The 115,343-nt window shown below is 38.6% G+C and carries 115 protein-coding genes, 2 tRNA genes and 1 riboswitch (1 of these 118 running past the window's edge); of the genes, 13 read left to right on the forward strand and 104 right to left on the reverse strand.

Annotation, left to right across the window (positions count from 1 at the left end; all coding sequences use genetic code 11):
- Positions 1-41: 41 nt before the first annotated feature.
- The 8 genes from asnS to HMPREF2961_RS05615 form a co-directional block, all read right to left on the reverse strand.
- Positions 42-1,340, reverse strand: coding sequence for an asparagine--tRNA ligase (gene asnS, locus HMPREF2961_RS05585; protein WP_070704260.1), 1,299 nt, complete (start codon positions 1,338-1,340; stop codon positions 42-44).
- A gap of 39 nt (positions 1,341-1,379) precedes the next feature.
- Positions 1,380-2,570 (reverse strand): pyridoxal phosphate-dependent aminotransferase, encoded by a 1,191-nt coding sequence (locus HMPREF2961_RS05590; RefSeq protein ID WP_002291769.1) that lies wholly within the window; start codon positions 2,568-2,570, stop codon positions 1,380-1,382.
- Positions 2,571-2,590: 20 nt separating this feature from the next.
- Positions 2,591-3,118: a cell wall elongation regulator TseB-like domain-containing protein gene (locus HMPREF2961_RS05595; RefSeq protein WP_002348809.1), complete on the reverse strand. Its 528-nt coding sequence runs from the start codon at positions 3,116-3,118 to the stop codon at positions 2,591-2,593.
- A gap of 46 nt (positions 3,119-3,164) precedes the next feature.
- Positions 3,165-5,954 (reverse strand): helicase C-terminal domain-containing protein, encoded by a 2,790-nt coding sequence (locus tag HMPREF2961_RS05600; protein ID WP_070704263.1) that lies wholly within the window; start codon positions 5,952-5,954, stop codon positions 3,165-3,167.
- Between the two features lie 146 nt (positions 5,955-6,100).
- Positions 6,101-6,301 carry a cold-shock protein gene (locus HMPREF2961_RS05605; RefSeq protein WP_002288762.1) on the reverse strand — a complete coding sequence of 67 codons (201 nt, stop codon included), beginning with the start codon at positions 6,299-6,301 and terminating at the stop codon, positions 6,101-6,103.
- Between the two features lie 285 nt (positions 6,302-6,586).
- The gene (locus HMPREF2961_RS15375; RefSeq protein ID WP_002291763.1) at positions 6,587-6,751 is read right to left on the reverse strand and encodes a hypothetical protein; all 165 of its coding nucleotides are present in this window, start codon (positions 6,749-6,751) and stop codon (positions 6,587-6,589) included.
- Between the two features lie 2 nt (positions 6,752-6,753).
- Entirely contained in the window at positions 6,754-7,074 is a 321-nt protein-coding gene (locus HMPREF2961_RS05610; RefSeq protein WP_070704266.1) for a hypothetical protein, read from the reverse strand.
- 290 nt (positions 7,075-7,364) lie between these two features.
- Positions 7,365-8,483 (reverse strand): baeRF6 domain-containing protein, encoded by a 1,119-nt coding sequence (locus tag HMPREF2961_RS05615; RefSeq protein WP_070704269.1) that lies wholly within the window; start codon positions 8,481-8,483, stop codon positions 7,365-7,367.
- Between the two features lie 232 nt (positions 8,484-8,715).
- On the opposite strand from HMPREF2961_RS05615, the gene HMPREF2961_RS15695 reads away from it, so the two are divergent.
- From HMPREF2961_RS15695 to HMPREF2961_RS05630, 3 genes are all read left to right on the forward strand, one after another.
- The gene (locus tag HMPREF2961_RS15695) at positions 8,716-8,838 is read left to right on the forward strand and encodes a hypothetical protein (protein ID WP_070704272.1); all 123 of its coding nucleotides are present in this window, start codon (positions 8,716-8,718) and stop codon (positions 8,836-8,838) included.
- A 117-nt stretch (positions 8,839-8,955) separates the two neighbouring features.
- Entirely contained in the window at positions 8,956-10,263 is a 1,308-nt protein-coding gene (locus tag HMPREF2961_RS05625) for a serine hydrolase (protein ID WP_070704275.1), read from the forward strand.
- 119 nt (positions 10,264-10,382) lie between these two features.
- Positions 10,383-11,582, forward strand: coding sequence for a YdcF family protein (locus HMPREF2961_RS05630; protein WP_070704278.1), 1,200 nt, complete (start codon positions 10,383-10,385; stop codon positions 11,580-11,582).
- Between the two features lie 26 nt (positions 11,583-11,608).
- On the opposite strand, the gene HMPREF2961_RS05635 is transcribed toward HMPREF2961_RS05630, so the two are convergent.
- The 4 genes from HMPREF2961_RS05635 to HMPREF2961_RS05650 all read right to left on the reverse strand — a co-directional run bounded on the left by HMPREF2961_RS05635 (position 11,609) and on the right by HMPREF2961_RS05650 (position 15,486).
- Positions 11,609-12,877, reverse strand: a complete 1,269-nt coding sequence (locus HMPREF2961_RS05635) for a voltage-gated chloride channel family protein (protein WP_025478139.1) — start codon at positions 12,875-12,877, stop codon at positions 11,609-11,611.
- 55 nt (positions 12,878-12,932) lie between these two features.
- Positions 12,933-12,999, reverse strand: a riboswitch (Fluoride riboswitch).
- A gap of 41 nt (positions 13,000-13,040) precedes the next feature.
- Entirely contained in the window at positions 13,041-13,688 is a 648-nt protein-coding gene (locus HMPREF2961_RS05640; protein ID WP_002336521.1) for a FusB/FusC family EF-G-binding protein, read from the reverse strand.
- 407 nt (positions 13,689-14,095) lie between these two features.
- A complete protein-coding gene (locus tag HMPREF2961_RS05645) occupies positions 14,096-14,599 on the reverse strand; it encodes an HD domain-containing protein (protein ID WP_002291751.1) in 504 nt (167 codons plus the stop codon).
- 122 nt (positions 14,600-14,721) lie between these two features.
- Positions 14,722-15,486 (reverse strand): TrmH family RNA methyltransferase, encoded by a 765-nt coding sequence (locus HMPREF2961_RS05650; RefSeq protein WP_002294889.1) that lies wholly within the window; start codon positions 15,484-15,486, stop codon positions 14,722-14,724.
- Positions 15,487-15,593: 107 nt separating this feature from the next.
- Here HMPREF2961_RS05650 and HMPREF2961_RS05655 point away from each other — a divergent pair, with 107 nt between their 5' ends.
- Positions 15,594-15,869, forward strand: coding sequence for an acylphosphatase (locus HMPREF2961_RS05655; protein ID WP_002289551.1), 276 nt, complete (start codon positions 15,594-15,596; stop codon positions 15,867-15,869).
- Between the two features lie 544 nt (positions 15,870-16,413).
- Positions 16,414-17,364, forward strand: coding sequence for a membrane protein insertase YidC (yidC, locus tag HMPREF2961_RS05660; protein ID WP_002291748.1), 951 nt, complete (start codon positions 16,414-16,416; stop codon positions 17,362-17,364).
- A 178-nt stretch (positions 17,365-17,542) separates the two neighbouring features.
- On the opposite strand, the gene lacD is transcribed toward yidC, so the two are convergent.
- From lacD to pfkB, 4 genes are read right to left on the reverse strand one after another with little or no spacing between them, the layout of a single operon-like run.
- Complete coding sequence (gene lacD / locus HMPREF2961_RS05665; protein WP_010727078.1) at positions 17,543-18,517, reverse strand: tagatose-bisphosphate aldolase; 975 nt, start codon at positions 18,515-18,517, stop codon at positions 17,543-17,545.
- Complete coding sequence (locus HMPREF2961_RS05670; protein WP_002294893.1) at positions 18,514-18,972, reverse strand: fructose PTS transporter subunit IIA; 459 nt, start codon at positions 18,970-18,972, stop codon at positions 18,514-18,516. The genes lacD and HMPREF2961_RS05670 overlap by 4 nt, the downstream gene beginning before the upstream one ends.
- The gene (locus tag HMPREF2961_RS05675; RefSeq protein ID WP_070704281.1) at positions 18,969-20,432 is read right to left on the reverse strand and encodes a PTS fructose transporter subunit IIC; all 1,464 of its coding nucleotides are present in this window, start codon (positions 20,430-20,432) and stop codon (positions 18,969-18,971) included. Before HMPREF2961_RS05675 ends, HMPREF2961_RS05670 begins: the two co-directional genes overlap by 4 nt.
- A complete protein-coding gene (gene pfkB, locus HMPREF2961_RS05680) occupies positions 20,414-21,364 on the reverse strand; it encodes a 1-phosphofructokinase (protein ID WP_070704284.1) in 951 nt (316 codons plus the stop codon). Before pfkB ends, HMPREF2961_RS05675 begins: the two co-directional genes overlap by 19 nt.
- Positions 21,365-21,506: 142 nt before the next feature.
- On the opposite strand from pfkB, the gene HMPREF2961_RS05685 reads away from it, so the two are divergent.
- Positions 21,507-22,256 (forward strand): MurR/RpiR family transcriptional regulator, encoded by a 750-nt coding sequence (locus HMPREF2961_RS05685; RefSeq protein ID WP_010727074.1) that lies wholly within the window; start codon positions 21,507-21,509, stop codon positions 22,254-22,256.
- A 303-nt stretch (positions 22,257-22,559) separates the two neighbouring features.
- On the opposite strand, the gene HMPREF2961_RS05690 is transcribed toward HMPREF2961_RS05685, so the two are convergent.
- The 21 genes from HMPREF2961_RS05690 to HMPREF2961_RS05790 all read right to left on the reverse strand — a co-directional run bounded on the left by HMPREF2961_RS05690 (position 22,560) and on the right by HMPREF2961_RS05790 (position 45,611).
- On the reverse strand, positions 22,560-23,972 hold the full coding sequence (locus HMPREF2961_RS05690) for an oligosaccharide flippase family protein (protein WP_070704287.1): 1,413 nt from the start codon (positions 23,970-23,972) through the stop codon (positions 22,560-22,562).
- Positions 23,973-23,975: 3 nt separating this feature from the next.
- On the reverse strand, positions 23,976-25,142 hold the full coding sequence (locus tag HMPREF2961_RS05695; RefSeq protein ID WP_010727072.1) for a nucleotide sugar dehydrogenase: 1,167 nt from the start codon (positions 25,140-25,142) through the stop codon (positions 23,976-23,978).
- 3 nt (positions 25,143-25,145) lie between these two features.
- Entirely contained in the window at positions 25,146-25,934 is a 789-nt protein-coding gene (locus HMPREF2961_RS05700; protein WP_010727071.1) for a glycosyltransferase family 2 protein, read from the reverse strand.
- Positions 25,935-26,114: 180 nt separating this feature from the next.
- The gene (locus HMPREF2961_RS05705) at positions 26,115-27,368 is read right to left on the reverse strand and encodes an O-antigen polymerase (RefSeq protein WP_010727070.1); all 1,254 of its coding nucleotides are present in this window, start codon (positions 27,366-27,368) and stop codon (positions 26,115-26,117) included.
- Between the two features lie 19 nt (positions 27,369-27,387).
- A complete protein-coding gene (locus HMPREF2961_RS05710) occupies positions 27,388-28,542 on the reverse strand; it encodes a glycosyltransferase family 4 protein (protein ID WP_010727069.1) in 1,155 nt (384 codons plus the stop codon).
- 12 nt (positions 28,543-28,554) lie between these two features.
- On the reverse strand, positions 28,555-29,391 hold the full coding sequence (locus tag HMPREF2961_RS05715) for an NAD-dependent epimerase/dehydratase family protein (protein ID WP_010727068.1): 837 nt from the start codon (positions 29,389-29,391) through the stop codon (positions 28,555-28,557).
- Entirely contained in the window at positions 29,388-30,002 is a 615-nt protein-coding gene (locus tag HMPREF2961_RS05720) for a sugar transferase (protein ID WP_010727067.1), read from the reverse strand. The genes HMPREF2961_RS05715 and HMPREF2961_RS05720 overlap by 4 nt, the downstream gene beginning before the upstream one ends.
- 10 nt (positions 30,003-30,012) lie before the next feature.
- The gene (locus tag HMPREF2961_RS05725; RefSeq protein ID WP_010727066.1) at positions 30,013-31,830 is read right to left on the reverse strand and encodes a polysaccharide biosynthesis protein; all 1,818 of its coding nucleotides are present in this window, start codon (positions 31,828-31,830) and stop codon (positions 30,013-30,015) included.
- A 12-nt stretch (positions 31,831-31,842) separates the two neighbouring features.
- Positions 31,843-32,607: a tyrosine-protein phosphatase gene (locus HMPREF2961_RS05730; protein WP_002334849.1), complete on the reverse strand. Its 765-nt coding sequence runs from the start codon at positions 32,605-32,607 to the stop codon at positions 31,843-31,845.
- A gap of 27 nt (positions 32,608-32,634) precedes the next feature.
- A complete protein-coding gene (locus tag HMPREF2961_RS05735) occupies positions 32,635-33,333 on the reverse strand; it encodes a CpsD/CapB family tyrosine-protein kinase (RefSeq protein WP_002348499.1) in 699 nt (232 codons plus the stop codon).
- Between the two features lie 12 nt (positions 33,334-33,345).
- Positions 33,346-34,125: a YveK family protein gene (locus HMPREF2961_RS05740; protein ID WP_002308654.1), complete on the reverse strand. Its 780-nt coding sequence runs from the start codon at positions 34,123-34,125 to the stop codon at positions 33,346-33,348.
- 15 nt (positions 34,126-34,140) lie between these two features.
- Positions 34,141-35,085, reverse strand: a complete 945-nt coding sequence (locus tag HMPREF2961_RS05745) for an LCP family glycopolymer transferase (protein ID WP_070704290.1) — start codon at positions 35,083-35,085, stop codon at positions 34,141-34,143.
- 40 nt (positions 35,086-35,125) lie between these two features.
- Entirely contained in the window at positions 35,126-35,905 is a 780-nt protein-coding gene (locus HMPREF2961_RS05750) for a hypothetical protein (protein ID WP_070704293.1), read from the reverse strand.
- 385 nt (positions 35,906-36,290) lie between these two features.
- Complete coding sequence (gene glyS / locus HMPREF2961_RS05755; protein WP_010727065.1) at positions 36,291-38,366, reverse strand: glycine--tRNA ligase subunit beta; 2,076 nt, start codon at positions 38,364-38,366, stop codon at positions 36,291-36,293.
- A 1-nt stretch (position 38,367) separates the two neighbouring features.
- Entirely contained in the window at positions 38,368-39,285 is a 918-nt protein-coding gene (gene glyQ / locus HMPREF2961_RS05760; RefSeq protein WP_002305598.1) for a glycine--tRNA ligase subunit alpha, read from the reverse strand.
- A gap of 385 nt (positions 39,286-39,670) precedes the next feature.
- The gene (gene recO / locus HMPREF2961_RS05765) at positions 39,671-40,483 is read right to left on the reverse strand and encodes a DNA repair protein RecO (RefSeq protein WP_002348495.1); all 813 of its coding nucleotides are present in this window, start codon (positions 40,481-40,483) and stop codon (positions 39,671-39,673) included.
- A gap of 142 nt (positions 40,484-40,625) precedes the next feature.
- Positions 40,626-41,525, reverse strand: coding sequence for a GTPase Era (era, locus tag HMPREF2961_RS05770; RefSeq protein WP_002288753.1), 900 nt, complete (start codon positions 41,523-41,525; stop codon positions 40,626-40,628).
- Positions 41,526-41,539: 14 nt separating this feature from the next.
- The gene (locus tag HMPREF2961_RS05775) at positions 41,540-41,935 is read right to left on the reverse strand and encodes a diacylglycerol kinase family protein (protein ID WP_002316408.1); all 396 of its coding nucleotides are present in this window, start codon (positions 41,933-41,935) and stop codon (positions 41,540-41,542) included.
- Positions 41,919-42,395, reverse strand: a complete 477-nt coding sequence (gene ybeY / locus HMPREF2961_RS05780) for an rRNA maturation RNase YbeY (protein ID WP_002291700.1) — start codon at positions 42,393-42,395, stop codon at positions 41,919-41,921. Before ybeY ends, HMPREF2961_RS05775 begins: the two co-directional genes overlap by 17 nt.
- A 28-nt stretch (positions 42,396-42,423) precedes the next feature.
- The gene (locus HMPREF2961_RS05785; protein ID WP_002291699.1) at positions 42,424-44,616 is read right to left on the reverse strand and encodes an HD family phosphohydrolase; all 2,193 of its coding nucleotides are present in this window, start codon (positions 44,614-44,616) and stop codon (positions 42,424-42,426) included.
- Positions 44,617-44,639: 23 nt separating this feature from the next.
- Entirely contained in the window at positions 44,640-45,611 is a 972-nt protein-coding gene (locus HMPREF2961_RS05790; RefSeq protein WP_002291698.1) for a PhoH family protein, read from the reverse strand.
- A 707-nt stretch (positions 45,612-46,318) separates the two neighbouring features.
- Between HMPREF2961_RS05790 and brnQ the strand changes: the two genes are divergently transcribed.
- A complete protein-coding gene (brnQ, locus tag HMPREF2961_RS05795; protein WP_002291696.1) occupies positions 46,319-47,698 on the forward strand; it encodes a branched-chain amino acid transport system II carrier protein in 1,380 nt (459 codons plus the stop codon).
- A gap of 155 nt (positions 47,699-47,853) precedes the next feature.
- On the opposite strand, the gene HMPREF2961_RS05800 is transcribed toward brnQ, so the two are convergent.
- The 3 genes from HMPREF2961_RS05800 to HMPREF2961_RS05810 all read right to left on the reverse strand — a co-directional run bounded on the left by HMPREF2961_RS05800 (position 47,854) and on the right by HMPREF2961_RS05810 (position 49,093).
- The gene (locus tag HMPREF2961_RS05800) at positions 47,854-48,300 is read right to left on the reverse strand and encodes a GatB/YqeY domain-containing protein (RefSeq protein WP_070704296.1); all 447 of its coding nucleotides are present in this window, start codon (positions 48,298-48,300) and stop codon (positions 47,854-47,856) included.
- A gap of 26 nt (positions 48,301-48,326) precedes the next feature.
- The gene (gene rpsU / locus HMPREF2961_RS05805; protein WP_002287321.1) at positions 48,327-48,503 is read right to left on the reverse strand and encodes a 30S ribosomal protein S21; all 177 of its coding nucleotides are present in this window, start codon (positions 48,501-48,503) and stop codon (positions 48,327-48,329) included.
- Between the two features lie 161 nt (positions 48,504-48,664).
- On the reverse strand, positions 48,665-49,093 hold the full coding sequence (locus HMPREF2961_RS05810) for a Fur family transcriptional regulator (RefSeq protein WP_002287322.1): 429 nt from the start codon (positions 49,091-49,093) through the stop codon (positions 48,665-48,667).
- Positions 49,094-49,184: 91 nt separating this feature from the next.
- On the opposite strand from HMPREF2961_RS05810, the gene HMPREF2961_RS05815 reads away from it, so the two are divergent.
- Positions 49,185-50,045: a pyruvate, water dikinase regulatory protein gene (locus HMPREF2961_RS05815; protein WP_002291694.1), complete on the forward strand. Its 861-nt coding sequence runs from the start codon at positions 49,185-49,187 to the stop codon at positions 50,043-50,045.
- 83 nt (positions 50,046-50,128) lie between these two features.
- Here HMPREF2961_RS05815 and HMPREF2961_RS05820 read toward each other — a convergent pair whose 3' ends face one another.
- The 5 genes from HMPREF2961_RS05820 to HMPREF2961_RS05840 all read right to left on the reverse strand — a co-directional run bounded on the left by HMPREF2961_RS05820 (position 50,129) and on the right by HMPREF2961_RS05840 (position 56,343).
- Positions 50,129-50,479, reverse strand: coding sequence for an ArsR/SmtB family transcription factor (locus HMPREF2961_RS05820; protein WP_002316410.1), 351 nt, complete (start codon positions 50,477-50,479; stop codon positions 50,129-50,131).
- 15 nt (positions 50,480-50,494) lie between these two features.
- Positions 50,495-52,222 carry a phospho-sugar mutase gene (locus HMPREF2961_RS05825; RefSeq protein WP_002291690.1) on the reverse strand — a complete coding sequence of 576 codons (1,728 nt, stop codon included), beginning with the start codon at positions 52,220-52,222 and terminating at the stop codon, positions 50,495-50,497.
- A gap of 213 nt (positions 52,223-52,435) precedes the next feature.
- Positions 52,436-53,362, reverse strand: coding sequence for a thioredoxin-disulfide reductase (trxB, locus tag HMPREF2961_RS05830; protein WP_002291688.1), 927 nt, complete (start codon positions 53,360-53,362; stop codon positions 52,436-52,438).
- A 144-nt stretch (positions 53,363-53,506) separates the two neighbouring features.
- Complete coding sequence (locus HMPREF2961_RS05835) at positions 53,507-54,940, reverse strand: 6-phospho-beta-glucosidase (protein WP_002336545.1); 1,434 nt, start codon at positions 54,938-54,940, stop codon at positions 53,507-53,509.
- Complete coding sequence (locus tag HMPREF2961_RS05840; protein WP_010727064.1) at positions 54,940-56,343, reverse strand: 6-phospho-beta-glucosidase; 1,404 nt, start codon at positions 56,341-56,343, stop codon at positions 54,940-54,942. The genes HMPREF2961_RS05835 and HMPREF2961_RS05840 overlap by 1 nt, the downstream gene beginning before the upstream one ends.
- A 229-nt stretch (positions 56,344-56,572) precedes the next feature.
- On the opposite strand from HMPREF2961_RS05840, the gene HMPREF2961_RS05845 reads away from it, so the two are divergent.
- Entirely contained in the window at positions 56,573-57,475 is a 903-nt protein-coding gene (locus tag HMPREF2961_RS05845) for a MurR/RpiR family transcriptional regulator (RefSeq protein ID WP_010727063.1), read from the forward strand.
- A gap of 40 nt (positions 57,476-57,515) precedes the next feature.
- Here the strand turns inward: HMPREF2961_RS05845 and HMPREF2961_RS05850 are convergent, their stop codons facing one another.
- The 5 genes from HMPREF2961_RS05850 to HMPREF2961_RS05870 form a co-directional block, all read right to left on the reverse strand.
- Positions 57,516-59,402, reverse strand: a complete 1,887-nt coding sequence (locus tag HMPREF2961_RS05850) for a beta-glucoside-specific PTS transporter subunit IIABC (RefSeq protein ID WP_002345251.1) — start codon at positions 59,400-59,402, stop codon at positions 57,516-57,518.
- 96 nt (positions 59,403-59,498) lie between these two features.
- On the reverse strand, positions 59,499-60,350 hold the full coding sequence (licT, locus tag HMPREF2961_RS05855; protein WP_002314691.1) for a BglG family transcription antiterminator LicT: 852 nt from the start codon (positions 60,348-60,350) through the stop codon (positions 59,499-59,501).
- A gap of 334 nt (positions 60,351-60,684) precedes the next feature.
- The gene (locus HMPREF2961_RS05860) at positions 60,685-62,469 is read right to left on the reverse strand and encodes an ABC transporter ATP-binding protein (protein WP_002313511.1); all 1,785 of its coding nucleotides are present in this window, start codon (positions 62,467-62,469) and stop codon (positions 60,685-60,687) included.
- Positions 62,469-64,220 (reverse strand): ABC transporter ATP-binding protein, encoded by a 1,752-nt coding sequence (locus tag HMPREF2961_RS05865; protein WP_002294954.1) that lies wholly within the window; start codon positions 64,218-64,220, stop codon positions 62,469-62,471. The genes HMPREF2961_RS05860 and HMPREF2961_RS05865 overlap by 1 nt, the downstream gene beginning before the upstream one ends.
- A gap of 141 nt (positions 64,221-64,361) precedes the next feature.
- On the reverse strand, positions 64,362-64,586 hold the full coding sequence (locus tag HMPREF2961_RS05870; RefSeq protein WP_002291670.1) for a YneF family protein: 225 nt from the start codon (positions 64,584-64,586) through the stop codon (positions 64,362-64,364).
- Positions 64,587-64,836: 250 nt separating this feature from the next.
- Between HMPREF2961_RS05870 and HMPREF2961_RS05875 the strand changes: the two genes are divergently transcribed.
- Positions 64,837-66,423, forward strand: a complete 1,587-nt coding sequence (locus HMPREF2961_RS05875; RefSeq protein WP_002320293.1) for an Nramp family divalent metal transporter — start codon at positions 64,837-64,839, stop codon at positions 66,421-66,423.
- A gap of 308 nt (positions 66,424-66,731) precedes the next feature.
- Here HMPREF2961_RS05875 and HMPREF2961_RS05880 read toward each other — a convergent pair whose 3' ends face one another.
- Together HMPREF2961_RS05880 and HMPREF2961_RS05885 are read right to left on the reverse strand one after the other, a co-directional pair.
- Positions 66,732-68,507, reverse strand: a complete 1,776-nt coding sequence (locus HMPREF2961_RS05880) for a hypothetical protein (protein WP_010727060.1) — start codon at positions 68,505-68,507, stop codon at positions 66,732-66,734.
- A 210-nt stretch (positions 68,508-68,717) separates the two neighbouring features.
- Positions 68,718-69,620 carry a deoxyribonuclease IV gene (locus tag HMPREF2961_RS05885; RefSeq protein WP_002308625.1) on the reverse strand — a complete coding sequence of 301 codons (903 nt, stop codon included), beginning with the start codon at positions 69,618-69,620 and terminating at the stop codon, positions 68,718-68,720.
- A gap of 278 nt (positions 69,621-69,898) precedes the next feature.
- Between HMPREF2961_RS05885 and HMPREF2961_RS05890 the strand changes: the two genes are divergently transcribed.
- Positions 69,899-72,244 (forward strand): transglycosylase domain-containing protein, encoded by a 2,346-nt coding sequence (locus HMPREF2961_RS05890; RefSeq protein ID WP_025477207.1) that lies wholly within the window; start codon positions 69,899-69,901, stop codon positions 72,242-72,244.
- Between the two features lie 162 nt (positions 72,245-72,406).
- Here HMPREF2961_RS05890 and HMPREF2961_RS05895 read toward each other — a convergent pair whose 3' ends face one another.
- The 9 genes from HMPREF2961_RS05895 to ccpA form a co-directional block, all read right to left on the reverse strand.
- Positions 72,407-72,673 carry a hypothetical protein gene (locus tag HMPREF2961_RS05895; RefSeq protein WP_002314688.1) on the reverse strand — a complete coding sequence of 89 codons (267 nt, stop codon included), beginning with the start codon at positions 72,671-72,673 and terminating at the stop codon, positions 72,407-72,409.
- Positions 72,666-72,989 (reverse strand): hypothetical protein, encoded by a 324-nt coding sequence (locus tag HMPREF2961_RS05900; protein ID WP_002305582.1) that lies wholly within the window; start codon positions 72,987-72,989, stop codon positions 72,666-72,668. The genes HMPREF2961_RS05895 and HMPREF2961_RS05900 overlap by 8 nt, the downstream gene beginning before the upstream one ends.
- An 11-nt stretch (positions 72,990-73,000) precedes the next feature.
- On the reverse strand, positions 73,001-74,257 hold the full coding sequence (locus HMPREF2961_RS05905; RefSeq protein WP_070704299.1) for a lipase: 1,257 nt from the start codon (positions 74,255-74,257) through the stop codon (positions 73,001-73,003).
- Complete coding sequence (locus HMPREF2961_RS05910) at positions 74,254-74,649, reverse strand: hypothetical protein (RefSeq protein ID WP_070704302.1); 396 nt, start codon at positions 74,647-74,649, stop codon at positions 74,254-74,256. Before HMPREF2961_RS05910 ends, HMPREF2961_RS05905 begins: the two co-directional genes overlap by 4 nt.
- Before the next feature lie 43 nt (positions 74,650-74,692).
- Positions 74,693-74,947, reverse strand: a complete 255-nt coding sequence (locus HMPREF2961_RS05915) for a hypothetical protein (RefSeq protein ID WP_070704305.1) — start codon at positions 74,945-74,947, stop codon at positions 74,693-74,695.
- Positions 74,944-75,339, reverse strand: a complete 396-nt coding sequence (locus tag HMPREF2961_RS05920; protein ID WP_070704308.1) for a hypothetical protein — start codon at positions 75,337-75,339, stop codon at positions 74,944-74,946. The genes HMPREF2961_RS05915 and HMPREF2961_RS05920 overlap by 4 nt, the downstream gene beginning before the upstream one ends.
- A 43-nt stretch (positions 75,340-75,382) precedes the next feature.
- Positions 75,383-75,637, reverse strand: coding sequence for a hypothetical protein (locus tag HMPREF2961_RS05925; RefSeq protein WP_010727056.1), 255 nt, complete (start codon positions 75,635-75,637; stop codon positions 75,383-75,385).
- Positions 75,634-76,029, reverse strand: coding sequence for a hypothetical protein (locus HMPREF2961_RS05930; protein ID WP_025481034.1), 396 nt, complete (start codon positions 76,027-76,029; stop codon positions 75,634-75,636). Before HMPREF2961_RS05930 ends, HMPREF2961_RS05925 begins: the two co-directional genes overlap by 4 nt.
- 353 nt (positions 76,030-76,382) lie before the next feature.
- Complete coding sequence (gene ccpA, locus HMPREF2961_RS05935) at positions 76,383-77,384, reverse strand: catabolite control protein A (protein ID WP_002291653.1); 1,002 nt, start codon at positions 77,382-77,384, stop codon at positions 76,383-76,385.
- Between the two features lie 209 nt (positions 77,385-77,593).
- On the opposite strand from ccpA, the gene HMPREF2961_RS05940 reads away from it, so the two are divergent.
- Positions 77,594-78,697, forward strand: coding sequence for an aminopeptidase P family protein (locus HMPREF2961_RS05940; RefSeq protein ID WP_010727054.1), 1,104 nt, complete (start codon positions 77,594-77,596; stop codon positions 78,695-78,697).
- Positions 78,698-78,759: 62 nt separating this feature from the next.
- Here the strand turns inward: HMPREF2961_RS05940 and HMPREF2961_RS05945 are convergent, their stop codons facing one another.
- The 28 genes from HMPREF2961_RS05945 to HMPREF2961_RS06080 form a co-directional block, all read right to left on the reverse strand.
- Positions 78,760-79,362 carry a YtxH domain-containing protein gene (locus tag HMPREF2961_RS05945; RefSeq protein ID WP_002308610.1) on the reverse strand — a complete coding sequence of 201 codons (603 nt, stop codon included), beginning with the start codon at positions 79,360-79,362 and terminating at the stop codon, positions 78,760-78,762.
- A gap of 2 nt (positions 79,363-79,364) precedes the next feature.
- Positions 79,365-79,805, reverse strand: a complete 441-nt coding sequence (locus tag HMPREF2961_RS05950) for a DUF948 domain-containing protein (protein WP_002308608.1) — start codon at positions 79,803-79,805, stop codon at positions 79,365-79,367.
- A gap of 124 nt (positions 79,806-79,929) precedes the next feature.
- Positions 79,930-80,868 carry a UTP--glucose-1-phosphate uridylyltransferase GalU gene (gene galU / locus HMPREF2961_RS05955; protein WP_002308607.1) on the reverse strand — a complete coding sequence of 313 codons (939 nt, stop codon included), beginning with the start codon at positions 80,866-80,868 and terminating at the stop codon, positions 79,930-79,932.
- A 14-nt stretch (positions 80,869-80,882) separates the two neighbouring features.
- Positions 80,883-81,908, reverse strand: a complete 1,026-nt coding sequence (locus tag HMPREF2961_RS05960) for an NAD(P)H-dependent glycerol-3-phosphate dehydrogenase (RefSeq protein ID WP_002308606.1) — start codon at positions 81,906-81,908, stop codon at positions 80,883-80,885.
- A 43-nt stretch (positions 81,909-81,951) separates the two neighbouring features.
- Positions 81,952-82,782, reverse strand: coding sequence for a prolipoprotein diacylglyceryl transferase (gene lgt, locus HMPREF2961_RS05965; protein WP_002308605.1), 831 nt, complete (start codon positions 82,780-82,782; stop codon positions 81,952-81,954).
- Positions 82,783-82,796: 14 nt separating this feature from the next.
- Entirely contained in the window at positions 82,797-83,735 is a 939-nt protein-coding gene (gene hprK, locus HMPREF2961_RS05970; protein ID WP_002289568.1) for an HPr(Ser) kinase/phosphatase, read from the reverse strand.
- A gap of 165 nt (positions 83,736-83,900) precedes the next feature.
- The gene (locus tag HMPREF2961_RS05975) at positions 83,901-84,251 is read right to left on the reverse strand and encodes a phage holin family protein (protein ID WP_002303620.1); all 351 of its coding nucleotides are present in this window, start codon (positions 84,249-84,251) and stop codon (positions 83,901-83,903) included.
- Positions 84,251-84,559, reverse strand: a complete 309-nt coding sequence (locus HMPREF2961_RS05980) for a PspC domain-containing protein (RefSeq protein ID WP_002292752.1) — start codon at positions 84,557-84,559, stop codon at positions 84,251-84,253. Before HMPREF2961_RS05980 ends, HMPREF2961_RS05975 begins: the two co-directional genes overlap by 1 nt.
- A gap of 175 nt (positions 84,560-84,734) precedes the next feature.
- Positions 84,735-86,303 carry a daptomycin-sensing surface protein LiaX gene (gene liaX, locus HMPREF2961_RS05985; protein WP_070704312.1) on the reverse strand — a complete coding sequence of 523 codons (1,569 nt, stop codon included), beginning with the start codon at positions 86,301-86,303 and terminating at the stop codon, positions 84,735-84,737.
- Positions 86,304-86,402: 99 nt separating this feature from the next.
- Positions 86,403-87,170 (reverse strand): YibE/F family protein, encoded by a 768-nt coding sequence (locus HMPREF2961_RS05990; protein ID WP_002292754.1) that lies wholly within the window; start codon positions 87,168-87,170, stop codon positions 86,403-86,405.
- A complete protein-coding gene (locus HMPREF2961_RS14595) occupies positions 87,167-87,859 on the reverse strand; it encodes a YibE/F family protein (protein ID WP_025477950.1) in 693 nt (230 codons plus the stop codon). The genes HMPREF2961_RS05990 and HMPREF2961_RS14595 overlap by 4 nt, the downstream gene beginning before the upstream one ends.
- Complete coding sequence (locus tag HMPREF2961_RS15700) at positions 87,742-88,200, reverse strand: hypothetical protein (RefSeq protein ID WP_016853053.1); 459 nt, start codon at positions 88,198-88,200, stop codon at positions 87,742-87,744. The genes HMPREF2961_RS14595 and HMPREF2961_RS15700 overlap by 118 nt, the downstream gene beginning before the upstream one ends.
- Before the next feature lie 221 nt (positions 88,201-88,421).
- The gene (phoU, locus tag HMPREF2961_RS06005) at positions 88,422-89,099 is read right to left on the reverse strand and encodes a phosphate signaling complex protein PhoU (protein ID WP_002289490.1); all 678 of its coding nucleotides are present in this window, start codon (positions 89,097-89,099) and stop codon (positions 88,422-88,424) included.
- Positions 89,100-89,111: 12 nt separating this feature from the next.
- A complete protein-coding gene (gene pstB / locus HMPREF2961_RS06010; RefSeq protein ID WP_070704315.1) occupies positions 89,112-89,870 on the reverse strand; it encodes a phosphate ABC transporter ATP-binding protein PstB in 759 nt (252 codons plus the stop codon).
- 15 nt (positions 89,871-89,885) lie between these two features.
- Positions 89,886-90,692 (reverse strand): phosphate ABC transporter ATP-binding protein PstB, encoded by an 807-nt coding sequence (pstB, locus tag HMPREF2961_RS06015; protein ID WP_002292758.1) that lies wholly within the window; start codon positions 90,690-90,692, stop codon positions 89,886-89,888.
- 14 nt (positions 90,693-90,706) lie between these two features.
- Positions 90,707-91,591, reverse strand: coding sequence for a phosphate ABC transporter permease PstA (pstA, locus tag HMPREF2961_RS06020; RefSeq protein WP_002292759.1), 885 nt, complete (start codon positions 91,589-91,591; stop codon positions 90,707-90,709).
- Positions 91,591-92,511 (reverse strand): phosphate ABC transporter permease subunit PstC, encoded by a 921-nt coding sequence (gene pstC / locus HMPREF2961_RS06025; protein ID WP_002292761.1) that lies wholly within the window; start codon positions 92,509-92,511, stop codon positions 91,591-91,593. The genes pstA and pstC overlap by 1 nt, the downstream gene beginning before the upstream one ends.
- A gap of 114 nt (positions 92,512-92,625) precedes the next feature.
- Entirely contained in the window at positions 92,626-93,483 is an 858-nt protein-coding gene (locus tag HMPREF2961_RS06030) for a phosphate ABC transporter substrate-binding protein PstS (RefSeq protein WP_002314679.1), read from the reverse strand.
- Positions 93,484-93,819: 336 nt separating this feature from the next.
- Positions 93,820-95,268 carry a cardiolipin synthase gene (cls, locus tag HMPREF2961_RS06035; RefSeq protein ID WP_070704318.1) on the reverse strand — a complete coding sequence of 483 codons (1,449 nt, stop codon included), beginning with the start codon at positions 95,266-95,268 and terminating at the stop codon, positions 93,820-93,822.
- Between the two features lie 151 nt (positions 95,269-95,419).
- Positions 95,420-96,304 (reverse strand): permease-like cell division protein FtsX, encoded by an 885-nt coding sequence (ftsX, locus tag HMPREF2961_RS06040; protein ID WP_280515002.1) that lies wholly within the window; start codon positions 96,302-96,304, stop codon positions 95,420-95,422.
- Positions 96,297-96,983 carry a cell division ATP-binding protein FtsE gene (gene ftsE / locus HMPREF2961_RS06045; RefSeq protein ID WP_002292768.1) on the reverse strand — a complete coding sequence of 229 codons (687 nt, stop codon included), beginning with the start codon at positions 96,981-96,983 and terminating at the stop codon, positions 96,297-96,299. Before ftsE ends, ftsX begins: the two co-directional genes overlap by 8 nt.
- A gap of 104 nt (positions 96,984-97,087) precedes the next feature.
- Positions 97,088-98,189, reverse strand: a protein-coding gene (gene prfB / locus HMPREF2961_RS06050; protein ID WP_176747395.1) for a peptide chain release factor 2 whose coding sequence is annotated in 2 segments (ribosomal slippage) — positions 97,088-98,116 and positions 98,118-98,189 — 1,101 coding nt in all. Because the reading frame shifts where the segments join, the coding sequence is not laid out codon by codon here.
- Between the two features lie 126 nt (positions 98,190-98,315).
- Positions 98,316-100,850: a preprotein translocase subunit SecA gene (gene secA / locus HMPREF2961_RS06055; RefSeq protein WP_002308589.1), complete on the reverse strand. Its 2,535-nt coding sequence runs from the start codon at positions 100,848-100,850 to the stop codon at positions 98,316-98,318.
- Between the two features lie 221 nt (positions 100,851-101,071).
- Positions 101,072-101,623: a ribosome hibernation-promoting factor, HPF/YfiA family gene (gene hpf / locus HMPREF2961_RS06060; RefSeq protein WP_002292771.1), complete on the reverse strand. Its 552-nt coding sequence runs from the start codon at positions 101,621-101,623 to the stop codon at positions 101,072-101,074.
- 127 nt (positions 101,624-101,750) lie between these two features.
- Complete coding sequence (locus HMPREF2961_RS06065; RefSeq protein WP_002313494.1) at positions 101,751-102,470, reverse strand: ComF family protein; 720 nt, start codon at positions 102,468-102,470, stop codon at positions 101,751-101,753.
- The gene (locus HMPREF2961_RS06070; RefSeq protein WP_070704324.1) at positions 102,467-103,780 is read right to left on the reverse strand and encodes a DEAD/DEAH box helicase family protein; all 1,314 of its coding nucleotides are present in this window, start codon (positions 103,778-103,780) and stop codon (positions 102,467-102,469) included. Before HMPREF2961_RS06070 ends, HMPREF2961_RS06065 begins: the two co-directional genes overlap by 4 nt.
- An 80-nt stretch (positions 103,781-103,860) precedes the next feature.
- Complete coding sequence (locus HMPREF2961_RS06075; protein ID WP_002292778.1) at positions 103,861-104,181, reverse strand: PTS sugar transporter subunit IIB; 321 nt, start codon at positions 104,179-104,181, stop codon at positions 103,861-103,863.
- Positions 104,182-104,288: 107 nt separating this feature from the next.
- Positions 104,289-104,576 (reverse strand): DUF7662 domain-containing protein, encoded by a 288-nt coding sequence (locus HMPREF2961_RS06080; RefSeq protein ID WP_002292779.1) that lies wholly within the window; start codon positions 104,574-104,576, stop codon positions 104,289-104,291.
- 126 nt (positions 104,577-104,702) lie between these two features.
- Here HMPREF2961_RS06080 and HMPREF2961_RS06085 point away from each other — a divergent pair, with 126 nt between their 5' ends.
- On the forward strand, positions 104,703-105,347 hold the full coding sequence (locus HMPREF2961_RS06085) for a YigZ family protein (protein WP_002308585.1): 645 nt from the start codon (positions 104,703-104,705) through the stop codon (positions 105,345-105,347).
- A 57-nt stretch (positions 105,348-105,404) separates the two neighbouring features.
- On the opposite strand, the gene HMPREF2961_RS06090 is transcribed toward HMPREF2961_RS06085, so the two are convergent.
- The 15 genes from HMPREF2961_RS06090 to atpA form a co-directional block, all read right to left on the reverse strand.
- On the reverse strand, positions 105,405-106,112 hold the full coding sequence (locus tag HMPREF2961_RS06090) for a GntR family transcriptional regulator (protein WP_002292782.1): 708 nt from the start codon (positions 106,110-106,112) through the stop codon (positions 105,405-105,407).
- A 219-nt stretch (positions 106,113-106,331) separates the two neighbouring features.
- A complete protein-coding gene (locus HMPREF2961_RS15380; protein WP_002292784.1) occupies positions 106,332-106,502 on the reverse strand; it encodes a hypothetical protein in 171 nt (56 codons plus the stop codon).
- A gap of 123 nt (positions 106,503-106,625) precedes the next feature.
- Positions 106,626-106,697 (reverse strand) — tRNA-Gln (locus HMPREF2961_RS06100).
- A 6-nt stretch (positions 106,698-106,703) separates the two neighbouring features.
- Positions 106,704-106,784, reverse strand: a tRNA-Tyr gene (locus HMPREF2961_RS06105).
- Between the two features lie 87 nt (positions 106,785-106,871).
- Positions 106,872-107,108 (reverse strand): DUF2969 domain-containing protein, encoded by a 237-nt coding sequence (locus tag HMPREF2961_RS06110; protein WP_174128746.1) that lies wholly within the window; start codon positions 107,106-107,108, stop codon positions 106,872-106,874.
- Positions 107,109-107,218: 110 nt separating this feature from the next.
- Positions 107,219-108,103 carry an ROK family protein gene (locus tag HMPREF2961_RS06115; RefSeq protein ID WP_002308583.1) on the reverse strand — a complete coding sequence of 295 codons (885 nt, stop codon included), beginning with the start codon at positions 108,101-108,103 and terminating at the stop codon, positions 107,219-107,221.
- Between the two features lie 81 nt (positions 108,104-108,184).
- Positions 108,185-108,655 carry a GNAT family N-acetyltransferase gene (locus HMPREF2961_RS06120; RefSeq protein ID WP_002342836.1) on the reverse strand — a complete coding sequence of 157 codons (471 nt, stop codon included), beginning with the start codon at positions 108,653-108,655 and terminating at the stop codon, positions 108,185-108,187.
- A gap of 179 nt (positions 108,656-108,834) precedes the next feature.
- Positions 108,835-109,131: a membrane protein insertion efficiency factor YidD gene (gene yidD, locus HMPREF2961_RS06125; protein WP_002308581.1), complete on the reverse strand. Its 297-nt coding sequence runs from the start codon at positions 109,129-109,131 to the stop codon at positions 108,835-108,837.
- A gap of 131 nt (positions 109,132-109,262) precedes the next feature.
- A complete protein-coding gene (locus tag HMPREF2961_RS06130; RefSeq protein ID WP_002292789.1) occupies positions 109,263-109,439 on the reverse strand; it encodes a DNA-directed RNA polymerase subunit beta in 177 nt (58 codons plus the stop codon).
- Positions 109,440-109,451: 12 nt separating this feature from the next.
- Entirely contained in the window at positions 109,452-110,753 is a 1,302-nt protein-coding gene (gene murA, locus HMPREF2961_RS06135) for a UDP-N-acetylglucosamine 1-carboxyvinyltransferase (protein ID WP_070704330.1), read from the reverse strand.
- A gap of 99 nt (positions 110,754-110,852) precedes the next feature.
- A complete protein-coding gene (locus HMPREF2961_RS14605; RefSeq protein ID WP_002300479.1) occupies positions 110,853-111,083 on the reverse strand; it encodes a DUF1146 family protein in 231 nt (76 codons plus the stop codon).
- A 336-nt stretch (positions 111,084-111,419) separates the two neighbouring features.
- A complete protein-coding gene (locus HMPREF2961_RS06145; protein WP_002289005.1) occupies positions 111,420-111,842 on the reverse strand; it encodes a F0F1 ATP synthase subunit epsilon in 423 nt (140 codons plus the stop codon).
- Positions 111,843-111,855: 13 nt separating this feature from the next.
- A complete protein-coding gene (gene atpD, locus HMPREF2961_RS06150) occupies positions 111,856-113,262 on the reverse strand; it encodes a F0F1 ATP synthase subunit beta (protein ID WP_002289006.1) in 1,407 nt (468 codons plus the stop codon).
- A 22-nt stretch (positions 113,263-113,284) separates the two neighbouring features.
- On the reverse strand, positions 113,285-114,187 hold the full coding sequence (locus tag HMPREF2961_RS06155; RefSeq protein WP_002292792.1) for a F0F1 ATP synthase subunit gamma: 903 nt from the start codon (positions 114,185-114,187) through the stop codon (positions 113,285-113,287).
- A 13-nt stretch (positions 114,188-114,200) separates the two neighbouring features.
- Positions 114,201-115,343, reverse strand: partial view of a F0F1 ATP synthase subunit alpha gene (atpA, locus tag HMPREF2961_RS06160; protein WP_002292793.1) — the 3' portion only. It continues 414 nt past the right edge of the window; only the last 1,143 of its 1,557 coding nucleotides appear in the window; its start codon lies beyond the right edge, outside the window; the stop codon is at positions 114,201-114,203.

Genomic DNA, 115,343 nt, shown 5'->3' on the forward strand with positions numbered 1-115,343 from the left:
TGTTCTTATTACTTGATGCAGAACAGCTTTTTTATCACTTCTTATGGATAAATTCGGTTCAACAAACGTGGGAATGGAATAGCTTCACGCACATGGTCGATACCAGCAATCCAAGTGACTGTTCGTTCAAGACCTAGACCAAAGCCAGAGTGCGGAACAGAACCGTATTTACGTAAATCAAGGTACCATGAATATTCTTTTTCATCCAAACCGTGATTACGGATTTGTTCTAACAAGAAATCATAGTCCGTTGCCCGTTCGCTTCCGCCAATGATTTCACCGTAGCCTTCTGGTGCGATCATATCTGCACAGATCACCACGTCTTCTCTTGTTGGATGTGGTTTCATGTAGAATGGCTTGATGGCTTTTGGATAGTTTAGAATAAAGACAGGTTGTTCGAATGAATTTGCAATGAACGTTTCATGAGGTGAACCAAAATCTTCGCCCCATTCGATGTCATCAAATCCATTTTTCTTCAGTAATTCGATTGCATCATCGTAAGTAATACGAGGGAATGGCAATTTTGTATAAGTTTTTAAGACTTCTTTGTCTCGTCCTAGTAAATCCAATGCGTATTCGCAATGATCTAAAACATTTTGTACTAAGAAGGCTACATATTGCTCCTGTACTTCTAAACTTTCTTCTTGGTGAGTGAAGGCCATTTCTGGTTCGATCATCCAGAATTCAATCAAGTGACGACGTGTCTTTGATTTTTCAGCACGGAAAGTCGGACCGAATGAAAAGACTTTTCCGAAAGCCATAGCAGCAGCTTCCATATATAATTGGCCACTTTGAGATAAATAGGCTTTTTGATCAAAGTAGTTTGTTTCAAATAAATCCGTAGTGCCTTCTGGTGCTGAACCAGTCAAGATTGGCGGATCGATTTTGACAAAATGATGTTGATTAAAGAATTCATACGTTGCACGAATGATTTCATTTCTGATTTGCATGATCGCATGTTGTCTTGAAGAACGTAGCCATAAATGACGATGATCCATCAAGAAATCTGTTCCGTGTTCTTTTGGTGTGATCGGATAATCGTGGCTCTCGTTTACTACTTCCACATTTGTAATCCCGATTTCATAACCGAATTTTGAACGGCTGTCTTCACGGATTTCTCCAGTTACTAGCACAGATGTTTCTTGGTGCAGATTTTTAGCTGTTTGGAAAACTTCTTCTGGCACTTCGCTTTTTACCACTACCCCTTGGAAGAAGGCCGTTCCATCCCTTAATTGTAAAAATGCGATTTTTCCGCTTGATCGTTTATTTGCGACCCAAGCGCCGATTGTTACTGTTTCTCCCACATGGTTTTTCGAATCGATGATTTGAATTTGTTCCACGTATGACTCTCCTTTTATATTCCTTGAATTTCTTCAGGATTAATTTTGACTTTTACTCTCAATAAATTGCTTGATTCTGCGTACCGCTTCTTCTAACGTAGCACGATCAGTCGCATAACTCATGCGGACATTTTCTGGTGCCCCAAAGCCTTCGCCAGTCACAAGTGCTACCCCTGTTTCTTCTAAAAGATCTTCTACCCATTGTGTGACATTTTCATACTTACACATGCGTAGCGTTTCTTTTACATTAGGAAAAAGATAAAAAGCTCCTTGCGGCTTTTCAAGAGAAACACCTGGCAGTTCTGCCACAAGCGGATATAACGTATTCAGGCGTTCTTCAAAGGCGTTCCGCATTTCTTCCACTGTATCTTGCTCACCTTTCAATGCTTCAACAGCTGCATATTGACTGACTGCTGTCGGATTGCTAGTTGATTGGGAAGCAACAGCGATCATTCCATTGATAATTTCAGGATTCCCAACCGCATAACCGATGCGCCAGCCTGTCATCGCATAGGTCTTAGACACGCCATTGATGATGATGGTCTGATTTTTGATTGCTTCTGAAATCGTTGCAATTGGAGTAAACTCATTGCCATTATAAACTAAACGACCATAAATATCATCAGCAACTATCAAAATATCATTTTTTACTGCCCATTCACCAATTGCCTGCAGTTCATTCTTGCTATAAATCATTCCAGTCGGATTCGATGGCGAATTGATGATCACGGCTTTTGTTTTTCCTGAACGTGCTTGTTCTAACTGTTCAACAGTAACTTTCCAGTTATTAGATTCTTTCCCTTTCACAAAGACAGGCAGACCTTCTGCCAGTTTCACTTGCTCGCCGTAACTGACCCAATAAGGCACAGGAATGATGACTTCATCTTGCGGGTCCAGGATTGTTTGAAAAAGTGTATACAAAGCAAATTTCGCGCCATCTGTTACGACCGTTTGCGAAGATTCATAGACAAGTCCATCATTTTTCTTCAGATAATCAACGATCGCCTGCCGAAGTTCTGGGATTCCTGCTGTTGGTGTATAATAGCTAGCTTTTCCGTTGCGGATTGCTTCGATTGCTGCTTCTTGGATGTTTTCTGGTGTCGCAAAATCCGGTTCTCCCACAGTCAAACTCAGCACATCTCTTCCTTTTGCTTTTAACGCCTTGGCTTTTGCCGCAGCTGCCAAAGTAACAGATGGTTCTAATCGTTTCGTTCTTTTTGATAACTCCATCCCATTCATTCCTTTACCTATTAAATTCCCTTGATTGTCTTGACTTCATCTCCTGATTCAAAACCAATCAGGTAATAATTCAATTTTCCATTTGTTTCTTTTCCTACTACTTCCCATACAGGCTGATCATCGTACATTCCTAAAGCTGCTTTTTCGATTTGGATTTCAGGATGAGCTGCAGCAATTGTTTGTTTCGCTTCGTTTTCAGTCAATCCCTTCGTTTGATCCAATACTTTTACTTTTTCACCAGATTTAGGAATGATAACGGCGATTTCTTTTCCTTTATCATTCGTACCCGTCAATGAAAAGTACGTTTTCTTTCGAGTAAACCAGTAAAAATGATCGGCTTCCTCGAGATTTGCATATTTCTTTGCGATTTCTACTGCTTCTTTTTTCGCCTGGACCGCCGGACGACTGGAACGCAAGTAAAAAATCGAGCTGATCACGATGACCGCTAATAAAAATACGATCAAGCCAAGCAACACGCGATTAATCGTTTTTTCCTTTGTCTGTTTTTTCTTCAAGGGTCGTCGCTCCTTTATCTTCATTCCTTTTCATTATAGCAGATTTTAACGATGAAAAAAGACGGCACCTTTAACTTCCTTCTTCATTTTTCTTTAAGAATTCATGGATATCCTGATAGATTTCATCCATAGCTAGCTCTTTTATCGGTACTTTTTTCGGTAATGCATGGATGATTCGTGCACCATATTTTGCAGTGACTAATCTCCGATCCAAAATAAGTAATACGCCACGATCTGTCTCCGTCCTTATCAAACGGCCTAATGCTTGGCGTAACTTCAAAGCTGCTTTAGGCACGGATTCCTGATAAAAAGGATTGATCCCCTCTGATTCCAGATAAGCATTCCTAGCTTTGACCATCGGACGTAACGGGTTGTCGAAGGGTAAACGTGTGACTACAACAATCTGCAAAGCATCTCCAGGTAAATCTACACCTTCCCAAAAGCTGTCAGCACCAAATAAGACGCTTTTTTCTGACAAAATGAAGCGTTTCAAAAGTTTTTCCCGACTTCCGCCAAATCCTTGAGCAAGAATTTCACGTCCTTTTTCTAGCATAGACAAATGCATTTTCTGATATATCTTTTGCAAAACATCATGAGAAGTGAATAAAACAAGGATCGGCCGATCTTCTTGTTCAATCAATCCTGTGAGTGCTGCTTCTAAATAATCGATATATGCTTGATTGCTGACTTGATGGACTGCAGGTGCTTCTTTCGGCACATAGATTCTTGCCTGTTTCTCGTAATCATAAGGAGAAGCAATCACTTTAAGAGGTGCTGCTTCAATGCCAAGTCGTTTAGAGAGATACTGTCGATTAGGTCCGATCTTCAGTGTTCCTCCAATATAAAGAATATGGTCATATCGAGGATACCACACAGTTGACGGCAACATAGCTGCTTGAAAATCATGGAGATGAAAAATCATCTGCTGTGCTGTATTCCCGGGAACGAACCAATGGATCAAATGATCTCGCCAGTCTTCTAGCCATTGGTCCATCAGCAAGTATTGCTTGTCTAATTGATCAAATAAGCTATATAAACTTGCTAAATCGATCCGCATCTGGTTGGTCCAACTTTCTTGGATAATCTCAAAAGTCAAGCGCATCTGTGATTGTAGTTGTTGGATCTCTTGATAAAAAAGTTGCAGATGATCCATTGCTGTTCCAGATTCCAGTGGCAGCTGATCCAACATTTCTTTTGTCATCATGACTTCTTCTGGATATTGTCCGTTAGGCTGCTTGCTGCTTACTAAGTTCATTAATCCCTCTGCCACACAAATCTGCGCTTCGCATAGTGCAGAGAGTTCTTCTCGATAAATCGACAACCAGCGCAAGGCTTCATGTTCCTTCGGCAAATAACTTTGTATGCGGTCAAATAACTGATTCGGCTCTTCCAGTTGCTGGATTTGTTTATGGAAGTAGTTAATACTTAGTCGTTTGTCATTTACTTTTTCAGCAATTTCCGGCAAATGATGCACTTCATCAATCAACAAATAAGGACTAGCTGGAAGCAATGGTTCTTTTCGCTGTGTTTCTTGTACTAAAAATGCATGGTTGACTATCAAAAAATTGCTTTGTTTGATTTTCTTTTGCAAGAAACGCACAAAGTCTTGTTTGTAAAACGACTGATTCCTTGCTAAAAACCCAGTGCCTCTGTGCGCGACATCTGCAAAGAATGCATGGTTCAGATTGGTTAAATGTAATTCATCTAAATCACCGGTCTTCGTTTGTGTTAGCCAAACTAAGACAGCCATTTGGTACAAAGCATATTGTTTTTGTCCCGGCGGTTCCACAAGTGTACCTTTAAAACGCTGTAAATCAATATAGTGGCGATAGCTTTTGATAATCACAGGTTGTATCGGCTGATCTAGCAATTGATTCAGTAATGGAATGTCTTTTTCCATGATCTGCTGCTGCAAAACAAGCGAAACGGTGCTGATGACAGCTGGTTTTTCAGGTGTAGCCAAATAACTCAAAGGCAACAGATAACCAATCGTTTTGCCCATTCCTGTAGCTGCTTCGATCATCAAATCTTTTGATTCATCTTTTGTGAAATGGTCGTAGACAGCATTCATCAGCCTGTTCTGTTCTTTTCGATACATCAGTGTTTTACCAAACATTTTTTCTTTTGCTTGTTTTTTTCTTGGATATGTCCGCTCGCCATAATGGACGGATGTGAATAGCTCCACTTCTTTTTTCTGCAAAGCTAGCCCATCGATGATTTCTAATGAGAGATCAAGGGGCTCCGGGTTTTCTTTCATTTCTTCAAGCACGTGGTAAATGAAACAACTCGTATCCATTCCTGTATGGCTACTTAATCGTGCAATCTGCTCTAATGTGATGATCGGCAATTTCCTCATTCGTTCTTCGATCAGTAAAAGAAGCTGACCTGTCACTTCGGCATCACTATCCGCCTGATGAGGATTCTCATGAATAAAGCCAAGGCTTTCTGACAAATCAGCTAAGCGAAAACTTGGTTCCGTCGGCAAGAAAATTTGTGCAAGTTCTACGGTATCGATGCCCGGTATCTTCAAACTAGGAAGTCCGCATCGCATGAGTTCATGGTTCAAAAAATTATAATCAAAATAAATATTATGCGCGACAAATATGGTGTCTGCCAAAAGATTGTAAATCGTTTGGGCGACATCTTCAAAATAAGGCGCTTTTTGGACGCGTTGATTCGTGATCCCTGTTAAATGCTGGATTTGTTTTGAAATCTTCCGCCCTGGATGAATATCGATCGAAAAACGTGAAGTAATCCGACCAGCTTCAATCATGACGCAGCCAAATTGGATGATCCGATCTTCTTTTGGATTCGTCCCAGTCGTCTCGATATCAACGACTGCATAAGTTCTTGGTTTCAAAATATCTTCCTCTTCTCCTGCCTCTAATGTTCTTTTGAAATTATACTACAAAGTGCAGAAAAATACTCTCATCGCTTTTTAAGGAAAAAAAGACAAAAAAGCCCAGACACATAAATGTCTGGACTTTTATTTTTAATATAGGTAAATTAAGCTTTAGTAACGTTTGTTGCTTGAGGTCCGCGTTGACCTTCTTCAACGTCGAAAGTTACTGCTTGGCCTTCTTCTAAAGTTTTGAATCCGTCGCCTTGGATAGCTGAGAAATGAACGAATACATCGTTTCCGTTTTCTGCAGTGATGAATCCAAATCCTTTTTCTGAGTTAAACCATTTTACTGTACCTGTTTCCATAATAAAAATCCTCCTTGTGTTTCAACACATATTTTGCAATTACTTGAATGGTGTATATCTGGAAGATGTTTATTTGAAACAAGCTACCACAGATTACCGAACAAAAACTACTTCTACAGTATATCATACCGTTTACAAAAACGCTAGAGTTTTTCGATATTTTTTTATAAAAAAATGTTTTCTCAGCGATTACATCAAGTGAAAAACCGAACTTTCTTAATGACAAACGTTCTATTGTTCAGATACCCCTCTTTCGATCCTTTGGACCTCTTTAAACTAAAAAAATTATTCTGTCTGACTATTTATTGTTTCTGTTTCAACGGTTGAGGATGGGGAAGACTCTTTAGTAGGTCTGATGTTCTCATGGTATTTCTGATAGCCTATGACAGTGACCAGAAGAACAAGACAAACCAATACGATCAACGAGATTAATTTTTCTTTTTTGTTCATACCTATACCTCATAAATGACAGGATGATGCCCATCATATTTCTGAGCATGGGTAACAGCAAAAGCTGCAGCTGTTGAATGGAAGAAATGCCAGCAACTTTCGTAATCACATGACGGACAATACCAAAAATAACCAAACCTTGGCTGCAAAGCTCGTTCTTCTGTTTCAGGGAACGCAGAATCAAACGCTGATGTCTGCGCATAAATATTTTTGTACATACGTGCGCCTGTGCTTAGAGAACGCTGTGTTTCTTCTGCAAAAACTGGTTGACTTGTTAAACTTAGGGATAGAGTCAGCAAACACCATAACAGTCTTTTTTTCATAAAGACCTCCTTATCGATAAGTTTTTCCCAATTAAAATCATATCTCAAGAACGACCGTTATTTGCATTTCATTCATAAATGGTGTTTTTTGTATCATAATCGTCAAAAAAGAGGTCGTGACGATGTCACGACCTCTTGATAAACGATGTTCCAGAAGTAGCTTCTTCGGAAATAAGCCGAAATTTCACAAAAATTTGAGAAATAATTTTCGTAAATCTCTTCTTATTTCTTGATGCAGAACAGCTTCTTCTCTCTAATACTCAGCTCAAAACACTGATTTCACAACCTCTTTAATAACGAAGAATCGCTGTCAGACTCTTTTCATCTGGCGCATCTTTTTGATCCAAAATAAACACTTTCCCACCATTAATAATCACATCGTCTGCCAAAGCATTCAGCACTTGACGCCGATCATATTCTGTTTCAGGATCTTCTCCGAAACCATCAGCTAAGTTTGACGTAGCAATAAACAAATGGGATACTTTTCCTTCTTTCGCAGCTGGAACGATATCAACTAACTGATCGATGAATTTCTTATCTAAAAGTTTATTGTACTCTTTTGATTCTTGGGCTGCTAGTTCACTTGACAGCTTCTTCGCTCCTTCTTCGATATCTCTAAAGGATAGTTGTGCTGGAGAAGCAGAAATCGCAACGTCTGCACAATAGTAAGGATTTTTGGCGATTTTTTTGAACATCGTCTGATTTTCTGGTAGAGCGAATAAATAAATCGGCCATTGTTCAGGATTTTCGAAAGAATCCTTCAAGTACGTATCAACTGCTTGGTAATAGTTGACCCAATCGATCTCTACTTCTTCATCTTTTGGATTCACGCCATGGAAAGTCACGCCATCTCGGGCACCGCCCCCTCCATTAGAAGAGAAGTTCAAACCGCCACCTGTCAGTTCAGATCCCAATGCAGTAACGACATCGACCGGTGCCCCTTCTGGTAGAGACACTTCTTTTACTTGTTTGTTGCTGACTTCATACAATTTCATGGAGTCGCGGTTCAATCCCAACAGATAATAGGAATAGTTGAACTGTCCATTTTTGATAATGGCCAGTAAATAAGGAAGATCACTTACATAATATTGATCGTCTACCGGGATACTCAAACGATGGATATAGGTTTGATCAGCAGTTATAATGACCCCTACACTCGTAGTTGCACTACGCCAGAACGAAGGATCTCCTAACAAATTTTCAATTTTTTCTTGGAACGGGGACCAGTCATGCTCGGAATATTTTTTTTCAAAACGTTTCTTTGCTTCTTTTGCAAAATTTTTGAATTTGATTTGATCTTTTTCCACATCTTGATGTGCGACATGCGTATTCAGCATGATCGTGACGAACGGTCCTTTAGCGCCTTCTGAAGTCAATTGTGACAATAGTTCTTTATCCTTTTTTGCCATAAACGTACCCCTCCTAAAAAAATCATTCCTTTGTGTCTATCTAAAGTCTACCACAACACTATTTTTCCATACAATAAAACGTATCTAAAAAAATAAAACGGTTTCTTCAGTTGGGTATTTTGCATTTTTTTTAAGTTATCTTCATACTTTCCTCAATTTTTTAGGCACAGTCTTCAACTATTCTTCATGAAAGGCTGTTAGAATAAGAAAAAGAATAAAAGAGGTGGACCTTATGCATTTGATTATGATTTTTAGTTTATTAAGTATCATCAGCTTATTTGCTTTCAGCGCTTCCCGCTTATTAGAGGCGGAAACAAAGCCTGTTCCTGTAAAAGTACGGAAAAATGACCGCTAACCTTTTCATAACGCGCGTTCTTATCCTAAAGTTTTTTTCAGAAACATTGAAACTCTCTTCCCTCTCTGATAAAATTTTAATTTGTAGCGAAACAAATTAAATACAAGGAGATCGGATATGTCCATAAAAAAAACACGTCTAGTCCTATTATTGGCTAGTCTCATTCTTTGCCTTGCTTCTTTTCTACCAGCTGTTGCTGTGCAAGCTGAAGATACTTTCAAAGTAAATGCAAAAGCAGCCTTTGCTGTAGATGCGCAAAGCGGTAAGATTCTTTATGATCAAGACGGAGAAAAAACCATGGGGATCGCTTCAATTACAAAAATCATCGGTCTTTACATCGTCCTTGATCAAGTAAAAGAAGGGAAACTATCATGGGATGATAAAGTTTCGATTTCAGATTATGCAGAAAATTTAAGTGTCACCCCAGATTTATCAAATGTTCCTTTGCATAAAGAAAATACCTACACTGTTAAAGAATTATTCGACTCTGCAATCATCCAGTCAGCCAACGCTTCAATGGTTGCCTTGGCAGAAAAAATTGCTGGCAGCGAAGCAAAATTCACTGAACGAATGAAAGAACAATTGAAAGATTGGGGAATCAAAGATGCAACGATCGTTAATGCATCAGGACTGAATAACTCTTATCTTGGCGAAAACCGACCAGAAGGTACTGGAGAAAACGACGAAAATCAAATGTCTGCTCAAGATGTGGCCATCGTTGCCCGTCATTTGATCTTGGATTTCCCAGAAATACTGGATGTATCTAGCACTACGACACAAATGTTTGGCGAAAACACGCAATCACCAGTGGAAATGGTCAACTGGAACTGGATGCTCCCAGGATTCGTGAATTATAAAGAAGGCGTGGACGGATTAAAAACTGGTACGACTGAGCTTGCAGGTGCCTGTTTCGTCGGTACGATCACTAAAAACGATCAACGGATCATCACTGTCGTATTGAATGCAGACGGCCATGCGGAAAACCCAAGTGCCCGTTTCAATGAAACAGCCCGCTTAATGGACTATTGCTACGACAATTGGTCAGAAAAAGAGCTTGGAAAAGCCAACGCAAGTATCCCTAGTCTAAAAAACATTGATGTAAAAGACGGAAAAGAATCAACAGTGCCCGTTGTGCTTAAAAGTCCTGTAAAAGTATGGGTACGGAACGATATGGATACTGGAAAATTAACAATCACACCAACTCTTGACAAAAAGCAAGTCACTGACAATGAGATCCAAGCACCTATGGATAAAGGAACAAAAATCGGTACCGCAACGATCACCTTGGCAGAGGATAAATTAGGTTATTTAGAAGACAACAACGCGCCATCCACAGAAATCATCACGGATAAAACCGTAGAAAAAGCAAATATTTTCGTTATTGGCTGGCGACGTGTCGCAGAATTTTTCGGCAACTTGTTTTAATTGAACAAAAAGAAAAAAGCATCTTTCCGTATGGAAGATGTTTTTTTCTTTTTCTAGTTTAAATAACAGCTTTTTTCATCTATTTTCGTTATACTGTATAAGAAAAAGGAGTTGAATTTATGAATCTAACCAGAGATCTGATTTTTTTGGTTCTCTATCTTATTGGGGTATTCTCCATCGTTTATTGGCGAAAACAGAAAAAGGATCCTTCCTTGTTCTTTTACAGCAGTACATGGACGTTTGCGGTAATCTTGACTTATTTTGTCGTGTTGGAAATTTTTTATTCGACCTTTTATTTTTTGATTCCCTTAGTGTTTTTCAGTATCTTTGCCTTTTCCTATTTTTCAGAAAAGCGAAGGCTGCTGAATGGTCTTTTATTCAATGTTTTCCTCATTAGTTTCGGTATCTACTTATTTGTCTTGCTATACGAAACACAAAATATTTTTCTTGGCGGACTGATTGCCTTGATCACGATCCCGTTACTGCTTGTCTTTCTATTCGGCATTTATGGATTGATCGTTTTTCTTTTTTGGAACGGTGTCACAGTTTTACGTAGAGAGTCGCATTCATTAGCTAATCTTTTAACGTTGATCCTAGCCATTTTTCTTACATTGTTTCTTGTTTTTGACTTTTTCTTGTTAAAATATTTGCCGCAATGGATAAATGCTTTGTTTTTCTGCATTCCATTGATCTTGGTCTATCTATTTATCGTATTCTACAACTTTTTGACTGTCTCATTCTTGTATCAGTTCAACCGCCCTCGATACAATCAAGACTTCATCGTTGTGTTAGGCGCTGGGTTGATCAATGGAGAAACAGTTTCTCCTCTTCTTGCCAAGCGAATCAATAAGGCGATTGCTTTTTATTGGGCACAAAGCCGTGCAACATTAAATCCGCCTATCTTATTAATGTCGGGTGGACAGGGAGCAGACGAAAAAGTACCAGAAGCAATTGCGATGAAACAATATGCCATGGAACAAGGAATTCCTGAAAGAGATATTCTTGTCGAAACCAATTCGACAACCACTTTGGAGAATATGCGCTATTCAAAGGAAATCATGGATCAGCAAATGAAAGGTCCTTATCGCGCGATCTTCAGTTCCAACAATTACCACATTTTCAGAGCTGGTCTCTATGCACGACAAGCGAAACTGAAGGCAAATGGCATTGGGGCAAAAACAGCTTTCTATTACTTGCCTAACGCGTTTTTAAGAGAATACATCGCCATCTTGATGATGAACAAAAAAAGACATATGATCATTTGCGGATTGCTTTTCGCAGGTTCCGCATTCTTATCACTGATCACTTTACTTTTCTAAAAAACCAAGGTGTGACAAAACATATGTCACACCTTGGTTTTTTCTTTTATTCTCTTGACGATTGGCAAGAATAGTATTCCTTTTTTGACGGCTACTTGCTGTGCAGAATAAATACCGCTGTTTCCTGAACACATAAAGCTGATCAAGCAGATCATAAAGAAGTAAACAGCAGCTTGTGAACCAAATAATTCGATTCCCATCACAAAACAGGCAATCGGTGTATTTGTCGCACCAGAAAATACCCCGATAAAACCTAATCCAGCAAGAAAAGGAACAGAAACATGGAGCAAAGGCGCTAATACTGCGCCAAGCGTTGCACCAATCTCAAATAGTGGTGTCACTTCTCCCCCTTGGTACCCCGCACCTAAAGACAAGACCGTGAAGAATAATTTCCCAATAAAATCATAAGCATGTGCCTGTCCATTAAATGATTCCTGCAGTAACGGAAGACTCAACCCAAGGTAACGTTGTGTTTGCAAAATCAACGCTGCGGCTACAACTACTGCTCCACCTATCGTATTTCGCCAAACAGGATGAGGAATCCATTGCGCATACCGCGCTTTTAAAAAGACGATCGAACGGCTGAATACCCAACCAATCAAACCAAAAGCAATCCCAGCAACAAAAACTTTGAAGAACAGCAACATACTCCATTCAGGAATCACACCCATTTGGTAATGTAGATGAGAAACACCATAGCTTTCTGTCATGAAATTTGCAAAAAGCGCAGCAAAGAAGCTAGGAAATATTGCTTCTGTTCGGACTTTACCGATTGCCAACACTTCTAATCCAAATAATGTTCCAGCTAAAGGTGTGCCAAATACAGAACTAAACCCCGCACTGATTCCACTGATAACCAAAATCTCCCGTTCTGCTTTATCCAATCGGAATAAATGCGCTATATTATCAGCTAATGCTCCCCCCATTTGAACTGCTGTTCCTTCACGACCAACAGATCCCCCAAATAAATGGGTAGTGATGGTCCCAAACAAGGTCAATGGAATGAGCCGCAAAGGGATCTTCTCTTCTCCTCCATTCCCTTGATCGATCACTAAGTTATTCCCACGACTAGAAAGACCGCCATGATACGCATAAAGATAAGCAAAAAGCGCGCCGCTGACTGGCAATAGATAAAGTAGCCAAGGATGTGCTAGTCGGATATCTGTCACGAACGTCAGGCTATTTAAGAAAAAAGCAGACAAGCTCCCCATGAATACTCCGAGAATCGCTGTGACCACCAGCCACTTCAACATGTACATCAAAATACGCACTGGACTCGGTAATTGTTTTTCCATAAAAAATTCCTCCTCAAATAAAAAAACGCCTACTAAAGAAAGGGGCTGGCCCCAGACTTTAGTAGGCGTCATTAGCTATCTTACGTTAGCATTTAAAGGCGAACACCATCACCTATTCACTTCCATTAAAAGATAGCATATTTTTCTGTAAAAAACAATAAAATTATCGTTCTTTCTTTACACGTTCAGCAAATTCATAGAAAGGAGCCAATTTCGTTAACTGTTGATTACATTGATCACTATCATGACAAATATAATTCCCCTTTTTCGTATACGTGCCATCAGAACCGGCTTTCGTTGTAGAAAGAAAGAGCGAGACATTCGATGTTTTCTGACAGATCGCACAGATTCCCTTATTAATCGTTGGTGATAAAGTACCGCTGATCCCTTTTAATTTTCCATCTTCGTAATAAACCATGAATTTTTTTTGCGTCCCTGGATCATTCCAACCGATGTACGTATGTGCTTGCAAGTCGATTTCATTCCAAGCGGGTTGTTTGAGTTTTTTCACTTTTCGGAATAATTTCTCGATTTGTGGTTTGCTCGGCTGCATAAACGGCTGGACGATTTGCTTCAGCTCCTCCAATGCTCGTTCTGCTTGCGTTTTTGTCAGTTTTACATCTAAAACTGTCGTTAAAAACGTATCGATTTCTGGTGGTTCGTAACCTAATACATCGCGAATCTTTTCAGCTGCTAGAGCCTGAACCGTTTGTACCGTTTTTGAGTCATTGACAGATGAGTACGCATTTAATAACTGCTCTACTTCTCTTTTTATAAAAAAATATTGATATGGTTTCATTGTTTGTTCCATGATTTTAAAGTCCTTTCTTCTAACCAAAGTGCATACTTTGTAGAAAAAAGTGATCTTCTGCAAAGTATGTGTTACCTGAAGATCCCGGACTCTTTTAAATAAGATACGTTTTGCATCTTATCATCACCCCCTTTAATGTTCATTCTTCTATGTACATGATTCATTCGATAAATAAAAGTAAACCGTATCTTGAGCAGATAGTCAACTGCAAACAGAAAAAGGACTGTGACAAAAGTCGTGTCAAAGTCCCTTTCTACAAACAAACGGTGTTCCAGAAGTAGCTTCTTCGAAAAATAAGCGAAATTTCACAAAAATTTGAGAAGCAATTTTCGTAAATTCCTTCTTATTTCTTGAAGCTGACCCACTTCTGTCACAACCTCAATATGGTCTATTATTGGTTTTACCTGTTAAATCGAGGATTCTTTTCCGAAGTAACGTTGCCATCTCTTACGCATACTTGCTGACATAGGCTGAGCGGCTTCTTTGACTGCGCAGTATTTGTCTACGAATGTTACGATATATCCTTCTTTGTACTTAGGCGGTGCAATCGTTGCGCCCCACATGTGCTTCAAAATGATATCTCGCTCAAGATCCGACAATTCGGTGATCTTTTCTGCATTCTTTACAGCGATTCTTGGATGGATATACGCATGTGTGCCTTCATCAAATTTCGTCGTACGCCAATCATAGTAGAACAGATCATGCAAAAGTCCAGCACGCGCTGTTGCTTTAGCATTGCCACCCCATTTTTTTGCGAGCAGATAACTATAGTAAGAAACACTGATGGAATGCTCCAAACGAGTGGAATGAACATGCTGTGTGTAATTCGCTAATTTTTTCACTGCTTCTGTTTCTAAAAGATCTTCTACATAAGACATATATTCTTCGTCTTCACGCCATTTTTCTGTCATAATTATCGATCTGCCACCTTTTTGAATTTCATTTTCTTCTGAAATTGATCTAAGTATACCACCAGTGTTCGGATTATTCTAGTCGCCTTGGATAAAATAGCCAAAGCTTAATAGTTCCTTAATCATAAAGAAAAATGATAAAGAACAATCCCTGCCGCAACCCCAACATTCAACGATTCCGCATTTCCTTTCATCGGGATATATACGTTCTGATCAGTCAAAGACAAGATTTCCTGACTTACCCCCTGACCTTCGTTCCCCATGATTATTGCGAAGTTATCTGATTTTTCTACTTTGTCTAATGCGTGTGCTTCTTCATTTAATTCTGTGCCATACACTGTAAACCCTTTGTCTTTCATTAAAGGAATCACTTCTGTCAAATCTTTTTGCAACACAGGCAAATGATAATTGCTTCCCTGCATGCTGCGCAGCACCTTTGTACTATAAATATCTGCCGTTCCTTTGCCTAATAAAACACCAGCCATATCAAATGCATCTGCCGTACGGATCATCGTCCCTACATTTCCAGGATCTTGTACATTATCTAATAACAGCCATCCTCCTGAAAAATCTGGCGTGCCTTCAGCCGTTAACGCCATCACTGCTAAGATTCCTTGTGGTGTAGGTAGATCCGATACAGCATCCATGACCTCATCCGAAACTAGAAAAGTAGAAATCTCTTTGTTTGCGGCCAGCCAGTCTCCCCATTCTTTCATGCCTCGCTGTGTCACAAAAAGTTCTTTTATTTCTGCATCAGACGACGCAGCTTCTTCAATCAGATGGAACCCTTCCAAAAGATATTCTTCCTTTTCTTCCCGATATTTCTTTTTATGTAGTTTTTTTAATTCTTTGATTCTTGGATTTTTTGCTGATTGGATCTCTTTCACATTCCTCACCTCCCCATGATTATATCATGGAATAGGTGCTTGAGCTTGTTTCATCCTAAAAAAATCGGTATCATTAATTTATAAAATAGGAAAGAAAGGTGACGAACATGCGCAAAGTTAAAATGAACGTCCAAGGACGCGTCCAAGGCGTAGGATTTCGCTACATGACCAAGATGGTCGCTGATCAACTAGGCGTGACTGGAACGGTAAAAAACGAAGACGACGGCTCAGTCACAATCGAAGCAATCGGCAATGACGACATCATCCAGAAATTTATTGAAGAAGTCAAGAAATCACCGAGCCCAAGTGGACGAGTGCAGTATGTGGATGTCCAAGAAGACCCGATGATTGAGGAACGAAAGAAATTTGATGTGGTGGGATAAGGTTGTGAAAAAGCTGGTCTGCATCAAGCATTAAGGACAGGTTGTGAAAAATAGCTCTCCATATTTTTCAACAGGCTGGACTTAATGCCGTAGATGCAAGCTTTTGAACACCGTCGATAAGGTTGTTTTTGAGGCGCTTTGCCTCGAGTATTAAGGAGAAACATTTTCAAAATAGCTTCTCATATTTTGTTAATACCGAGAAACTGACTTTTGAACACCGTCGATAAGGTTATTCTTGAGGCGCTTTGCCTCAAAAATTAAGGACAGCAGTGAAAAAGCTGATCTATCACTTGCAGTGAGTTCATTTGACTCCGCTTTTTCGGGCAGAAAAAAAGTTTTTAGTTTATTAAAGTAAGAAAGAAACACTTGGAATCATTCTACTTTTTCCTAGTATTTCTTTCTTGATTTTTTGTCTTTTTTTCAAAATTTTCCGCTACGTAAAAGAACGAATATTTATATGAAATTTCTATGAAGTTGATTGAATTCCATGCGCTTTTTTAGTATAGTTAAGTTTGTGTAAAAATTATAGAAGAGGAAGTATTCTATGAATAAATGGAAAAACTGGTTATTGGGATCCGGACTTGTCAGTATCCTGCTCTTTTTATCTGGCTGTGTGCGGATGGATTCAAACGGAAACCCTGACACTTCGGGAATCGTTTATCGAGTACTCGTCCATCCTATGGGCCAAGCGATTACATATCTAGTTGAGAATTTCAATTGGTCTTATGGCTGGGCAGTTATTGCAATGACTGTGATCGTCCGTATCATCATCTTGCCACTAGGTATTAGTCAATCGAAAAAAACAATGATCCAATCTGAAAAAATGCAAGCGTTAAAACCACAAGTTGAAGCAGCCCAACAAAAGCTAAAAGCTGCAACAACACGTGAAGAACAAATGGCAGCACAAGCAGAAATGCAGCAAGTATACCGCGAAAACGGATTGAGTATGACCGGCGGAATCGGCTGTCTGCCTCTATTGATCCAAATGCCGATCTTCTCTGCCTTGTACTTTACGGCACGTTACACAGAAGGTATTCGTGAATCATCTTTCTATGGCATCGATCTAGGCTCACCAAGTATGGTACTTGTTGCCATTGCAGGGGTCGCTTATCTGCTTCAAGGATATATCTCAACGATCGGTATTCCTGAAGAACAGAAAAAGACGATGCGTACGATGCTGATCGTCTCTCCTGCTATGATCGTCTTCATGTCGATCAGTGCGCCAGCTGGTGTTACACTTTACTGGGTAGTCGGTGGTGTGTTCAGCTGTCTGCAAACATTCATCACAAACGTTATGATGAAACCACGTTTGAAAGCACAAGTGGCAGAAGAGTTGAAACAAAACCCACCAAAACAAGTCGTCACTCCAAGAAAAGATGTGACAGAATCAGCTAAACCAGCTGACAGCAAACAAGCAACCAAACAAATCAAGCAACCGAAAAACAGTACAAACAACAAAGGCCGCAATGCAGGAAAGCAACAGAAGCGGAAGTAGATAGTAAATAAGAGTGTAATAAAAATTCATTAACAGTTTTAGCAATTAAAAATATCGACCAAGATTTTTGAAAAAGAAATCTGGTCGATATTTTTATTTAAGTGAATGTTTAATTTGAATCATCGATTGATCGCTATCTAATTGCAGCAGCATCTTTTTATGAAGAAACAACTTTTTCTTATCTATCAACGTAGACAGGTGTTGCTGTTTCTTCTAATAGTGTACTTAATTCTTTAATATTTTGTTTTCCTTCTTCTAACATCCAACTACTCGCTTTTTCTTCGCCTTCGGTAACAAAAGGTACTACTCCCTTCGCCCATGTTGCTCGCCCACATAAGACACCATTGAATGTCGAACCTGATTGTTTTGCAAAACGCAATGTATCTTGAAATAGTGCAGCGCTGACTCCCGCACTTAAAAAAATAAACGGTTGTTCAGTCACTTTCGATTGTTCATAGAAATACGCGGATGCCTCTGCTTGACTATAACAAGTCTCTTGCCCATATCCTTCCACAAATCTCATATTCACTGGTACTTCTACTTTCAATACATCCACTTGATAACGTTCTTTTGAAAATTCTCGCATGGCTTCAATCACTTTATGCGGTTTTACTTTTGCATAGTCAAGAGAAGACGGATCGCCAATAGTTGCATCGTAAGAAAGGAGCTCTAAAAAGAAAGGTATGCCTTCTGCTTCGCATTCTGAACCAATCCGTTCTATAACTATTTGTTTTTGCACATTAATCTCTACTGGTTCATCAACGTCATAGTACAATAAAAATTTACAAGCATCCGCACCCACTTCTTTTAACCTTTTCACTGACCAACTATTCAGTAAATCTGGTAGTCGGCCTGGCATTTTCGCATCATAGCCGGTTTTTTCATAAGCTAGCAACAAACCACATTCTTTCTCTCGAAGCGCTGCTGCAGGCAGACCATATTCTGGATCGAGTAAAATAGCGGAAGCATACGGAGTCAGGTACTGAGAAACCATCTGTTTAAATTGGATGATATCTTCTGATGTAGCTTCTTTATATTGGTTGATCATTTTCTTCAAAGCACCACGTTGGTCGATAGCTAGCGCGCTAATAATTCCAGCTTCATCCGTCAATCGCTTCAAACGTTCCTGTTTTTCTATACTCATTTTCTTCATATATCTTCACCTATTTCTTTAGTTAATATTGTAGCTATTTCTATTTTTGATTTTGCAGCTCTCAACTGTTCTGTAACCTCTTTTCGCATCAATGATCGTGCAACGAGAGACAATAATTTCAAATGAGTCGTTCCTGCTTCTGAATCTGGGATAAATAACGCAAAAATAAAATCAACTGACTGTCTATCTAAACTGTTCCATTCAATTCCTTTTTTCAGTGTGACGATAATCAAACTAGGTTCATTGATTGTTTGAGACTTCGCATGAGGGATAGCAAAACCTGACATTATTCCTGTAGTACCTTCTTTTTCTCTTTCCAGAAGTTTTTGATATACTTCTTTTTCGTCATGAGCGATTCCTAAACAGAATGTTTGCTTTGCTAAAAACTTAAATGCTTCTTCTTGATTATCTAATGGCTGTTGTAAAAAAATGTTCTCTTCATGAATGATTGTCATGATAAACCTCCTGCTCTTCCTTCTTCGTTAACTGTACGATTTGCTGCTTTATTATCCCTCTTCTTGTCTTTATCAGTTACTCTTTTCTTTTGGATCAAACCTAGTATCACTCCACCAACGATCGAACCAATAAGAATCGCTGTAACCCATTGGATTTTTCCCGTCACTACAGGTAACACTAAAAAACCGCCATGTGGGGCTGGTACTTGGACACCAAACAGATAGGTCAAGACAGCAGCAATTGATGAACCTAACATCATCGTTGGTAATACTCGGATCGGGTCTTTCGCAGCAAACGGAATAGCTCCTTCCGTAATATGAGTTGATCCTAAAATAAAATTAACCAAACCTGCATTACGATCATTAGTATCAAAATATTTACCAAACAATAAAGTAGCAAAACCAGTAATCAACGGTGGTGCAATGCAAGCTGCTGACACGCCAGCCATAAAAGTCGTGTTTCCTTGTGCCAAAAGAGCTGTACCTGTTACATATGCCGCCTTATTAATCGGTCCTCCCATATCAAACGCACACATGCAACCAACAATCACGCCAAGAACAAGTGGATTCGAATGTTCAAATCCAGCTAAAAAGCTCATCATTCCTTCATTTATAGCCTTCATTGGACCCGCCAACAAAGACATCACGATGCCAATAAACGCTACACCAATAACTGGATATAAGAAGATTGCCTTCAAGCCATCTAGTTGTTTAGGTAAAATTGTCAGTAGCTTTTGCAAAAATAAGACAAAATAACCTGCTAAGAAGCCAGCTAAAATACCTCCTAAAAATCCAGTACCGCCATTCATGGCCACGATTCCACCAACAAATCCAACGACTAACCCTGGACGTTTCGCGATCCCTTCTGCAATATAAGCTGCTAAAACTGGAACCATCATCCCCATTGCTGCATCGCCAACCGTTTTTAACATCGCCGCTGTAGCATTATATTGTGCATGGTCTGGATCAAAAGAATAGATTCCCCAAACGGCAAATGAAATAGCAATCAATACTCCCCCAGCTACCACGAAAGGCAACATATGAGAGACACCATTCATCAAATTTTTATAGATGCTACGACCAAAATTAGCACCACTTATCGTTTCTGATTCTAAAGTATCAACAGCTTCATTATCTGCTAAGATGGTCTCTTTTCCTGCCAATGCTTCGTCAATCAGCCGTTGTGCATCCTTGATTCCTGTACTGACAGAAACATCAATGATTCGTTTTCCCGCAAATCTTTCTGAATGGACATCTTTGTCTGCGGCAATAATGACAGCATCTGCCTGTTTGATTTCTTCAGCCGTTAATTCATTCTCGATCCCAATTTGTCCATGGGTCTCCACTTTGATCGTGATACCTTTTTTCCTAGCTGCTTGCTCTAATGCCTCTTGCGCCATGTAGGTGTGCGCAATTCCTGTCGGACAACCGGTTGCTGCAATTAGTTGATATTTTCCCATCTTTCGAACCTCTCTTCCTTGATTTTGATTTGTTTACTTAATTCCTCCACATCCAAAAAATCAGTCAGTCCTTTACGAAAAGCAGTAGAGCTGCCTACTGCTATGCTTTTACGTAACGTTTCATCAAGCGGTCGTCGATTCATGTATTCTGCTAAAAAAGTACCTAACATGGCATCCCCTGCACATGCTGTATTGACGACTTTTCCTTTTGGTGAGTTTCCTCGAATCACCCTGTCTTTCGTAAAAAGAATCGCTCCTTTCTCACCGAGTGATAACAAAACATTTTCTGCACCTAACTCTACCAGTCGTTGTCCATAAACAAAGTAATCTTCATCTGTAACCATTTTTCGTCCGAACCAAGAAGAAAGTTCTTCCTCATTCGGTTTCAGCAAAAACGGTCGATAGGGTAAACAATCCATGACTTCTTGATCACTACTATCAATAATCAAATGAATCTCCTTTTCCTGACAAATCCGACTGATTTCTACTAAAACCTTCGGAGACATTCCTCTTGATAAACTCCCAGAAACACAAAGATAATCCTCTGCTTGTAATGCTCTTATTTGATTTAAAAAATTATGGACAGCTGCCCGCGGTATTTCAGGTCCTTGATTCACTAATTTGTATTCTTCTCTCGTTTGATTGACTTGTGTAAATACATTGATACGCGTCATACCAGGCACTTCAATAAACTCTGTTTGGATTTGTTTCTTCTGTAAATAGTCTTCTATATATTTTCCTGTGAAACCAGCAGAAAAACCTAATGCTGTACTTGGGTAATCTAGCATCTTTAATACTAGTGACACATTCACCCCTTTTCCGTTTGCCTGAATGTCATCCTCTTTTGTGCGGTTTACCATAAAAGGATGCATCTCCTCTGTTTCAATAAATAGATCAATTGCCAAATTCATCGTGCATGTGTAGATAGACATAACCAATGACCTCCTTGACTCTATTATGAAATACGCGAAAGAGAAAATGTTTTCTTAATCGTTCCAACACAAAGAAAACCTTTACATTTATAAACACATCGTGCTATTTTTTAACTAACTTTTAGTGAAAGAAGGAAAGAATATGGATCACAAATTAAGTGAAACAGAACAGTACCTCTGGAACTTTATCGAACACCACATCCTAGAGATCCCTAACTACTCCATCGTGAAACTAAGTGAACAAGCGAATGTCTCAACAGCCACCATTGTTCGGACAATGAAAAAGAAAGGCTATGAAGGGTTTACTTCGTTTAAGCATCATCTAAAAGAAGGAGAAAACAAGAACATCAATTTTTCTTTCTTAGATAAAGTAGACAAAGGTATCCGCCGAGCCATTCTAAAAAATGAACAAGAAGTGGTACGTACAATCAATATGTTGGAAATCGGGAACATTGAAGATGCAATACAAAGAATCAAATTTGCTGACCGGGTTTTTGTCTTTGCACGAGGATTTTCAGAAATGATTGGTCAAGAGATGCTCGTAAAACTTCAATTAACAGGAAAAAATTGTCAAATGCATACTGATCCAGAAATCATCAAAAGCATCAGTCGGAAACTAACTAAGAAAGACAGCGTTATTTTTGTTTCTTTGAACGGCGAGACAAAAGAACTCGTCACCGCCGCAAAGAATTGCTATGATGCAGAGATTGGTTCGATTCTAGTTACAGCCAATCATTCCTCTACACTCAAAGATTATTGCGAGATAAATCTCGTAGGTTTCAAATCAGAAGGTTCGTATTTCCCTAATTATGAAGTACGTTCACGCTTGCCTCTCCAGATCATCGCGAGAATTCTGCTCGATGCCTATGCATTGCGTATGGGGGAGAATTGAGGGGATTTGATTTGCGGTTGATAACGATTGCTAGAAAAACAGTTAAAAATGCTTTATGTGTTTCGGTACTATAATTTATTAGTCTCATTTCCCATTTTAGATAAAAGCTATCGTGTACTTTAGTATGTCTAAAAATACTACAAAATAAATAAACAAATGGGATAATAAAAAATCTGGTACAGAAGCTTACGCATTCTGTTCCAGATTTGGATTGATAAAAATTCACATTTTTCAATTCTTATAAGCTATTTAAATCACTTTCTTACTGAACAAAGTTCTAATTTATCAACTTATTTGTAAAAACTATTTTTTCCTTAATAAATCCAGAAACGGATTTGCCTTAAATAGAGTAGTAGTCATTAAATAAATAGGCAAAGCAATAACAAACTGTATAACATTAGTCAAAATACTACTTGATAAATTGCTTGTTAAATAACGTGTTACTATACACATAAGCATTCCGCCTAGCAAAAAGATTCCAATTTTACGATATTCGAATTTAAAATCTGTACTTTTTAGAAAAGATCTGGTTCTTACGAAAGTTACAAAGCATTCTGCTAAAATATTCGAAAAAACTACCCCAAAAAAACCAATAGTTGGTAACAATATTAAATTGGCTATGATATTGATGATGGCACCAACAATTACTGATTTGTTATATTCCTTGACGTGCCCTATCGGCATTAAATATTGTCTGGAAATTGACATACCTAACGGAACAATTACTATTAGAGCTGAAAAATAAGGAATAACATTATTGATGTATATAAATTTTTCTCCAAAAAACCACGGCACTAATTTGTCATAAACAGTTAGCATACCAAACATAATAGGTATTGAAAAATATAATTGTAAATGTATAGTTTTCTCCATCATTCGAACGATTCTAGACACATTTTCTTTTGCAAAAAAGCCAGTCATATGAGGTAATAACACTAAGTCTAACGTAGTAATAATGGTTATAAAAACGGTATTCAATTGCAATGAGTTAGTGAAATATCCAACCGCCATGCTGCCCATAGTAAATCCTAAAAGCGTTTTATTCAAATTTGTATACAACATAATAGCTATTTGCGGTATAAAATATTCAAATGATCCCTTTAGGTGATTAAAGCTATTTCTTATACTTACTTTTACAAAATGAATATATTTAGGAATAAACAGCCAAACACTTATTTGCGAACATACTAAACCTAACGCTTGAATAAGTGTATATTTTAATGCATCTCCTTCATTTTTTATAAAGAAAACAATTAAAACAAACGTAACAATTTGTACCAATAAATTAGAAATACTAGTTTTTTTAAAATCTTCAATCCCCATAAAAAACCACGAAACATCAAAAAATACGGCTATAATCGTCAAGGATTGTATCAATAAATAAATTTTATTTTCTAAGAAGAAAGTTAAAGCAAAATAAAACATAAGAACAAAAATAGTTGTCATTGCTTTAAACATCAGTATTTCCCAAAATACTTTTGATAATTCTTCTTTATTTCTGTTAAGTGTTAAAGTAATTTCTCTATTCCCATAAATACCAACGCCTAATCCTGCAACTAAAACAAAATATTGAGCAATTGAAAAAGTATAATTATAAATACCAATTCCACTTGGACCTAACGCATTCGATACTATTGGAATAGTAATTATAGGGATAATGATTTTAGTAATTTGAAACAAACTCTGATAAAAAAAATTTCTAGCTATATTTTTCATGGTTTAATCCCGTCTAAAAATATCTCTCGTATAAACTTTTTCTTTCACTTCAGCTAAAGTCGGCTCCATACGATTTGACACAATCACATCTGACATATTCTTGAATTCTTCAAAGTCTTTAACCACTTTAGAATTAAAGAAATCTTCCGCATCTAATGTTGGTTCATAAACAACTACTTCGATCCCTTTTGCTTTGATCCGTTTCATAACACCTTGAATTGATGAATAACGGAAATTATCTGAATTAGCTTTCATCGTTAAACGGTAGATTCCTACAGTTTTAGGTTTTTTCGCTAAAATTTGTTCTGCAATAAAATCTTTTCTTGTCGTATTTGCATCTACAATTGCACTGATGATATTGCTTGGAACATTTTCATAGTTTGCTCTTAGCTGCTTTGTATCTTTAGGTAAACAATATCCTCCGTAACCAAATGAGGGATTATTATAGTGAGAGCCAATTCGAGGATCTAATCCTACGCCCTCAATGATTTGTTTTGTGTTCAATCCTCGAGATTCAGCATAAGTATCTAACTCATTAAAGTATGCAACGCGTAAAGCAAGATAAGTGTTTGAAAACAACTTGATTGCTTCCGCTTCAGTAGGATGTGTCAACAGAACTGGTACATCTTTATCTAAAGCGTTCCGTTCAAACATATCCGCTGTTTCTTGCCCTCTATCAGAGCACTCTCCTACAACAATTCGAGAAGGATGTAAGTTATCATACAATGCCTTTCCTTCTCTTAAAAATTCTGGGGAAAAAATAATATTCTCTGTTTTAAATTTTGCTTTTAATTCTAATGTATATCCTACAGGAACAGTGGACTTAATAATAAAGGTTGCATCTGGTCGAACGATCAGGGCTTTTTCAATAACATCTTCAACTGTGGAAGTATTAAAGTAATTTTTCTTTTCATCGTAATCCGTTGGTGTAGCAATGATCAAGTAATCACCAAAAAGTACAGCTTCCTCAAAATCTTTAGTAAATTCCACATTTAAATCATCCCGTTCGAGAAACTCATGAACTTCTTTATCCTCTAAAGGTGATTGTCTGTTCCTTAGCATATCGATCTTTTCCTCAACGATATCATATGCTTTTACATTTTCGTGTTGGCTAAGTAATAACGCGTTGGCTAAGCCAACGTAGCCGAGACCAAAAACTGAGATATTCATCCTTTACGTTCTCCTTTTCAATTGCTTCCATGTCAATATTTTTTTCGGAATTATTATTGCTAATATAGGTTTAAGTATATATAGGTATTGCAATTTGGTAATTTCTAAATTTCTAAAATTCTTATATTTAAACTTGAATTCTCCTACTCTATTTTTCCAAGATATTTTATTATAATAGTTTTTGTCTTGATAATAATAAACCAGATTTTCTTGCAAATTATAGCCTTTCAATCCCTCTGCATATAATCTTAAATATAAGTCATAGTCTTGGCCTCTAACCGTATCTCGGGAGACCCTATAACCGCCTACCTTTTCTAAGGCTGATTTTCTAAACATAACTGACGGATTAATAAAAGGACTTGTTTTAATTAGATCAGTTATTGTAGGAACTTCGGGAGCTTTAAGTGTGCCGTAAATACCATCAAAATCCCATAAAAAAGCATTACTTCCTACAAAATCAAAATTTTGGTGGCTATTTAAAAATTTGTATTGTTTCATCATGCGATCTTCGTGACAGTAATCATCATCGTCTAATTGCATAATAAATTCTCCTCGGGATTTGCTTATCGCTTTATTTCTTGTATATGCGCTTTTGGAGTTTGTTTCATTCTGATATATCTTAATTCTTTTATCTTTTTTGCTAATTTCTTTTAAAATATCCCAAGTTCTATCACTAGAACAATCATCACATATAATAATTTCAAAATCTTGATAGGTTTGTTTAAGAATAGAATTTACTGCTCGTTCTATTGATTTTTCTGCATTAAATGTGGGAATTATAACACTGATCATAAAAATCTCCTTTTAAATTCAAACTACAAATTAAGTTTAATAATCATTTATTACTTTTGTATAAAATAAATTAGATAATATATTAAATAAAATAAAAAATAAAGATAATTTACTTCAAATAAATACTTAAAAATAATTAAAAGCATCCGTAATTATAAGCTTAATGACACTTGTATAATATTAATTATTTTTAAATCTTGTTTTTACTTCTTTAGTAAATAAAATAGCTACTAAACACCATAATAGTCGAGAATTCTGTAAAGAAATACTTAAAGAATAGCTTAAGAGCGTTAACATCAAAAAGACTATTTCCCAATATTTTGCTATAACTTTAACTACTATTTTCCAAGAAATCATTAGAATTGAAATCAATAATGGCACTACTCCCCATTCCACACCTAATTGTAAGTAAGTGTTATGCGCTATAATATTACTCCCCGTCATATAAGTTGCAATATTAGAATAATCAACAAATCCTATTCCTAAAAAATTCGTACTTCTCATAATGCTAATAGCTGTATTCCATGCATGTGCTCTATCTGAGCCTTCAGCGTTAACAGCAGTATCAAAATTATCAAATAATACTGTTGTCCGAGATAACTGAGGGGAACTACCTATAATATTGGTAAATAGCAAATTTATTTTATCAAACTCAAACCATATAATTCCTATTAATATGGCTATACCAAAAATAAACACGATTATCTGTTGGGCCGTTTTTTTATTTATAAAAAATTGATATATTAAGTAAGCAAAAATAATAAACATAAAAATCAGCAAAGATGTTTTAGATGCACTCAATATGATTGTATATACATAAGTAATAATAGTTATTAAGTTTAAAAGTTTAGATTTAAATTTGTTAAAAACCCATACACAAAAACCACTAATTTGCATATAACCAAAAAAATTGGGATCATTCATAAAACCTTGTAATCTTAATTCACCAAATAAAATTATGGATTGTAAAGATCTAGGCCCTAAATAGAAAATCACTAAACTTATTATTCCTAAAATTATAGTTCCATACATAAGTCCTTTTAAAAAAAGTGACTTCATTGTTGCATTCAAGCTAAAAATAGACATAAAAATACAGAGATAAAGAAGATTAATCAAGAATTTTATTATTGTAATAGTTATAGAAGTTAAACTAATAGGTATAGGTATCCATATACCTATTAGTGATGTAGCAAAAAGTCTAAAACAAATTATAAACAAAAAATATAAAAATATGAAACTGTTTAAATAGAATAATTTTTTATAAATTAAATATCCGAATAGTAACATTAAAAAAATATCACTTAAAGCAATATTTATACCAGAAATTACTTGAGATATATTCATTGAAAAACCTATAAAAAAAACTAAGAAAGAAATTATTTTATTGTTATTTAAATCATACTGAGGTGAAAAACTTTTATTTTTTGTTCTCATGTTATTTCTCCTGTAGCTCCTAGTCTATTTCACTATGATAAACTTTTTTCAACTCATCCAATACATTTTTTAAAGAATAATTTTGAACTGATTTAAATGCATTTTCTTTTATAAAGTTTAAGTCATCTTCATCGTACTCTTTTAATAAAAATTTAGTAATAATTTGTATAAATTCTTTTCTGTCATCTAGAGAAAAAAGAAAACCATTTATATTATCTTGAATTAAATCAGAGTTCCCTCTTATCTTTGAACCTATTACAGGAACTCTACAAGCCATTGCCTCCATAATGGAGACAGGTAGTCCTTCTCTCTTTGAAGGAAAGATAAAGAAATCACAAATTTTCAAAAGTTCTAAGATATCCGTTCTGTAACCCAGTAACTCTATTTTATCTTCTAAATCGTATTGTTTTATCTTTGCTTGTAATTTTTCTTTCAATACTCCGTCACCACAAATTAAATATTTAAAATTTACGTTATTGAAATCTTTTAAGCAATCAATAACTAATTCATGGTTCTTATTGTCATTGAGTTCTCCAATCGAAAGTAAAACAATTTGTTCATTTAAAATTTTTAATTCCAACTTTTTTTGTTGTCTATCAATTTCAATATTTTCTATTTTCTGAATATCTACGCCTACACCGTGAACTAAATGTACATTCTTAATAGGAAATAATTTTCTGGCTCTAACATAATCTTCTTGATTTATTACAATTAATTGATCAGTATATTTAGACAAGTAATATTCAATTGGAAAATATAACATCCAGTTAATTAACGGAGCACCTTTATAAAAGTGAAACCCATGAGCTGTATAAATAACTTTAACATTATTTGTTTTTCCTACTAATCGAGAAATAGCTCCTCCTATTGGTGAATGACAATGTATAATATCAATTTTATTATCTGCAACGACTTTTTTTAACTGTTTATATGCAATAAGATGATTTTTCACCTGCTTCATATTACGCGAAAAATCAATTTGATGAATTTTTACTCTCATCTGTTTTAGTTTAGCTGTAAGTAGTTCTTTTTTTTGAATACTCATGTTACCGGGGTTTTCAAAATTGGCTGCTACTTCTACCTTATAACCTAAACTCAATAATAACTTAATATTCTCCATATTAAATTGATCTATCATTGATGCAACTGAAGCAACAATTAATACTCTCTTCATCTTTATTTTCTCCTACCTTGTCCTACTTTTCTCATACACCAAATTCCCAAACGCCTTATTCGTCAATCGTCCGATTTTTCCTGGTACATATCCCAGTAAGCGTATTGCCCAATTCATATAAGAGAAAAGGTAAATCTTTTTCCCATTTGCTTGAGCAATGTCTCTCACCATATGACTTGTACGAACATATTGATCATTTTGTGGAAAAAATACGCCACTATCTTGAGCATCGATTCGTTCTTTGACAAACTCAGATAACTTATCAATATGCAGCATTGATCGTTCATTTTTTACATCGGGAAAAATAGGCAATTTATTTGCCAACTTGACCAATTGTTGGTAGTTCCCCTTACTCCCCGGTCCATAGATCATTGGTGGACGTAAAATAGCAACATGGAAAGTATCATCATCTAATGGTTGTAAGCCAATTTCCGCTTGCAGTTTGCTGTCGCCATAGAAATTGGAAGGATTTGGTTTGGTATCTGGAGTGATTACACGTTTTTTGTTGATATTTGTTTCTTCACCATAAATAATGATGGAACTCATATAAATGAATTGTCCGTTCTTTCCTGATAGATCTTGTTTATATTTTTTTGCTGTCTCAATTGCAAGGTCTCGATTGACCGCATAATAAAGCTGTTTAGTTTCTTCGCTTACTTTAGATACATCTGCGTGCGCGATACCTGCTACATGAAAAACCGTATCATACCTCGAAAAGTCATGTTCTCGCCATGCGTCACCTCGTACACTTAGTGTGTCGATTTGATACTCGTCTTGAAATTGTGTCATCCATTTTTTAAAAGATGTACCAATATAGCTGTTTGCACCAGTAATCAGGATCTTTTTCATTTTGCATTCTCCTTTTTCACCGAACCAGTTCCGCCTTCGACAACGCCGTCGCTTTTAAAGACGGAGATTATAGTTCCAAAAAAGCATTTTAGATCCATCATTGGTGTGATATTTGCTGTGTACTGTCCATCTAAACGTGCTTTGTAGTCGATCTCTAATTCATCACGTCCACTGATCTGTGCGAGGCCTGTTAGTCCTGGACGGATATCATTTGCGTGGTACTTGTCTCGTTCTTCAATCAAATCATATTGGTTCCATAGCGCTGGCCGTGGTCCGATGACTGCCATGTCACCTTTTAATATATTAAATAATTGTGGTAGTTCATCCAGACTTGTTTTTCTAAGGAATTTTCCTACTCGTGTAATAAAAAAGTCAGGATTTGATAACAAATGAGTTGGTGTCTCTTGAGGCGTATCTACTTTCATTGTTCGAAATTTATAGATATAAAAATGGGATTTGTTTTTTCCTACCCGTTTTTGTTTAAAGATGACTGGACCTTTTGAATCGATTTTGATAGCTATACATAGAATCAAAAGAATTGGTGACAATACGATGATACCAACTAAAGATAATAAAAAATCTATCCCTCTTTTTAAACCGTCTTTATACACTTTACTCCCCCTACTTATTTGAAGCATTTGCAAAAGTGACAATGTCTTTAGCCAATTGTTCGTCGTCTTGCGGCAAGCTGTTGACGAATTCCATCACTGTTTGCATGGAGTAACCTTTGATGTTTCCTACAAAGATTTTCTCATAAACTGCTTCATCATTTCTTTCCTTATCCAACAATAGTTCTTCATACAGTTTTTCCCCTGGGCGGATACCTGTTTCAATGATTTCGATCTCGTCTTCGCTATATCCGCTCAATCGAATCATGTTTTTGGCTAGATCTACGATTTTCACTGGTTCGCTCATATCTAAAATAAAGATTTCGCCGCCTTTTGCTAATGCACCAGATTGAATAACTAAACGACTCGCTTCAGGAATCGTCATGAAATATCGGGTCATACGAAAGTCTGTTACAGTGACTGGCCCTCCTTGAGCAATTTGTTCCCGGAATACTGGAATCACGCTTCCACGAGAACCAAGGACATTCCCAAATCTGACAGCTGAGAATTTCGTACAGCCTTCTTCATTCAACCCAGTCACGATCATTTCAGCGATTCGTTTTGTTGAACCCATGACGTTTGGCGGATTGTTGGCTTTATCTGTCGAAACCATGACGAAGTTTTTTACTTTCGCTGCTTTGGCTGCTTCTGCTACATTTTTTGTACCGAAAATATTGTTTTTGACTGCTTCTTTTGGGTTATATTCCATCAATGGTACATGCTTATGAGCGGCTGCATGGTAAACGATATCTGGGTGGTATTGTTCCATGATCTCATTGATTTTCTTACGATCTTGGATATCTGCGATGATCGGTACGATTTCTGTAGGACACTTTTGATGATGCGTGCGTAATTCACGGTCAATCAAGTAAATCGAGTTCTCTCCATGACCTAGAAGTAATAGTTTTGCAGGGTCAAACTGGATGATTTGCCGGCAGATTTCTGAACCGATCGATCCTCCTGCACCGGTGACCAGAATGACTTTGTTCGTGATCTGGTCTTTGATGGATTCGATATCCAACTCTACCTCATCTCTTCCCAGTAAATCCACTACGTCGATGGTTTTTAGTTTTGATACGCTGATTTTCCCTGAAGCAAGTTCTTCCATAGAAGGCATCGTGTTGACTTTCACATGAGCGGATTCGACTAACTCAAAGATTCTTCGCAATTTTTTTCTTGATAAAGAAGGGATAGCGATCGTTACCATTTGGATGTCATATTTTTCAATCAATTCCGGTATATCTTTTAACGACCCCAGTACTTTTTTTCCTGAAAGATACGTATTTCTTTTATTCGGATCATCATCCACGAATCCAACGACATGGATATCTTGAGCCGTTTTGGATCCAAGAAAACTGTTGTATAAAATACGTCCACCTTCGCCGGCCCCAACGATCAAGGTATTTTTAGCGGAATCTGTTGATAGATACCTCATATTTTTTGTTTCGATATAGATACGCCAGATCAATCGGCTGCCAATGATCAATAATAGCGAAAGTAGGTATGCAAAGATGACTAAACGTAAACTGTATTGTTTATTTATGAAAAGCAATACGATGATACTTGAGGCCGCACTTGCAGATAACGAACCAAAAATCGCAATCATCTCTCTTAAATTGGTGTAACGATTGATTCGAGTGAATACTTTGAAAAAACTACCATATAATAGATAAAAAACAATCGATAACCCGTTGGAGATTAAAATAAGATCTATTGGTATAGCTACAAACGGCTCCATAAAATTAACCGCTGCACTATTTGCAGCAATTAATAACAAGCTGTCTACTAAAATCAAAGTAATGATTTTTCTTCTTCTTGTTAAAACAAACACACTACATTCCCCCTAAAATAAACCAAACTTCTTCTTTTTTACCTCTTCATAGACTGGATAACTGATCTCATCCCCGTTGATCAGGTCCTTTGCGACTTGTTTCATCTGTACTACTTTTTCCTTACCAAAGTCCTTGGCGATTTGCTCATAACATTCTTTTAAGTAAAAGGTGCGTTTAGAGACCCCATGGGCATCGGAAGCAGCCATTTGCACGAGGTTATGTTTGACCATCGTTTTGGCTGTTTTCTGGATATCTTTGCCAAATACACCGACATAACTTGGTGCGGTGAGTTGGGCCAAGCATCCCATATCTAGGAATGGCAGCAAATGATTCGGGTCTTTACGAAAATGCGCGTTGCGTTCTGGATGGACGATTACTGGTGTCTTTCCTAGTTGTAACAACTCAAAAAAGAGCCGTTCTGCATATAACGGCACTTCCAGTGTCGGAAATTCGATTAGAAGATATGTATCATCTAAATCTGTAAATAAAATTTCATCTCGGTGGATGTCTTCAATCAGTGTTCCGGTAATACGTACTTCTTGTCCTTCCAATAACGTCAAAGGCAATTGTCTTTTCTCTAATTCTGCTTGTAACGAAGCGACTAGAGAAATGACTTGTGATTTTTCATTGCTGTATTTTCCATTATTGTGATGGGGTGTGCATAAAATATGTGTGATCCCTTGTTGAATCGCTTTTTCAGCCATGGCGATACTGGCATCTAAGTTTTCTGCTCCGTCATCGATTCCTGGCAGGATATGGCAATGTAGATCGATCATTTCTCTTGTCTCCTCTCTTTTTATTTCTTAATTCCCGTAGTAATAGCCAGCATCTTTGCTGTGTTCTGCCCCATTGTATACAACACCAAGGACTCGCGCTTGTACCATATCCAGCAATTCTTTTGCTTTAGTCAATGATTCTTTACGTGACGTATTTTCCCGTACGACCAATAAGGTACCATCCGTTTTGGAAGACATGATCTGCGCATCTGTTACAGCAACGACTGGCGGCATGTCGAAGATTACTACATCAAATAGTTGTCTTGCTTCTGCTAAAATCTGATCCATTCTTGGCGAACTTAGTAGTTCTGATGGATTTGGTGGTTTAGGTCCACTTGGCAGAATCGACAAATTGTCGACTGGTGTTCGTTGGATCTCATCTGCTACACTTCCTGATGAACTAAGGACAGTACTTAATCCGCTTGCGTTGTTCAACTTGAACGTTTTATAGATGACGGGCTTACGTAAGTCTGCATCGACTAGCAGCACCCGTTGACCGGATTTGGCAAAAACAACGGCAATGTTTGCTGCAGTGGTCGATTTCCCTTCTTCAGGTCCTGATGAAGTCACAACAATCGTTTTGATTTGCTGACCAGCTGCGGAGGCAAACTGGATATTCGTCCGAATCGTACGATATTGTTCAGCGATTGGTGAAGAGGGATTGGTGAGTGTGACCAAACTGACTGCATGAGTTTGGGTTGCTTTTTGTTTCTGTGTTCGTGCCATTTTTCTTTCCTCCTAGACTCTTGAGCGGCTTCTGCGTGATGGCGCTGTTTTATCGTTTGTAGCTTTTGGTTGTGTCGGAGCTGGTCCTTTTTTACGGATACCAGCATTCAATTCTTTCGCTGACATTTCTGGTACAGTCCCTAAGATTGGGAAGCCTAATGTATCCGTCACATATTTTTCATCTTTTACTGTCCGGTCAAGTAATTCAAATAAGAAAGCTAGACCTACACCTACCATCATTCCTAACACTAAGCCAATCACTAGATTCAATTTATTATTTGGCGAAACAGGTGTCGTATTGGCAACTGCACCTGAGATGATCGAGATTTTATCGACATTCATCACATCTTTGGCGTTCTCTTGGAATACTTGTGACGTTGTATTAGCGATTTGTTGAGCCGTCACTGCATTTGTGCTTGTTGCTTGGATCGAGAACATTTGTGAATTTTGTGACTGATTGACGGAGATGGCATCTTTGATTTGTCCAGCAGTCATTTTCACATTGTCTTCTGTTTCTAAACGATCTTTGACTTCATTTAGTACTAGATCACTGACGATCATATCCTTATACGTATTGATCATTTGCAGGTTCGTATTGACATCATTGACATTTGCAGTATCTGATTGTGGCAGTGTCACGATCAATTGGGCTTGTGAGCTGTATTTTGGCGTCAAGATGAAAAACGTCACGATGCCTGAGATGGCCAAGCCAGCAAACATTGAGATGAGGATTGTTATCACGTGTTTGCGTAATGTTTCAAAAATTTCTTTCAAGCTGATTGTCTCTTCCATTTTTTCTCCACTTTCCTATTTATTCTCTAGATTCATTTGATCTTTTAATTCTTTTTTCACACGGTCAAGTTCTTGATCGCTGACTTTTTGGTATGAGATATTGTCTTGCATGAAGCCCTCTCCTTGCAGCTGATCTTGCTTGATCGTAACAAATGCATCCCGGTAATCTAAAGCGATTTTTTTCATTTCATCAAAGCTCATGTCTGTTTTCATATTCGACTCTAGAGCATTCAAAACGGATTGATAGTTGCTTACACCGTTCAGACTCAATACTTTTTTCGCTACACCTTCTACGATCTTTCTTTGACGCTCTTGTCTACCATAGTCACCGTTTGGATCTTCATAACGCATACGAGAATAAGATAATGCCTGATCCCCGTTCAATGTGATTTTACCGATCGTAAAATCATAGCCATCTTGTGAGAAGGTGAGGTCATTATTGACTTCGATACCACCAACTGCATCAACGAGTTCTTTTAGACCTTTCATATTGATTGAAACATAGTGGTCGATTGGGATGTCTACATATTTTTGTACGGTATCCATTGCCATGGCAGCTCCGCCGAATGCGTAAGCGTGGTTGATCTTGTCTTTTGTGTCATGACCAACGATGTCGACATACGTATCCCGAGGAATGCTGACAATCGTTGTCTGTTTATCTTCAGGACTGACTGTGGCAACCATCATCGTATCTGATCGTCCTTGATCGACCCGTCCTAAATCTCCCGTATCGATCCCCATCAATAGGACAGAGAAGGATTCTTGTTTGTCCAGATCAACTGGTTTTGTTCGTTCTCCTTGGGTTCGTTCCACTGATTCGTAAGTTTTTTCAATAGAATGTGAGAGATCTAGATATAATTTTGCTCCTACTCCTACGATTGCTAATACTAGTACGACAAGAATTGCTAAAATAATTAGAAATATCTTTTTCCCTCTTGATTTTCTTCTTCGTTTTGCCATAGTTTCCTCCGTTTGCTAGCCTTGCTTGAATTCTCGCTTATTAATAGCTCGTATTGCTATAGCCCATTTGCTGAGCGACTGTTTCTGCTTTTGACGCGTATGCGGCTCTTATTTTTTCATTCCGGATCTGTTCGATGAGACTGAGTGCGGTCAAATATTGATCATAAGTAGCAGTAGTTGTTACTTGTCCGTCTTTCAGCATCGTATCGAATAGCTGATCTAGTTGCGTGACTTGTGCAATTTGGGTATCAGCGAATCCTAGATATTGCATAACGACCGTTTTCCAAGCACTATCCTTAAAAAAGCTCATATTTTCACGTATATGGGCGACATCTGCACTTGCTAACTTTTCTTTGATGATGACATCATCCACAGCTTGCTGCCAGTTTGATACGTTTTTAGTAAATAATTTATTGACAGCCGTCTGGATCTTCAGTTTTGATTCTGCATCCTCTAACTGCGTTAAGATTGCTTTCTTTTCTTCTTGGATCGCAGCAGCTTCATTAGGTAATTCTGATTCCTTGATGTCATAATCATCTGCCGAAAGTTTGATAGAAGATAGTTTATGTGACAAATTTGAAACTGTTTCTTCTGTTATTTCAGGATTTAGGAAAATTTTTTCTTTTGTACTGTACAGCTTATCTACTTCTTTTGATAAAGAGGTCACGGTGTCTTTTTGATTGGTGATGGCAGATTCTGCGTAATTGATCCGTTGATGATGTTGCCGCTGATTATTGAGATGGTATCCAAACAAGCAAATCACAATAGCGCCTGTGCCTACCGCCACAGTAGCCAATAACTTGACGAACGGCTTTTCCATAGATTCACTCCTAAATATTGATGATAGATAAATAAAGATGTGATTCATTCACATCAGAATGAGCGCTTTTTATTTTAAAAGCATAATTAAACTAATATATTCATAGAAATATTTATAAACGGGTTTTCCCTATATAATCATACCACAAACAGTTTTCTTGACTAGGGAAATTTCTAATTTAAAAGTAAATAAAACAATAACAAGATTGTTATTAATCGTTTTCATTTTTATTTCCTCACTTTTCATGAGCGTTTTGAAAATTCGAACAAATAATAAAATAACAAAAATTATTAAAATAGAATTAATAACAGCTATTTATATTTATAACAAAAAAAACAGAGACACAGCACGTTTCGTGCATGCTCTCTGTTTTTCAAACAAAAGACTATTTTGTGATGATTTGATCCAAGCTTGCTAATGACAAAGCCATGGCAGCTATTTGACTAAGTTGTGTTAGTCGGTTCTTACGTACTGCTGGTTCATCAGCCATGACCATCGTTTGATCAAAATAATTTTCGATCAGTGAACGAAGAGCGACAAGCTGGTCGTAGTTTTCGTGGATCGTTTGGTCAGCAAAACTTGCTTTCATTGCTTCTACTGCTTTGTGTAATTCTTTCTCTGCGTCGTTTTCGAACAGCTCAGGGTCTACTTCTGATTGTTTTTCAAGCTGCGCTTTTTTCGCTAAGTTCACGACACGTGTCAAAGCTTCCATTGAAGGTTTGAAGTCTTCATCTGCAAGATGTTGTTTGAACAATTGTGCTGCTGCAAATACTTTTGTCAGATCTTTTTGTTCCGCATTCAAAACAGCATCGATGACATCATGACGAATATTCTTCGTTGTCAATAATTGGCGCAGACGACCTTTGATAAAGTCGATCACTTGTTGTTGCCCTTCTGATAAACCAATACCGAAACGATCCGTATCTTTACTGATAACATCACTAATCGTTTCTTGCAGAACAGACAAAGGAAAGGCCCATTTTTTCGACTCGATGATCCGAACGACACCGTATGCTTGGCGACGTAAGGCATAAGGATCGTTTGAACCGCTTGGAATCATCCCAACAGCAAAGAAAGAAAAGATGCTATCTAATTTATCTGCAATCGCTAAAACAGAACCTACTGTAGACTGAGGTAGCTCTCCTTCACTGGATATAGGCATGTAATGCTCACGAATCGCTGTCGCTACAGCAGGTTTCTCGCCTTTCAGCAGAGCATATTTTTCGCCCATGATCCCTTGTAGTTCAGGAAATTCCCCTACCATGTTGGTTACTAGATCAAATTTATAGATTTCAGCAGCTCGTTGCAGATCCATCAATTCTTCCTCAGATAGTCCTACTTGTTCGCCAATGATACGGGCAATGACTTGTACCCGTTGCATTTTCTCATAGATACTACCGATTTTTTCATGGAAAGTAACAGTTTTTAGTTTTTCAACGTATTGGTCGATTGAAGCTTTCTTGTCTTCATTATAAAAGAATTCCGCATCTTCTAAACGAGCCGTCAATACTTTTTGATTGCCTCGAACCACATTTTCCAATTTTACCCGATCACCATTACGAGCAGAAATAAAATGAGGAAGCAGCATACCTTGATCATTCCGTACCTCGAAATAACGTTGATGTTCTTTCATAGAAGTGACTAGTACTTCTTCAGGAACAGAAAGATATTTTTCTTCGAAGTCGCCAGAAAAGACAGTTGGATATTCGACTAAATTGTTGACTTCTTCTAGTAAATCTTCGTCTAGATCAATAACCCAATGATTTTTTTCGGCTAATTCATTGGCTTGTGTAACGATCATTTCTTGTCTTTTTTGCGGAGACGCAATGACGAATTGTTCATTCAATTTTTCTTCATATTCTTTTGCATGCGCAAATGTCACATCTTCGCCTAAGAAACGATGACCTCGAGAGGCTCTGCCTGTTTTGACATCCAAGATTTCGAATGGGATTACTTCGTCATCTAACAATGCCACGATCCAGTGAATAGGGCGGATATATTCAAAATCGTATTCTGCCCAATGCATCGTTACAGGGAAAGTCAGGCTTTTAATGACATCTGCTAAACCTGTCAATACTTCTTTGGATTCCTTACCATGAGTGTATTTCGTTACATAGACATATTCCACACCTTTTAATTCTCTAAAAGTGATAGCGTCTGTCGTCAGACCTTGTCCGCGGACAAATCCTTCCGCTGCTTTCGTCCAGTTTCCATCTGCGTCCAAAGCAATTTTTTTGGCTGGTCCTTTGACTTCTTCTTCACTGTCCGCTTGTCGTTCTGGAATATTTGTTACTTTGATTGCTAAACGGCGCGGTGTGGAAAATGTTTCGATCGTATCATAAGTCAATTGGTTTTCATCTAAAAATTTTGCTGTTTTTTCTTCTAATTGTTTCATGCTTGGTGTGACAACATGGGCAGGCATTTCTTCCAGCCCGATTTCAAGTAATAAGTCTTTTGCCATCTTATTCAGCCTCCTTCACGGTTTCTGGATTTGCTGTGTTTTTATTCAACAAAGGGAATCCTAATTTTTCGCGTTCTGCCACAAAGATTTTGGCTACAGCACGAGCCATGTTGCGGATGCGAGAAAGATAACCGGCACGCTCTGTTACGGATACTGCACCGCGGGCATCTAATAAGTTGAATGTATGGCTGCATTTCAAGATATAATCATACGCCGGATGAACAAGATTTTCATCGATACAGCGTTTTGCTTCTTTTTCAAAACGATCAAAGTTGCTTAGTAGCAAGTCTTGGTCGCTTACTTCAAAAGAATATTTGGAATGTTCATATTCTGGTTGTTTGAAGATCTCGCCATATTTCACGCCATCAGCCCATTCTAAATCATAGACACTTTCAACTTCTTGGATATAAGAAGCAAGACGTTCTAATCCATAAGTGATCTCAGAAGTGACTGGTTTACAAGGCAGTCCACCAACTTGTTGGAAGTACGTGAACTGTGTGATTTCCATTCCGTCAAGCCATACTTCCCAACCCACACCGGCACAGCCCATGGATGGGTTCTCCCAGTTGTCTTCAACAAAACGGATGTCGTGTTCTAATGGATCGATTCCTAAAAGGCGCAAGCTTTCTAAATAAAGCTCTTGGATATTCTCAGGTGAAGGTTTCATCACGACTTGGAATTGATGATGCTGATACAAACGGTTTGGGTTTTCACCATAACGTCCATCAGCTGGTCGGCGAGATGGCTCTACGTAAGCAGCATTCCATGGTTCTGGTCCGATTGCCCGTAAAAAGGTATATGGGCTCATCGTACCTGCTCCTTTTTCTGTGTCATACGCTTGCATCAGCATGCAGCCGTTTGATGACCAAAATTTTTGTAATGTTAAAATCATATCTTGGACGGTCAATTTTTTACTCATCTGTTTTGCCCCTTTCAATTTTAAAGCGTTGCTGTCAAATAAGAATACAGGAAAGAAAACGACAAAAAATCCCTATGTCTGATTACAGACATAGGGACGAATAATTCGCGGTTCCACCCTACTTCCGAATAAAGATTCGGCAGCTTCATTTATCGTACTCGCAAGTGCCTCTTCAAAAATCGTTTGGGTCCGGCTCCCACTCTCCCGAACTCGCTAAACCACGTGTTTTTTACTGATCTTGGTCAATGTACGTATTCATTTTGCAGTTTTCTTGTTTCTATAATAGATCCTCTCACTGAACGATCTATTTGATCTACGGTTAATAATAGACGGAACTCCCTGTGTTTGTCAAATGGTTTTGATTTTTTGTTGTATGTTTCATTTACTATTCTTCTTTTTCAGGTGTCTCTTTTTCAGACATGTCTTTCTCTGGCGTCTTTAATACGTGTGCCCAAGACTTCATTTGATCAATGAACTTTTTGCTTTTCAAATGGATACCGACATATTCATCATACAGCTGGTCGATGAGTTCACGGATTGCTTGTTTGGTTTCTTCTTTCAGATGGATTCCACTGATCTTATCATAAGAAATAGCTGAAAACATCCGAACGAAATAAACAGCTCGAGGATCTGCATGATAACGGTGATCGTCCATCGACCAGTGTCTTTCGCATATCACACCACCATATTTGGAAGAATAGTCAAATTTTCCTTTTGTTTCCCCGCATACGACGCAGTGTGTCCAGATTGGTGCAATTCCGAAGCGTTGCAGTATTTGGACTTCAAAAATATTCGTGATGATTTCTGCATCGTCTCCTTGGTCCATCCGTTGCAGTGCTTGTTGCGCAAACTGGAACAAATGAGGGTCGTACTGATGATCTTCGATTGCCGCATCTACTAGATTCAATAAATATGTGCCATAGCCGCTCAAAAAGATGTCTTCTTGGATGTGTCGAAACGCATGGACATCTTTGACACTGCTTAAAAATGACAGACCTTCACTTCGAAAATTCCCGATATAAACTGCTTCAGTAAAAGGGAGCAAAGCCGGAGCTAAGGGCTGATTTTGCCGATGGATCCCTTTGATATAAAACATCATTTTGCCAGAAGATTCTGTAAAGATTTTGACTAATTTATCTTTTTCTTTGTAATTACGGCTAGATAAAATCAAGCCTTTTGATTCTGCAAGCTGGCTCATATTCTCCCTCCTAAAAAATAAATCTGGAAAAGCAGATTCTGCCGATCCAGATCATTTATGTTGCGATCTTCCGCAGCTTTTCTCAACACGCGGATTTTTATCCAGTTTATTTCTATACCTAACTTACAAGAAGCTCAGAATATCAGTATTCGTCTTTTCGGTAGCCGAAGTCTTGCAGATAGACTTTTTTGTCTCGCCAGTCTTTTTGAACTTTGACCCAAAGTTCTAGAAAGACTTTGTCTCCTAAAAGATTTTCGATATCCTTTCTTGCTTTCGTTCCTACTTGCTTCAGCATTTTTCCGCCTTTGCCGATAATGATTCCTTTTTGGCTATCTCTTTCGACAATAATCGTAGCCTGGATATGGATTTTATCATTCTCGTTTCGCTTCATCGAATCAACAACGACTGCGACAGAATGAGGCACTTCGTCTCGTGTTAAAAACAAGACTTTCTCACGGATCAATTCAGAAACGATGAAGTATTCAGGATGATCAGTCACTTGATCATCTGGAAAATATTGTGGGCCCTCTGGCATTTCACTGACTAATACATCCATCAAACGTTCGACGTTGTTTCCTTCTGTAGCAGAGATTGGAATCACTTGTGCAAAGGGCATCTGCGTTGAATAATCTTCAATGATTCCCAACAACTCGTCTGGATGGATTTTATCGATTTTATTGATAATCAGATAAACAGGAGAATGCACGTTTTTTAGACGTTCAATAATAAAATCGTCTCCCCGACCGCGTTTTTGATCAGCGCTGATCATAAATAAGACCGCGTCCACTTCTTTCAACGCACTGTAAGCTGCTTCTACCATAAAATCTCCTAAACGATGCTTTGGTTTATGGATTCCTGGTGTGTCAATAAAAATCAACTGAGCTTCTGGTGTAGTATATACTCCTTGGATTTTATTTCTAGTTGTCTGTGCCTTATCACTCATGATGGCAATTTTTTGACCCACGATTCGATTCAATAAAGTGGATTTTCCTACATTCGGGCGGCCGACGATTGCGACAAACCCTGATTTATGTTCTGGCATATACGTTCTCCTTTTTAATTAAACAACAAATGATATATTTTAGGGACAAATAAAATCAACCCAACGATAACGGCAAAACAAGCGGTCACTAAAACTGCTCCAGCTGCCATATCTTTGATTTTTTTCCCAATCGGATGAAAATGAAAATCCGTAAACATGTCCACGACATTTTCAAAAACAGTATTGATGATCTCTACTATCCATACGAGAAAAACAGCTAAAAGCAGCCATAACCATTCTATCCGATCAAGTTGGAAAATCACGCCCATAAACAAAGCGAGGATTCCGAACGCAACATGTTTCCTCATGTTGCGTTCTTCCTCAAAAACGGTTTTGACTCCTTGGACGGCAAATTCCACGGACATCAGGAAATGTTTGTTTTTCTCTACGTTTTTATCTTTTAAGTCCATAGGCATCTAAGATCTCTTTCTGTAAACCAAACATTTCTTTCTCATCCTCTGGTGTCATATGGTCATACCCGTTGATATGCAAGAATCCATGAACCGCTAAAAAGCCAAGTTCCCGATCATACGAATGGCCGTAAGCTTCTGCTTGCTCTGCAGCACGTTCAGTAGAGATCATGATGTCTCCCAGTACACGAGGTAATGGATTCTCTCCATCTTCAAAAATCACTGGGATTTCGTCTTCGCCCTCTTCTTCCAAGGCAAAACTGATGACGTCTGTCGGTGCATCTTTTCCACGGTAATCACGATTGATTACTTGGATTGCTGCGTTGTCCATGAAAGTAACAGACATTTCTGTTTCTTCTGGCAACTCTAAATATGATGCTGCAAATTGCAACAAGTCGTCGATTTCTTTCATTTTCTCTTCTGATACTTGGTTTGTTTCATCCATGAAAGTAATATCCATTATACATCGCTTCTTTCTATTCTTCTTGCTATTCTTCTTGTTCTTCTTTTATCTTCTCAACTTCCGATTTCATTTTAGGATATTTGATCCGAGAATGGAAGGTACTGCTTAAACCGCTGATCAATGATTTTTCTACTTTACGGATTTCTTTTAACGTCAATCCACTGTCGTCCAATTGTCCATCGGAAATACGCTCTTCTATAAGATTATGGACAAAACTTTCGATTTTTTCGCTCGTTGGATGGTCCATTGCCCGTACTGCCGCTTCACAACTGTCAGCTATATTGACGATTCCTGCTTCACGGCTTTGAGGTTTTGGTCCAGGATAACGGAATTGCTCTTCCGTGACTTCCGGGTTGCGTTCCTTTGCCTTAACGTAGAAATAACGCATCAGCGTGGTTCCATGATGCTGTCTGCAAATATCGATCACCATTTGCGGCATATTATAATCTTCCAATATTTTGGCACCATCTGTCACATGTCCAAAGATAATATGTTTACTGTCTTCTGGCAATAAGAAATTGTGCGGATTTTCCGCTCCTGAAGGCAAGTTCTCAACGAAAAAGCTGGCGTGTTTGATCTTGCCGATATCATGATAATAGCAAGCTACTCGAGTTAGTAAAGAACGTCCACCGATTTCTGCTACAGCATTAGCACTTAGATTGGCTACCATCATGCTATGGTGATACGTACCTGGTGCTTCTTCCAGCAACTGTTTCAATAAAGGATGATTAGGATTGCTGAGTTCATTTAATACGATCACACTATCATCATTGACCATCAATTCAATATAGGGGTGCAGACCTATCGTCAGCAAGAATGAGAACAATGCACCTGTGAATCCGCAGACTAGCGTTAACCAAGTCGTTGCATCCCCAAAGCTCATTCCTTGGTAGATAATCAAAATGACATCCATCATCACAGGAAAAATAATGACCCACATAGCAGCGGATAACCCTTGTTCTGAGATCCGTTTGCGTCTGACGATCGTTGCCATGAGACCAGAAAATACATAGGACATCAAAATAACTGTCAGAAAGTTCGTGCCAATCGAATCATAAAAAATGAAAAGTGCGGATACTGCTTGGAAAATACCAGCCATGATCCCTGCTCTTCGATTCAAGAAAAAGCTTAAAACAAGTGGAGCAAAAGCCGCGGGGTAAAACAGCGGAATATAAGCAGCTTGTTCTGTTTGGAAGAGTTGGAAAAATTTCATTAGTACGACGCTGACTGACATTGCTGTCACGTAGAAAAGTACGTATTTTGTTCTTTCTCCTGCATTTTGAAATTGGAGTGAATTATAAATCAGTACACCGATTTGAAGCAAAACAGCTAAAACCATGGCAATGAGTGGGAAAATCGAAGTCGTTTGATTCGTCAATCCTAGTAATTCCAATTTTTTCATCGCTGAAGCATCAATTTGATTTCCTTCGCGAACAATGATTTCTCCTTGGAAGATCATCACTGGTTGTACAGCTTCTCGTGCAGATTGTTTTAATTCTTCTGTCTTTTTCTCATTCAATACATCATTGACTACAATGCCTTGATCCACTAAGTAGCGAATCATTTGTTGCTGCTCTGTTGTGACATTCAAATATTGAATCTGATCTTCTGCTTCTTGTTTAAAAGCTTCCAATTCGCTTTCACGAACTTGTTTACTCATCTGTTCGTCAATGAGCTTCAAACTTTCATCCCTAACCGTGTGAATTTCCGTTTCAGTCATTTCAAATATCGTCGAATAAAAATTGTTCGGCAGTTTTTGGTAAAACGCAACGTTTTCTGCATTCACGTTTTCAAAATTTTTCTTCAGTGTAGCAATCCGCTCTTCTGTAGTAGGTTTCGGGATATTTTCATCTTCCTTCGCCTTATCTACCTTGTCATTATAAGATTTGTTGATGGTATCATTCGTCTTATCGATCAATTCGAATAATTGCTTGATCCGATTGTTCTGGTCATCTGCCAGATCTTTTTGATAAGTATATTCTGGAGTCACTGCTTCTGCTGCCAGTTTTCTTCTTTGTTCGGTTTCTTCCGTGTTCTCGATCGTTTTATTCGCACGGATACTCTCTTCTGCTACTTGGCCTTCTCTAAAATCATTGGCCTTTTGTTTGACACTACTAAATGTAACGCCGCAGACAATGATAAAAAACAAGAACAGAAGGAAAGGCAATGCTGCCTTTCCGAGTTTTTCTTGTAGTTTCTGCAGTGTTTTATTCAACATGTGCTTATCCTCCTAAGCAAAGCTTATTCTTGATGAAGATCCGCCTTTTCATAAGCTTTGATGATTTCGGCAACTACAGGGTGCCGAACAACGTCACTTGCTTCAAAATTAACAAAATCGATTTTTTTGATTTGCTTTAGTGTTCGTTCTGCATGAACAAGACCACTTGTCGTCCCTCGAGGCAAGTCTATCTGACTTGTATCCCCATTGACAATCATTTTTGATTGATAACCGAGACGGGTCAAGAACATTTTCATCTGAGCGACTGTCGTGTTTTGTGCTTCGTCCAAGATAACGAATGCATCATCCAATGTCCGCCCCCGCATGTAAGCTAAAGGTGCGATTTCGATCACGCCTCGTTCCATCAATCGGTTCGTATGATCCAATCCAAAAATTTGGTATAAAGCATCATAAACAGGCCGCAGATAAGGATCCACTTTTTCTTTCAGATCCCCGGGTAGAAAGCCTAGGTTTTCCCCTGCCTCCACAGCGGGCCGTGTCAAAATGATTTTTTGCACTTCGCCTTTTTTTAAGGCAGCAATTGCTAATACTACGGCAAGAAACGTTTTCCCTGTTCCGGCTGGCCCTACACCAAATACGATGTCATGTTTGGCTACCGATTCAACGTATTTCTTTTGACCGCTGTTTTTTACCCGTATAGGTTTTCCATTACGGTCTTTGACGATCTCTTCCTCATACATCTCAACAAAATAATCTAATGTACCTTTTTGCCCCATTTTCAATGCCGTCACAACATCTGGTGTACTTACGTGGATTCCTCGTTTGATCAATTCCTGTAATGTCCGAATGACTGAGGCAGCCAAGGAAATCTGGGATTGTTCACCAATGATCTGAATGATTTCTCCACGTGTATGGATGGTTGTTTCCGTTGTTTCCTCGATCAGTTTTATATGCTTGTCGTGTGCACCTAAAAGCATGCTGACATCATCAGCAGCTGTCAATCTAATCTCTAAAGAACTAGACTCTTCCGTCAAAAATAGACATCCCCTTTTTTTCGATTCATTCTTTCCTATTTTACCATACTCAGAAGAAACTATATAGCAAATAAGAAAAGGTTGTAAAAGAGTCGCTTAACCATACGTACCAAGAAACGTTAAAAAATAGCCGTTTTTCATTCGCTAAAGGTCTCGTTTTGATAAAAAGAATCTGAGAATGTAAGTTATATGAAAGTGGAGAACAAAATATTCCGTTTCATTCAGCAGGTATTCTCTAGGTATTTTTCTTGTTTCAAAAAAAGAAAACAAAATAGTTAAAATATTCTTGCATTTCAAAAAAAACAGGTGTATTATTACGTCAACAAATAAACATACAGCAAAGCGTCGAGGAAAACAGTAGGCTATTCAACGATTTATTCCCAGTGAGTCATGTAAGTGAGAAATGACAATAAATCGAATAGACGAACATCATTTCCGAGTCAATGTCGAAAACGTAGATCATTGTGGCTGCCTCCATTATCAGGCTAGCGGATAACTTTATCAAAAAGCGTCCGTGAATGAAGAAGCTTTTTTAAGCGAAAAAAGGTGGTACCGTTCTAGAATCTAGAGCCCTTTTCCCAAGTGGAAAAGGGCTTTTTTTTATATTTTAAGGTGGTGGTTTTCATGGAATCTGATATTAGTGGCATTACTAATTGCTGCAACGTCTATATCGTCAATCAAAATGATAATTATTGGAGGAAAAATTTATGGAAGAAACAAAAACTTATTCATGGAAACAACTATTGATGGTCAGTTCACTTATCTTCGGGATGTTCTTCGGGTCAGGTAATCTAATCTTTCCTGTCCACTTAGGTCAAATGGCTGGCGCAAACTGGGTCAGTGCTGGCGTAGGATTTGCCATCTCAGGCGCTCTTTTCCCATTACTAGCTATCTTAGCTGTAGTAGTGACAAAAAGTGATGGTCTGTATGACTTAGCTAAACCTGTCGGAAAATGGTATGCTGCCTTGTTCTTAATCCTTGTTCATTTGACGATCGGACCATTTTTCGGTACACCACGGACAGCTGCTACTGCTTTTGAAATGGCTGCTAAACCATTTTTGCCTGAAAAATATAATTCATTAGGTATGTTTTTATTCTCTGCTCTTTTCTTTTTACTTGCTTATTTCCTTACTGTCCATCCCACACGGTTGGTCAAATACGTCGGAAAGTATCTAAACTCCTTGTTTCTTGCATTATTAGCAATCATTTTTGTCGTTTCTTTATTCCACCCAATGGGAAATCTAAATCAATCTGCTGCAGATACTTACCAAACAAACGCTTTAACAAATGGTGTCCTAGAAGGTTATAACACGGTTGATGCAGTAGCCTTGCTTGCCTTAAGTGTCACTTTTGTCCATGCAGTCCGTGACCTTGGTTTCAAAGATAAAAAAGTCACAGAATTAACAGCAAAAGCTGGTAGCCTGAGCGTTGCGCTAGAAGTCATGATCTATTTTGGTCTTGTTCTTCTCGGTGCGATGAGTTTGAATAAGATGTCTTTATCAGAAAATGGCGGAACTGCACTTTCTCAGATCACTAATTTTTATTTAGGTAACTTCGGCGCTAGCTTCTTAGGAGTGATGGTCACATTAGGTGTCTTCACTACCGCTATGGGACTCGTTGTTTCTTTTGCACAAGATTTCCATAAACTGTTCCCTAAAGTCAGTTATATGACATGGCTGCGGTTAACGACTTTCGTCTCTTTTGTCGTTGCAAATGCTGGTTTGGACAATATCATCCAATGGTCTTTACCAGTATTGATGCTTTTGTATCCATTGTCGCTTGCGTTGATCTTGCTTTCCTTAACAGCAAAATTTTTCCAAAAGACACCATTTGTCTATCAAGTAACGATGTTGTTTGCTGCTGTTCCCGCCGTATTGGATATGCTGGCAAATTCGCCTGCTTTAGTGAGTCAACAAAGAGTTGTAGCAAGCATGCTCGAATTTTATCATCATCACGTTCCTTTTGCTGCATTAGGACTTGGCTGGATGGTCCCAACGTTACTTGGTTACGCTGGCAGCTTACTCTTCTATTACGCCTATCGCCTATCAGGGTACAAACAAGAAGCAAATGAACTACCAGAAGAATAACCAGATCAAACACAATTTAACATAAGAAATATTAAACAGGAAAAAACCAGCTAGATGAAAGAATCCTATTCTTTCGTCTAGCTATTTTTTAGATTTCTTTTTTACGAGCACAAAAAAACTGCGGACAATGATTGTCCGCAGTTTAAATGATAAAATTAAGATTGTAATAGTTCTTTCACAATGGCATTTACTTGGTTTCCATCTGCTTTTCCTTTGACTTTAGGCATGATCGCACCCATGACTTTGCCAAATTCTTTCATTGATAAAGCACCAGTTTGTGTGATTGCTTCTTGAACAAGTTGTCGAATTTCTTCGTCGGAAAGTTGTTCCGGCATGTATTTTTCGACTATCACAATTTCACTTTTTACTTTTTCAGCTAAATCGTCACGTCCTGCTTCTTCAAACTCATGCAAAGAATCACGTCGCTGTTTCATTTCGCGAGACAGCACCGTTAATTCTTCTTCTTCTGTCAAGTCGTGACCTTCTTTAATCTGCTCGTTTTGTATAGATGACTTGATCATTCGGATGACTTGTAAAGATTCCTTATCTTTCGCTTTCATCGCTGTTTTCATGTCATCGTTTAATCTACTTAGTAGTGACACACTACCAACTCCAATTCATCACAGAACTAGAATTTTTTGCGTTTTCTAGCTGCTTCAGATTTTTTCTTGCGTCTTACACTTGGTTTTTCGTAGAATTCACGTTTACGAGATTCTTGTAAAGTACCCGCTTTTGACACGGAACGTTTGAAGCGACGAAGAGCATCGTCAAGTGATTCGTTTTTGCGAACGACTGTTTTTGACATGTTAATTCCCTCCCTCCGAGCTTAAAAAGTAACCGTAATTGTTATTGAAATATATCTCAAAAAACAAGACTGTCCTGTAAATATTATATCTAATGCTGTTTTGACCGTCAAGGAAATCTTGCTTTTTTTTAAAATTATCAAATGTTATTTTATTTAAATCCTTATTGACAATTTTCACATCTTCCGAAAATCTCGAATCTATGCCCTTCGATCGTACATCCACCGAGCTGTTCTTCGAAATAATTCATTGGACACATATGGATTTCTTTCGTTGTTCCGCACACCGTACAGATAAAGTGATGGTGATGGCCGATTTCCCCTTGACAGCAATGAAAACGAAACTTCATCTCTCCATTTAAATCGGTTTCTTCCAGTAAATCGATTTCTGCAAAATCATGGAGATTTCGATAAATCGTATCGTAACTTACTCCTTTGAATTCCTGATTCATATAGTCAAAAACTTCTTTAGCTGATACGTAGCGATTGCGCTTCACTAAATAAGTTAACAATGCTTCTCTTTTTTTAGTATATTTAAAACCGTTATTTTTCAATGTTTCTAGTGATTGTTCGATCAATGTCTGTTTTTTCATGACTTATTCCTCCAAATCAAAATGATTACGAAGTACACATTCTAGAGTATGGTATAATAAACATAAAAAAAATGCAAGTGAGGTTTTATCCATGTCTTCCGATTCTACAGAAATCGTTACTTTTTTTGTCATCTCCGACTCTGCTGGAGAAACTGCGACAAAATTAGCGCAAGCCACTATGGCCCAATATCCTAGCGTTGAGTTCAATTTATTCCGCAGAACATTTGTGACAGATGAGAAAACATTGATGCAGGCACTGCAAGATGCACTAGAAGAAAAAGCTCTTGTCCTGCACACATTGATCAATCAAGAATTGATCGAGATGACGCGTTCTTTTTGTGAAGAACATCAATTATTTAGTTTTGATGTGATGACTCCGCCGATATCAGAAATCGAGCGCTTAACTGGTATCAAGCCCATTCGGCAACCTGGCGCCCTTCATTTATTGAATGAGAACTATTTCAAACGGATCAAAGCAATGGAATTTGCTGTAAAATACGATGACGGGAAAGATCCTCGTGGGTTTCTAGAAGCAGATGTCGTTTTGCTAGGCGTATCCCGAACTTCCAAAACGCCTTTGAGCTTGTTTTTAGCTAACAAAAATTTAAAAGTTGCCAATCTACCTTTGATCCCACAAGCACATATTCCCAAACAGCTTTGGGAGATCGATCCTAAAAAAATCGTGGGACTGACGAATAACCCAGATATTTTAAACAATATCCGTAAAGAACGGATGCGCTCTTACGGATTAAATCCTGATACTGCTTATTCCGATATCGAAAAAATACGAGCTGAACTCGATTTTGCGAATGATCTTTATGAAAAATTGGGCTGCGTAGTAATCAATGTCGCTTCTTTATCTATTGAAGAAACAGCTTCGCTTATTTTGAATGCTTTAGACCTAGAAGACCATAGTTATTATGGAACTGAAACCACCGAAGAAACAGACTAACAATTTTTCTTTAAAAAAACTGGACTGTGTCAGCGAAGAAGATTCGTTGACACAGTCCAGTTTGTCTCTATTTGCACCTATCGTTATTGATGTTCCACATGTTTGAGTGTCTGGTTCAAAATATCCAGTACGTGAGAATCATCAAGACTATACAAAATCGCTTTTCCCTCACGATGGGACTTGACGACATGGTTTTCTCTTAATAAACGCAGTTGATGCGATACAGCAGATTGTTCCATTTCCACTGCTTGGGTGATTGCTGTCACATTTTGTTCCCCGTCTTTCAGATACAGCAGAATTTTGAGACGAGTGGGGTCACTCAACATTTTGAATAGTTGGCTGACTTTCTCTACTTTTGTTTTTTGCGTGTCTGGCAATCCATTCACCTCCAACTTGAAAAAAGACTGACTTCTAAAGTTTACCACTTTTTCCATCAGTCTCAAGTTTTTTTATTCTTCTGTCATCTTTTGGATAATCGCTTCATAAGCGGCTACTTTTTCAGCTGCGTCTTCTGAAGAGTTTCCTTTTACACCGATATAAAACTTGATTTTCGGCTCAGTTCCTGAAGGACGGATAGCGATCCAGCCATTTTCTTCCAGCGTATACTTCAATACATCAGATGGCGGTGTCGTTAGTTTTTCTACATTTCCTTCACGGTTTGTTCTCGTCAACTCTTTGAAGTCTTCTGTTTGGATGACTTTTGCTCCGGCAAATTCTGTTGGTGCTTCTTCACGGAATTTTTCCATCAAAGCAGAGATTTTCGCAGAGCCTTCTTGTCCGCTCATTGTCACAGAAATCGTTTTTTCTGCGTAGTAGCCATAGGTTTCAAAAATCGTTTGCAAGCCGTCATACAACGTTTTGCCTTGTTTTTTATAGTAAGCTGCTACTTCTGCTAATAAGAGCAATGCTTGGATCGCGTCTTTGTCGCGAACGAAAGGTTTAACTAAATAACCGTAACTTTCTTCGAATCCGAACATAAAAGTATGGGAATGATCTTCTTCAAATTGTTGAATTTTTTCAGCAATGAATTTGAATCCTGTCAATACATTGAACATGGTAGCCCCATAGTGTTCCGCAATTGCTGTAGGTAATTCGCTAGAAACGATCGATTTCAATACCGCTGCGTTTTCAGGTAAAGTGCCTCGCGATTGGTGTGCTTCCAAAATATATTGAGCAAACAGTGCTCCGATTTGGTTTCCGGTCAAAACTTCATAGGAGCCATTTGGCAAACGAACGGCTGCACCTAAACGGTCTGCATCAGGATCTGTTGCAATCAGCAAATCAGCGCCTTCTTTCTCGCCAAGTCGTATCGCATACTCAAAAGCAGAGTGTTCTTCTGGATTTGGTGATTTGACTGTAGTGAAATCTGGGTCTGCGACAGCTTGTTCTGGAACTAGTACGAATTGTTCGAATCCAGCTTGTTTCAACGCACGTTCGCCCAACATTTTTCCTGTTCCGTGAAGTGGTGTGTACACAAGTTTCAAATCTTTCCCCATTGTTTCCACCAATTCATGATCAATCGTTACTGCTTTGATTTCTTCTAGATAAGCGGCATCCACTTCTTCTCCGATGATCGTGATCAATCCGCTATGTTCAGCTTCTTCGTCAGATAATACTTCAACTTTTAACGGATTGCTGACTTCACGGACATATTTCGTCAATGCATCTGCGTCTGCAGGAGGCATTTGTCCCCCATCTTCTCCGTAGACTTTATATCCGTTGTAAGCTGCTGGATTGTGGGATGCGGTTACCATGATTCCCGCAAACGTCTTCAAATGACGGACTGCAAAAGAAAGCTCTGGTGTTGGACGTAGACTTTCGAATACATAAGATGGGATATTGTGATGTGCTAATGTTTTGGCTGCTTCCATGGCAAATTCTGGTGATTGATGGCGTGAGTCATAAGCGATAGCGACACCTCGGCGTTTTGTTTCTTCGCCTTGTGTATCCATGAAACGTGCAAGTCCTTCTGTTGCTTGTCTTACCGTATAGATGTTCATTCGATTGATCCCAGGCCCTAAGATTCCCCGCATGCCTGCAGTACCGAATTCCAACGGTGCATAAAAAGCATCTTCAAGTTTTTCAGGATCTTCACCCAGATCATTTAATTGTTTTTTTAAGTTTTCTTCTAAATTTTCTTCATGTACCCATTGTTCATACACTTGTTCCCAAGACATGAAAATAACACCTCTTTCTGAAATATGGTTCTTAATAAGTATAGCATTCACTTATTAGATATGAAAGTACGAGGTCTAAAAAACGCTTAAATCAAGAAAGGATTCTTTTATCAAGCACGGTTGCAAGTATTCGCATAAATCGGATTCAGTAGATTTCACGCGAAAAAAAAGAGTAAAAGAACAATTGAAACCGTTCTTCCACTCTTTTTAAACTTATGCAGTTGTTTCTTCTAAAGATTCCAAGTATTTATACACTTGTTGTCCAGCGATCCCACCATCACCAACAGCAGTAGTGATTTGTCGCAAATCTTTTTCACGAACATCTCCGATGGCAAAAACGCCTGGTATATTCGTCTTCATTTCGTTGTCTGTTGGAATCCAGCCAGCTTCGTTCGTCAACCCTGCTTCTCTAAATGGTGCAGTTAATGGATCCAGTCCAACATAGATGAATACTCCGTCTGCTGCCAAATCAAACTCATTGCCGGTTTTGACATTACGTGCTTTCACACCTGTCACTACCATTTCATTCCCAACGATTTCGTCAACGACTGTATCCCACATAAAGGAAATTTTTTCATTCGCAAATGCACGGTCTTGGATGATCTTTTGTGCACGTAATTCATCTCTACGGTGGACGATGACTACTTCAGAAGCAAATTGTGTCAAATAGATGGCTTCTTCTACTGCTGAGTCTCCTCCTCCGATCACTACTAGACGTTTGTTACGGAAAAACGCACCATCACAAACTGCACAGTAAGAAACGCCACGTCCAGCAAATTCTTCCTCGCCAGGTACGCCTAATTTACGGTGGATACAGCCTGTTGCGATAATGACTGTTTTTCCTTCGTAAGTTTTATCTTCACAAATAACTTCTTTGTGGCTGCCGTGATCCTTGATATCTTGCACGATTCCATAAGCATTTTCTGTCCCAAATCTTGAAACACCTTCATACATCTTATAAGCTAGATCAGGACCCATGATTGAATCGAAACCAGGATAGTTTTCGATTTCTGCCGTATTGTTCATTTGGCCGCCAGGGGCGCCTTGTTCGATCATCAATACGGATAAGTTTGAACGTGAAGCATATAAAGCAGCAGTCATCCCAGCAGGACCTGCGCCAATAACGATTACATCATACATATGTAGATTCTCCTTTACTTAATCAAGTAAGCATACTTTACAGCCAATGCGAAAAAAAGTCTATTGTTCTGCTTGCGTTTCTCGAATAGCTTTATTATACTCGAAAAATCCGCTGAAAAACAATAGACTTTTACAAATCATTGATCAATCATTCGAAAGATTTTCTCCATTTGAATCAATTACTTTTTTATACCAGTTGAATGATTTCTTCTTCGAACGGGCTAATGTGCCATTTCCTTCGTTGTCACGATCGACATAAATGAATCCGTACCTTTTCTTCATCTCACCTGTACCAGCTGATACTAAATCAATACATCCCCAAGTCGTATAGCCTAATAGATCGACTCCATCTAATTCTACTGCATCTTTCATTGCCTGGATATGTGCTGCCAGATAGTCGATTCGATAGTCATCTTCCACATAACCATTCTCATCGGGCGTATCGACTGCACCTAAGCCGTTTTCTACAATAAATAGTGGTTTTTGATAACGATCATAAATATCATTCATCGTTATTCTCAAGCCTAATGGATCAATTTGCCAACCCCATTCACTTGCTTCCAGATATGGATTTTTGACAGAAGCAAAGATATTTCCTGCAGTCTGTTCCAAGAGTTCGTTGTCAGTAGTCGAAACTCGAGAAGAATAATAAGAAAAGGAGATAAAATCAACAGTATGTTCTTTCAGCAATGCGGCATCCCCAGGTTCCATTTTGATCTGAATGCCATTTCGTTCCATTTCTTTCAATGCATAAGCGGGATATTCTCCTCGTGACTGGACATCAATGAAGAAATAATTTTCTCGATCTGATTTTCTAGAAGCCCAAACATCTTCAGGATTGCAAGTGTATGGATAATATGCTCCTGCTGCCAGCATACAGCCTACTTTGTTCTCCGGATCTACTTCATGAGCGATCTTCGTTGCGATGGCACTTGCAACCAACTCATGATGTGCCGCTTGATATTTGATTTGTTCTTCATTTTCTCCTTCTTCAAAATACAGCCCTGCGCCCATGAATGGTGCATGAAGGATCATATTGATCTCATTGAATGTCAACCAATATTTGACAAGTCCTTTATAGCGATTGAAGATGACTCGGCACAGATTTTCATAAAAACCAACGAGTTCTCTAGAACGCCACGCACCATATTCTTTGATCAAATGCATCGGACAATCAAAATGTGTAATCGTCACAAGCGGCTCGATCCCGTACTTTTGACATTCTTTAAAGACATCCTCATAAAATTTCAAACCAGATTCATTTGGCTCATTTTCATCGCCCATTGGAAAAATACGACTCCAAGCAATGGACATCCGATAAGTCTTGAACCCCATTTCTGCAAACAAAGCAATATCTTCCTTATAATGATGATACATATCGATCGCAATTTTTGCTGGATAAAAATGATCTTTATCAAATTCAAACATTTTCTTTTTTCCAGTAATGACAGGAAAACGGTCTTTTCCGATTGGCACAACATCTACGTTCGCTAACCCACGTCCGCCTTCATCATAACCACCCTCGCATTGATTGGCTGCTGTAGCACCGCCCCATAAAAAATCTTTTCTGAATCCCATCATACTTCCTCCATTACATGTGTATTGCTTGACAATTCTCTTGCCAGTTCATCTTGGACTTCGATTCCTTCTGCTTTTAACCGGCTGATTGTTTCCTTGAATTGCGGTAAATACTGCTGATGTGCAATAAACAACTCATCCATGATCCGTTTTGCTGTCTTTCCTGATCGTATAAGCGGATTGATCGTAAACGCTTGTAAAGCTGTTCCATAATCACCAGTCACGGCTGCTTCGATCGTCAGCAATTCCATATTCTTCATTACTTGCAACCAGCCTCTTTCAGCAGCAGGAAGGGAATCAAACGCTACATTTCGTGCGCCTTGTGCGCCAACATAGGCAGTGACTTCTACTACACAATCTGCCGGCAGATCAGGAACAGCTCCATCATTCTTTGTAGACACCACGATCTGTGTTTCTTTATTTCCATAGATCGAAGCAATCGTTTCACAGGCAGCATCTGAATAATAAGCACCACCTCGTTTTTGCAATTGTTCAGGTTTATGATCCAATTCTGGATCTTTGTATAATTCAAACAGCTCTGCTTCTGTTTCTTTCACTTGTTGCGCTCTTGTACCAATCGTTTGATATTCTTCTAAAGCATGTTCCAACATTTCTTCTTCACGGTAGTAATAGCGGTGGTAGCCACAAGGGATCATGTTCATTTGTTTTAATTGTTCTTTGAAAAACGGGATGTCAAAGATATTTTTCGGCAATCCATTGTCTTCATCGTATAAACGATCAATCAAATCTGCTGTGCGGTCATTTCCTTTATTATCTGCTACTTTGTGCCAATGGAAGTGATTTAGACCGGCAAACTTGTAGATCAGCTCTTCTTTTTTCTTGCCAAGCATTGCTGGTTCTGTCATCGTCGCCATTACTGGCACATTGCATAATCCGATCACTTTATCCCATTTGCCATATCTGATAACTGCTTCTGTCACCATCCCGCTTGGGTTCGCGAAATTGATCAGCCAAGCATTTGGACATAAACGCTTCATGTCTTCAACGATTGCCAAAACCACTGGAACGGTACGAAAAGCTTTGAATATCCCGCCAGCACCATTTGTTTCTTGCCCAATCATCCCATAATAACTAGGGATCCGCTCGTCTTTGATTCGTGCATCTAATTGACCGACACGAAACTGAGTCGTAACAAAATCCGCATCTTTCAATGCTTCTTCCCGATCCAAAGTTGCATAGATCTTGACTTCATACGGAGAAGCATCCCACATACGCTGAGACATCTGACTGACGATCTCAAGCTTTTCTTTTCCTTCTTCTACATCTACGAGCCAGATTTCTCGTATCGGTAATTCCTCATATCTTTTGATAAATCCTTCCATCAACTCGGGGGTGTAACTGCTGCCTCCACCAATCGTAGCGATTTTGATTCCTTTTGCCATGTTCTCACTCCTTTGCTTTTTACACTTTTATTATCTTTTTTGTAAACAAAACAAACAATAGAAATTCGTTTCTTTCCAGTAACATTTACAAAAGTTAGTGTTTTCTACTGGATTTTTGTAAATATCTTGTCAAAAAATGACTTTATTAAGCTATATAACATAAATCCGTTTACAAATCATTTTCAAAAAAGTTATAATTTACGTAAAAAAACTAGAAGAAGGTATCTACATGTTATTACGTGAAAAAATCAAAGAAATCTCCTTTTCTCCTTCAGAAAATGAAGTGATTCAGTTTCTCTTAAGCGATTCTCCAGCACTTGGCGAAATGACCATCCAAGAGATTGCTGAGCGATGTTATATCCACCCGTCCACACTCATCCGTGTAGCAAAAAAAATGGGTTTTGATGGCTGGGTCAGTTTTCGTAATGCTTTTTTAGCTGAAACAGCCTATCTTGAAGGGAATTTTCAAGACGTAGATGCGAATCTTCCTTTTTCCACCACAGACGGTATTATGACGATCGCAAATAAAATGGCTTCTTTAGAACAGATGACGATTCAAGATACACTTTCTCTCATTCATCATGACCAACTGCAAAAAGCCAAACAACTAATGCTTCAAGCAAAAAAAATCGTGATTTTCGCCAGTAACTCGAATACTTTGATTTCTCAAGATTTCATGCTGAAAATGAAGCGCATCAAAATGGATGTCACGATTGTCACCACTTTTGGTGAATCGTTCTATGAAGCGTACAATTGCACGAGTGATATGTGCGGGATTCTGATTTCTTATACGGGTGAAAACAATGTGATCCTTCGTACCGCAGAAATATTGAAACAAAATCATGTTCCAATTTTAGCTTTGACCAGTATCGGTGATTCAACGCTATCCTCAATGAGTACAGCCGCTTTGCGACTTACGACACGCGAACGACTGTATTCAAAAATTGGTAATTTTACGATCAATACATCGATTTGTTATCTTCTAGACGTGTTATATAGTTGTGTTTTTGCAGAAAATTATCAACAGAATTTAGTCCATCTAATTTCTGTAGGACAAAAATTTGATAAACGCCCTATCAGCTCAGCCATCATGAAAGAGCCTTTCAATTTTGAAAATAAAGAAGTGGACTAAAAAGAATAGTTAAGTCTATTCCATTCTTTCACCTAACCGTTCAGGTCAGTGCGGTGATAAGTGCATCGTCTGGCCCGACCGTCTCCCCTTGATTTTCCAAAATATCCAAATAATCCATGTAATTGGTGACGATTACAGGTGTTTCTAAACTGTATCCTTCCTTTTCGATTTTCTTTTTGTCGAAGCGGAGCAATAGATCGCCTTGTTTCACTCTTTCTCCTTGCTGCACCAAGCTTTCAAAATATTTCCCTTCCAACTGAACAGTATCCAATCCGACATGAATCAGCAATTCCAGACCTGTTTCAGAAACCATTCCGATTGCATGTTTCGTGGGGAACAGGGTCATGACTGTTCCGTCAAAAGGGGCACGTACTTCTCCTTTTTCAGGGTAGATCAAGATTCCTCGACCTAGTGTTCCTTGTGCAAAAGCTGCATCCTTTGCTGCTTTCAGTGGAGCGATTTGTCCTTGTATCGGTGTTTTTACAATTTCTTTACCTGATCTTTTCTGTCTGTCATCTGTTTCACCTGCTTCCTCCTTCCAAAAGAAAAAAGTCAGCGCAAAGGATACCACCATCGCAATGGCGATCCCAATCAATACATTAATCACATCTGTTAAATCACCATCTGGTCTAATATAGTTGGGAATTGTAAAGATGCCTAGTCCACCTTGATTCCAAGAAGTTAAATTCATTAACCCACTATACGCGCCCCCTAACGCACCACCGACACAGGTAAAAATAAATATTTTTTTACGTGGTAATGTAAACCCATAAATAGCTGGCTCTGTAATCCCCACAATACCAGAAACAATGGCTGGTATTGCAATTGCTTTGTCTTTTGGATTTCTAAGCTTAAAGTAGAGTGCGGTAAGTGCTGCAGTTTGTCCAAAAGACACTACTGCAACAGGTGTCATAATATTTTGCCAACCATTCACAGAAAATTGCATCAATCCCATTGGTACGATTGCCCAATGGAGACCAAACATCACCAGAATTTGCCAGAAGAAGCCTACGATTGCTCCATAAATAACTGGCGAAAGTGCTAAAAGTGTTTCAAATCCAGCCATTAAAATATCAGTTGCGAATGTGAATACTGGTCCAACGAGTAAAAAACCTAAAGGCATTGTAATAAGAACGGTGAAGAATGGAACGAAGAAATTCGCGATCATCTCAGGTACTAACTTTTTAATTGGTTTCTGAATTTGGCTAGCTAACAACACAATAAAGATAATGGGAATGACAGAAGAAGCGTAGTTACGCGCAATCCAGGGAATGCCGAATACTGTTTGATAAATAGGTGCTTCAAAAATAGTGCCAGAAAATATGGTCGTTAGTGGTGCTTCTGCTGCACCACTCAAAGCTTCCAGCGACAAGCTAGGATTCATTAATGCTGCGCCAAGCAACATCCCTACGAATTCATTTACTTTAAATTTACGGGCAGCTGTTAAACCGATAATAACAGGCATAAATTGGAATACAGAATCACCGATATTATCAAACATAACAAATGTGCCAGAACCGCGGTCAAACGCGCCTAAGAAGACAAGGAATGCTGTCAGTCCACGAATCATCCCGCCAGCAGCTAGGATAGCAAGGAATGGTTGGAAACAGCCCGATATTCCATCAATAAGCATATCAAACGGTCTCATTTTTTCTGTTGAAACAGCCTCATCAAAAGTAAGGTTTCCTGCTTTTATAACCTCTTCAAACACGACTGGCACATGATTCCCGATGACAACTTGATACTGCCCTCCCGCTCGCATTACCGTTACAATACCGTCCATATTTTTCAAGATCTCATCATTTGCTTTTTCTTCGTTTTTTAATTTGAAACGAAGCCTTGTGATACAATGTGTCAAACCATTGATATTTTCCTTCCCGCCGACATTTTCTACGATTTTTCTCGCTAATTCTTGGTATTTTCCCATTTCTATTCCCTCCAATTTATTAGTGGAAGGTTTAGCCAACTGAATGTCACTACCCTTATTTCATACGTTCTTGTTAATTTATCCTCCTTTTTTTATTTATTTACAACGATTCTCATGCACTAAACGCGCAGTATGGATCGTTAAATACATTTTTTCGTCCGTGGACATCTGGTAGTTGAACGTCTCGGCTAAAAAGTCTGCTATTTTCTCAACGCAACCAAACGTATCCTTATATTTTTTTTGAATAACCTGAAACAATTCCTCAGAAACTTCTCCCACTTCTGATTTTTCTCCATCTAGGACGCGTGTCAGAAAAAAACGTAAGTGTGTGACGAATCGAAAAAAATGGACTGAATCTTCATCAAATGTAATCTTATAGTAATAGCGGACGATATTTAGAATATCCTGTATTGTTATAGTAAACAGGTAGGTATTGTTTTGTTGGCTTTGAATGCCTTGTGCATTGACTAAATGCAATGCGATAAATCCGGCTTCATCTTCTGATAACTTGATGTGGTATTTATCCGAGATTTTCTTCACTGTTTTTTTCCCGATGGCATACTCTTTAGGAAATAGTTGTTTGATATCATACAGCAATACATTTGGTACAAATATTCCCATTTTGTGACGTTCGATAGCCGTATACAAATGATCCGTCAATGCAATATACACAGAATCATTCAACTGGACTTGTAGAGCCTCTTTTGTATATTCAATGATTTCACAAGAAATTTCTAAGTACTCAAGAGGAATCGCTTGTGCCAATTCTTGGAACTGTTGTGAAAGCCCGTCATTTGTCAACTGAAATTTTTTGTCGATGCATGAGTCAAAAATCGGGTCACCCACTTTCTTTTTGAATGCCAAACCTTTTCCCATCACGATCATTTCCTGATTTCTTTCATCCCTGGTTATTACGACGTTGTTATTCAGTACTTTCTCAATCAGCATGTTTTGCTCCTTTCCATGATATATAGGGCTGTATTCAAAACAAAAAGAAAAACCCAAAAAGCCGTCCATGGAACCATGGGAGACTCATCAGGTTTAGCTTGCATCAGGCAATCACTATCCAAGTTGTATCGTTTTCTTTATATTATCGAAAGCAAACGCTTTTGTCAACGCTTTCTTAGTGGCTATTAGGCACTTTTGACTAGCTGTCGTCGTCTTTTTTAAATCGGGTGACTACGCCACTAACGCTCACAGATGAAGAATCTGGGAAGCTCTGTTTTATTTTCGCTCTAGCGCTTAGGACAAAATGCTACTATGCTACTGTCACAACCTCTTTTTACACACCACTGCTTTGCAGTTTGTACATATCTGCATACAAACCATTTTGCGCTAGAAGTGTTTCATGATTCCCACGCTCTACTATATGACCTTTGTCTAAAACTAAAATCAATTCTGCATCCCGAATCGTGGACAGCCGATGGGCAATCGCTATCGTTGTCCGTCCTTGTCGCATTTTTGCCAATCCTTCTTGGATCAATCCTTCGGTTTCAGTATCGATATTTGCTGTTGCTTCATCCAATACTAGTATTTTAGGATCTGTCACGATTGTTCGCGCAAAAGTGATCAGCTGTCGTTGTCCACTAGAATAGCTGGCACCGTGTTCGATCACTTTTGAGTGATATCCTTTTGGTAATTCATCGATGAACTTGTTTGCTTGAACAAACTCAGCTGCATGGCGAATCTGTTCGTCTGTGATAGCTGGATTCATCATCCGGATATTTCCTGCAATATCTCCATAAAACAAGAAGGCATCTTGCAAGACCAATCCCATTTTCTTACGTAACTCTTCCATTGGATATTCTCGAATGTCATGATCATCAATCAAGATCTGGCCTTCATAAAATTCGTAAAACCGCATCAATACGTTGATGATCGAGCTTTTTCCGCTTCCGGTGTGCCCCACTAATGCAACGGTCTCACCCGGATTAGCGACAAAAGAGATATTGTTCAATACATTGTGCTCTCCATCATAAGAAAAGCTTACATTGCGAAACTCGATCTTACCTGAAGTAATCGCTTGATCTGCTCCAGGATTTTGTTGCGGTGCATATTCTTCTGTATCCATGATTTTCAAAATACGACTACCGGCAACCATCCCATCTGTAAAGGTGCTCAAAAAGTCCATCATTTGAGACATTGGATTAAAAAATCCCTGGACATAGGTCGTAAATGCATAGATCAGTCCAACTTCTACGGGAGAATGCAACGCATCGATCCCAAACAAAGTCAACGCCAACGCAATCGCCAATGCATAGAGAAAATTGATGATCGGACTTAACAGAATCGAATTCGTTTTGATCATCGCATAGCGCGTGTCTAAATACTCGTTGTTCACTTGTTCAAATTCTTTAGCTAAACGAGCTTCTTGGCGAAACTGCTGGATAATACGCATGCCGGAAATCGATTCATTCAATTTCGTGTTCAGCTGACTTAATTTTTCCCGCATATTTCGGTAAATACGAGAACTGAATTTCTGGTAATACCAGATGACGATTCCTAAAATCGGCAAAAACACCAAAGTCCACAAGGCAATTTCTCCATTGATTTGAAACATGGCAACGAAAGAAGAAACGACTGCAAAGATCCCAGTCAATACCATCAAAAAGACATACCAAAATTCAAATAGCGTTTCTGTATCATTCGTCACTCGAGAAACGGTCGATCCTGCCGGTGTCTGGTCAAAATAACGCATACCTAGTGTATGCAGCTTTTCAAATAATCTTACCCGAACATACTGATAGGTCTTCAATGAAGCCATGGAATACAAATACCATTGGAAAAACCAAATGATACTTTTGACTATGACTCCAAACAAGTACACACCAGCAAAAAACAAAATAACTTGTGTCGTAGCTGACTGTTTAGCCAGATGATCATCCATAAAAGTTTGGATGATCCTTGGCAATAGGACATTGATCACAGACAGGGCAAACGCAAATAAGATAGCAACGATGAACGTTCTTCTAAAAGGTTTGGCGAACTTCATCAGTCGTTTGATGATCTTCTTCTGTTCTTTAAGTGGAATCGATTTTGTCCATTCCGATTGATAATTCTCATCCATCAGGCCTCGCCTCCTTCTATCTTCGCTTCTAATTGCTGTTTTTCCCACATTCGTTCATACCAGCCACCTAATGCAAGCAGCTCGTGGTGGGTTCCTCGTTCAATGATTTTCCCTTGATCGACAACAATGATTTCTTTTGCATGCATCACGCTGCTTAAACGGTGAGCTGCAATGATGGTTGTTTTCTCTTTTCTTATTTCTTTTAAATTATGCAAGATAGCTTCTTCTGTTTTGGCATCTACTGCAGAAAGTGCATCATCTAAGATCAGCAATTCAGGATTTTTGATCAATGCTCGAGCAATCGAAATCCTCTGTTTCTGTCCGCCAGATAAAGAGACTCCACGTTCTCCAACTAAGGTATCATAACCTTTTGGCAATTCCTTGATTTCATTGTTGATAAATGCTAAAGAAGCCGCATGCTCTACTTCTTCTTCTGAAAGTTTTGGATTAGAAAAACGGATATTATCTCGAATGGTCATCGAAAACAGGAAGTGATCCTGAGGCACATAACCGATTGATCCTAATAAAGCATTCAATGAATATTCTTTGATCGAACGTCCGCCAAATTGGATTTTCCCTTGATAATCATCGTATTCACGCATCAGTAATTTGATGATTGTCGTTTTTCCCGCACCAGTTTTCCCAACAATACCTAATGTTTCTCCTTCTTGGATCGCAAATTTGATTTGTTCTAATGCTGGTGATTCTTCTTTCGGATAGTTAAAAGAGGAAATAGCTACATTCAGCTCGCCTTTTGCCGGGGTCTGCACTGCACCCAGTTGTTCCACGATATGCGTCTTTTCATGCAAAAGTTCATTGACGCGATCATAAGAAGCATTTCCTCTTTCCAATACGTTGAACAATCGACCAATCGCAAACATCGGCCAAACAAGCATACCGATATAGCTAATAAATGAGACCATCTGCCCGATCGAGATCGTGCCTTCCAAGACATACTTTCCACCTAAAATAATTGTTGCAACATAAGACAGACCGATAATCAAGGTAATGAATGGATCAAATAAGGAGTCTAAAAAATTGACTCGTTTGTTTTTAATAATTGCATCTTCAATCTTTTCTTCAAAATCCGCGAGATCTTCTTTTTCTTGTCCAAATGTTTTAATGACTTTGATCCCAGTGATACTTTCTTGTGTCTTATCATTGATACTAGAAAAAGCTTCTTGCGAATCACGAAAAGCATCGTGGAGTTTTGACCCCAGCACTCGTGAAGTAACGGCTAGTAAAGGCAGAGGAATCAGCGCAATCAGTGTTAAGCGCCAATCAATAAACAAAATCATCGCAATGATCGTTGTTCCGCCCGTGATCACTGAATCTGCAAAGGTCAAGATACCAGCTCCTGCTACATTTTGGATTGCATTCAAATCATTCGTTGCATGAGCCATCAAATCTCCAGTCCGATATTTTTGGTAAAAGAGATTGTCCATTTCTGTAAAATGTTTGAATAGCTGCTGCCGAAGTTCTTTCTCCAACCGAGCTGCACTTCCCCAAATATTCGTCCGCCAGATATAACGAAAAAGATATTGTAAGAAAGCTGCAAGGATCAATAGTAAGATCCACCAAGAAATGATCTTTATTGATAAATTCTTATCGGCGATCTCATCAATGATGATCCCAATCACTTTTGGAGGAACTAACTGTACCAAGGCCACTGCGAATAGGGAGAAAATCCCAATTAAATAATGTTTCTTTTCCTGACGAAAAAACCAACCTAATTTTCTAAAAATCGACATTTTACTCCTCCTTTGTCTTTATCAAGAGCATAGGATTGTCTGTCCTTGTCTTTTTTGCTGAATAGTCTGAATAGTCTAACAAATTACGAAATAAAAAACGGACTGAAAAAATCAGCCCGCAAAAAGTCTTTGGGTCAGAACCTATTTTTTCCCTTGGTTCTTCATTTGCTGCATCATCTGGCGAATTTTCTTCTCAGATGGTTTTTGCCCCATTGACATCATCATTGATCGCAACATGTCCTCATTAACGGGAGGATTTTTTTCTAAATAGTCTTTCATATATTTACGCGCTAGGAAAAAGCCACCTACTGCGCCGATTAGCAAAGCAATAATAGCAATAAGTACGACAATACCTGTTGATACCATATAAATCTCTCCTTTCTATTTCCGAATTGCTCTCAATGATTTATTTTACTAAAGTTTATTGAAAAAAGAAAGGCGTATTCTTTAGTTTCATGCAAAAAATAGTGGTTTTTTTAGAGAAGAACAAAATTTTTTTCATTAACCAGCAAGACACGCCACGAAAAAAAATTAGGCATACCGAATCTTTTTCTTTAATTTTTTCTTTCTGAGGTGTAGAATGTAATCGTAGATAAATAGGAAAGGTGGTTTTTTCTTGAATAATCAATCCAACAAACAATTTCATAAGCATCGACTTATTGAACATACAAATGGTTTATCTTTAGCTGAAGTAAATGGAACAGTGGATGTACCAAAGGGAAAAAGTTTTTTTAAAACACTTCTTGCTTACTCTGGACCAGGTGCATTAGTAGCAGTTGGTTATATGGATCCAGGTAACTGGTCCACTTCGATCACTGGTGGACAAAATTTCCAATATTTATTGATGTCAGTTATTTTGATGTCTAGTCTAATTGCTATGCTTTTACAGTATATGGCAGCAAAATTAGGAATCGTGACCCAAATGGATTTGGCCCAAGCAATCCGAGCACGGACAAGTAAGACATTGGGTGTCATTTTATGGATCTTGACTGAATTAGCCATTATGGCAACAGACATCGCAGAAGTCATTGGTGCAGCAATCGCCCTCTACTTACTTTTTGATATTCCATTGGTAATTGCCGTATTTATCACTGTGTTAGATGTTTTCGTCCTTTTATTGCTGACAAAAGTCGGGTTTCGTAAAATCGAAGCTTTGGTTGTCTGCTTGATTTTCGTCATTTTATTCGTTTTCGTCTATCAAGTTGGCTTGTCTAACCCTGATTGGCACAGTTTATTTGCTGGCTTTATCCCTAACAGTCATACATTCTCAGACTCACCTGTCATAGGTGGTGAAACTCCGCTGACTGGAGCGTTAGGGATTATTGGTGCAACAGTCATGCCGCATAACTTATATCTTCATTCAGCAGTTTCTCAAACTCGGAAGATTGATCACCAAGACGAAGAAGATGTAGCACAAGCGGTACGCTTTTCTACTTGGGACTCTAATATCCAGTTGTCAATGGCTTTTTTAGTCAATGCACTGCTATTGATCATGGGTGTCGCTGTATTCAAAACCGGTTCTGTCCAAGATCCTTCCTTTTTTGGTCTGTATGAAGCTTTATCTGATCCATCAGCTATGAGCAATGGTATCTTGATTGCTGTAGCAAAATCTGGTATCTTGTCTACTTTATTTGCTGTAGCACTTCTTGCTTCTGGCCAGAACTCTACTATTACTGGTACGTTGACCGGTCAAGTCATCATGGAAGGCTTCATCCATATGCGTATCCCGATTTGGCTAAGAAGACTAGTCACACGATTGCTTTCTGTGATTCCTGTATTGATTTGTGTTTTGTTTACAAGTACAAAAGGAACGATCGAAGAACATACCGCTTTGAATAACTTGATGAATGAATCCCAAGTTTTTCTGGCTTTTGCATTGCCATTCTCGATGATTCCTTTACTGATGATGACCAATAGCCAAGCGGAGATGGGGAGCCGATTCAAAAATTCATTTGTTGTAAAACTTCTTGGCTGGTTCTCTGTGATTAGTCTGACTTACTTGAACTTACGAGGATTACCAGGTCAAATCGAAAGTTTCTTCGGCGAGCAAGCCACCTCAGCTCAACTAGCATTGGCTGATCAAATTGCCTATGTAATCATTGTTCTTGTCCTTCTCCTGTTGGCATGGACGATTGGTGATTTATATAAAGGAAACAAAAAATATGAACAGCGTTTGCAAGAAACGATAGAAGAAATCGAATAGAAACTGATTCTTTTACACAAAGGAGGTTGTGACAGAAGTGGGCAGCTTCAAGAAATAAGAAGGAATTTAAGAAAATTGCTTTTCAAATTTTTGTGAAATTTCGGCTTATTTCCGAAGAAGCTACTTCTGGAACACCGTGTATCAGAGGTTGTGAAAAAGCTGCCCTGCATCAAGTAATAAGAACAGCCAAACAAAAATAGTTCCTCATATTTTACGTTTGGTTGAGCTTATTACCGCAGATGCAAGCTTTTGAACACCGTTTATTCGGAAAAAGGAACTGCGACAAGACTTTTGTCACAGTTCCCTTTTTATTTGGAAGATAAAGCTTTTTTCAGATTCAATTTACTAAAAACTAGCATGCTTGTTACTGCGATGAATTGCGTTAATGGCACGCCTGCGCCAGTGTAGACACTTAAAAAATAATCCTTTTTTTCTGGCGCATAAGAACAAAACCACGAGACACCGAAAAGAAAAACCAATTGTGTCAGTATTAATCCGATGACTACAATCAAAGAGGAACTATAATAGGCACGATCAGCTTTTGCAAATACGGTTCCTAGTATCATAAGTAATATCCCTGCTATTGAAGCAATCAGCACGGGAATGGCCAGAACTTGGTAAATTTTTATCATGACATTCGCGACTTTTGCTGTTTTTGTCAACTGGAAATCAGGTGTTCTCGGATCACTGCTATCGATCCAATTATCCATTAGTGGAAGATTCAATAGTTCTTGTGCCTGTTCGACTTGTTCTTGCGTCCCGAAACTATAATTCCCCCCTTGATGGAAATCTTTGTATCGCCATGCATAGGCATATCCTGATTTCAGAAAAGCAAATACGATTGGCAGATCATTCATCGTCTTTCCATCCCCTGATCCCATCAGATAAAATTCTTTTTTCTTTTTGATAGTTCCCTTTTGATAGGCTTCTTCTAATTCTTGATTGACTTTTTTCCAAAAATCATTGGTTTCTTTTGCATTGTTTTGGTAATAACCAGATTCGCTTACCACATCTCGCAATGCCCAAAAAATGATATCTCCTGGTAATTCTTTTACTTTTCCGCCTTGGGTCCACGCATGAGTCGTATACAATTCGTCAATACGAGTAGAAACAGTATGAAATGTAGGAGATGCGTCTAAAGCTTTATTTAATGCAGCATGCGAGACCCATATCTCACTGTTTTCTTTATTTAAGTTTGTTTCGTCATCTATTCGGATCAGCTGTTTCATCAAACGTCCAAATTCGCCACTCGAACGGTCATTGATGGCGGCAATACCATATGTTGTCTCGTTTTTATATTCGATCCACTGATAGACGATGGAGAAACCGACTAGAGGGAGTAAAAACAATGAAAGTTTCAGCCATTCTTGTTTCGAAAGGAGAAATGGTCGTTCTTTTAACTTCTTTGCTTCTTTGAAAGAAAAGTCTTGTCCTAGCAAGATCTGAACGAAACTGATACCTAACGCGACTACAGTAAAAGGAAGAAGCCAGATGGAATCTTCGCGAATGAACCAAAAGAAAGGAAAAGAAACAGCTAGCCCTAAAAACCACGGCAGCAATTTTTTGCTGGAATTATATTTGCGGTAATAAATAGCTAGTAAACAAGCGATAATGATCTCAACAGTCGGGATCACGAGAGCATTACGATATGTTCGAGTGGAATATTCATGTGTAAAACTAATCGGAGAAAACAAAAAATAAAAATAGATACTTAAAAGAAGATACTTGTTCTTCACGATTGGTTTAAACGCTAGTGCAACCAATATACTGGCAAGAATACTGAACATGCCGAATAAAACTGCATAAGAAAGATGCAGTTTATGTGCAAGTACTAAAAACAAGCTGTAGGAGATCCCTTTTGAAAGTGTCGTAGTCGTGTACTCCCCTAGCCATTTACCATCCAAAATATTTTGAGCATAGTGAATCAGCAGCTGATCATCATAGGTCGCCGACATATCTGTTCCATAGATTGCTTTACTATATAAATACAACCGAATAATTGTAAATAATACGGCTATGCCAAGAATAAAGTATGTATGTTTCTTTTTTAGTTGGTCGATCAAGGGGTTTAAAATGTTCAGCATCTTTTCGTCCTTTCAATCACGTTTTGCTACTTGTTTGTGAAACTTTTCGTTTTTTACTTTTCTATCAGTATACCCTGTTTGTCTGAATTTAAAAAGAGGGGGCGAAAGGAGCATGTCGAAAACGAATGCAAAAAGCACTCCTTTGTTTCTTAAACAAAAAAGGACAAGGCAGACTGCCCAATCCTTTTTTGTTGCTGTCAGATAGAAAACTTAAAGTGTGACTTCTTCTGCTAATAACTCAGGGAACACTTCGGGATCGAATGCTTGCGCTTTGAACATGGAAATTTCTTTTCCATATGGTGCGTAAGCTTTCTTTTTATCTTTACCGACATATGGGGTTTCTAATATTTTCGAAATGTTGTCAAACATTGGATCATGGACGATTTTGTTCAATGTGTCAAATCCAATTGTTCCAAAACCGATATTGGCATGCCGATCTTTATGAGAACCTTGTGGATTTTTAGAATCATTGATATGCAGTACTTTAAGCCGATCTAATCCGATGACCTTATCAAACTCTTCCATTACACCTGAAAAATCTTCTTTTATATTATATCCGGCATCATTCGTATGACATGTATCAAAAGTAACGGATAATTTTTCATTCAATTTTACTCCATCGATGATTTGCGCTAATTCCTCAAATGTTCGACCGATTTCCGTACCTTTCCCTGCCATCGTCTCCAAAGCGATCTGTGCCGTCTGTTCTTTTGTCAAAACTTCATTCAACCCCTCAATAATTCTAGCAATCCCAGCTTCTGCCCCTGCTCCTACATGAGCGCCTGGGTGAAGGGTGATTTGAGTAGCACCTAAAGCTTCCGCACGGACAATCTCTTCTCTCAGAAATTGTACAGCAAATGGAAACATTTCTGGTTTGATCGTATTTCCCAAATTAATGATATAAGGCGCATGAACGACGATATTTGTTAGTCCGTTTTCTGCCATAAATGCTTTTCCGGCATCAATATTCATCTCTTCGATAGCTTTTCTTCTAGTATTTTGAGGAGCGCCTGTATAGATCATAAAGGTCGAAGATCCGTAACTGGCTGCTTCTTCTGCCGCGCCTAACAGCATTTTCTTTCCGCTCATGCTGACGTGTGAGCCTAATAACATGGATGGATTCCTCCTTGAAAGGCAATTGTTTCGAACAATTCCTGTATATTGATAAGATGATGTACAAAGAAAATAGTTTGTTTTTCTTTGCCCTGTTCTCCATAGTAACTGAAACTTTCCCTAAAGAAAAGCTTAAGAACTCTTTCATAAAAAAGATCATTTCCTCACGTTTTATCTCATTCGAAAAAGAAATTCCTGTCAAAAACAGCCTTGTCTGTTTTTTTGTCCTATTATTTGCTATAATTAGCGAAATAAAACCATTAGTTGAGGTGACCCTTTTGCCACGCAAAAATACTCGAAAAAAACAGAATAGAAGAAAAAAAGAAAAATGGTTTGTTCCTAAGATTATTTTTAGAGTGTTTCAATCATTGACTGTTTTTATTACTGTTCTTCTTTTGTTGTTCGCAGCTCTAGGTATCGGAATAGGTGCTGGCTACTTTGCCTATCTTGTCGAAGACACACAATTGCCGACTAAAAAAGAACTGCAGACAGAACTAGGAAACATTACGGAAACGTCAAAGATTGTTTATGCAGATAATACAGAGATATCAAAAATCCAGACAGATCTGATGCGGACGACTATTTCATCTGATAAGATTTCGCCTTTATTGAAAACCGCGATTATCAGTACAGAAGATGAATACTTCGATAAACACCAAGGTTATGTCCCTAAAGCTGTTTTACGAGCACTAGTTTCAGAAGCGACTGGCATCGGCTCGTCTGGAGGATCCACTTTGACACAGCAATTAGTCAAACAACAGATCCTAACCGATGAAACAACATTCAAACGTAAAGCAAACGAGATTGTTCTTTCTGCACAAGTAGAAAAACACTTTTCAAAAGATGAGATCATTGCTACGTATTTGAATGTCTCACCATTTGGTCGGAATAATAAGGGGCAAAATATTGCTGGAGTCCAGGAAGCTGCTAGAGGAATCTTTGGTGTAGATGCAAAGGATGTGACTCTGCCGCAAGCTGCTTATATCGCTGGTTTGCCTCAAAGCCCTATCACGTATAGTCCATACACGAATACAGGCGCGCTAAAAGAAGATCTTTCTGCCGGTCTTGCCAGAAAAGATTTTGTTTTATTCAGTATGTACCGTGAAGGACAAATTACGAAAGAACAATACGAAGAAGCGAAAGACTATGATCTTACAAAAGACTTTCTCCCACAACAAATCGCGGAACAGACTGACAGAGAATTCTTGTATTATACCGTGATGAACGAAGCAACAAGGATTATTGCACAACAATTGGCAGAAAAAGATAATGCTGATATGTCAGATTCATCGGTCAGTGAAGCTTATTATCAAAAAGCACAGCAAACGATCCAAAACAAAGGATATACGATCCATTCGACGATCGATAAAGATATCTATGCTGCATTGCAAACCGGCGTAGAAAATTATGGCTACATGTTAGATGATGGTGCTGGTAGCCAAGTGGAGACTGGAAATGTATTGATGGATAACAGAACCGGACGTATCTATGGCTTCGTGGGTGGTCGGAATTACAGCCAGAATCAAAATAACCACGCCTTTGATACAGAACGTCAAGCTGGTTCATCCATCAAACCGGTTCTTGTTTACGGTCCTGCAATCGATATGGGACTTGTCGGATCAGAATCCCGTGTATCAGATTATGCAACGACTTGGCAAGAAGGAAAAAATGCTGGTGAGAAAATCGTCAATGCGACCAATGAAGGGTCGAACACCTTCCAAACCGTCCGTGAGTCACTGGAATGGTCCAACAATATCCCAGCTTATCACTTATATCAAGATGTGTTGAATTCCGGTGGATCGAAACAATACGCTTACGAGCACTACTTGGCGAAGATGAACTACCCAGCAAATGATAATTGGGGCGTTGAATCGGCTCCTTTAGGGACAGTAGATGTAACGACGCTTCAACAGACAAATGGATTCCAGGCCTTAGCAAATGGTGGAGTCTACGAAGAAGGCTATATCATTGATTCCATCACAGATAATGCAGGTAATGTGATTTATAAACATGAAAGTAATTCTGTCCGTATTTATTCCGAAGCAACGGCATCGATCATGAATGACATGATGCGTAGTGTGATCAATGAAAAAATCACTACACCATTCAAAGATGTCATCTCAAGCTTAAACGGAAATCTAGGAAATGCAGATTGGGTCGGAAAAACTGGTTCTACCAATGAATACCGAGATTCATGGCTGATCGTCTCAACTCCATCTATCACTATCAGTAGTTGGGCAGGACACGATGACAATACTGGAATGGACAGCCAAGCAAGAATACGTTCGGCTAATTATCTTGCCAATCTAATCAATCAAGCTTACCAAGCAAACCCTGAGATTTTCGGCACTGATGAGAAATTTGACTTATCATCCGATGTGATGAAGAAAAAAGTATCTGGGTTCACAGGACAAACAGCTGGAAAAGTTACTGTCAATAAAAAATCCATCCAAACGCCAGGAAAAACAGTGGAATCACTTTGGGCAAAAAATGGTCCGAAGAAAAGCGCCTTTAAATTCGGCGTTGGCGGTACTGATGAAAACTATACAGATTACTGGAACACCGCTTCAGCTTATGCTAGAGCGAATCCAGAGACCAAAGAATCAGACGATAAAGATGATTGATCTAATAGATTAATCAGAATTAAAGGGAGCTGCGACAAAAATCTTGTCACAGCTCCCTTTTTCCGAATAAATGGTGTTCAAAAGCTTGCATCTACGATATTAAGACAAATTTATGTAAAAATGTGAAAAGCCATTTTCACAAAATTTTTCTATATAACTTTACTAACGAAACTGTTTTAATTTCTTTTCTTGTCTTTGGAATAATTCGGTTAGTTTTTCTGCAAATTGCCCTTTTACTGATTCTTTCAAGTGTACATGTCGGTTAGAAAATTCTTGAGCAGCTTCTTCTGCAGTCATTTGGTAGTTTTGATCTGTCAATCGTTTTTCTGCCCAAATTTGCTGAGATATCCCCATACCAACTGAACGTACATTTGATCGATGTAGATTTTTCTCTAATTCTTTTAGTAATTGCATTAAAAATTCATTCATAAGATGATTTCTCCATAGTTATTTGTCTGATTTTTTGACGATAGGAACGTTCTAGTTCATCTTGCTGCTGATAGAGTTTTCGTCGTTCTACTTGTAGGGCTTGTTGATAATGCTCCTGATAATTCGAATAACTTCGTCTTGCTTGAAACAGAGGCTCATTATCTAAAGCTAAGTTCTTTAATACATGATGCAGTCGCTGCTCCTCTTGCTCCATCAATCGTAATCCTTGATTCTTAAAGTGGATCAATTCATCTTCTTGAGCTTCTAATTGTCTTCGTTCACTTCGATAATCTCTTTCCAATTCTTCTAGTTTCATCTACTTCTCCTTTAATTGAATTGCTGTGCTAATTCTCGATCTCGTGCAACGATTTCATTGATTTTGTCTTGGATCTCCTTCGCCAATGTATCAAAGGCCTCCCCCATACGTCTTGCCTTATTGATTCGTAGCAGATAGACTTCTTTCGCAGAATCGACTAAGTTTTCTTTTGTGGCGCCCACACTAGCTAATGCTTCTATGATTTCCTGTTCAGTCAACGAAGGGGCGACAACACGTGCTTGCCGCAAGCCTTCTTGCCATTTTTTCTCTAGCTCAAAAATTCCTCTTTGATTGATGCGGATAACTTCTTCCATAGCGCTTTTCATTTTTGCCGATAACTTTTCCACTACTAACCTAGCTTGTGTGTCATCTAAGTAAATTTGTTCATTAACTGTCAGCCGGCCGCCACTTAATCGTAGTTTTTTACGTATGTTGTTCAGTTCTTGCAACTGATAGGAAAACAACTGGGTCGCTTGGTTTTCTTTCTGTTGTTTTCGAGCTTTAACATTGTTTTCATTTTCAGGAATAATCAGCTTTCCATTTTCATCAAACTTCCAAGAGGTTAAACTGTGGGAAGCAAGCAGATTCAAGAATGCTGTTTCCATACTGATCCGAACTTCAGCACCTGTGCCATTACCACCAAAATTACCGATAAAATCGGCGTGATTTCGGTAATTGGTGAGCATACCGGGATTTTCTTCCACCCATTTTTTTGCTTCTGGTGATAAGAGATCATACGGGTCCGGCCCGTTGAAGCCGACATTTTTCCATTGTTTCTCTGCTGCTACATATAATGCTAAGAATCCACCTAATGAATGGCCGGTAGTAGAAATAGCAGCTTCTCCATATTCCTTTTTTACTTCATTAGCAAATGCAATCGCTGAATTGATTTGCCCCGCTGTTTTCAATCCACTAACGGATAAAATCTTGTTTGTTGTTGCTTTTTCAGAAAAACTTGCTCCTGGTCTATTCCCGTAGAGATTCATGATACTTCTTGCATCCGTTTCCAAATCTTTCCAATCACTTAAGTTCGTTCCTGCAAAGGCAATCACTACTTGAGAAATATCCACTTTACCGTTCTTGATTGGCGCTACAGCCATCGCCTGCATGCCGTCCAATGAGTCTTTGATTTGTAGGATTTTAAATTCAACACCCGCAAAATCCCACTCACTATTAATTTTTAAATCAGGCTCATATTTTGAATGTTTAGGATCTAGCCAATAAACCTTGTCACTTAACTCCCGATAGAATTCTTCAGTTATAGTCAAACTAGTTCCTCCTCTTTATTTGTATAAGTAACTTTTACTTTTTCTTTAGTGATTCCCTTTTTTTGTATATTTCTATTTTCTATACTATAACTCCCGATTTTGTTTTGCTCTTTCCAAAACGTATACGAGAAAGATACTGTTTCGTTATTAATAGTTATTAGCGTTATATGCATTCCGTAAGAACCAGTTTTTTCATTTTTTCCTGCTTCGTTAATCTTCACTTCCTTGATATCCGCAAAAGTATTTTTCAGAACTTTGACGGATTGTTTTTCTACTGCGAGTAAATCTTGCTGTTTTTGCACTTCTCTTTTGTCCATATAGATTTTCCCTCCGATTCCTAATATGACGATTAACAAAATGGCTAAGCTGAATTTTCTTATTTTCCGGGGCAAGAACGTGCCTCCTTTCTTTTTATGTACGGTATTGATACCTTCATTATTTAAGTACGCGAAAGTTTGCAGGAATTTTTTTATTTTTGAAATTTTTCTCCAATTTGCTATGGACGATTGGCGCTACAGCCATCGCCTGCATGCCGTCGAAGGAGTTTTTGATTTTTAGGATTTGGAATTTTGTTTCTCCAAAGTTTTTAATGGCGCCTTCTTTGTAACTTTTACTATATTGAGGATGTTTTGGATCTAGCCAATATACTTTATTACTTATTCCTTTATACTGCTTATCAGTAATTGTCATACTTTTTCCTCACTTCCATCTGTATAGATAACTATAATCTCATCAACCGTAATCCCTTCTTTTTGTACTTCTTCATTTTCAACACCATAGCCATCTATCTCATTGCTTTCTTTTGTAAAGCTATAATCAAAATAAACGACTTTTCCTTCTGTATTGGTCATCGTTATCAATGCTTCATAGATTCCTGTCATGTCGTTTTTCTCAAATTGTTCGATTTTCACTTCTTTGATATCCGCAAAAGTATTTTTCAGAACTTTGACGGATTGTTTTTCTACTGCGAGTAAATCTTTCTGTCTTTGCACTTCTCTTTTGTCCATATAGACTTTCCCTCCGATCCCTAATATGATGATGAATAAAATGGCTAAGCTGAGTTTTCTTATTTTCCGGGGCAAGAACGTGCCTCCTTTCTTTTTATGTACGGTATTGATACCTTCATTATTTAAGTACGCGAAAGTTTGCAGGAATTTTTTTATTTTTGAAATTTTTCTCCAATTTGCTATGGACGATTGGCGCTACAACCATCGCCTGCATGCCGTCCAATGAGTCTTTGATTTGTAAGATTTGAAATTCCATACCAGCAAATTCTTTAACAGAGTTCTTTTTGTATCCCTCATTGTAGCGGGGATATTTGGGATCTAGCCAATAAACCTTCTCACTAATATCATTGTAATGCTTATCGTTTATTGTCATACTAACTCCTCCTGTCCGTTAGAAAAAATTACTTTTACTCTTTTTATAGTGACTCCTGTCTTTTGTACCGCTCTGTTCTCAATGCCAAAACCACCAAGTTCATTTCTCTCCTTCCAAAAACTATAATCAAAATAAACAGATTTCCCTTCATTATTTGTCATTGTCACAAGTGCACCATAACTTCCGGTAACAGGGTTTTTTTTAAATTCTTCTACCTTCACTTCCTTGATATCCGCAAAGGTATTTTTCAGAACTTTGACGGACTGTTTTTCTACTGCGAGTAAATCTTGCTGTTTTTGCGCTTCTCTTTTGTCCATGTAAAATTTTCCTCCGATTCCTATAGTAAGAATGGTCAAAATGATGACTATGGTCTTTCGTCTTTTCTTAGGCAAATAGAAGTCTCCTTTCGGGTTATGTATGATGGATTGTTTCTCCTTTAAGATAAGTACGCAATCGAGCCTGGATTTTTTTGGATTTTTTAGAGTTACTTTTCTACTTTTCTACTTTCTTTTTTATCACGTTTTCATTTTAAAGTAATTTTGATAGTAGTGAACAAAATGTAGCATCTACGCACAGATTGTGTCGTATACGATGGACGTAAGGTTTGTTTCCGCCATTCTCTCTTTTTTTTAAAGTCACAAAAAAAGGGGTTATGACAAAATTTTGTCATAACCCCTTTTCTCGTATAAAGGTTGTTCCAGAAGTTGACCACTTTGGGAACAACCTTTAAATGATTGATCTTTTATTATTTAGTTGATCCTTTTTCTTCGATTCCATAAGGCAAGATAATCGTTTTTTCTTCGACTTCTTCTTTATTCATCATTTTCGTCAATAGGCGCATGGATACCGCTCCTAAATCGTATAATGGTTGTGTGATACTTGTCAAACGAGGACGAGCTACTTCTGTCAGTAAAGAATTGTTGCTTGTGATGATTTCGAATTCTTCTGGTACTTTTACGCCACGGTCTAATAAACCATCCAAGATACCAATGGCTAATTCATCGTCTGAAACATAGACAGCTGTTGCACCGCTATTATGGATCCGGTCAACTAGAGACAGACCATCTTTAAAGTTGTATTGTGCCTCAAAGATTAATCCTTCGCTATATGGTAGATTGTTTTCGCTTAATGCTTCTTTATAGCCTTTCAAACGGTTTTGGCCATTGATAGGATCAATCAGCGCACCGCTGACAAAAGCGATTTTTTTATTGCCGCTTTTTGCTAATTTATTTACTGCATCTTTTGTTGCTGATACATAATCAATGTTTACGCTACCTACTTGTTCATCTGGATCAATGGAACCAGCTAGTACAACAGGCGTTTTTGAACGTGAAAATTCTCCACGGATTTCGTCTGTGATATGGTGACCCATAAAGATCACGCCGTCCACTTGCTTAGCCAATAAATTATTCAATACATTGACTTCTTTTTGATCGTTGCCATCTGAGTTTGCTAAGATGATATTGTATTTGTACATTGTTGCCACATCGTCGATACCACGTGCTAAAGAGGCAAAGAACATATTGCTGACATCAGGAATGATTACCCCAACTGTTGTTGTTTTCTTACTTGCCAAGCCACGTGCGACTGCATTTGGACGATAATCCAAGCGATCGATAACTTCCAAGACTTTTTTTCTTGTTGCTGGTTTGACGTTTGGATTGCCATTTACGACACGTGAAACAGTAGCCATCGAAACATTTGCCTCTCTCGCTACATCATAGATAGTGATTGTTTGCTTTTCCATTTGTGTTCTCCTATTCATATTTTATATGTTTTCTGAAAATACGTCTTACATTTCTAAAATAGGATATCAAATAATCTCAACAATTGCAACCGTTTTATCTCTGTTTTCATGAAAATTTTTACTTTTTTCAGTTTTAAGAACGTTGGTCTTTTAATCAATCAGTGGTACAATTATTGAATACAAAATTAATTTAGAAAGTAGGTTGCTAAATGAATAACGTAAAAATCAATGAACTACGTCAATGGATGGCACAACACCAAGTAGAATTGGCTTATATCAGCGACCCTGGCCACATCGCTTACTTTTCCGGATATGAAAGTGATCCTCACGAGCGTGTACTAGCTCTTTTTATCCCTCTGGAACAAGATCCTTTCCTTTTCACTCCTGCTCTGGAAGTTGAAGATGCTCAAAACAGCAGCTGGACGTACGATGTACGTGGCTACTTAGACAGCGAAAATCCTTGGGAGATCATCGGAAAAGAGCTTCGCGCACGCTATGGGCAACCTGGTAATGTAGGTATTGAAAAGAATGCTCTGACTGTCGATCGCTTCGATGCTATCTCTGATATCTTGACAGGTACAGATTCTTACACCGATCTAACTTCTATTATCCAGCGTCTGCAACTGATCAAAACGGTAGAAGAAAAAGACAAACTGATCGAAGCTGGTAAATGGGCCGATGTTGCCTTTGAAATTGGCTTCAAAACAGTAAAAGAAGGCGTAACTGAACAAGCAATTATCGCAGAAATCGAATACCAATTAAAAAAACAAGGTGTTTCACAAATGTCTTTCGACACATTAGTCCTTGCAGGAGCAAATGCTGCAAGCCCTCATGGTACACCAGGAAGCACGAAGGTTTCACCAAATGAACTAGTGTTATTCGATCTTGGCGTTATTTGGAATGGCTATTGCAGTGATGCTACTCGTACAGTTGCTTATCAAAAACCAACTGAATTCCAAGAAAAAATCTATAACATCACTCTTGAAGCACAGCTTGCCGCACAAGAGGCAGTTCGCCCAGGTGTGACAGCAGGTGAACTTGATCAAATCGCACGAAACGTGATCAACAGCTATGGCTACGGCGAATATTTCAATCACCGTTTAGGTCACGGAATCGGAACAACCGTCCACGAATTCCCTTCTCTTGTAGAAGGAAACGACTTAGTGATTGAAGAAGGGATGTGCTTCTCTCTTGAACCAGGAATCTATATTCCTGAAAAAGTAGGGGTACGTATCGAAGATTGTGTGTATGTGACAAGTGATGGTTGTGTGCCATTCACGACTACACCAAAAGAATTACTTGTTTTAGAGTAATGAAAATAAAAAAGGTGAGAGCTGGTCCGCTCTCACCTTTTTTATTCTAGAAATGAGTAATCTTAGTGATTGGTAGTCGAATCTGTCATTGTATCTTTCATTTCTTTCTTAGCTTCTTTTGCATCTTCTTTTGCCATTTTCAACATTTCTTTTGTGTCATCTGCAACTGGTTTTGCTTCTGACATTCCTTCATTGACCGTCTCTCCTGCTTTATCTGCAGCATCTTTTACATCGATCATGATATCTTCTGAAGTATCTTTAGCAATACTACCTAATTCGTCTGCTGGCTTTTTCAGATCTTCTGCTGTTTTTTTGAAACGATTAGATAAATCAGCTGATTGTTCTTTGAGGTTTAACAAGATATCATCTGATTCACTTCCTGCTTCCTCTGCTGATTCACTTACCTTCTGCTTAACATTGCCTGCTAGATCCCCTGCTTGTTGAGAAAGATCTTGCGCTTTTTCTTTTGCAATACCTGTTAACTCAGATGATTTTTCTTTTGCCATATCTGTGTAATCTGAAGCCATGTCCATCAAATCATCTGCTTGAGCAGCCAATTCATCCCGAAGTTCTTTACCAGATTTGGGTGCTAACAATAATGCGGCGATTGCTGCGGCTGTACCTCCAACTACTGCACCTAATAAAAATCCACCTTTTTTAGCCATTCTTATTTTCCTCCTGTCGTTTCAGTATGTTTTTTGTTTTTAAAAAATTTCATCGCTGTTCCACCGACTTTTCCGGCAACAGTCGCTTTAGCTGTCGTTTTTCCGATTCCGCCGACTTTCGTCACGATGTTTTTACTAGAATGATTAAGTTCCGATACACTTTCACTTAAATCAGCAACTGCTGTGAACAATGGATCGATCGTTGCGACTTTTCCATTGATATCCAAGAGCAGCTCATTACTTTTGACTAGCAAGCCTTCTACTTGTCTAGATAAAAGATCTACGTCTTGTGTGACGATCTCAATTGTCGTATTTGCTTCTGCGACAGTCTGGTCTACTTTTTCTAAAGTTTTGGAAACTTGCAACAATACGCGAACGATGAAAACGACAAGTATCGCAAAGGCGATTGCTGCGATCAATCCTGCAATTTCTCCTCCTGACATGATCAAACTCCCTTCTTGTCTCTCTTTTCTATAAGGATAGCATTTTCGTGTTTTTTAAACAAATAAAAACGAGCTTCAACTACTTTTTATTCAATTAGCAGCTGAAGCTCGTTAGAAAAAAAGATTATTTTTTCTTTTCTTCTTTGATTTCTGTTATTCCTTTTGGATTATGATTGATCTTGCTTCCTTCTGCTTCTAATGTTTTACCTAAAGACATGATGTATTCACGCAAAGGTGCCCCTACTTCTGGATGTGTCAGACCATATTCAATACTTGTTTTCATAAAACCAAATTTGTCACCAACGTCATAACGTTTACCTGTGAATTTACGGGCAAATACGCGTTGTGTTTTATTCAACGTATCGATTGCGTCAGTTAGTTGGATCTCATTTCCAGCACCTGGTTGTTGTTCTGATAATACATCAAAGATTTCTGGAGTCAATAAGTAACGCCCAATAATAGCTAAATCACTTGGTGCTTTGCTTGGATCTGGTTTTTCAACAAAGTTTTTGACATTGTATAACCCATCTTCCAGTACTTCCCCTGGGTTGATGATTCCGTATTTTGAAGTTTCATCGTGAGGAACTTGCATAACGGCAATCGTAGAAGCGTGTGTACGCTCATAGTCATCGATCAATTGCTGTGTCAATGGTACTTCGTCTTCCATGATATCATCGCCTAGCATAACGACAAACGGTTCATTTCCAATAAAGGCTCTTGCTTGAAGAACGGCGTGTCCTAACCCCTTTGGATGAGATTGACGGATGAAATGCAAATTGACATCTGTCGTTTCTTCTACTAATTTCAATAATTCGGTTTTTCCTTTTTCACTTAGGTTTGTTTCTAATTCGATATTTGAATCAAAGTGATCTTCGATTGGTCGTTTAGCTTTTCCTGTAACGATCAAGATGTCTTCGATTCCTGATTTCAACGCTTCTTCAACGATGAATTGGATCGTTGGTTTGTCCACGATTGGCAACATTTCCTTTGCCATCGCCTTTGTTGCTGGTAAAAATCTTGTTCCTAATCCTGCTGCTGGAATAACTGCTTTTTTTACTTTCATATACATTCGCTCCTTCAAAAAATTGTTAATGAGAATTCATTTTCTTTTTTCCCATCACGTAACATGATTTCTTTTGCGGCTGTTTTGATTTCTTTTTGTTCATACAGCACTTCATAGATTGTTTGAGTGATGGGCATTTCGATTTCCATCATTTGGGCTAGTTCCATCGCTGCTTGAGTAGTATTCACACCTTCAACAACCATTCCCATATTGGCTAGCACCTCTTCTAGAGGCTGACCTTGTCCTAACAAGTTGCCTGCGCGCCAGTTTCTGGAATGAACACTTGTGCAAGTAACGACTAGATCACCTACTCCGCTTAAGCCAATAAAGGTCAGTGGGTTGGCACCCATTGCTACACCTAAACGGCTGATCTCAGCTAATCCGCGCGTCATGATTGCCGCTTTTGCATTATCGCCAAACCCTAAGCCGTGAATAGCACCAGCTCCAATGGCAATAATATTTTTCAAAGCTGCTCCCATCTCTACACCAATCACATCAGGGTTGGTATAGATTCGAAAATAATGGTTCATGAACAGCTCTTGTACATATTTTGCTGCTTTTACATCTGTGCTTGCCGCTGTGATCGTCGTAATGTCATGCTTTGCTACTTCTTCCGCATGGCTTGGCCCAGAAAGAACAGCAACAGCTTTTCTTTTTTCTGTCGGGATTTCCTCTAACAAGATTTCAGAGATTCTTTTATGCGTTCCCTGTTCTAATCCCTTACTTGCGTGGATGATCACTGGCTTCGTATTCAATTTGGCAACTAGTTCTTTTGCAACAGAACGTATCGCTTTCGTTGGGATAACGAATAGTACCGCATCTGCATCTTTTACTGCATCTTCCATATCGGTGAATGCTCGGATGGAATCGGGTAGATGATGATCTGGTAAATAACGTTGATTGGTGTGTTGGGTGTTGATTTCTTCTACTTGTGAAGCACGATGTCCCCAAATCCGAACGTCATGTCCGTTTTCAGCGAGGACTTGTGCTAAAGCAGTCCCCCAAGAGCCTGGTCCTAAAACCGCTACTCTATAATTCATTTTACCACTCCTGAAATTTTTTTCATTTTTAACGCTCTAAAAATCAAATAATTTGTTGATTTTTTCCTAATGAGCGGTCATAATCCGGTAAATTTCCTTTTTTTCTACGCCAAATAAACAGAATCAATGTGCCGACAAATAAAACAGCAGACAATAATTGAGAAATGCGGATCACACCTAAAAAGTAAAGGCTGTCTGTGCGTAACCCTTCGATAAAGAAACGTCCGAAACTATACCACATTAGATAACATAAAAGGACTTCTCCTTTTTTCAAAAGATGTGGTTTCTTCCGCAAAACCAAAAGCAGAATAAATCCAATCAAACTCCAAAGTGATTCATAAAGAAAGGTTGGTTGTCGATAGATTCCTTCGATATACATGTTATCAATGATGAATTGCGGTAAATGCAGACTTTCTAAGAAACTTCGTGTCGTGTCTGGACCATACGCTTCGTGGTTCATGAAATTTCCCCATCGTCCGATTGCCTGCGCCAATAATACGCTTGGTGCAGCGATATCTAAAAAGGTCCACAAAGAAATAAAATGATATTTGGTAAAAAAGTACAGTGTGATTGCACCTGCAATCAATCCCCCGTAAATCGCTAATCCTCCTGAACGGATATTGAATATCTGGATTGGATCAGCTATATATTGGGGAAGATCGAATAAAACATAATACAAGCGGGCACCAATAATGGAAATCGGCAATCCCCACAACATAAAATCTGTCACGTCATCTGCTTTTAATCCTACCCGAACAGCTTCTCTGCTGCTGAGCCACATGGCAATAATGATTCCTGATACGATAATCAATGCATACCAGTAGATAGGAATTCCTACAAGCTCAAAAGCAACTCGATTGATTTGTGCTAACATATTGTCACTCCTTGCTAGTCATTGCCTGAGTTTTCTTCAATCAAGCGACTTAATCTTTCTTCAAATGTTTTCGTTGCGTCAAAGCCCATTGTACGCGCGCGGAAATTCATCGCGGCTACTTCAATGATGATTGCAACGTTTCGTCCTGTTTTGACAGGGATTTTTATTTGTGGAATGCCCACTTCCGCGATTTCAACGGTCGTGTCTTCAGAGCCCAGACGGTCGTATTTCTTATCTTTCGCCCATGCTTCTAGATAAACAGCTAACTGGACTTGCATAGAGCCTCGTACCGCACTCGCACCGAAAAGATTCATTACATCTATGATACCGATCCCTCGAATCTCAATCAGATGTTCCAGGATTTTAGGAGGTTCTCCGATTACCGTCAGTTCATCTTGCTGATAGACATCTACTCGATCGTCTGCGATCAATCGATGTCCGCGCTTAATCAGTTCCAACGCCGTTTCACTTTTCCCTATCCCACTGTCCCCTTGAATTAGTACACCTAATCCGTAGACATCGACTAACACACCGTGGACACTTGTTCGAGGGGCTAAGCGCCCATCTAAATAACTAGATAATTCACCTAGCAGCCGGGACGTTGAGATAGGCGAACGCAGCACAGCTATCCCATTTTCATTGGCTGCTTGGATCATTTCTTCCGGAGCCGGCAATCCTCTTGAAATAATAAATGCGGGCATATCTTCACTACATAATCTTCTCATAATGATCAAACGCTCTTCTGGGATCATCCGTTCCGCAAAACTGATTTCTTTACTGCCAAATAGCTGTAAACGATTATGGGAATAATAATTAAAATAACCGGTCAACTCTAGTCCTGGGCGTGAGATGTCCCCAGTCACGATGACGCGGTCTAAACTTTTCTCGTCGCCTGTGACGATTTCCAAAGATAATTTTTTTACTAATTGGCTAACTTTTACAACTTCTGACATTCATGCTACCTCATTTCTATTAGAGTGTTCTCTATCATTTTATCATTGTCTAGCCAAAAGTACTACCAATTAAAAAAAACGTTTTTATTTAATTACCAATGTAATAGAAAACGCATTCTTTATTCTAAACAAAAAAGCTGCGCCGAGATCTCGGCACAGCTTTTTTTATTTTCTGCTGTTATGTTCACTAACAATTACATTGACAAGTGACATCAAGATAGCTACGAATAACGCTGCACCAAATGAAGAAAAACTAAAATGTTCTGCTCCTACAAAAAAGGAAGTCATTTTAAGAATCGCTGCATTGATAACAAACGTAAACAATCCCAATGTGACTAATGTAAAGGGCAGGGACAGGATCGTCAAAATCGGTTTGACAAACATGTTCAACACAGATAATACGAAGCTGGCAAGAACGGCCGTCCAAATACTGCTCACATGGACCATCGCAGGAAAAAGAACAGCCAACGATATGAATGTTAACGTATTAACCAAAATACGCTGAAAGTACGACATTAAAAGTCACTCCATTCGTCATCATCGATTTTTTCCGCTTCTTTGCGTTTTTTTGTTTGTTCACGATAATTGTTTTTTTCATAATATGCATTGTTATGTCCATAGTTTGTTCGTGCAGAACGCGCAGATGGGATAATCAAAGCTAATAAAATGTATAAAATGATTGGACTTCCAAAAGCAACTAAGCTTAAGAATACATAAAGCACACGGATAACAGTGGGATCAATCCCGATATATTCCCCAATCCCTGCTAAAGTACCTGTCAAAACAACATTTTTATTGGATTTTGTCAACTTTTTTTTCATCATGTCTCACCTCTGTTCTACTATTTTAAATGAAGAAAATCGTTGTGACAACCTTCTTCTTAATCGGTGTTCAAGAGATAGCCTATCGGCAATAAGGCACAATTTTTTAAAATAGGGGAAGCTATTTTAAAAAATCGCTTCTTATTGCTCAAGGCTGAACATCTCTTTCACAACCTCTTTATTTATCTGTATCTTTTAAATAGATACTTCCTGTTGTCGTTGAAAGCTGCACTTGTGCGATCTCATCATCTGAAACACGACGGAATTGCAACATTTGGTTTGTCCGTTCTTTTTTCTCACGAACTACTTCGTAATTGGACAGACGGCTGTTGATGCTTCCAAGACTTGTTTTAGCGTGTCCTTCCAAACCGATGCTATCTGGTAAAGCAACTTTGACATTCCCGTTCACTGAACTTGCTTCTACTTTTTTCAAATTATCTTCTTTAATCGTAAGACGTACATCACCATTTACTAAAGACACAGAAAGGTTTTCTGGTGTGGCACCAAATGTCACTGTACCGTTTACTGTTTCGATAATAGAATCTAAGATGTTCCCGTTTCGAATATCGATATTGCCGTTTACACCTTCTACTTCCAGCATCGTTGCAGTTAATTGGTTCACGATGATGTTCCCATTCGTAGATTTTGTATAAATATCTTTAGCTTCCAATGTCTCAATCATGATGTTGCCATTTAGAAGTTTGATAGCTGCATGGTCGTATACTCGTTTAGGTAAGTAGAAAACAAGGTCTGCACGCACACGCTTATTTGGAATTTGAAAGGAAATATGATCTTCATTGACCTCGATCTGGCTCCGTTCAGAGAATGCTTCAAATGGTTCAGCACCCATTTTTCCGTAAAGTTTGATCTTGGCTTCCACTTTCACATCATCACTGTTCCACGTTTTTAACGTCACGTTTCCGTTTGCTGCCTTGATATCAAGGATACTTGCTGCAGGAGCTTCATAGTAAAATTCATGTTCAAATTTCGTTGTCGCAATTCCAGGGACGCGTAAGCTGACATCTTTCCATTCCATGTTATCATTTACTGTTTCTGAAACAGTTTGGAATGTTTTCTTCAAGAATTTGCCTAACTGTGATCCAGCTTCTGACATTTTTTCGCCTACTTGATTCAGCGTATCTGTCGCTTGATCTTTCCAATCATCTGGCAATTCAAACTTATCCGTAAATGTTTCTTTTTTCTCAGACCATTGGTTCTTGCGGATATCTTTTAATTCTGCTTCCAGCTTCAATTGTTCTTCTAATAGTGTATCGCCGGTTGCTTCTAACTCTTTGATTTCTGCTTCTAACGTTTGACGCTGTGCTAATTCTTCTTCTGTCAACTCGCCTAATTCTTCTTTTGTATTCAGCTGCATCAATGCTTCCTGTTTCTCATTACGTGCTGCCTTATTGTCAGCGAATTGAGCATTTACTTCGTCTAGACGCGCCGAAGTTTTATTCGCTTCAGTTGCTAGTTCATCTAAGATCTTTTCTAAGTTTTCTTGATCTTGTCTTTCTTTTTCTTTTGGATCAACTGGCTCAGAAATTCTTTCTTCACCGTTTTCAAGTTCATCGATCAATTGACTTGCCTGATCTTTTTCTTTATGACTAGCAGTTACCTTGTCTGCTTCTTTTTTGATTTGTTTTTCGTCTTTTTCAGTTGCCATGCTTTCTAATAAATCTAAGCCTTCTTCAGTCGAAAGGATTCCTTTTTTCACTAAGTCTAAAATACGTTCTCTTTCTTTCATGGAAATTGCCTCCTTAAGCAAAATTGTTTGCAAGCTTTTCCTTACATCCATATTATGCACTGATTCAGTAAAAATGTCATAGGACTTAAGTTGTAACTTTTACTCCATCTTGAGATGTTCCTTCTTTTTTGTAAAGAGATATGCTGTAGTCACGCAAGTTAAGGGCAGGACAAGTAGTGCGGCCAATGTGGTAAGGATAGCCATCGTATATTCCAAGACAAATGATTTTTCATTGATTATTTGCTGAAAAGGAATGTCTAAATCAATGAACCAAAGAATCAACGCTAAAGAACTCCCCATAAACGCAAAAAGAAGAGTCATCACTGTTGACGCCAATATTTTTTTAGCAATGGCAAAACTAGCATGGCGCAATTGGTTAAAAGACAAATGCGGATTTGCCTGATATACTTCGAATGTTCCACTAGAAATCGCTACACTCGCATCTAAAACAGCACCGCTAAGACTGATGAGAAGCAACGACCTCGCAAGTAGTCTAAAATCAATTGCTAACGTCTTATCTAAGCCAGATAGTTCTTCTAGTTCTATCGAAGTAAACCCTTGGATCGCTAAAAAATCAGTGATAGGAATCAATAGTAGGAAACAAAACAAAAAGATCAGTATACTGGCAAAAGCGGCTCGCATTTTCAGATTATAACCGTTGATAAAAAATAAGATAACCACAGCGATCAATAGGAATCCTATAATCGACAATACCAATATCGGCCACTTCTGATGATAGCCGAATAATAATAGGAAAAAGATTCCTAAATTAATGAATAATCCTAAAAGAATATACATACCTTGCGTACCACCGACAAATAGCACACTAATTGCAAAAATCCCAACAAGTATAATAAGTACATTCATTTTTTTAACCTCCTTACAGCGAGAAAAAAGAGGACCGCGATGGGGATTGATAATACTATTCCTAAGCTGCCAGCAATGACGCGTAAAAATTCTAATGATAAATGTTGTTCTACCGTTTCTTTGAAAGACCATTGATTTCCTAAATATAACAGAAGCGATGGAATCGCTCCGCTGATATAGACGAATAAAAGGATATTAGCCATCGAACCAATCACATCTCGGCCCACTTGCCTTCCTGAAAGCCATAACTGTTTCGCTGATATTTTCGGTTGTTGCTTGGTCAATTCTTCTAATGTCGCAATGACTGTGATCACGGTATCCAGTGTCCCTCCAGCTGTCCCAATCAGCACGCTGGAAAGAAAAACAGAACGATACGGTCGTGTCAGATAATTCAGTTCTTCATAGCGCAGTCCTTGATCTTTCCAATGATTCATTGTCAAAAGACAAATAAAAAATGCTAAAAAAACACTTGTAACTGCAGCCGAAATTTTGATTATACTGCTTCTATTCCATCCGTCTAACGCCAATATACTAACGATTATCCCTATAACGACAAATAAGATTGCTATATTTAAGAGAGAAATACCTTCTGTTTTGGTAAAGAGGAGCAACAAAAGTAAAAGTAAAACGATGTTGACGATGAGACTTCCCAAAGCAAATACACCCTGTTTTCCACCAATAAGCAACATGGTGCCAATGAAGATACTTGTAAAGAAAAAAAGCCAGCCATCATTTTTTTTGCTACTAGTTGCCATTCATCTCCATGCATTTGGACAAGATAGATTTGTCTTGTTGTTATATTTGCTGTTTCGATTTGATTTTTTTGATAAGGAGCCGATAAAGAAATCACTTCTCCTTTTTGGTCCGTGTTCATCAATCTTCCTGTAATCAATTGCTGATCCTCTTCTATTCTCACTCTTTCGATCTCGATAACAGGTACGTCATATAGAGCAGCTTGACGCTGAATAAACCATGAAGCAAGTATACAAATAAAAAATAGAGTGATGATGATGCTAATCTTTTTTTGCATTCTTTATCCTTTCTATTGGAATAATGAAAAGGGTTTGTGACATGTTTTGTCACAAACCCTTTTCCAGAATAAACGGTGTTCAATCAGCTGACCTTCGGTATTAGCTCAAAAAACGGCAAAATATGAGGAACTATTTTTCCGTTTGTTTCTCTAATACTCAGGACAAAACGCTGATTTCACAACCTCCTTTCCTAAATAAACAGCAGAATCACAACTTCAGTTTAGAAAATCTCATTGTGGTTCGTATTTAACTCAGTGATTTTCCCTGTAGCCAAGTAGACGATCCATTCACAGATGTTTGTCACATAGTCTCCGATTCGTTCTAGATAACTGGCAACATTCAAATAGTCTGTTCCACTGATGACTGTTTCAGGATTTTCTTGCATGTTTTTGATGGTTGCATTATAGATTCGATTGAAATAGTCATTGACTCTTTGATCCATATTGGCGATCGTACGCGCGTCTTTTTCGTCTGTTTTGACATATGCAACTAGGACGTTGTCCACCATTTTTTTCACGTAATCGGACATATCGGAGATCTCTTTTTCGATTTCCGGTATTCTCGTCTGTCCTTTTACGCGGATTGTAGATTTAGCAACGGACACCGCATGATCGGCCATACGTTCTAAATCAGAGCTAGCTTTCATGACCGTGATAATCATACGCAAGTCAGTTGTAACTGGCTGTTGCAATGCAATCATTTCAAAACTTTTTTTCTCCAAACGCGTTTCCATATTATTGATATTTATATCGTTTTCGATAACTTCTTGAGCTAAGATTTTATCGTGTTTGATGTATGCACGAACTGACTTGTGCACAGCGCTGCTCACCATCATCCCCATTTCGTAGAACTGATTATGGAGATTCAGCAATTCTTCTTCAAATTGTGTACGTAGCATTCCGTTTCCTCCTTATCCAAATCGACCTGAAATATAATCTTCTGTCTCTTGTTTTTCTGGATTCATGAATATCTTCTTCGTATTGTTGTATTCGATCAAGTGACCATCTAAAAAGAATGCCGTCTTATCTGAAATACGTGAAGCTTGAGACATATTGTGGGTCACGATGATCATCGTATACCGCTCTCTTAATTCTAACAGCATACTTTCGATTTTCCCAGTAGAAACAGGGTCAAGTGCACTAGTTGGTTCATCCAATAAGATGATTTCGGGATTCACTGCCAAAACACGTGCGATACATACACGCTGCTGCTGCCCACCGGATAAAGACAAGGCACTTTTATGCAGTTTATCCTTCACATCCTCCCAAACAGACGCTGCCTTCAGACTTTCTTCCACTACTTGATCAAGGACTTTTTTATCTTTTTCTCCTTTTAACTTCAATCCATAGATGACATTTTCATAAATAGAAAAAGGAAATGGATTTGGCTGCTGGAACACCATGCCGATTTCTTTTCTTAGTTCAACAACATCTGTTTTCGGACCATAGATGTCTTTGTCTTTATATAAAACACTTCCGGTGATCGTTACATTTGGAATCAGATCGTTCATTCGATTCAACGAACGTAGATAGGTAGATTTCCCGCAACCAGAAGGACCGATCATCGCTGTGATTTCACCTTGATTGAAACTTAGATCGATTCCCTTTAGTGCTTCTTTCTTTCCATAATACAGATGAAGATCTTTGGATGAGATAATTTCTTTTGTCATGTTGAGGCCTCCGTCTTAACCAAAATGACCGGACACATAATCTTCGGTTGCCTGAATTTTTGGTCTGGTAAATATCTTGTTTGTTTTGTCATATTCCATTACTTTTCCTAGATAGAAAAAGGCAGTGTAGTCGCTGATACGAGCTGCTTGTTGCATATTATGCGTCACGATGATGATCGTGTAGTCTTCTTTCAAGTTTACAAGTGTTTCTTCAACCGTTCCTGTCGAAATAGGATCCAAGGCACTTGCCGGCTCGTCTAACAGCAAGATATCGGGTTTCATCGCAATTGCACGAGCGATACACAAACGTTGCTGTTGTCCGCCAGATAAAGCCAAAGCACTTTTATCCAAGCTATCTTTTACTTGATCCCACAAAGCTGCTTGTTTCAAGCTTGTTTCAACGATTTCATCTAATTTCTTCTTGTTTTTTTCACCATGTTGTTTCAAAGCAAAAGTTATATTGTCATAAATCGATTTGCTAAAAGGGTTGGGGCGTTGGAACACCATGCCTATCCGTTTGCGCATTTCATAAACATCCACTTGAGGCGCATTGATATCCACGTCTTTATACATGATCTTTCCAGTGATTTTCGTATTAGCGATCCCATCATTCATACGATTCAAAGAACGAAGATACGTGGATTTTCCGCAGCCAGAGGGGCCAATCAATGCAGTGATCTTATTTTTTTCGAACTCTAGATCCACTCCCTTGATTGCTTCATTGTCGCCATACCAAACATGCAGATCATTCGTATATAATGCTACTTCCTTCTCTTTTGGCATGGTAATGACATTTGTTTCATTCCAATTATATTTTTTCATCTTACTTCTTCTCCTTAGGCTGAAGTCATTTTTCGGTATAATCGTTTGCCAATCGCACGAGCGCCGAAGTTGAACAGTAAAACAGCAATGATCAACACGGCAGAAGCACCAGCCGAAACAGAAACACCATCAGGCATCGTACCTTCTGTGTTGATCTTCCAAATATGGACAGCCAGTGTTTCAGCTTGGCGGAAAATGCTAATCGGACTAGAAACACTTAATGGATTCCAGTTCGTAAAATCTAATGCTGGCGCGCTTTGACCAGCTGTATAAATCAATGCGGCAGCTTCACCAAAAATTCTTCCTGAACTTAGGATCACACCAGTCAAAATTCCTGGTGTTGCTTCTGGAACAACCACTTTTATCACTGTTTCCCAGCGTGACAAACCTAACGCCAATCCAGCTTCTCGTTGTGTGTAATGGACCGCTTGTAAAGATTCCTCGACCGTTCGAGTCAAAAGAGGCAGGTTGAATACGGTCAAAGCCAATGCACCAGAAATGATTGAGAAACCATACTGGAATTGAATAACGAAAACCAAGAAACCGAATAAACCGACAACAACAGAAGGCAAAGAACTCAAGATCTCGATAGACGTACGGATCACGTCTGTCAGCCAGTTTTTTCCGGCATATTCTGAAAGATAGATACCCGCACCTAAAGAAATAGGAAAACTGATGATCATGGTAATCAAAAGCAAATAAATCGAGTTAAACAGTTGAATCCCGATACCACCGCCTTCTTGGTAGGCTTTGGAAGGTTCAGTCAAGAAAGACCATGAAATGTGCGGTATTCCTCGAACTAAGATATAAAGTAATAAAGCTGCTAAGATCAATACGATGATCCCTGAAACCACATATAGAACACCTGTAGCAATTTTATCTGAGCGTTTTGCGTTCATTATTTCAGCTCTCCTTTCTTCCCAATCATACGGATCACGATATTAAAGAATAATGACATCAATAGCAAGATCAGCGCTAATGACCATAACACATTATTTTCAACTGTTCCCATGATTGTATTTCCGATTCCCATTGTCAAGATGGACGTCAATGTAGAAGCAGGAGTAGTAAGTCCTGTTGGCATTAATGCCGCATTACCAATAACCATTTGGATAGCTAAGGCTTCGCCAAACGCACGAGCCATACCAAAAACGACTGCTGTTAAAATCCCGGGCACTGCTGCTCGCAGCACCACTTTGTAGATTGTTTGCCATCTTGTGGCACCTAGCGCTAATGAAGCTTCCCGATAGTGCCGTGGCACTGCCTTTAATGCATCCACAGTCATCGTTGTGACAGTCGGTAAGATCATAACGAATAACACAAATGTACCAGCTAAGATACCGAACCCTGTCCCGCCAAAGATACTTCTAACAAAAGGAACGATAACAGATAGACCGATAAATCCGTAAACGACAGATGGAATACCTACAAGTAGTTCGATGACCGGTTGCAAGATCTTCGTTCCGTTTTTAGGAGAAATCTCCGTCATGAATACTGCTGCTCCGATAGCAAATGGTGTGGCAACGATAGCTGATAAAAAAGTCACAATAAATGAACCTGTGATCATAGGCAATGCCCCTACCATTGGTTTCCCATTTGCTCCGATTTGGCTCGGATTCCAATCTGTACCAAACAGAAAATCAAATACATTGATCTTATCAGTAAAAAAGGTGGCCAAACCTTTACTAGCGACAAAATAAAAAATAGATAATACAACCAACACGATCAGCGCGATACATAAAAAACTAATAAATTTTCCGCGCTGTTCCATTTTTGAACGTTTTGATTTTGTTAATAATACTTTTTTCACATCTTCCACAGATGACTCCCCCTTAATCAGGTTTAACATACTCACTCAGTGTACAAATTGAACATCAATTTGGTTTTAATAACATGTAAAAGTTTAGATAAGTTTGTAAATTTTGTGTAAAGATTACTGTTTAACAATGTTTCCTTGCCAATCACGTTCAACTTTCATATGTGAAACAGGGATATAGCCTAGCTCTCCGACAATATTATCTTGTACTTCATCAGATAAGATATAGTCTAAAAATTCTTTTGTCAGTTTTTTTGGATGGTCTCTTGTGTACATATGCTCATATGCCCAAATCGTCCATTTGTTCGTTGTCACATTTTCATCTGTTGGTTCCACACCGTTAACGTTCAACGTATCCACATCATCGGAAACGTAAGAAAAAGCAACATAGCTGATTGCTCCGGGTGTGTCTGCAACGATTTGGCGCACCATTCCGCTTGAATCTTGTTCCTGTGCCTGAACAGCTGTTTCTCCGTCCAATACCCATTTTTCAAACGTACTACGGGTCCCGCTTCCTGATGCACGGTTCAATATAACTACTGGCTGATCTTTCCCACCGACTTCACTCCAGTTTTTGATCTCGCCCGTAAATAATTTTTTCAGGTTCTCCATACTGATATCTTTTACGCCAATATCCTTGTTCACAATAGGAGTGATTCCAACAACTGCTACTCGATGATCGACTAATGCCGAAGCATCAATCCCTGATTTTTCTTCCGCGAACAAATCAGAATTTCCGATATCGACTGCTCCTGACTGTACTTGAGACAAACCAGTTCCGCTTCCGCCCCCTTGTACATTGATGAATTTTCCAGGATTTTCTGTCTGGTAGGTTTCAGCAACCGTTTCTACTAAAGGCTGTAAGGCAGAAGAGCCAACTGCAGTAATGGATTCTCCTCGATCAATCCACTTTGAACAGCCTGATAAAAGAATAGCTAATCCTATTATTGGTAAGAATAATTTTAGTTTTTTCATTAGAAATCTCCTTTAATCCTAAAGTATGTCTATTCTATCATTTTCATTACTTGATGAAAACGAATCAAAACCATTAAATAACAAAATAAATTCTCATAATTGCAAAAAAAGCTATCTCATTAAAAGTTTCTATGCTATACTGGCTTTGAAATGTGTCTCTTTTAATAGCATATATTAGCTTATTTCTTGCTTTCCCCAAAAAACAAGAGATACCCCAAAGTTAATTTCGCTCATGCGAGACGCTTTCTCCATTTCTGACGTACTCTCAGAAATGGCCCCGAGAAAAAAGGACACGAGATTTCCATCTATTGATGGCTCTCCTGTCCTTTTTGTATTTTAAAGGAGCGGCGAAATCAGTCTTGCTAATCCTTCTTTCATCTTGATCATCATCCCTCGGTTTTCATACACTTCTTTTGTGAGATGCGTCGAAATCTTTGAATCTTCAAAGAATGCTTTTCTTACGCGAGAAGCCATTCGTTCATCATAGATCAGTGTATTGACTTCAAAATCCAATCTAAATGAGCGAACGTCGATATTAGCTGAACCAACGGAAACGATGCCGCCATCGATAATCATCGTCTTTGCATGGATAAATCCATTTTCATATGTTTCGATTCTTGCCCCATACTCGATCAGCTCTGCAGCGAAAGAATACGTTGCCCAGTAAACGAGAAGATGATCTGGTTTGTTAGGTATTTGGATATGGACTTTTACGCCTGAGAGAAGAGCCAACTTCAATGCCTCATGAATCGATCCATCCGGTATGTAATACGGCGTTTGGATCAATATCTCCCGTTTGGCTAACGAAATCATTTTCAAAATGACATATTTGATTTGCTCATGTTCGGTATCTGGTCCGCTTGTCACGATTTGAACAGCCATATCACCTGTAGAATGAATGGTCGGGAAAAATTCCGGTGAATATCCTACTTCTTTTGTATGCTGAGAATTCCAGTCCATCAAAAAACGGTTTTGCAAGGTGTAAACCGCTTCTCCATAGATACGCAGATGATTGTCTCGCCAATAACCAAATTTCTTTACCAATCCTAGATATTCGTTTCCAACATTGAACCCACCTGTATATCCGATTTTCCCATCAATCACTACGATTTTACGATGATTGCGATAATTGATTCGAGGATTGATATACGGAACGAATAGAGGAAAGAAAAATGCGACTTCTCCACCTGCTTTTTTCAAATTCTGAAAAAAACTAGAAGAAACTTGTGTGGAACCCCATGCATCAAGAAGGACTCTGACTTTTACTCCGCGTCTTGCTGCCTCTGTCAATGCCTCTCGAACTTCTTCACCTAATGTATCACTGCGGTAAATATAATATTGGAAATGGATATGGTCTTCTGCCTGTTTGATATCCTCGATCAGCGCATCGAATTTTTCACGACCATCTGTAAATAAAGTGATTTCATTTTTAGTCGTATAAAGCGTACTTTCAAATACAGTAAGCATATAGATCAATTGTTTCACATCTACTTGTCCAGTAGGCGGATGAGGATAAAGTCCTCGCATCAATGCTTGTTTATCTTCTTCGATTTCTAGATTCTTACCGATTTTCCCTTGGATCTTCAAATCAAAGATTTTCTCTTTGGAAATCCCTCTTCCTAAAAAAATATATAAAATAAATCCTACAACTGGAATGAACATCAAAACGAGCAGCCATGCCCATGTTTGCGCAGTTTCCTTTCTTTCTCGAAAAACGATAATAAAGGAAAGCAAAATATTCATAATCAAAAGGATCGTAAAAAAATTGTCAACGATAATCTTCACGGCTTCACCTCTTTTTCTACCAACTTAAGAATACCCAAGTTGTTTTTTAAAGTAAAGAGAAAAAAGCCGCCCCATTTACTCCACCTAGCTGATAAAAAAAGAAAGCTGGAACGAAATCGTCCAACTTTCTGATTATATTTATCTTGTGACACTAGAATTTCAAGAAACGTCTCATAGAGATGATCGAGCCGAGTGAACCAATGATCACACCAATACCGACCATCAAAAGATTGATTTTCCAAACGATATTTTCTGGATGGATCAATGAATAATGAGATCGTAATAATGACGGATTGATCAATTGGTAAAACCATGCGTAACCAAATGTAATGATCAGTATCGGAAGAATGGCACCGATTAAGCCGATCCAACCACCTTCAAGGAAAAATGGCCAGCGGATATATCCATTTTTTGCTCCTACTAAACGCATGATTTGAATTTCACGCTGTCTAGATAAAATCGTGATCCGAATCGTGTTAGAAATGAGAAACATTGCTACAAACAACAGCAATGCCGCCGCAACTAATCCCCATGTTCGAACTGCACCAGCAATTTGGAAAATCCGATCTGAGGAAGGCCCACCGTAATCAGAACGGGAAACATTCTTCAAATCTGCCGCTTTTTCTGATACTTGTTTTGTATAAGAAGGATCGGTAGCACTTACTACGTATACATCATATAACGGGTTATTATCCCCTTCAAACAATTTCCAAGAATCACCCATTTCTTTTTGGATTTTCTTCAATTCCTGTTCTTTGCTTGAAAATTCGACTTTTTTGACATGATCTAAGTCATTTAATTCTTTTTCTAGTTTTTTCATCTCTTCGTCTTTTGTACCAATGTCTACGAACACAGATACATCCACGTTTCCTTCTATATCTTGTGCTAGTTTGGTTGCGTTCATGATGACCGCCATGAACACACCAACTAAAGTCAACGTGATCGTTACCGCACTGACCGAAGCTACTGTCATCCAGCCGTTACGTTTCAAACTCTTGATACTTTCTAATAAATGGCGGAAAAAGGTTCTAATCATCGTATCCATATTCCCCTTCCGCTTGGTCTCGAATAATGCGGCCGTTTTCGATAGCAATTACTCGGTGTCGAATCGTATTTACGATCGTACTGTTATGTGTAGCCATCACGACAGTTGTTCCTTGTGCATTGATCCGATCTAATAGTTTCATGATTTCCCATGAGTTTTCCGGATCTAGATTCCCTGTCGGTTCATCCGCGATAAGTACTTTAGGTGTATTTACGATTGCTCGGGCAATAGAAACACGTTGTTGTTCCCCACCAGATAATTCGCTAGGAAAGACTCGGACTTTGTGTTTCAAACCAACAAGATCCAGCACTTCCATTACTCGTTTTTTGATATCCCGAGGTTTTCTGCCGATAACTTGCATGGCGTACGCAACATTTTCATATACTGTTTTTCTTGGTAATAATTTATAGTCTTGGAATACCACGCCGATTTCTCTGCGTAGATAAGGAACTTCGCGGTTTTTGATGGCTATTAGATCATGACCTGCGACGTTCAAAGTTCCTTTTGAAGCTTTTTCTTCTCGATACATCAATTTGATGAATGTAGATTTACCAGCTCCAGACGGACCAACAACATACACAAACTCTCCTTGTTCGATGACAATCGAGAGATTGCGGATAGCAGTGGTACCGTTTGAGTACTTCTTCATTACATCCTTCATTTCAATCATGGCGTTCTCTCCATATCTTTTTCAGTCTTTAGCTATTATAGCATGGCAATGTTTCAACTTGCTTGCAAAATCTTACAATTTTATTTCAATTTAACAAAGGGCTCTTATTGCAGATGCATTTTCAAATAGCCGTCAATAAATAAATCAAGATCTCCGTCCATAACAGCTTGGACATTTCCTGTCTCTACGTTTGTCCGATGGTCTTTTACCATAGAATATGGATGGAAAACATAAGAACGGACCTGTGATCCCCAGCCGATTTCTTTTTGTTCTCCTCTCAGTGCAGCTGCTTCTTGTTCTTTCTTTTCCACTTCTAATTGGTAAAGCTTAGCTTTCAGCATCCCCATCGCTTGTTCCCGGTTTTTCAATTGTGAACGTTGTGCCTGACTCGCTACTACTGTTCCTGTAGGCAAGTGAGTGATTCGTACAGCGGATTCTGTCTTATTGATGTGCTGACCACCTGCACCACTTGCCCGATATGTGTCGATCTTCAAATCATCTGGATTGATTTCTATATCGATCGTTTCATCAAGCTCTGGCATCACATCTACCGAACAAAAAGAAGTATGACGACGTTTTGCTGAGTCAAAAGGCGAGATACGTACAAGGCGATGAACACCTTTTTCTGATTTCAGATAGCCAAATGCGTTGTGTCCTTTGATCAGTAGGGTCACACTCTTGATTCCTGCTTCATCGCCTGCTTGATAATCTAGTGTCTCTACTTGATACCCATGCTGCTCTGCCCAGCGTGTATACATGCGTAAAAGCATGCTGCCCCAGTCTTGGGACTCCGTTCCGCCAGCCCCTGGATGCAATTCGACGATGGCGTTGTTTCGATCATAAGGACCATCTAACAACATAGATAATTCATACGTCTTCATTTTTTCATCTAGCGCATTGATACGTGTTTCTGCTTCTTCTTGCATTGCTGCATCAGGTTCTTCCTGCAACATCTCCACCATCAATTCGATTTCTTCCAGTTCTTCAGCAAGAGAATGGAATTGATCATAAGTTTCTTTATTTGCATTGTTTTCACTGATCACTTTTTGAGCAGCTTCGCTATCATCCCAAAAACCAGGTTCAGCCATTTTTGCTTCTGCTTCCGCAATGTCTTCTTCCAGCTGGTCTAAGTCAAAGAGACCTCCTGAAGCTTGTGACCTTTTCCTGCATTTCTGTCAGGAGATTTCGAATTTCGGATATTTCCATGTTTTTTTCCTTCTTTCACTATACTTTTTTTATTATATCTAGTCTAACAGAATCGTCAAATAACAGAAAGAAGGTGAGACAAATTCTTTAAAAAAGAATTTGTCTCACCAATCCTGCTGTCAGAAATTAGTTTGCATCTTTTCCGTGACAGTTCTTATATTTTTTCCCGCTTCCACAAGGACAAGGATCATTTCTACCAACCTTGTTCACATGGATTGGTTGTTTTTTCGCGCTAGTATTACTGTTTTCTTTGGCATCTCCATCTTCTGAGTGAGAAGCTGTTCCTTGAGAAACTTGCTCACGTTGTACGTTTTGACGGATCTCAGCTTTCATGAAGATACGAGTGACTTCATATTCAATGGCACCTACCATATCTTCGAACATCTTATAACCTTCTGTTTGGTATTCGACTAATGGATTGTTTTGACCATAGGCACGCAAGCCGATTGACTGACGTAATTGGTCCATTGCATCAATATGATCTGTCCATTTAGAGTCCACGACACGTAAGATCACGACTTTTTCAAATTCAAGCAGTTGCTCTGGTCCGTTCAATTGAGCTGCTTTGGTATTGAATACTTCTTGTGCTCGTTCGTTTAGATATTCTTTGATTTCTTGAGAGGTTTTTCCTTCGATATCTGTAAGGGAAATACTGTCTTCATGGACAAGCGTGCTGCCAGCAAAATCGACGATACTTTCCAAATTCCAATTTTCTTTTTCTAATTGCGTATGCGCATCTACCACACGACTGATTGTCCGTTTGACCATATTCATCAGTGGTTTAGATAAGCTTTTTTCTTCCATGATCACTTCTTGACGCTGTTTATAGATTACTTCACGTTGCTCACGCATCACGTCATCGTATTGCAAGACGTTCTTACGTGTGTCGTAGTTGTTTCCTTCTACGCGTTTTTGTGCAGCTTCTACTTGTTTCGTCAGCATCTTGCTTTGGATCACAGCATCTTCGTCACCGATCTTCATTCGATCTAAGAAAGCTTTGATTCGTTCTGAACCGAATCGTTTCATCAAATCATCTTCTAAAGACAAGTAGAATTGTGACATACCAGGGTCTCCTTGACGTCCTGCACGTCCTCGAAGCTGGTTATCGATACGACGAGATTCATGTCGTTCTGTCCCGATAACTGCTAGGCCACCAAGTTCTCTTACGCCAAGCCCTAGCTTGATATCTGTTCCCCGACCAGCCATGTTGGTAGCAATCGTCACTGCACCTTTTTGACCCGCATTCATGATGATTTCTGCTTCTTTAAAGTGATTTTTCGCATTCAGTACTTCATGAGGAATACGTTCTTGATTCAGCATATCTGATAATAACTCAGATGTTTCAACTGCAACAGTTCCGACTAAGACAGGCTGTCCTTTGCGGTAGCGATCTTTGATATCTTGTACGACAGCATGGAACTTGCTTTGTAATGTTGGGTAAAGCAAATCTGGTCGATCGTCACGGATGACCGGACGGTTTGTCGGAATCTGGTATACTTGAATATTATAAATCTCTCTGAACTCTTCTTCTTCTGTCTTAGCTGTACCAGTCATCCCCGCAAGTTTCTTGTACATACGGAAATAGTTCTGGAAAGTGATCGTCGCCATCGTTTTCGTTTCGTCTTCGATCTCTACGCCTTCTTTAGCTTCGATAGCTTGATGAAGACCATCTGAATAACGGCGTCCATCCATGATCCGACCCGTAAATTGGTCAACAATCAATACTTTTCCATCTTGAACAACATAATCGATGTCTAAAAGCATGATGTAGTTGGCTCTCAATGCTTGATCCAAGTGATGGGTCAATGCAGTATTTTCAATGTCATATAAGTTGTCCAAACCGAATGTTTCTTCAGCTTTTTCGATCCCTGCTTCAGTTAAACTGATTGTTTTTGATTGTATATCGATTTTATAATCTTCTTCTTCTTTCAAACGTTTCACGAAGTTGTCTGCTCTTGTATATAAAGCTGTTGATTTTTCTGCTTGCCCTGAAATGATCAGCGGCGTTCTCGCTTCATCAATCAAGATCGAGTCAACTTCATCGACAATGGCATAATTCAGCGGACGTTGTACCATTTGATGACGGTAAACGACCATGTTGTCTCTCAAATAGTCAAATCCTAATTCATTATTCGTGCTATAAGTGATATCGCAATTATAAGCCTCGCGTTTTTCATCCGAAGATTTTGAGTTGATATTCAACCCAACTGTCAATCCTAAGAAATTATAAAGCTCGCCCATTTCCGTCGAGTCACGGGTTGCTAAATATTCATTGACGGTAACTACGTGGACCCCTTCGCCAGTCAACGCATTCAGATACACCGGCATCGTTGCAGTCAAGGTTTTACCTTCACCAGTACGCATTTCAGGGATATTCCCATCGTGAAGCACGATCCCACCCATTAATTGTACGTGGTATGGATATAACCCCAATACACGTTTTGCTGCTTCCCGAACGACTGCAAAAGCTTCCGGAAGTAATTGATCTAATGTTTCTCCTTTTTGGTATCTGCTCTTGAATTCAGCAGTTTTTGCTTGTAATTGTTCATCAGTTAATGCTGCCATTTGGTCAGCGTATGATTCAACTTTTTTTGCAATGCTATCTAAACGTTTTAGTTCTTTCTTATCATTTTCGATAAGTGAACGAATCAAATTGGCCATGCGTTGTGTAATCTCCTTTTCCTTCTGTGTATTATCCAGACTATGTAGACTCTACTTTTTATTTTATCATTAGTTATAGATAATTGAAATATCTTAATCGTATTAAAGTAAGAACTTCATAATTTATTCATATTTTAACTAAAAAAGAGACGAACTCAAAAAAACTTGCGGCAGCTATTGACAGCTGCTGCAAGTTTTTGATGTTATTTAAGTATGGATGATCAGTCTGTTTCGATCAATCCGTATTTTCCATCTTTTCGGCGGTAAACGATACTTGTACCATTTGTTTCTGCATCTTCAAAAATAAAGAAGTTATGTCCCAGCATGTTCATTTGTAAGACTGCTTCTTCACTGTCCATTGGTTTCAATGAAAGGCGTTTTGTACGTACGATATCTAATTCAGAATCGTTTTCGTTTTCTTCCTCTCCATTGAATAAAACAGCAGCATCTGCAGTATTCATGCCCGTTTCACGGGATTTACGATTGATTTTTGTTTTGAATTTGCGGATTTGGCGTTCCAATTTGTCAACAACCAAATCGATACTTGCGTATAGATCTGGAGAAGTTTCTTCGGCACGTAATACAAGATAAGGTAATGGGATCGTTACTTCCACTTTTGCTGTTTTTTCTGTATAAACTTTTAAGTTCACATGCGCCGTAGCATCGGGTGCGTCACTGAAATAGCGTTCTAGTTTGCCTACTTTTTTCTCAACGTAGTCGCGAATCGCTTCAGTTACTTCGATATTTTCGCCGCGTACATTATATCTAAACATAAAAATTACCCCTTTCGTCTACCACAATCAAGAAGGAGAAGGACCACTCTTTCCCTCTTCTTAATTCTATTATATCGAACTCTAAGTTATTTGCAAATTAAATCGCTATCAAATTTCCACATCTGATTCATCTTGCCAAAGAAATGGTTCGGATGATTTTTGGCTGTGCGGTCTGCAAGCAATCTGCTGCATGAAAAAGTGTCTGACCTGTTGTATAGACATCGTCAATAATCAATATTTTTTTATGTTGTATCTTAGAAAGAGGTACAGCAAGCTCAAAAGGCTGAGGCATCTCCAATCTTTCCTTTCGCGTGTTTTTTGCTTGAGCAAGCAGATGTTGCTCTCTTTTGAGCAGCATCTGAAAAGGAATTTTTGCTGCTTTCAACATCTCGCTTACTTGATTGAATCCTCTTTCTAGCCACCTTTTTTCAGATAAAGGTATTGGACAATAAATATATGCCGGGTAATCTTTTTTTATCTGAGTCCATTTATATGCAAAAGTCCCTGCTAATCGGATGTCTCCCATAAACTTGTACCGATTGATCCAAGCCTGCATTTTTTCATCGTACGTAAAAAAGGCGCGGTGTTGAAAATCATATGCAGGATATTTCTTCTTCCATTCTTGACAGTCGTTGCAGAAAACGAAACTAGTCTTTGCTTTCTTTTTCGTCTCCTCGTATGTCAAATGGATTGGTTTTTGACAACCTGCACAACCTTTTGCTTCCAATAAATGGAATTGTGCGCGGCAAACTGAACAGGTCTGAGGAAGTCTATATTTCGACACACCGATGATCTCGCTGAATGTTAAATTTTGGATGATGTCTTTACTGCAGCAACTACATCTCACAGCATCTTCTTCCCTTCTTCGTTCATTTCTTTGATTTCCTGACAGGCTTTTCGAATAGCTGAAGTTTTTTCTTCATAGAAAAAATAGACTCGACTGTTCGTATAAGGACCTTTACGATCGGCTCTTCCTGCGATTTGCACCAAAGAGGATTTAGTAAAAACTGGATGATCTGCTCCTAAAACGATGACAGAGATTCTTTCAAATGTGACTCCTCGTTCTAGGATCATCGTGGTTAACAGTATCTCGTATGTTGCTTCTCGCATTTTCTGAACTTTCTTTGCCCGTTGATCGTCTTGTGAAGAAACATCTGTTATCTCATATTCTGGAAAAGCTTCTTGCAGTGTGACTTTTAAACGATGCATCATCGTAATACTTGGACAAAATAAAAGGATATGGTTTTCTTTGATTAGTTGCTGAATGATCCGCACCAAAGAGTTGATTTTCTTTTTGTTCCCACATTTTTGTCGCCAATTATTCATGAAAACAAGTACGGGTTCAGGAAGCAAGCGCCGATGAAAGCGCAAGGCAAGTTTGTGGATCTCAAATGTCTGCTTGATTTCCTTTAGTAACTTTTCATCAGGCGTGGCGCTTAAGTAGATGAATCGACCGTCTGATTTGATTGCTGTTTGCACAGCGTGAGCTAGCCCAGCATCCCCGCTATAAGGAAAAGCATCAATCTCATCAATTACTAATAAGTCAAAGGATCGATAAAAACGATATAGTTGATGAATCGTACAGATAACAAAAGAACTAAAGGTATAAGCTGTTGTTGTATTCCCATGGAGTAACATGATTGTTTCTTCTGGAAAAACAGGACGATAACGTAAAAACAATTCATTACAAACGTCGATTCGCGGTGTACAAATGGCTACTCTTCCTCCAGCTTTTAACGTTTTCACTAAAATCGGATAAAGCATTTCTGTTTTTCCTGCACCTGTTACTGCCCAAATAAGATGGTGTCTTTTTTCTGAATGATAAAGTATCCTATCTGCGATTTCCGTTTGTTTTTCAGTAAGCTGTCCTGTCCAAGAAAAGACGACTTCTCGAGATTCTGCTTTTGGCTGATCAAATAAATATAACTCTTGTTGACTGTCGCATCGCCCTAAAGACAGGCAATGTATGCAAAAATAGCCATAGTCTGCAAGCTGTCCCTCAAAGAAAGGCGTTTTCACTCCACAACGATGACAAAGAATCCTGTTACCTAAACGTTCTACTGCTGCGATCTTCTCATAATTTGGTAAGTTTCCCTCCTCACAATCCATTGCTTCAATCTCTCTCGTAAGAAGCCTTCTGCCCCAAAAATGATTCATATCATTCGCCCTAAAAAAATATACGAAAAAACAAGCAATCTTTTTTTTGATTGCTTGTTTGATAGTTCTATATAATCTATTTATTCACCAATCAATGTAATTGCTTGGTCTAATACTTTTTCGCCATTCATCATTCCATAATCAGCCATATTGATGACGTCTAAAGGAATGCCTTTTGGTTCCAGACGTTTTTCAAAATCAGCTTTCATAAAGCGAACTTGAGGTCCTAATAACAGTACATCTACATCTTTATTTGCAAGATTATTATCTGCATCAGAAGCTGACACAGCGAAAATATCAGAATCGATTCCTTTTGCTTCCGCAGCTTTTTGCATTTTTGTTACTAGCAAACTTGTGCTCATACCAGCCGAACATACAAGCATGATTGTTTTTTTAGCCATACTTTTCTCTCCTTTTTAAAACAGACTACGCAAACGTTTTCTTAGCGTTTGTTACTCTATTATATAAAAAGAAAGAAATTTGTCAACGTTTTCTAAACACGGTTTATTTAATCAAATAGCCAGCTAGATTTCACTAATTTATTGAATACGACATATTCTTTATCCAAATTGATGACCACTACTTCATAGCCTGCATTTAACCAGCCGTAGGCACCCTTTTCTGGATGTCTATAGTCATTTGCCCACCAATCTGTGCTTTCCCTGGCTGTTTTGGGAAGTCCGTTACTGGGAAACAACAGTTCATCAAATTGGGTAAAGGTTAATGTTACTTGGGAGCCGCCGTTGTTCTTCAAATAATGCGTAATTGCATCATACTTTTTCATTCGTTCCTTCATCCCCGGATCCACCTGCCTTTGTCTTTATTATCGCATACTACAGTAATTGCGCAACCGTTATAGTGTTGAAACAACCTAGAACTTTCTTTATACTGAATAAAGCAACCGAAAAAAAGAGGTGACAAGATGATCGAACGTTATCGTACAATCAAAGAAAATGGACAAAGTGAGATTGAAATCAAGAAATCACGCTTTATCTGTTCTCTTAAACGAATAGAATCAGAAGAAGAAGCGAAAAACTTCATCCAAGAAATCAAAAAAGAACATTGGAAAGCAAACCATAACTGCAGCGCCTTCGTCATTGGCGAAAAAAATGAGATCCAACGTAGCAGCGATGATGGCGAACCAAGTGGAACGGCGGGCGTACCGATGTTGGAAGTCCTCAAAAAAAATCAACTGATCAATGTAGCTGCAGTAGTCACTCGATATTTTGGAGGAACGAAACTCGGCACGGGCGGATTGATACGTGCATACACTCATGCGGTCTCTCAAGCATTGTCCGACATTGGAATCGTAGAAGGTACCTTGCAACAGGAGATCTCCGTAGTGATCACGTATCCGCAACTAGGAAAATTACAAAATTATCTTGAACTACAGCATTTTTTCATAAAAGAAATCCAATACACTGATCAAGTCATCGTCATCTGTGCAGTGGATGAAAAAAATGCTGACAGCTTTAAAGAATCCATCATTGAGCTGCTGAACGGACAAGTCCAATTTGAAGAAGGTCCTGTTTCTTATCACGAGCAACTGATAACTGATCATAGATAAAAACAGGTGATTCTGATTCTCTTTTTTTCGAATAAGGAATCAGGGATCACCTGTTTTTTATTTTTCCAAATAAAACTCAAAACGATTTCCTACATATTGCGTACGCACATACTCAAATGGCGTACCATCTTCAAAATAGGAAATCTGACGCAAACGAAGAACGGCATCTCCTCGTTTCACCTCTAAATAGTCTGCGATTTTCTCAGAAGCCAATACAGCAGTAATCGTTTGATTCGCTGGACCGATTTTTTTCCCGCCTTTTTCTTCTAATGTGCGATACAGCGATTCAGTAATCTCTGCTTTGCTGTAGCCATCGATCAGCTTTTGCGGAACACTGGCTACTTCAAAACAAATAGGGACATCATCTGCAAAACGAATACGCTCCATTCGCAAGATCGTGTCATCTTTACTCAAGTTTAGTTTTTCCATTTCACTTGAGCTTGGCGAAGTCAAAAAGTAAGAGATTGTTCGACTAGAAGGTACTCTATTTTGCGATTCCATGATTTCTGTAAAACTTGTCGCGCCAGACATCTTTTCTTGTACTTTTTCTCGCGCAACATATGTACCCGAACCGATCTTTCTTTCTAAGATTCCTTCATCTGCCAAGTTTTGAATTGCTTGTCTCAACGTCATACGGCTGACATTGAATTTCACTGCTAATTCTCTTTCTGAAGGAAGACGGTCTCCGACTTTCCATATACCTTGTTCGATTTCATTTTTTAATTGGTCATGAATCTGTATATATACAGGTAATTGATTCGACATAACGTACACCCGTCCTTTCGTTTCTTCTATTATAACTGGTATATACCTGATTCACAACTGAAAAAGATAAAGGATTCTATCCATAAACAGATGATGTAGGTACAAATCCTTCTTCCCATTCCTATTAATAGAATTCATTTTCTAGATATGTCCTATTGAGAAAATAACAAAAGACCCTATAATCGCTGAAAATGCCGATTTATGGATCTTTTGTTATTATTAGCGGTTTTTAGCCATCCATTTTTTGGTATGATTCGTTGGGCGTTTTGATTTTACATGGACTGCTTTTTCACCTTTTTTAGGAATGTTCACTTCGATATCGTATTTTTCTGATTTGACCAAGTCATATAACTTTTCAGCTGCTTCGTCTACTTTTTCTTTCCACTTCATTTTGACCCCTCCAATTTTTTTTGTTAACTTAACTCTATCTTAATTTGACAGAATCTTCAAGGAACAAGGTAGCAAAGCAAAAAAAGAGCTCTCGAACTTACGAGAGCCTACGGTTGTGCTATACTGGGGTAGCTGGATTCGAACCAACGCATGAGGGAGTCAAAGTCCCTTGCCTTACCGCTTGGCTATACCCCAATGAAATGGAGGAGAGTGGATTCGAACCACTGAACCCTAAGGAACGGATTTACAGTCCGTCGCGTTTAGCCACTTCGCTACTCCTCCGAAAGGTTTGTATCAACCTGACTTAGTTATAATACCTAATTTTCCAGATTTTTGCAACCCTTTATTGAAAGTTTTTTTGATATTTTTTTATTCGTGCAGATTCCAGTGACGAATCACTGTTTCTATCGCGTTTTCAAGACTTTTTTCTTTTCCAAAATCTTCTTCACCAAAGAAAATTTCATATTCTTTTGGTCCATAGGCTAAAATTTCACCAATCATTTTTTTTCCTATAAATAACTGAGTGACTTCATAATTCTTACCTTTGATATCTTTTTTTACTTCTTCGATACGTACTTCAATATCTTTATTTCTTTTTGACATCATTTTCACCTCTCAGACATTTTATCATATTGCAGCCAATAAAACATTCCTTAGGCAAAAATCTCTTGTCCATTTCATCTTCTTTTATGCAAGAAGTGACTTCTCTAAAGCTTTTAATTCTCCCCTTGACCTATAGCGATATAGTTGGCCGCTGCGCCTACAAGATTAGCATCGTTTCTGTATTCACACAATAGGATCTGTGGCTCGAAATCATGCAGGTCGAATTGATCTGTCAACTTCTTCATTCTACTTTGGATCTCATCGATGAGCCCATCCTTTGCAGAAACGCCACCGCCTAATACGATAACTTCCGGATCGAATGAAAATTGGATACTGAATAAACCTTTTGCAAGGTACGTATAAAAGCTCTCAACTTCTTCTTTTGCTATTTCATCCCCAGTTTCTGCTAATTCAAAGACGTCTTTTCCGGTATAAGTATTCTTATCGACTCCTTTGCGTTCACAATACCGCCAAGCCATCTGTACGGCTGTACCAAGTTTACTAAATGTCTGATCGCCCTCTAAGAACATCAAACCGAACTCTCCACCATAAAGATGTGCACCTTTATTGATTTGGCCTTTCGTGAACATCGCCCCACCAATCCCAGTTCCTACCACGACAAAAGCAACATCTTGATAATCACGAGCAGCTCCTTCATAAAACTCAGCCATTCCGGCACAGTTGGCGTCATTTTCAATCGTTACCGGAAGTTGAAACAAAGTTTCCAAATCTCTAAAAATATTAAAGCCATGAATATAAGGGATCGCACTGATTCCCTCAATTACCTGTTTCTCATTATTCACTACTCCAGGTGAGCTGATCCCAATTCCTTCAATCTCAAAAGAAAGACACATGTCTTTATAGACTTGTAATAATTGCGCTTTCATTTCTTCCCAAGATTCGGGCGTTGCAAATTGGCCCTTGCCTTTGACATCTTTACTATCCCAACAACCATATTTGACAGCCGACCCGCCAAAATCAAAAACTAATATCCCCATAAACATATTCTCCTTTTTGCTTGCTAAAGCTATTGTAATGTATATGTTTAGTATTTGAAAGCATTTTCTCGGATCACAAGTCTATTCGTTAAAGCTGGTTTTGTGTAAGTGAATTGCTAAAATCACTTGATCTCGCAATTGTTCTCCGTTCTCAAAAATCGGTTTAGAATAATGATGGATAAAATAGTCTTTGACTCGACCAACCTCCACATAGCCCATTTTTTGATAGAGATGTAACGCAGCACTGCTAGTACTGCCGGTTCGTATGATGATCTGAGTTTGACTGGAAGCGAGCTGTGAAAGCTCCTGAAAAGCTGTCTCAAGGAGTTTCCCACCAATCCCTTTTCCTTGATGCGAAGGTTCTACAGCTACGTTAACGATTTCGAATTCTTTTTCCCTTACTATATAGATCAGTATACCTATTGTTTTTTCTTTTTCTTTCCATATCCAGCCGTTCCCCTTTGAAACATATACCTGAACTTTTTCTTTATCAGGATCTGCATCTAATAACAAGGACCATGGTAAATCTATCTTATTGAGTTCTTCGATCATTTTTGACCTCCATATATGTAGTCATGAAGTCGTTGCTTTGATAGTCACTCTCTCTTTTCTTTATTGCCCAGTACTCCCCGTATTTTTCACAATCTTTTTTGACGGTGTTCAAAATCCAGCACTTCGACAATAACTCACAATTTTGCAAAATATGGGAAGCTATTTTCCAAATTATTTCTTTATTGTTCAGTGCTACCCGTATTTTTCACAACCTTTTCATAATCTGGTTCTTTTTTATCTTTCTTATTTCTCGTTAATTGAAAGGTCAAAGGTACATAGTCAATACCGCCTTTGACAAAGGGATGACAGCGTAAGATCCGAGCCGTTCCCATTACCGTCCCTTTTAGCGCACCATGAGTTTGAATTGCTTTTATCATATAATTAGAACAGGTTGGATAATAGCGGCAACTAGGAGGAAATGCAGGCGAAATAAAGCGCTGATATCCTCTAACTAAATAAATCAATATCTTCTTCATCAACTAGATTCCTTCTTTTCTTTTACTAAAAAAAGGGATCGCGACTAAAGTCACCGTTCCCTTCTGTTTTCTTTTATCCTATGCTGCTTCATAGCTCATTTCCTATCGACTAGAACCACCGTAATTAATTATCAATGAAAAAAGTCTCGAATATGAATCCACAAGCTTGGTTGAAATACTTTAAATGGATTGCCACCACCGATGACGCCATATCCAATCATCGTTCCGGCTACAAAAAGAAGGATAAGTAATAAGATCACCACTAAAATCTTTATCAGAGTTAATAAGATATATCGTTGGTTACTCATTCAGCCACTTCCTTATGCAATCGTTTGTGCTGTTTTTTCAGCAGGAGTTTGATCCATGTCTACACGTTCAACATCTGCACCTAATTTTTGTAGTTTGATATGGAAGTTATAATAGCCACGATCTAGATAATTCAAGTTACGGACACGTGTGATTCCATTTGCTTTCAAGCCAGCTAAAACTAATGCTGCTGCTGCACGCAAGTCTGTTGCATACACTTCCGCACCTTGCAATTCATGGTTTCCATCCATGATTGCTACATTTCCATCGATTTTGACGTGGGCGTTCATACGGCGCATTTCTTCTAAATGTTGGAACCGATTTTCAAAAACTGTTTCAGTTACTACGCTTGTACCTTCTGCCACTAATTGGATGGCTGTCATTTGAGCTTGCATATCTGTAGGGAAACCAGGATGAGGCATCGTTTTTACATCTGTAGGTAAGATATGTTTTGGTCCGATGACACGGATTCCGCCTTCTTCTTCAATGATTTCTGCACCCATTTCGATCAATTTAGAAATCAATGGGCGGTTATGTTCAGAGATAGCATCAGCAATCAGTACATTGCCTTCTGTCATTGCAGCAGCGACCATAAAGGTACCAGCTTCGATACGATCTTGTACGATTGAATGGTTGACTGCATGTAAATGATCAACGCCTTCGATACGCATTGTTTCAGTACCCGCTCCATAGACATGAGCACCCATTTTATTTAAAATATTTGCTAAATCAACGATTTCTGGTTCGCGAGCTACGTTTTCAATGATGGTTGTTCCTTTTGCTTTTACGGCAGCCATCATGATATTTTGAGTAGCACCTACACTAGGAAAATCTAAATAAATCGTGTTACCGATCAATTCATCTGCAATTGCTTCAATATAGCCGTTTTTTTGAATAATTTTTGCTCCTAAAGCTTGAAATCCTTTTAAATGTAAATCGATTGGGCGTTTACCAATCGCACATCCACCAGGCATAGCCACTTTTGCATGTCCATTTCTAGCAAGTAGCGGTCCCATCACAACGATTGAAGCACGCATTTGACTAACATATTCATAAGGCGCTTCGATCTCTAATTGTCTTGAAGCGTCGATTGTTACTTGATTCTTTTGTTCATCAAAATCTACATCTACATTTAAGTAACGAATCACTTGATTCATAGTGAAGACATCAGAAAGAATCGGAACGTTGTCTAATGTCGTAATACCTTCTTCTGCTAACAAACTGGCAGCTAAAATAGGCAATACAGCATTTTTAGCTCCTTCAATTCTTACTGTTCCATTTAATTGATTGCCACCTCTTACGATGATCTCTTCCATGTTGTTGTTCCCTCCAAAAAATTCCAATGAGCATACACTTACTCAAAATCTTTTCTATTATAACACCCTTGCTTTTAAAATAGTACCTTTTTTTAAAATTTACAGGCTAACGAAAAGATTTCGGCATAAAGCGATAACTTCTAAGAAAAAATTACTTGCAGTGTACCCTAAAAAAATTGAAAAAAGTACGATTGCCATTCTAATTTGCGTATTATGCATTGGTCTAAAAAAAGTCTCAATGCGTAACGAACGTAAAGACCAGAAGGCTAAGTAGATAAACGCCAAATGACTCACGATTCGAAGTATCGCATCAATTCCGTATACTTGCATAATGACGTCCTTTCTAACAGTTGTTTTTATAATAACTAATAAAATGATAATACCATAAAATGTATAAAAGGAAAAACAAGTATACTTAAAAATAGAGGAATACCCTTACATTTTTAGGAAATAAGGGAAAAAATATGCAAAAAAAGAGACTGAGACAAAAGTCTTGTCTCAGTCCTTTATTCTAAATAAACGGTGTTCTCCTGCCAACTCCTCGGTCACAAGCCACAATATTCATCAAACATGAGAACCTGTTTTTTTTAATTTGTTCCTTGTGACCTCGGAGCTGAATGGCAGGCTCACGACCTCTGATACACGGATAAACATCCGCTTCTCATTTTATGAGTGCTTAGATACTTTAATACGATTGATTGCTCGATGCAACGCAACAGTTGCCCGCTTCAATTCGTTCGTATCTTGTTTTGCTTTTGCTTCTTCGATCTGGCGTTCTGCACGTTGTTTTGCACGTTCCGCACGAGATACATCGATATCCCGTTCACGTTCCGCACTATCAGCAACGATTGAAACAACATTATCACGCACTTCCATGATTCCGCCATTCACAGCAATCCAATCGACATGGGTATCTGAATCTGTCCGTTTTACACGAACTTCATCAATCGTCAAAGGAACGATGATCGGTGCATGTTTAGGCAAAATCCCAAGCTCACCAGCTGTCGTACGTGCGACGACGATAGCTGCATGGTGATCATAGACCAAACCGGCAGGAGTTACCACATTTACTGTTAAATATTGATCCATGGGGCACCCCTTTCTAGTAGCCTAGTGTTTTCGCTTTTTCTACGACGTCTTCGATTCGGCCAACACTTCGGAAAGCTTCTTCAGGAAGATCATCGTATTTGCCTTCCAAGATTTCGCGGAATCCTTTCACTGTTTCTTCTACAGGAACATAAGAACCTGGAAGACCAGTAAATTGTTCAGCCACGTTAAAGTTTTGTGACAAGAAGAATTGGACTCTGCGGGCACGAGAAACTAACACTTTTTCCTGATCGGATAATTCATCCATACCTAAGATAGCAATAATATCTTGTAATTCGCGATATCGTTGCAATACGTGTTGGACTTCTGTTGCTACTTTATAGTGTTCTTCTCCCACGATTTCAGGTGCTAAAGCACTTGAAGAAGAAGCCAATGGATCTACCGCTGGATAAATCCCTTGTTCTGTTAATTTACGTTCCAAGTTGGTTGTCGCATCCAAATGGGCGAATGCTGTTGCCGGCGCCGGGTCAGTGTAGTCATCGGCTGGCACATAGATGGCTTGGATCGATGTAATCGAACCTTTTTTCGTAGATGTGATACGTTCTTGCAATTGACCCATTTCTGTTGCCAATGTTGGTTGATAACCAACCGCAGAAGGCATCCGTCCTAACAAGGCTGATACTTCAGATCCAGCTTGAGTGAAACGGAAAATATTGTCGATGAACAACAGTACATCTTGGCCTTCTACATCACGGAAATATTCTGCAATCGTCAAACCAGTTAACGCAACACGCATACGTGCACCTGGTGGTTCGTTCATTTGACCGAACACCATGGCTGTCTTTTCGATAACTCCTGAATCTTTCATTTCATAATACAAGTCATTACCTTCACGAGTACGTTCACCAACACCGGTAAATACAGAAATACCACCGTGTTCTTGGGCGATATTATGGATTAGTTCTTGGATCAGTACGGTTTTACCAACACCGGCACCACCAAATAGTCCAACTTTCCCACCTTTTAAATATGGGGCAAGCAAGTCGATAACTTTGATCCCTGTTTCCAAAATTTCTGTACTTGTACTTAATTCGTCAAAGGCTGGTGCTTTTTTATGAATTTCGCTTCTTTCCGCATCTTCTGGGAAAGGTGTTTCTAAATCGATCGTATCTCCTAGTACGTTGAATACGCGACCTAATGTTTCTTTACCTACAGGAACAGAGATTGCTTTGCCTGTATCAATGACTTCCATTCCTCTTTGTAAACCATCTGTTGATTCCATTGCAATGGTTCGGATCACTCCGTCCCCTAATTCTAATGCTGCTTCAAGAACAACTTTTGATTTATTTTCGTCATTTTTATAAACAACTAATGCGTTGTTGATATCTGGTAAGGATTGGTCTAAAGAAAATTCCACGTCGACAACGGGACCGATTACTTGAACAATCTTGCCTGAACTCATCTTTTTTCCTCCAATCTCAATACTATTCTAGTGCCGAAGCTCCGGCAACAATTTCGGTAATTTCTTGGGTAATAGCCCCTTGTCTTGCACGGTTGTAAGAAACCGTCAGCTCATCAATGATATTAGCAGCATTATCAGTTGCTGTTTTCATTGCTGTCATACCAGCAGCATGTTCTGCTGTTTTGGCGTCAACGATCGCACCGTAGATCAAACTTTCAGCATACTGAGGCAATAACTGAGACAAGATTTCTTCTTTTGAAGGTTCAAAAATATATTCTTGTTCGAAAGTCGTTGCTTCTTCTGGATCTAAGTCTGAGATTGGCAGCATTTTTTCTACACGAAACTGACTAGTTAGCGAATTGATATGATGGTTATAACATACGTATAATTCATCGAATACTTCGTTTTGGTACATAGTTGTTGCCATATTTACGATTTTGCGGACTTCATCAAAGCTTGGCTGATCAGATAAATTGCGCAGCTCATATGCTAGGTTGATACCGCGTGCTTTAAAGAAGTCTGCACCAGTTCCGCCAATTGCGATCATCACGTAATCATCGGGTGATTGGTGGTCTTCTTCTAAAATAGACATCGTTTGTTTCAATATCGAACTGTTATATCCACCGACCAGACCGCCATCTGCAGTGATGACGATATAACCGGTTTTCTTCACAGGACGGCTGAGCAACATGCTGTTGTAATTGATATCCCCTCTAGGATTTTCTGAGGCAATATCATTTAACTGAGTAGCAGTCAAATGCGTAACGATTTCTCTTACTTTTGTTGCATAAACCTGAAACTTCTGTGAAGAAGCTTCAGATTTTGTCAACTTAGAAGCAGACACCATCTGCATTGCCCGCGTGATTTGGCTCGTTTTTTTTGTTGAAGCGATACGTGTCTTGATTTCATTTAATGAAGCACCCATTCATCTCACCTCACTATGCATTTTGAATGGATTTCAATTTATCTTCTGTAGAGGAATTATTTCCTTTTGTAGCTAAGAACATGTCTTTATATTCCTGAATCGCACTGTTCAACGTTTCTTCTTCTGGAAGATCTTTTGTTGTACGGATTGTTTCAAAAATATCTGAATGATTGGTATCCAGATATTCGAATAATTCATGTTCGAAGTCTAAAATACTGTCTACAGGGATACTGTCCAAGAATCCATGTGTCAAGGCATACAAAATCACTACTTGTTTTTCAACAGCTAGCGGTGCATGCAGTTTTTGTTTCAAGATTTCTACTGTACGGCGTCCACGATTTAGTTTTGCTTGTGTTGCCGCATCCAAATCAGAACCGAATTGTGTAAATGCTTCTAATTCACGATAACTTGCTAAGTCTAGACGTAAAGTCCCAGCAACTTTTTTCATTGCTTTGATTTGCGCAGAACCCCCTACACGAGAGACAGATAGTCCGGCATCAACCGCTGGACGAGTACCTGCGTAGAACAAGTCGCTTTCTAAGAAGATTTGTCCGTCAGTGATTGAAATAACGTTTGTTGGGATATAAGCAGAGATATCTCCAGCTTGCGTTTCAACAAATGGCAAAGCAGTCATTGAACCGCCGCCTAGATCATCACTTAATTTTGCTGCACGTTCTAATAAACGTGAGTGCAAGTAGAAAACATCCCCAGGATAAGCTTCACGACCTGGTGGACGGCGAAGTAGCAAGGAAAGTTCACGATAAGCAACAGCTTGTTTTGAAAGATCATCAAAAATGATCAATACATGTTTACCATTGTACATGAATTCTTCACCCATTGCAGTACCAGCATATGGTGCGATATAAAGCAATGGTGCTGGTTGAGACGCACCGGCATTCACAACGATTGTGTAATCCATTGCGCCATATTTTTTCAATGTTTCAACTTGTGTACGAACTGTAGAATCTTTTTGTCCGATTGCTACATAGATACAGATCATATCTTGGCCTTTTTGGTTGATGATCGTATCGATCGCAATAGAAGTTTTCCCTGTTTTACGGTCACCGATGACTAATTCACGTTGTCCGCGTCCGATTGGCACAAGGGCGTCGATCGCTTTTAGCCCTGTTTGCATTGGTTCGTTAACAGATTTACG

Origin of the sequence: Enterococcus sp. HMSC076E04, from assembly GCF_001814285.1 — a bacterium.
Classification (GTDB): domain Bacteria; phylum Bacillota; class Bacilli; order Lactobacillales; family Enterococcaceae; genus Enterococcus_B; species Enterococcus_B lactis.

Excerpts from the sequence above, each read along its gene's own strand:
- HMPREF2961_RS05590 (WP_002291769.1), bottom strand. The coding sequence starts at position 2,570 with ATGGAGTTATCAAAAAGAACGAAACGATTAGAACCATCTGTTACTTTG.
- HMPREF2961_RS05595 (WP_002348809.1), bottom strand. The coding sequence starts at position 3,118 with ATGAAGATAAAGGAGCGACGACCCTTGAAGAAAAAACAGACAAAGGAA.
- HMPREF2961_RS05605 (WP_002288762.1), bottom strand. The coding sequence starts at position 6,301 with ATGGAAACAGGTACAGTAAAATGGTTTAACTCAGAAAAAGGATTTGGA.
- HMPREF2961_RS15375 (WP_002291763.1), bottom strand. The coding sequence starts at position 6,751 with ATGAACAAAAAAGAAAAATTAATCTCGTTGATCGTATTGGTTTGTCTT.
- HMPREF2961_RS05610 (WP_070704266.1), bottom strand. The coding sequence starts at position 7,074 with ATGAAAAAAAGACTGTTATGGTGTTTGCTGACTCTATCCCTAAGTTTA.
- HMPREF2961_RS05615 (WP_070704269.1), bottom strand. The coding sequence starts at position 8,483 with ATGGCAAAAAAGGATAAAGAACTATTGTCACAATTGACTTCAGAAGGC.
- HMPREF2961_RS15695 (WP_070704272.1), top strand. The coding sequence starts at position 8,716 with ATGCATTTGATTATGATTTTTAGTTTATTAAGTATCATCAGCTTATTT.
- HMPREF2961_RS05625 (WP_070704275.1), top strand. The coding sequence starts at position 8,956 with ATGTCCATAAAAAAAACACGTCTAGTCCTATTATTGGCTAGTCTCATT.
- HMPREF2961_RS05630 (WP_070704278.1), top strand. The coding sequence starts at position 10,383 with ATGAATCTAACCAGAGATCTGATTTTTTTGGTTCTCTATCTTATTGGG.
- HMPREF2961_RS05635 (WP_025478139.1), bottom strand. The coding sequence starts at position 12,877 with ATGGAAAAACAATTACCGAGTCCAGTGCGTATTTTGATGTACATGTTG.
- HMPREF2961_RS05640 (WP_002336521.1), bottom strand. The coding sequence starts at position 13,688 with ATGGAACAAACAATGAAACCATATCAATATTTTTTTATAAAAAGAGAA.
- HMPREF2961_RS05645 (WP_002291751.1), bottom strand. The coding sequence starts at position 14,599 with ATGACAGAAAAATGGCGTGAAGACGAAGAATATATGTCTTATGTAGAA.
- HMPREF2961_RS05655 (WP_002289551.1), top strand. The coding sequence starts at position 15,594 with ATGCGCAAAGTTAAAATGAACGTCCAAGGACGCGTCCAAGGCGTAGGA.
- yidC (WP_002291748.1), top strand. The coding sequence starts at position 16,414 with ATGAATAAATGGAAAAACTGGTTATTGGGATCCGGACTTGTCAGTATC.
- lacD (WP_010727078.1), bottom strand. The coding sequence starts at position 18,517 with ATGAAGAAAATGAGTATAGAAAAACAGGAACGTTTGAAGCGATTGACG.
- HMPREF2961_RS05670 (WP_002294893.1), bottom strand. The coding sequence starts at position 18,972 with ATGACAATCATTCATGAAGAGAACATTTTTTTACAACAGCCATTAGAT.
- HMPREF2961_RS05675 (WP_070704281.1), bottom strand. The coding sequence starts at position 20,432 with ATGGGAAAATATCAACTAATTGCAGCAACCGGTTGTCCGACAGGAATT.
- pfkB (WP_070704284.1), bottom strand. The coding sequence starts at position 21,364 with ATGTCTATCTACACATGCACGATGAATTTGGCAATTGATCTATTTATT.
- HMPREF2961_RS05685 (WP_010727074.1), top strand. The coding sequence starts at position 21,507 with ATGGATCACAAATTAAGTGAAACAGAACAGTACCTCTGGAACTTTATC.
- HMPREF2961_RS05690 (WP_070704287.1), bottom strand. The coding sequence starts at position 23,972 with ATGAAAAATATAGCTAGAAATTTTTTTTATCAGAGTTTGTTTCAAATT.
- HMPREF2961_RS05695 (WP_010727072.1), bottom strand. The coding sequence starts at position 25,142 with ATGAATATCTCAGTTTTTGGTCTCGGCTACGTTGGCTTAGCCAACGCG.
- HMPREF2961_RS05700 (WP_010727071.1), bottom strand. The coding sequence starts at position 25,934 with ATGATCAGTGTTATAATTCCCACATTTAATGCAGAAAAATCAATAGAA.
- HMPREF2961_RS05705 (WP_010727070.1), bottom strand. The coding sequence starts at position 27,368 with ATGAGAACAAAAAATAAAAGTTTTTCACCTCAGTATGATTTAAATAAC.
- HMPREF2961_RS05710 (WP_010727069.1), bottom strand. The coding sequence starts at position 28,542 with ATGAAGAGAGTATTAATTGTTGCTTCAGTTGCATCAATGATAGATCAA.
- HMPREF2961_RS05715 (WP_010727068.1), bottom strand. The coding sequence starts at position 29,391 with ATGAAAAAGATCCTGATTACTGGTGCAAACAGCTATATTGGTACATCT.
- HMPREF2961_RS05730 (WP_002334849.1), bottom strand. The coding sequence starts at position 32,607 with ATGATCGATCTACATTGCCATATCCTGCCAGGAATCGATGACGGAGCA.
- HMPREF2961_RS05735 (WP_002348499.1), bottom strand. The coding sequence starts at position 33,333 with ATGGCACGAACACAGAAACAAAAAGCAACCCAAACTCATGCAGTCAGT.
- HMPREF2961_RS05740 (WP_002308654.1), bottom strand. The coding sequence starts at position 34,125 with ATGGAAGAGACAATCAGCTTGAAAGAAATTTTTGAAACATTACGCAAA.
- HMPREF2961_RS05745 (WP_070704290.1), bottom strand. The coding sequence starts at position 35,085 with ATGGCAAAACGAAGAAGAAAATCAAGAGGGAAAAAGATATTTCTAATT.
- HMPREF2961_RS05750 (WP_070704293.1), bottom strand. The coding sequence starts at position 35,905 with ATGGAAAAGCCGTTCGTCAAGTTATTGGCTACTGTGGCGGTAGGCACA.
- glyS (WP_010727065.1), bottom strand. The coding sequence starts at position 38,366 with ATGGCAAAAGACTTATTACTTGAAATCGGGCTGGAAGAAATGCCTGCC.
- glyQ (WP_002305598.1), bottom strand. The coding sequence starts at position 39,285 with ATGAGTAAAAAATTGACCGTCCAAGATATGATTTTAACATTACAAAAA.
- recO (WP_002348495.1), bottom strand. The coding sequence starts at position 40,483 with ATGAGCCAGCTTGCAGAATCAAAAGGCTTGATTTTATCTAGCCGTAAT.
- era (WP_002288753.1), bottom strand. The coding sequence starts at position 41,525 with ATGCCAGAACATAAATCAGGGTTTGTCGCAATCGTCGGCCGCCCGAAT.
- HMPREF2961_RS05775 (WP_002316408.1), bottom strand. The coding sequence starts at position 41,935 with ATGGACTTAAAAGATAAAAACGTAGAGAAAAACAAACATTTCCTGATG.
- ybeY (WP_002291700.1), bottom strand. The coding sequence starts at position 42,395 with ATGGATATTACTTTCATGGATGAAACAAACCAAGTATCAGAAGAGAAA.
- HMPREF2961_RS05785 (WP_002291699.1), bottom strand. The coding sequence starts at position 44,616 with ATGTTGAATAAAACACTGCAGAAACTACAAGAAAAACTCGGAAAGGCA.
- brnQ (WP_002291696.1), top strand. The coding sequence starts at position 46,319 with ATGGAAGAAACAAAAACTTATTCATGGAAACAACTATTGATGGTCAGT.
- rpsU (WP_002287321.1), bottom strand. The coding sequence starts at position 48,503 with ATGTCAAAAACAGTCGTTCGCAAAAACGAATCACTTGACGATGCTCTT.
- HMPREF2961_RS05810 (WP_002287322.1), bottom strand. The coding sequence starts at position 49,093 with ATGAAAAAACAGACATTGATCGAACAATCACTAGAAACATTGAAAAAT.
- HMPREF2961_RS05815 (WP_002291694.1), top strand. The coding sequence starts at position 49,185 with ATGTCTTCCGATTCTACAGAAATCGTTACTTTTTTTGTCATCTCCGAC.
- HMPREF2961_RS05820 (WP_002316410.1), bottom strand. The coding sequence starts at position 50,479 with ATGGAAAAAGTGGTAAACTTTAGAAGTCAGTCTTTTTTCAAGTTGGAG.
- HMPREF2961_RS05825 (WP_002291690.1), bottom strand. The coding sequence starts at position 52,222 with ATGTCTTGGGAACAAGTGTATGAACAATGGGTACATGAAGAAAATTTA.
- trxB (WP_002291688.1), bottom strand. The coding sequence starts at position 53,362 with ATGTATGATGTAATCGTTATTGGCGCAGGTCCTGCTGGGATGACTGCT.
- HMPREF2961_RS05835 (WP_002336545.1), bottom strand. The coding sequence starts at position 54,940 with ATGGGATTCAGAAAAGATTTTTTATGGGGCGGTGCTACAGCAGCCAAT.
- HMPREF2961_RS05840 (WP_010727064.1), bottom strand. The coding sequence starts at position 56,343 with ATGGCAAAAGGAATCAAAATCGCTACGATTGGTGGAGGCAGCAGTTAC.
- HMPREF2961_RS05845 (WP_010727063.1), top strand. The coding sequence starts at position 56,573 with ATGTTATTACGTGAAAAAATCAAAGAAATCTCCTTTTCTCCTTCAGAA.
- HMPREF2961_RS05850 (WP_002345251.1), bottom strand. The coding sequence starts at position 59,402 with ATGGGAAAATACCAAGAATTAGCGAGAAAAATCGTAGAAAATGTCGGC.
- licT (WP_002314691.1), bottom strand. The coding sequence starts at position 60,350 with ATGCTGATTGAGAAAGTACTGAATAACAACGTCGTAATAACCAGGGAT.
- HMPREF2961_RS05860 (WP_002313511.1), bottom strand. The coding sequence starts at position 62,469 with ATGGATGAGAATTATCAATCGGAATGGACAAAATCGATTCCACTTAAA.
- HMPREF2961_RS05865 (WP_002294954.1), bottom strand. The coding sequence starts at position 64,220 with ATGTCGATTTTTAGAAAATTAGGTTGGTTTTTTCGTCAGGAAAAGAAA.
- HMPREF2961_RS05870 (WP_002291670.1), bottom strand. The coding sequence starts at position 64,586 with ATGGTATCAACAGGTATTGTCGTACTTATTGCTATTATTGCTTTGCTA.
- HMPREF2961_RS05880 (WP_010727060.1), bottom strand. The coding sequence starts at position 68,507 with ATGCTGAACATTTTAAACCCCTTGATCGACCAACTAAAAAAGAAACAT.
- HMPREF2961_RS05885 (WP_002308625.1), bottom strand. The coding sequence starts at position 69,620 with ATGTTATTAGGCTCACACGTCAGCATGAGCGGAAAGAAAATGCTGTTA.
- HMPREF2961_RS05895 (WP_002314688.1), bottom strand. The coding sequence starts at position 72,673 with ATGAATGAATTTTTAATGCAATTACTAAAAGAATTAGAGAAAAATCTA.
- HMPREF2961_RS05900 (WP_002305582.1), bottom strand. The coding sequence starts at position 72,989 with ATGAAACTAGAAGAATTGGAAAGAGATTATCGAAGTGAACGAAGACAA.
- HMPREF2961_RS05915 (WP_070704305.1), bottom strand. The coding sequence starts at position 74,947 with ATGACAATTACTGATAAGCAGTATAAAGGAATAAGTAATAAAGTATAT.
- HMPREF2961_RS05925 (WP_010727056.1), bottom strand. The coding sequence starts at position 75,637 with ATGACAATAAACGATAAGCATTACAATGATATTAGTGAGAAGGTTTAT.
- ccpA (WP_002291653.1), bottom strand. The coding sequence starts at position 77,384 with ATGGAAAAGCAAACAATCACTATCTATGATGTAGCGAGAGAGGCAAAT.
- HMPREF2961_RS05940 (WP_010727054.1), top strand. The coding sequence starts at position 77,594 with ATGAATAACGTAAAAATCAATGAACTACGTCAATGGATGGCACAACAC.
- HMPREF2961_RS05945 (WP_002308610.1), bottom strand. The coding sequence starts at position 79,362 with ATGGCTAAAAAAGGTGGATTTTTATTAGGTGCAGTAGTTGGAGGTACA.
- HMPREF2961_RS05950 (WP_002308608.1), bottom strand. The coding sequence starts at position 79,805 with ATGTCAGGAGGAGAAATTGCAGGATTGATCGCAGCAATCGCCTTTGCG.
- galU (WP_002308607.1), bottom strand. The coding sequence starts at position 80,868 with ATGAAAGTAAAAAAAGCAGTTATTCCAGCAGCAGGATTAGGAACAAGA.
- HMPREF2961_RS05960 (WP_002308606.1), bottom strand. The coding sequence starts at position 81,908 with ATGAATTATAGAGTAGCGGTTTTAGGACCAGGCTCTTGGGGGACTGCT.
- lgt (WP_002308605.1), bottom strand. The coding sequence starts at position 82,782 with ATGTTAGCACAAATCAATCGAGTTGCTTTTGAGCTTGTAGGAATTCCT.
- hprK (WP_002289568.1), bottom strand. The coding sequence starts at position 83,735 with ATGTCAGAAGTTGTAAAAGTTAGCCAATTAGTAAAAAAATTATCTTTG.
- HMPREF2961_RS05975 (WP_002303620.1), bottom strand. The coding sequence starts at position 84,251 with ATGTCGTACTTTCAGCGTATTTTGGTTAATACGTTAACATTCATATCG.
- HMPREF2961_RS05980 (WP_002292752.1), bottom strand. The coding sequence starts at position 84,559 with ATGATGAAAAAAAAGTTGACAAAATCCAATAAAAATGTTGTTTTGACA.
- liaX (WP_070704312.1), bottom strand. The coding sequence starts at position 86,303 with ATGAAAGAAAGAGAACGTATTTTAGACTTAGTGAAAAAAGGAATCCTT.
- HMPREF2961_RS05990 (WP_002292754.1), bottom strand. The coding sequence starts at position 87,170 with ATGAATGTACTTATTATACTTGTTGGGATTTTTGCAATTAGTGTGCTA.
- HMPREF2961_RS14595 (WP_025477950.1), bottom strand. The coding sequence starts at position 87,859 with ATGTTGCTTATTGGTGGAAAACAGGGTGTATTTGCTTTGGGAAGTCTC.
- HMPREF2961_RS15700 (WP_016853053.1), bottom strand. The coding sequence starts at position 88,200 with ATGCAAAAAAAGATTAGCATCATCATCACTCTATTTTTTATTTGTATA.
- phoU (WP_002289490.1), bottom strand. The coding sequence starts at position 89,099 with ATGCTACGTACACAATTTGAAGAAGAATTGCTGAATCTCCATAATCAG.
- pstB (WP_070704315.1), bottom strand. The coding sequence starts at position 89,870 with ATGACAAAAGAAATTATCTCATCCAAAGATCTTCATCTGTATTATGGA.
- pstB (WP_002292758.1), bottom strand. The coding sequence starts at position 90,692 with ATGAAAAAATATAATTGGAATGAAACAAATGTCATTACCATGCCAAAA.
- pstA (WP_002292759.1), bottom strand. The coding sequence starts at position 91,591 with ATGAACGCAAAACGCTCAGATAAAATTGCTACAGGTGTTCTATATGTG.
- HMPREF2961_RS06030 (WP_002314679.1), bottom strand. The coding sequence starts at position 93,483 with ATGAAAAAACTAAAATTATTCTTACCAATAATAGGATTAGCTATTCTT.
- ftsX (WP_280515002.1), bottom strand. The coding sequence starts at position 96,304 with ATGATTAGAACCTTTTTCCGCCATTTATTAGAAAGTATCAAGAGTTTG.
- ftsE (WP_002292768.1), bottom strand. The coding sequence starts at position 96,983 with ATGATTGAAATGAAGGATGTAATGAAGAAGTACTCAAACGGTACCACT.
- secA (WP_002308589.1), bottom strand. The coding sequence starts at position 100,850 with ATGGCCAATTTGATTCGTTCACTTATCGAAAATGATAAGAAAGAACTA.
- hpf (WP_002292771.1), bottom strand. The coding sequence starts at position 101,623 with ATGTTTAGATATAATGTACGCGGCGAAAATATCGAAGTAACTGAAGCG.
- HMPREF2961_RS06070 (WP_070704324.1), bottom strand. The coding sequence starts at position 103,780 with ATGAATCATTTTTGGGGCAGAAGGCTTCTTACGAGAGAGATTGAAGCA.
- HMPREF2961_RS06075 (WP_002292778.1), bottom strand. The coding sequence starts at position 104,181 with ATGGCTAAAAAAACAATCATGCTTGTATGTTCGGCTGGTATGAGCACA.
- HMPREF2961_RS06080 (WP_002292779.1), bottom strand. The coding sequence starts at position 104,576 with ATGAAGGAACGAATGAAAAAGTATGATGCAATTACGCATTATTTGAAG.
- HMPREF2961_RS06085 (WP_002308585.1), top strand. The coding sequence starts at position 104,703 with ATGATCGAACGTTATCGTACAATCAAAGAAAATGGACAAAGTGAGATT.
- HMPREF2961_RS06090 (WP_002292782.1), bottom strand. The coding sequence starts at position 106,112 with ATGTCGAATCAATTACCTGTATATATACAGATTCATGACCAATTAAAA.
- HMPREF2961_RS15380 (WP_002292784.1), bottom strand. The coding sequence starts at position 106,502 with ATGAAGTGGAAAGAAAAAGTAGACGAAGCAGCTGAAAAGTTATATGAC.
- HMPREF2961_RS06110 (WP_174128746.1), bottom strand. The coding sequence starts at position 107,108 with ATGATGTCAAAAAGAAATAAAGATATTGAAGTACGTATCGAAGAAGTA.
- HMPREF2961_RS06115 (WP_002308583.1), bottom strand. The coding sequence starts at position 108,103 with ATGGGGATATTAGTTTTTGATTTTGGCGGGTCGGCTGTCAAATATGGT.
- HMPREF2961_RS06120 (WP_002342836.1), bottom strand. The coding sequence starts at position 108,655 with ATGATCGAAGAACTCAATAAGATAGATTTACCATGGTCCTTGTTATTA.
- yidD (WP_002308581.1), bottom strand. The coding sequence starts at position 109,131 with ATGAAGAAGATATTGATTTATTTAGTTAGAGGATATCAGCGCTTTATT.
- HMPREF2961_RS06130 (WP_002292789.1), bottom strand. The coding sequence starts at position 109,439 with ATGAGTAACCAACGATATATCTTATTAACTCTGATAAAGATTTTAGTG.
- murA (WP_070704330.1), bottom strand. The coding sequence starts at position 110,753 with ATGGAAGAGATCATCGTAAGAGGTGGCAATCAATTAAATGGAACAGTA.
- HMPREF2961_RS14605 (WP_002300479.1), bottom strand. The coding sequence starts at position 111,083 with ATGCAAGTATACGGAATTGATGCGATACTTCGAATCGTGAGTCATTTG.
- HMPREF2961_RS06145 (WP_002289005.1), bottom strand. The coding sequence starts at position 111,842 with ATGGATCAATATTTAACAGTAAATGTGGTAACTCCTGCCGGTTTGGTC.
- atpD (WP_002289006.1), bottom strand. The coding sequence starts at position 113,262 with ATGAGTTCAGGCAAGATTGTTCAAGTAATCGGTCCCGTTGTCGACGTG.
- HMPREF2961_RS06155 (WP_002292792.1), bottom strand. The coding sequence starts at position 114,187 with ATGGGTGCTTCATTAAATGAAATCAAGACACGTATCGCTTCAACAAAA.